The organism is Rhizobium sp. H4 (assembly GCF_003013335.1).
Lineage (GTDB): Bacteria > Pseudomonadota > Alphaproteobacteria > Rhizobiales > Rhizobiaceae > Rhizobium > Rhizobium sophoriradicis.
This window is the reverse complement of record NZ_PSOW01000008.1, coordinates 1-112560: the sequence shown is the minus strand read 5'-3', so window position 1 is coordinate 112560 and position 112560 is coordinate 1. Positions and strand designations below refer to the sequence as shown.

Below are 112560 nucleotides of genomic sequence, written 5' to 3'. Positions count from 1 at the left end.
GTGCGTCTCTTCAGACCCGCGGCGCTTTGACGTTTGGAATTGCTTGCATTCCCTCAGAGCTTGCCTTTCCAGGGTACAAGGTAGGTCTCCACGAAACGGATGGCGGCCGAGAAGGTGAAGGCGCAGACGGCGATGATGGCGATGCCGACAAAGACAACGTCGGTTGCCAGGAACTGCGACGCCGACATGATCATGAAACCGATCCCGCGCGTCGAGGCGATCAATTCGGCCGCAACCAGCGTGCTCCAGCCGACGCCGAGCGCAATGCGGACGCCGGTGAGGATTTCGGGCAGGGCGGACGGCAGGACGATGTCGATGAAGAGCTGTAGCCGGTTGGCACCCAGCGAACGGGCGGCATTGACGCGCTCGATCGGCAGCGAACGAACGCCCGCCTGGGCCGAAAGGCAGATCGGCGCAAACATCGCCAGCACCAGCAGCGTGATCTTCGAGGTTTCGCCGATCCCGAGCCAGATGATCATCAGCGGCAGGTAGGAGAGCGGCGGAAGCGGCCAGTAGAACTCGATCGGCGCATCGAGCACCCCTTTGGCCCAGCGGTTCAGGCCCATGAGCAATCCGAGCGGAATGCCGGCGGAGATGGCGATGAGTGCCGCGACGACGATGCGGAACAGACTTGCAGCGACGTGTTCAGAAAGCGATGCACCGGCGTAACCATCGCGATAGATGACGCCGATCTGCGTCAGCACCTCATCGGGCCGCGGCAGGAAAAGGTGCGGGACGATGCCAAGGGCAGCGACGAGCCACCACAGCAGCAGAATTGCCAGGGCAGTGGCAACACTGATGGCCACCGTTGATCTCTCGCCGGCGCCGAAGCCGGCCATCTTCACCAGTTTGACCTGGCGGTTCTCTCTCTGCGCCGCAGCCGGCGAGGCCTGCATTACATCGCTCATGCGGCGCTCCTCAAATCTTCGCTGCTGTGGAGAATGGCGCGGATCTCCTCACGCAGCTCGGCAAATTGCGGCGACGCCTTGATCGATCGTGCGTCGCCGGTTTCGGCGAAGCGTCTGATAAAATCGAGATCGAAGCGGGCAACGACGCGCCCCGGCCGAGGCGACATGACGAGCACCTGCGTGCCGAGAAACAGCGCCTCTTCGATCGAATGGGTGATGAAGAAAACCTTCTTCGCCGTCTTGTTCCAGACGGAAACCAGCAGTTCCTGCATCTGTTCGCGGGTCAGGCTGTCGAGCGCGCCGAAAGGCTCGTCCATCAGCAGAATATCCGGATTGGTCGCAAGCGCCCGGGCGATACCGACCCGCTGGCGCATGCCGCCCGACAGCTCATAGGGAAACGCATTGGCGAATTCGTCGAGACCGACGAGCCGCAGCAGCTCGAGCGCGTGCGATTGCCGCTCCTTGCGGTTGACGCCGGCAAATTTCAGGCCGAGCGCGACATTGTCAGTCACCGATTTCCAGGGTAGCAGCGAATCTTTCTGAAAGACGACGCCGCGATCAGCACCCGGCCGTTCGACGGCGCGGCCATCGAGCGTGATCCGGCCATCCGACAACGGAAGAAAACCGGCAATCGCATTGAGAAGGGTTGATTTGCCGCATCCCGAGGCGCCGAGCGCGACGACGAAACCCCGCTCGGGGATATCGAAGGAAACGCGATCGAGCGCGTGGACGGTCCGCCCGTCGCGGGCTGCAAAGAAAACGCTCGCATGATCGACTTTAAGCATAGTGCCGCTCGCAAGTTCGATGCCGGCGCGAAAGTGTAGCGCCGGCATCGGGGAGGATCAGTTGCTGACGCTGGTAAGCGCGTCTGCGGTGACGAAGGCGCCGTAATTTGCCAGCACGTCGGACACCTTGCCCTGTTCCTTCAGGAACGATGCCGTGTCCTTGAGGATCTTGCCGGCGCCGGCCTTTTCGCCGCCGCCGAGCCAGGCGTCCGATGCCTGCACTTCGGGGGTAAGCAGCGTCAGGTTTTTCAGCGCCGAGGCCTGCTGCTCGGCGGTGCCGCCGAGCAGCTTGGCAAGCGACTTGGCATTGTCGCTGTCAGGCCCCCAGGCGGCCTTGTCCGAGGCGAAGGACGCATAGTATTTGGTGACGACCGAGGCGAAGCCCTTCAGGAATTCCGGGTTCTCGGTCGCGAACTTCGAGGTGGCGACCCAGGCGGAGAATGTCGGCGCACCCTTGTCCGCCACATCCTTGGAGGTCACCAGAACCTTGCCGTTCTTCTTGAGTTCGGTGAGCGCCGGATCCCAGACGAAACCGCCGTCAATATCGCCGCGGTTATAGCTCGCCACGATCTCAGGCTGGGGGATTGCGAAGACCTGGACGTCCTTCTCGGTCAGGCCAAGCGATTTGATCAGCGCCAGAAGCTGATAATGGTCCGTGGAGACCGGCGCGGCGGCAAGCTTCTTGCCCTTCAGATCGTTCAGGCTTTCGATGCCCGAGCCGTTGCGGACGACAAGAGCCTCGTCGATGCCCGAGATGGAGGCGAGGTAGAACGCCTTGACCTCGAGCCCGCGTGATACCGCAGCCGCAAACGGACTGGAGCCGACATAGCCGACCTGGACGTCGCCTGAGGCAATGGCTGCAAAGATCTCGGCGCCGGAATTGAACCTCCTGAAGTCGATGTCATAGCCTGTTTTCTTGGCGAATTCGCCGTTGGCGATTGCCACCGAAGACGGCAAGGCGTCGGTTTGATAGCCGACGACGACTTTCTTGTCCGCCGCCTCAGCGGCGATCGCCGTTGCGAGAGTACCGACGCCGATGGCGATTGCGGCAAGCAAATTTCTGAAATTCATCTTGAGCCCCTTTGTTCGAGGGCCACCCGGCCCCTTGATCTCACCTGCAAAAGGGTAATGGCTGAGAAGGGGCTGGCGGGAGGAATAACAAACTATATTTATAGACTATGGAGATATTTGTTTCCGTGATTCTGCCACTTGAGCCATCCGCGTGGCGGCGAGCGACAAGAAGCGGCGTTACCGAGCCTCAGGGAGAATGCGTTGACATACGATGTGATCGTCGTCGGTTCCGGTTTTTCAGCGATCGCTGTGACCTGCAATCTCGTCGAGCTGCTTCCCGCTTCAGCGAAGATTGCGGTCGTCGGCGACGATGCCGGATTCGGACGCGGGACGGCATATAGGACAGAGCTCTACCTCCATCGCCTCAACGTTCCCGCCGGCCGCATGAGCCTGCTGCCCCATCATCCCGACGACTTCGTTGACTGGCTGAAAGCCCATGGACGCCCTATGCAGGCCGGCGATTTCGCCTCGCGCAGCGATTACGGCCTTTATGTCAGGGATACGCTTGCGCGGCTGCTTCGAAAGCGGGATGGCCGGTGCCGGGTCGATTTCATCAAGGCCAAAGCAGCCGGGTGCGTGGAGCGCTACACCAATTCGCTTGCCTTTCACCTCGGCAATGGCGACGAGGTCGCCGGGAAGAATGTGGTGCTTTGCCTCGGCGTCGGAAACGCCGACCTTCCGGTCGAACCAATTGGCGTTCCGTCTTCGCTGCGATCGCGGATCGTCGAGAACCCGTGGCGGCTTTCATGGCTGAGGCGTGTCGAACAATCCGATGCGGTCTGCATCCTTGACCGGCCTGACGATGATCGATCAGATTCTGGCACTTCGCGCCCATGGCCACAGAGGCAGGATCGACGTGCTTTCGCGACGCGGCCTGGCACCGCTCGGCCATGCGAGGACGCCGCCCGCGCCGCTGCCGATCAACGTTCACACGCTTCCCGCTACGATCAGCGGCCTATTGAAGATCTTGCGGGAAAAGAGCAGGTCTGTCGTCGACTGGCGGAGCGTCATGGATGGCCTGAGGCCGGCCACGCAGGCTCTCTGGCAGCGGCTTTCGCACGAGGAGCGGGCGCGCTTCCTTCGGCATGCGCTTCCCTGGTGGAATATCCACCGTCACCGGGTCGCGCCCGACGTGTTCGCAGGGTTCGACAAACTGGTCTTAGACGGAACCGTTCGCTTCCATGCTGGCTTCCTGAAATCGCTCGAGGCCGAAGATGACAGGCTGGTCGCCGGATACAGGGTCAGAGCCAAGCGCGAGATCGCCGAGATCAGGGCGGACTGGCTGATCAACTGCACGGGTATGGAGCGCGCTGGGATCAGCCATTCGCCGCTTCTGAAGGAAATGAGCCGCTTTCAGCTGATTGTCCCCGATCCTCTCGGCCTCGGCATCCAGGTGGATGCGGCTTCAGAAGTGACGGCTCCGTCCCGGATCTCGCCCGCGCGGCTGTTTGCCGTCGGCGCCTTGACGGCGGGACAATTCTGGGAGATCACCGCCGTCCCCGACATCCGGGTGCAGGCGAAGGCTGTGGCCGAAGAGATCGTCAAAGCGAGGCCCGCCTCCGGCGCTTAGGCTGACAAACTTGGGACCGGCACGGTGCTGTTGAATTGCTGGCCGCCGACAGCTACAGTATTTGGTAGGCCATAATACGATTCCTGAATTCGGCTGCCGCAGCAAAGCTTGAGCCGGCGAAGTCAATCCAACACTGAGGTACAGCATGAGCGGTGCTCTGAAGGACGCAGCAATCAGGGTCGAGCGTCCTGCGAAGACCCTGCGAGAACTGGCGCTCGACAAGGTCCGCGAGGCCATCGTGAACGGATATTTCCGTCCGGGAGACCGGCTTGTTGAGCGCGACCTCTGCGCCCAGCTCGGCGTCAGCCGGACGGTCGTGCGCGAGGTACTGAGACATCTGGAATCGGAAGGGCTGGTCGCCAATCTGCCGAACAAGGGACCGATCGTCGCCCAGCTGGATATCGAGGAAGCCAAGCAGATCTATGAAATTCGCGGTGCGCTCGAAGGCATGGCGGCGCGGCTGTGCGCTGAACGCGGCAGCCCGGAGATCGTCGCCGCGCTCGAGGAATCCCTGAGCGCAATCCGCAACAGCTATCGCGACAACGATATGGCCGGCGTGCTGGCCAATACTTCTTCCTTCTATCAAACACTGTTCACCATGGTCGACCGGCATGTCGCCTGGGGCGTCGTCAACCTGCTCACCGTACGCATCAACCATCTGCGCTCGATGACGATCAAGACGGAACGGCGCGGCATCGAAGGGCCGCTGCAGATGTCGAAGATCGTCGATGCCATCCGCCGCGGCGACGGCGAGGGAGCCCAGCAAGCGGCGATGGATCATGTCGCGGCGGCGAGTGCCATTGCCGAGGCGGTGCTGTCCGCCCAGAAGCCTGCCGAATAGTCAGGGCGTCGACCGCCGCGGTCTTCGCAGAAGACGGTCGCAAGGCCGTCTACCGCATCGATAATTGTCGATGCCTGTCCGGTACTCGCAATCGCGCTCCGCGGACGAGGCCCCTGAACATTAAAGGGGCACAGATATACAGTAGGCAGATCACATGGGGACCGGGATAGCTCGGCCGGGGCCGAAGGCGAATTGCAAGGTAACGCAAGCGGCGGCTCAAGCGGAAGAAGGTGAAATTCTTCATTAAAATATAGGTCGGGAGCATAAAGTTGAAACGCGAAATCCCCATCAGATCCTTTGCCATTTCTCTGTTCATTTTGAGGCCCCGAGACGATAGTTTCGAACTCCTTCTTTTGCGCCGCACCGGTAGCACCCTTAGTGGGGAATGGTGTCAGATCGCTGGTGGCATCGAGCACGGAGAAACGGCTTGGCAGGCGGCACTTCGGGAAGCAGAGGAGGAAACGGGCCTCGCACTGAAAGCACTCTATTCCGCGGATATTTGCGAGCAGTTTTATGAGGCCGATCGAGATGCAATCACGCTGACGCCGGTGTTCGTCGCCTTTGCGCCGACGGATTGCACGGTACGGCTCAACGACGAACACGATGATTTCCGCTGGCTGTCTTTAGATGAAGCGGTCGCCTTGCTGCCGTTTGCCGGACAGCGGGCCACTCTTGAGCACATCAAGAAAGAGTTCATTGATCGGCAACCGAACCCGTTGCTGCATATCCAAACCTGAGAATAGCCCCATCTCTGGAACAGCAGCAGCCCGCCAGCTGCCGTATACCGGTGCCCGTTTAGTTTACGGCCGATGAGGGGAATCCAACTCTAAGCTTGACACCCAACTTTGCTCAATGTGATGGTATGCCATAATCAATAATATATATGGCGGCATTCACATGGGCGGGGAAATTTTGACTTGCCGATGTATCACGTCGCTGCGGCGAGCGTCGCGCTGCCCGGCCCGGCAACACCTGAATGAAGGCATGGCTTTCGCGTGGTCGCAGACAACTTGACACCAACATATTATGGTATACCATAATACAAAATGAAGAGATGAGGTGTCCCCATGGCCATTCAAATTCGCAAGACCGGACTGCAGATCGAAACGACGCTGATCGAGGGCGGCAAGGCCGCGGCGGTGCCGCTGAAGCTGTTTACCGCCATCGCGGTGGTGAAGAACCCTTGGGCGGGCCGCGGCTTTGTCGAAGATCTCAAGCCCGAGATTCACGCCGGCGCTCCGGTCCTCGGCGAATTGCTCACCAGGATGATCATCGATGCGGTCGGTTCCGGCGATGCGGTTGAAGGTTACGGCAAGGCCGCCGTCGTCGGTTTGGATGGTGAGATCGAACATGCCTCCGCGCTCATCCACACGCTGCGCTTCGGCAATTTTTTTCGCCAGGCTGTCGGCGCCAAGTCCTATCTCGCCTTCTGCAACACCCGCGGCCCCGCCAATGCGCCGATCATGATCCCGATGATGGACAAGAACGATGAAGGCCGCCGCTCGCACTATCTGACCATCCAGACCTCGATCCCCGATGCGCCTGCCGCCGATGAGATCGTCGTGGCGCTTGGTGCATCGGTGGGCGGACGTCCTCATCACCGCATCGGCGACCGCTATCAGGATCTGAAGGATCTTGGGCAGGACGTCGCCAACCCTGCGGGCGTTTGAAAGGGTGGGCTCTGAGATGCTGACAGCCGGATCGATCTCAGGCGCCGCTGCAGCAAAGAGCGCGGCCGGTGACTTGCCGCGAAAGAAGACGGCAGGCGGAACGGCCTATCACGAGGCCGGCAGCGGTGAGCCGCTGGTCCTCATTCATGGTGTCGGCATGCGGCTCGAGGCCTGGGCGCCGCAGATCGCCTTTTTGTCGGCCGGCCATCGCGTCATCGCCGTCGACATGCCGGGACATGGTGAGAGCGCAAAGCTGCCGGCGGGCAGCCGTCTTGAGGAGTTCGTCGCCTGGTTCGGGCGGTTTCTCGACGAAATGGCGATCGGTAGGGTGAATGTTGCCGGCCATTCCATGGGTGCGCTGGTATCGGGAGGGGCGGCGGCGACGTTCGGCGAACGGATCAGCCGTGTCGCTTACCTCAACGGCGTCTACAGGCGCGACCAGCAAGCAAAGGCTGCCGTGCTCGCACGGGCCGCGGCCATTCCGGTGACGGGCGTCGACAAGGAAGGTCCCCTGGCGCGCTGGTTCGGCGATGATGCAGACAGCGTTGTTGCGCGGGAATTGACGCGGAAATGGCTCAACCTCGTCGATCCCCAGGGTTATGCTGTCGCTTACGCCGCCTTCGCCGGCGGCGACGAGACCTATGCCGATCGCTGGAAAGACGTGGCTGGTCCGGCCCTGTTCCTGACGGGGTCCGATGATCCGAATTCGACGCCCCTGATGGCGGAGCAGATGGCGGCGCTCGCGCCGAGGGGCTGGGTCCGCATCGTCGAAGGCCACCGCCATATGGTGAACCTGACCGCGCCTGATATCGTCAATTCGCTGCTCGCCGAGTGGCTGTCGTTCGGGGAGGATGAACGATGACAATCCAGACTGTCGACCCAAGGGCATTGCGAGATGCATTCGGTGCTTTTCCGACTGGCGTGACCGTCGTCACCGCCTGCGACGGGGAGGGAAATCCGATCGGCTTCACCGCGAACTCCTTCACATCCGTCTCGCTCAATCCGCCCTTGCTCCTCGTCTGCCTTGCAAAGACGTCGCGCAATTTTGCCACCATGACCGGTACGCCGCATTTTGCGATCAACGTGCTCTCGGAAACGCAGAAGGACGTGTCGAACACCTTTGCGCGGCCGGTCGAAGACAGGTTCGCGGCGGTCAAATGGGCCAAGGGATCGGCTGGCTGCCCGATCTTCTCGAACGTCGCGGCCTGGTTCGAATGCGCCAGGGAAGAAGTCATCGAGGCCGGCGACCACGTCATCCTGATGGGCCGCATCGAGGCTTTCGACAATAGCGGCCGCAATGGTCTCGGCTATGCGCGCGGCGGTTATTTCACGCCGACGCTCGCAAGCAAGGCGGTTTCCGCGGCAAGCGAGGGCAATATCGAACTTGCGGCCATCGTCGAGCGCCGCGGAGAAGTTCTGATGCTGGGCGAGGATGTACTCTCCCTGCCAAGCGTCGACGCCCATGACGGCAACCCGACCGATGCTTTGCAAGAATATCTGGAGACGCTCACCGGGCTGAAGGTCAGCATCGGCTTTCTCTATTCGGTCTATGAGGGCAAGAGCGATGGCAAGCAGCACATCGTCTATCACGCCTTTGCCGGAGACGGTGAGCCGGCCGGCGGCAGGTTCGTAAAACCTGACGCATTGGCTGCGGCAAAGTTCAAGACCAGCTCGACCGCCGATATCGTCAATCGCTTCGCGATGGAAAGCTCGATCGGCAATTTCGGCGTCTATTTCGGCGACGAGACCGGCGGCAAAATTCATCCCATTCCAGCCAAGGGCGCAAAAGCATGAAGTTCTCCCTCTTCGTCCACATGGAGCGGCTCGACGCCGGCCAGAGCCACAAGAGCCTCTATGAGGAATTCGTCGCGCTCTGCGAGATCGCCGACAAGGGCGGCATGCATGCGATCTGGACGGGCGAGCATCATGGCATGGATTTCACCATTGCCCCCAATCCGTTCGTGACCATTGCCGATCTCGCCCGCCGCACGTCGCGGGCAAGACTCGGGACGGGAACGGTGATCGCCCCATTCTGGCATCCGATCAAGCTTGCCGGCGAAGCGGCGATGACCGACATCATCTGCGATGGAAGGCTCGATATCGGAATTGCCCGCGGCGCCTATTCCTTCGAATATGAGCGTCTGCTGCCCGGGCTCGATGCCAGGGGCGCCGGCCAGCGCATGCGCGAGCTCATTCCCGCGGTCAAGGGTATATGGGCCGGCGACTACGCCCATGAAGGGGAGTTCTTCAAATTCCCCGCGACCACCTCGGCGCCGAAGCCGCTGCAGCAGCCGAACCCGCCGATCTGGGTTGCGGCGCGCGACCCGAACTCGCACGAATTTGCCGTCGCCAACGGCTGCAACGTTCAGGTCACGCCGCTCTGGCAGGGTGATGACGAGGTCCAGTCGCTGATGGACCGCTTCAACGATGCCTGCGCTAAGAACCCCGATGTTGAACGGCCGAAGATCATGCTGCTGCGCCACACCTATGTCGGCTCCTCGGAAGAAGACGTCGCCCAGGCTGCGCATGAACTCAGCGTTTACTACAACTACTTCTTCGCCTGGTTCAAGAATGAGAAGCCGGTCACCCAGGGTCTGATCGAACGGATTCCGGACGAGCAGATCAGAGCGAACGCGATGCTGTCGGATCAGGTCATGCGCACCAACAATGTCGTTGGCGACGCCGAGACCGTCATCGACCGGCTCAAGGCCTATGAGGCCCTCGGCTATGACGAATATTCCTTCTGGATCGACACCGGCATGAGTTTCGAGCGCAAGAAGGCGTCGCTCGAGCGTTTCATCGCCGAAGTCATGCCGGCATTTCAGGAGTAGGACCATGCGGCGTTTCCAGCATTATATCGACGGCGAATTCTCGGATGGCGAGGCTTCCTATCCGAGCATCGATCCGGCTTCCGGCACGGTCTGGGCGGAAATGCCCGAGGCGCGTGAGAATGATGTCGATCGAGCTGTGAACGCTGCCGAAAGGGCGCTCTACGAAGGCCCCTGGGCAAAGATGACGGCCACCCAACGCGGCAAGCTGCTTTACAAGCTCGCCGACCTGGTTGCCGCCAACGCCCAGGTCCTCGCTGAATTGGAGACGCGCGACACCGGCAAGATCATCCGCGAGACATCCGCGCAGATCGCCTATGTCGCCGAATACTATCGCTATTATGCCGGGATATCAGACAAGATCGAAGGCTCTTACCTGCCGATCGACAAGCCCGATATGGACGTCTGGCTTCGCCGCGAGCCGATCGGCGTCGTCGCGATGGTCGTGCCGTGGAACAGCCAGCTCTTTCTGTCAGCGGTCAAGATCGGACCGGCTCTCGCCGCCGGCTGCACGATGGTGATCAAGGCCTCGGAAGACGGGCCGGCGCCGCTGCTCGAATTTGCGCGTCTCGTGCATGAGGCAGGCTTTCCCGCCGGCGTCGTCAATATCATCACCGGTTTCGGAGCCTCCTGCGGTGCGGCCCTCGGCCGTCACCCGACGGTCGCGCATGTCGCCTTTACCGGCGGGCCCGAAACCGCCCGGCACGTCGTGCGCAACTCTGCCGAAAACCTCGCCTCCACCTCGCTCGAACTCGGCGGCAAATCGCCCTTCATCGTCTTTGCCGATGCCGACCTCGAAAGTGCCGCCAACGCCCAGGTCGCGGGCATTTTCGCGGCGACCGGACAGAGCTGCGTTGCCGGCTCGCGCCTGATCGTCGAGCGCAGCGTCAAGGACAGGTTCGTCGCGCTGTTGCGGCAGAAGGCGGAAGCGATCCGGATCGGCGCGCCGCTCGACATGGCGACCGAAGTCGGGCCGCTTGCCACCAAGCGCCAGCAGGACAATATCGGCGCCCTCGTCGAGCGGTCGATCGCAAGCGGCGCCCGGCTGGTCACCGGCGGCCGCAAGATCGATGGCGAAGGCTATTATTTCCCGCCGACAATCCTCGATTGCGACGATGTCGCTTCGCCGTCGCTGATCGAGGAGTTCTTCGGGCCGGTCCTATCCGTCGTCTCCTTCGAGACCGAAGCCGAGGCGCTGCGGCTTGCCAACGACTCCCGCTATGGCCTCGCCTCCGGCATTTTCACCCAGAACCTCACCCGGGCGCACCGGCTGATGAAGGGCATCCGCGCCGGCATCGTCTGGGTCAACACCTACCGCGCCGTCTCGCCGATCGCGCCCTTCGGCGGCTTCGGCCTGTCGGGCCACGGCAGGGAAGGCGGCATGGCCGCGGCGCTCGACTATACCCGCACCAAGACGATCTGGCTCCGGACCTCGGACGATCCGATCCCCGATCCTTTCGTGATGAGGTGACGTGATGTTTTACGAGGTCCGCACCTATCGGCTGAAGAACGGAACGATCCCGCAATATCTCAAGGTCGTCGAGGAAGAAGGGATCGAAATCCAGAAGAGCCATCTCGGCATGCTGGTCGGCTACTTCTTCTCGGAGATCGGCACGATCAACGAGATCGTCCACATCTGGGCCTTTACGAGCCTGGACGACCGGGAGGCGAGACGCCAGCGGCTTATGGCCGATCCGCAATGGCAGGCCTTCCTGCCCAAGATTCGCGAACTGATCGAGGTGGCGGAAAACAAGATTATGAAGCCGGCAAGCTTCTCTCCCCGGAGCGAGGCGCGCTGACGGCATAAGGCATACCCGCAAGGCAAACCAGAACAGGATAAGGGAACATGAAAACGACATTTGCATTCGCGGCGGTTGCCGCATTCGTGGCGGTCTCCGCGCCGGCGCACGCCGACAGCATGGTCTTCTCGAGCTGGGGCGGAACGACCCAGGATGCGCAGAAGGCGGCATGGGCAAGCCCGTTCACCGAAAAGACCGGCATCACCGTCGTGCAGGACGGCCCGACCGACTACGGCAAGCTCAAGGCCATGGTCGAGGCCGGCGAAGTCAACTGGGATGTCGTCGACGTCGAAGGCGACTATGCCGCCCAGGCCGGCAAGAACGGCCAGCTCGAAAAACTCGACTTTTCCGTCATCGACAAATCCAAGCTCGATCCGCGATTCGTCACCGACTATTCGGTCGGCAGCTTCTATTATTCCTTCGTCATCGGCTGCAATGCCGATGCCGTCAAAGCCTGCCCGAAGACATGGGCCGACCTGTTCGACACGGCGAAATTTCCCGGCAAACGCACATTCTACAAGTGGTCGGCTCCCGGCGTGATCGAAGCCGCGCTGCTTGCCGACGGCGTGCCTGCCGACAAGCTTTATCCGCTCGATCTCGACCGCGCCTTCAAGAAGCTCGATACGATCAAGTCGGATATCATCTGGTGGTCGGGCGGCGCCCAGTCGCAGCAGCTGCTGGCCTCTGCCGAGGCGCCCTTCGGCAGTGTGTGGAACGGCCGCATGACGGCGCTTGCGGCGACCGGCATCAAGGTTGAAACCTCCTGGGAGCAGAACATCACCGCTGCCGATGCGCTCGTCGTGCCGAAGGGCGCACCGAATGCCGAGGCGGCGATGAAGTTCATCGCTCTGGCAACCTCGGCCGAACCGCAGGCTGCCCTTGCAAAGGCTACGGGGTACGCGCCGATCAACCTCGACTCGGCCAAGCTGATGGACCCGGAAACCGCCAAGACCCTGCCGGATCAGCAGACCGCAAGCCAGGTCAATGCCGACATGAACTACTGGGCTGATAATCGCGATGCCATCGGCGAGAAGTGGTACGCCTGGCAGGCGAAATAGTCCGAAACTGGAGATGAACGGGCACGGCGAAAATTCGCCGTGTCTCCTGCAGCGGCGGTACCCGTCCATTGGACCTCGCCGCTGCGGAAATTGACGGGTGGGAAGGACTGTCATGTCGACGCATAGCGACGCCTCCGGCGCAATCATGCCTCTGCCAAAGATACGCAGGGCAACAGGACTTGGCGGAGTCGTTCCGGCTCTTGCCTTCGTGGGCATCTTTTTCGTCGCGCCGGTGGCGATCCTGCTGCTGCGCAGCGTATTGGAGCCCGTTCCGGGCCTTGGAAACTATGCCCAGCTGATCGGCTCTGCCACCTATCTCAAGATTTTCGCCAATACCTTCATCGTCTCAGGCCTCGTCACCGTGATTTCGCTTGCGATCGGATTTCCCGTCGCCTGGGCGCTGGCGATCATGCCCGGCCGGCTGAGCACGATGATCTTTGCGATCCTGCTGCTCTCGATGTGGACCAACCTTTTGGCCCGCACCTATGCCTGGATGGTGCTTCTGCAACGCACCGGGCTCATCAACAAGATGCTGATGGGAATGGGCCTGATCGACCAGCCGCTGGCGCTCGTCAACAATCTGACCGGTGTCACGATCGGCATGACCTATATCATGCTGCCTTTCATCGTCCTCCCGCTCTACGGCGTGATCAAGAAGATCGACCCATCGACGCTGCAGGCGGCTGCCCTTTGCGGCGCCAACCGCTGGCAGTGCCTGACGCGGGTTCTGCTGCCGCTGGCGATGCCCGGTATGGCGGCCGGCGCCCTGATGGTTTTCGTGATGTCGCTTGGCTATTTCGTCACGCCCTCGCTTCTCGGCGGCACCGCCAACATGATGCTCGCAGAACTGATCGCGCAGTTCGTGCAGTCGCTGGTCAACTGGGGAATGGGCGGTGCGGCGGCGCTGGTTCTCCTGGTCGTGACGCTCTCGCTTTATGCCGTGCAGCTGCGTTTCTTCGGCAACCAGAACCCGGGAGGACGTTGATATGCTGCTCAATTTCGACCGTCTCGGCTGGTGGAAATACGTCCTGCTCACGATCACGCTTCTGACCGCAGCCTTTCTGCTGCTGCCGATCGTCTTCATCGCGGCACTGTCCTTCGGCTCTTCGCAATGGCTGATCTTCCCGCCGCCGGGCTGGACCTTCCAGTGGTACAATGAACTCTTCGCCGACCCGCGCTGGCTGGAATCGGCTCTGACGAGCTTCAAGATCGCCGTCATCGTCACGGTTCTGTCGGTGCTGCTCGGGCTCGTCACATCTTTCGGCCTGGTGCGCGGTTCGTTCATGTTCCGCGATGCGCTGAAGGCGCTGTTTCTGACGCCGATGATCCTGCCGGTCGTGGTTCTCGCGGTTGCCCTCTACGCTTTCTTCCTCAGGATCGGCCTTGGCGGCACCCTGACGGGCTTCGTCATTTCGCACCTCGTGCTGGCGCTGCCCTTCTCGATCCTGTCCATATCAAGCGCGCTGGAGGGCTTCGATAAGTCGATCGAGGATGCGGCGGTGCTCTGCGGCGCCTCGCCGCTCGAAGCAAAAATCAGGGTCACGCTTCCCGCGATCAGCCATGGGCTGTTTTCGGCCGCCGTCTTTTCGTTCCTGACATCCTGGGATGAGGTGGTGGTGGCGATCTTCATGTCGAGCCCGACCCTGCAGACGCTGCCGGTGAAGGTATGGGCGACGCTCAGGCAAGACCTGACGCCTGTTGTTGCTGCCGCATCGACCCTTCTCATCCTTTTGACGATCATCTTGATGGCGCTGGTTGCCGTCGTGCGTAAGGTACTGAAACAATGAACGAAGCATTCCTTCAGATCCGCGGAATACGCAAGGAATACGGCCCCGTCGTCGCCGTGCACGACGTCAATCTCGATGTCCGGCGCGGTGAATTCCTGACTTTCCTCGGTCCGTCCGGATCCGGCAAGAGCACGACGCTCTACATCCTGGCCGGCTTTGAAAACCCGACCAAAGGCGACATTACGCTCGAGGGCAAGACGCTGCTCGCCACGCCGTCGCACAAGCGCAATATCGGCATGGTGTTCCAGCGCTACACCCTGTTTCCGCATCTGACGGTCGGTGAAAATATCGCTTTTCCGCTGAAGGTCCGGCGCAAGTCGAGGGCGGAAATCGACAGCAAGGTGAAGGAGATGCTGCGCCTTGTCCGGCTCGAAGGCTTCGAGGATCGCAAACCGGCACAAATGTCCGGCGGCCAGCAGCAGCGCGTCGCGCTCGCCAGGGCTCTTGCCTATGATCCGCCGGTGCTGCTGATGGACGAGCCGCTGTCGGCGCTCGACAAGAAGCTGCGCGAGGAAATCCAGCATGAGATCCGCCGCATCCACCAGCAGACAGAAGTGACGATCCTCTACGTCACGCACGACCAGGAAGAGGCGCTGCGGCTCTCCGACCGCATTGCCGTCTTTTCCAAAGGCGTCATCGATCAGATCGGTACGGGCCCGGAGCTCTACGCCAACCCCAAGACGCGTTTCGTTGCCGAATTCATCGGTGACAGCGACTTCATTTCATGCGACCTCATTTCGTCCTCCGATGGACAAGCCACCATAGCGCTCGGAGGCGGAACCATCTTCAACCAGATTCCGGTGCATGGAAAAGGGACCTCCGGCGCAAGGGCGGCGCTGATGCTGAGACCGGAGCGCATTCGGCTGTCGCGCGCGAGAGCCACCGGCGCAGGTCTTGCCGCGACGGTCAGCGACATTACCTTTCTCGGCAACAACATCCACGTCTCGACGGAGACGGCGACAGGCGAGGCGCTTTCGGTTCGCTTGCCGTTCGGCCATGAGGCTATTGCCGGGCTCAATCGTGGAGATATAGTCCATCTCGATTTCGATCCCGGCGCCGCACACGTATTCTGTTGAAAGTTGTCCCATGAAACTCAATGATCCCTCGCTGTTCCGCCAGGCATGCCCCATCGCCGATCGCTGGATCGAAGCGGAAGGTCGCGCGTCGGCCATGGTCCGCAATCCGGCAACAGGTGAGGTGCTGGGCGCGGTCCCTGATTTCGGTGCGACGGAAACCGAAGATGCCATCCGGGCCGCCGTCGTCGCCCAGAAGCTTTGGGCGAAGAAGGCGGCCGGCGAGCGCGCCGCCGTTCTCAAGGCTTGGCATCGCCTGATGATCGAAAACCGTGACGATCTGGCGATGATCCTGACGCTGGAACAGGGAAAGCCCTTGGCTGAAGCCAAGGGGGAAATCACCTATGGTGCGAGCTTCATCGAATGGTTTGCCGAAGAGGCACGACGCATCAACGGCGAGATCGTACCGGGGCATCAGCCGGACAAGCGCATCCTTGTGCTGCGCCAGCCGGCCGGCGTCGTGGCGGCGATCACGCCCTGGAACTTTCCGAACGCGATGATCACGCGCAAGATCGGCCCCGCGCTTGCCGCTGGCTGCGCCGTCGTTCTCAAGCCGGCGCTGCAGACACCATTCTCCGCGATCGCGATCGCCGTCCTCGCAGAGCGCGCCGGCCTGCCGGCGGGACTTCTCAACATTGTCACAGGTGACGCAGCCGCAATCGGCGGAGCGCTGACTGCCAGCCGCGATATCAGGGTCCTGACCTTCACCGGCTCCACCCGGACGGGCGAGCTGCTTTACCGGCAATGCGCGCCGACGATCAAGAAGCTCGGTCTCGAGCTCGGCGGCAATGCACCCTTCATCGTATTCGACGACGCCGATCTCGACGCGGCTGTCGAAGGCGCCATCATCGCTAAATTCCGCAACAACGGCCAGACCTGCGTCTGCGCCAACCGGCTTTATGTCCAGGACGGCGTCTACGAGGCATTTGCAACCAAGCTGGCCGAGGCCGTTTCGCAATTGAAGGTCGGCAACGGTCTGGAGCGTGACGTCGTGCTTGGCCCGCTCATTGACGACAATGCCGTTGCCAAGGTCGAAAGCCATATTCAGGATGCCGTGGCAAAGGGTGCCGGGATCGTAACGGGAGGCAAGCGCCACGCGCTTGGCGGCCATTTCTTCGAGCCGACCATTCTGCGTGACGTTGCTGCCGGCATGCAGGTCGCGCGTGAAGAAACCTTCGGCCCCCTTGCACCGCTTTTCCGGTTCCACGACGAGCAGGACGTCATCGAGCAAGCGAACGACACCGAGTTCGGCCTTGCCTCTTATTTTTACGCGCGCGATCTGTCGCGGGTCTTCCGCGTGGCCGAAGCACTCGAATATGGAATGGTCGGGGTCAACACCGGTCTCGTCTCCACCGCCGAGGCGCCGTTCGGCGGCGTCAAGATGTCGGGTCTCGGCCGCGAAGGCTCCAGGCACGGATTGGACGAATATACCGAGCTCAAATATGTATGCCTGGGCGGCATTGCCTGATTTCGATCGGCGACGGTGCTTCGCCGAGCCGCTGCTATCTTGGCCGGCGATGGCTTGCCGCCAATTGCGGACCCTGAAAGAGGCAGATGGGCGTCAGAGCGCCGGGTTTGCTTCCATCTCGGCGAGGCGGTGGGCAATGCGATCGGCATTCGCCATAATTGTCATTGTGATGTATTTCGAGGAGAGTTCGGGAAGAATCGAGCCGTCGACGACGTGAAGACCCGGATGGAGGTTCAATTCTCCGTCTACAGACGTACCGAACGGCCCCGCTGCGCCCATAGGCAGGGTGCCGGCAAAATGCGCATCGATTCCCGGTTCCGCCAGCGATGCGCCCGGAAGCGGAATGAGCCCCAACCGTTGCCACTCGCGGCGAAGCCTTCTTTTCAGATCCTTGGCACGGATATCGAAACCGTCGGCAAAACCGCCGCGGACGGTCATGCCTTTTCCTGTAACTTCGCGATGGATGTAGCTCCGGCTTTGGTCGCCAGGATAATAGATCGTCGCAACCAGCAGGCTGCCGGCGATCATTTCGAACGCAGCGCGCCCGGCCTTTCTGCCGAGCGGCATCCTGTTGACGAAGCTCTGCGTCGGCAGCGAGCCTACTTCGTAGATCGCTCCCATCACATAATCGGATGCGCGCTCGCCGTAACGCAGCGACAATCCAAGTTGCGCCAGGCTGTGGGTCGCCGTCGCCGAGCGCAGTAATCTTGCTGGAGAAAGCAGAGGAATGGCGAGTGTCGGACTGTTCAAAAGGCGCAGTCCTTCACCGCCGATCGGCAGGAGGTCCGCCAGAAGGGCGGCGGTTCCAAGCACGCCTGCGGCGAGAATAATCCTCGGCGCAGAGAATGACGATCCGTCGGCCGTGCCGATCGTCCAGCCCGCGTTGGATGCCAGAGATATGGCCCGCACGTTGTCGAGCAACCGAAAATGCGGCGACTTTTGCAACGCAAGCAGATCCTGCCTGCTGTTATAGATCGCGCCGCTCGGGCAGCCGTAGAGACAGTCGCCGCGCAAGTCGCAGGCCGCTCGCCCGGGCCTCGCCTCCGAAAGGATGGCGTTGATGGCGGGAAAAAGCCGAAACGAGCCATCCGCCGGCTTTGCGGCCTTGTGCCGATGAAGGACATGGGCGGCTGCAGCGCCAAGCGGCAGGACGGATCCGCGGTCGGCCTCTGCGGTCAAATCGGCATTCGTGCTGATCCCGATGCGTTGCGATATACGTTCGTAGGATCTCTGCAACGGGTCGATATCGATCGGCCAACCCAAGATGTCCTCGGCATCGAGGTAGCTGATTTGCGCTCCCCATATATTGGAAAGACCGCCGCGGGCGAGGCTGGCGACCGGCATGAATCCTTCGCCTGTGATCCCTGACTCGCGCCGGAACCGTTCAAGAATACCGCGGGCCACCGGGGTTTGCAGTTTCGGTGAACTGCCATCGTCGGCGCGCAGCGATTCCAGATTGCTTCCCAAGACACGTGCACTACGGCTTTCGTCCCTCGATCTGGCGTCATTTCCGGCATCCAGCATCAGGACGCGGCGCCCGGCGGCTATCAGTGGGAACGCAGCGGAGACGCCTGCCGGGCCGCTGCCGACGATGATGAAGTCGGCATCGTGCGTCTTCATCGGTATCGTCCCGCCAAAAGCGTGCGGAGCGGGAAGAGCAGGACATCGCCGGCGATGGCCAGCATGGCGCCGAAAAGACCGGTCTTTTGGGCCGAATATCTTTCCGGCTCGCTCGCGAGATCTGCGAGATAAAGGGCGCGCGCAAGGCGGTGCTGCGTGCGATTGGCCGGCGGCTCGAAGAGGGCGAGCAGGCAGGGATGCCGGATCAGCCTTGGGGAGAGGCCGAGCGGCGACAGCCCTTCACGGCGAAGCGCCTCGCCGAGCCGCTGCAGTTGTGCCTCCGTCGGCGTGATCCCGAGATATTGCAGCAGCGCCTTCGCCTCACCGTGCAATTCTTCCTGGTCTGTTTCGGCAAACTCCCGCGTCAAAACCGTCATCGGATCGGCCGGGTTCAAGCGCAGCAGCCTGAGGCTTTCCGCGCTCTCCATAGGTGCTGCGCCCGCGAGCCCCAGGACGCGCTCCGGATCGACGGTCGGGATCAACGGCACAAGCTTGGTCATCCGGCAGGCCAAAAGAGCAAAGCTCAGCGGGATCGGTATGAAATGAAGCTTGCCCTTGCCCTGGCTGCGGCGAAGAATTCCGAGCCAGGCGGCGAAGCTGATCGGTTTTTCCTGGGCGAGCACGAATGTTTGCGGGTGCAGGTCCTCCCGGGTCGCCAGCGCCAAAAGGCCTGCAGCAACCTCGTCGAGATGAATCGGCTGGACCTTTCGGCTGAGCCCTATCATCGGAAGGAGCGGGCTCAAGGCTGCCAACTTCGCCATCAGGCCGTACATCGCAACACGTGGGCCGCCGTAGACAAGCCCAATCCGCGCAATGCGAACGATTGGTGCTGCAGAGCTGGCGGCGAGATGCTGTTCGATCCTGAACTTGGTGCGTCCGTAAACGTTGAGCGCTTCCTGCCGGGACGAGGTGGAGGAGGAAAAGACGAAGTGCTGCACGCCGGCCGCTTTTGCCGCTTCGGCCAGTCTAACGGTTCCTGATATATTGATGTTGTTTTCTTCAGCCGCCTCCGGTTCGGTCGCCCAGGAATGCGCGAGATGGATGACTGCGGCCGCCCCCTCCAGATCGGATGCGACGGGCTCATCCCCGATGCGCCATTTCGCTCCGGAGCGCCGGCCGAATTCAATCACGTCGAAGCCGCACTCACGCGCCAGCGCTACCAGTCTTGCGCCGATATAGCCTGTCGATCCCGTGATGATGAGACGCGATGCCATCAACACCCTCTATTGTGCAAAGGCGATACGCGCGCCGCTCCAGTCGAAACGAAACTCGATTTCCTTGAGCTGCGACAGTGCTTGCCGGACTCTTTCCTGGCGGTCTTTCGGGCAGTAGAGCACAAGGAAGCCTCCTCCGCCTGCACCCGCCAGCTTGCCGCCGATCGCGCCGGCAGCACGCGCGGCATTGTAAAACTCGTCGATCGCGCTGTTGCTGATCTGCGATGTCAGCGACCGCTTCATCATCCATCCGCGATGCAGCGCTTCGCCGAAGGCGCCGAGATCGCCGCTCATCAGGATGTCGCGCATTTCGTAAGCCAGTTGCACCATGCGCTCGACGGTCCGGAACTTGTCCTCGTCCGTTTCCATCGCCTGCACCTGCGTCGACAGCACGGAGCGCGTATCGCGCTGGCTTCCGGTGAAAAACAGGAGGATGTTGCTCTCGAGCTCAGCCATCTTTTCAGAGGTGAGGACGACGGGCTGCACGTTCACGCCGCCATTGGAATTGAACTCGATAAAGTTCAGGCCGCCATGGGCTGCTGCGTACTGGTCCTGTTTGCCGATCGGCTCCTTCAGGATGTCGATTTCGAGCTTGCAGGCTTCTTCCGCCAACTGATCCTTGGAGGCGAAGCGCGACCTGTGGGCATAAAGCGCGTTGATCAGCGCCACAGAAAAGGAGCTGGATGATCCGAGACCGGTGCCGGAGGGAATGTCGGCGACCGAAGCGACTTCGATACCGGGCTCGACTCGATGCATGCGCAAGGCCTCGCGCAGCAACGGATGGGCAATATCCTCAAGCGTGTCGGCAAGCTCGGTGCGCGTATACTTGAGATGATATTTGTTTTCATTGAAATAGTTATGCACGATCACGAAGCTGTATTTGGCGATCGCGCAGGACAATACCGCGCCCGCCTGGCGACGATAATAGGACGCTATGTCCGAGCCGCCGCCAGCAAAACTGACCCGAAAAGGTGCGGATGAAACGATCAAAGGAGTGCCTCCTCGAGATTGATGATAATATCGGCCGATGTCCGCTGCAGATCGATCCTCGGCCACTCTTCCTGAATTCGCGACTGCCAGAGCTCTTCGGCCGCCGCTGGCGTTAGGCCCTTCCAGGCGTAAAACTTGTGAAAGCGAGCCAGCAGCGCTTGCTGTGAGGCTTCGACGAAGACAGTCATATCGACGTCCTCGCGGATCGACGTATGTCCGGCAAAGATGCCGTCCAGAAGGATCACGTCGGCATCACGCGCATCGTAGAGGGTCGGAGATGCATGTTGGCCACGGCTTGCCGCGTCGTAACCCGGTGCCTCGACCCGTCCGGATTGACGCAGCATTCTGACGATCTCGGGATAATGCTCCACCCTGTTGCGTTCTTCCGCATCCATATCGGGTCGGCGATGCTCGAGCGGCAGTATCCAGCGGTCGAGCTCCAGCCGCAGCACGCTGCGCCCGGCTTCCGAGAGAAGCCGTTGTGCGGCATGCGCGGACGTGCTTTTCCCTGAGCGTGAACGACCGCATATGCCTACGAGCAGCGGGCCTGCCGCATTGGAAAGCCGCTGATCAATCGCTTTGAAGAGAGCTTGCCCAATGTCGTGGTAGCTGCATTGGAAGCGAACGGCATCATAGACCGTGTCGAAGACCAGGTCGGCGCGGGGGATTCCTGTTTCTGCGGCAGGATAGCTCCTATCGTCCCGCAGGCCATAGCCGGTCCGGACGCCATAGGCCCAGATGCCTGCTTTGCGGCCCGCACCGATATCGCGCAGACTGTCCCCAATGATGGCGGATCTCGTTTTTTCGATCGGCAGTTCCACCATGGCTTGGCGGATCATCAGATCTCCGGGCTTGCGGCAAGCGCAATCGATCTTGAGTTCGGGCACCTCGTTGGGGAACCCTTTGTCCGGATGATGCGGACAAAAATAGATGCGGTCCAGCACGCCGCCGTCTTTGGCCAGCTCGGCCTCCAGACGACCGAGAACATGATCCAGGCCGGCTTCGTCAAGCAGGCCTTTGGCGACCTGGGGCCTGTTCGTTACGGCGACCGCGAGGAAGCCGGCCTCGCGGGCGAGCCGTACCGCCTGGCCGGCGCGGCCGACCAACGTCACCTGGTCAGGATGAATGACGCCATGGCCGCCGACGTCTTCATTGAGCACGCCGTCGCAATCGAAGAACACCGCGGGTCTTTTGACCGACAAATGGATTGCATGGACACGGTCCTGCCGAAGATCCTCAGCCGCGGCGGCATGCCGGCTCGGAGATCCGGTATCCTTCATATATTCGGGCGTGTCGTAAATTGCGACCCGGATCGAGCGCTCGAGAAGATCGGGAATGACATCGTGGATCATGTCGGCCTGCTGGCCCGGCAGGAGGGTCTCGAAGAACTGACTGGAAGCCACGTACAAGCCGGCCGGCACGAGATTGCGCAAATCCTCAACGCGTGGCGCCTTGCGCGCCAAGATGCGCGTGAGATAGCCGTTCTTCTGAACGACGATATCGGACGTGCGCGGATGATCGTTAGGATGGGCGATGATCGTCAGGGCGGCGGGAAATTGCCGGCGATGCCGCGCCAGTGCTGACAGATCGATATCGAAAAGCATGTCGCCATAGACGATCAGGACATCGTCGGCGATTGTGTCCAAAGTCGTCAGGCAGCCGGCCGTGCCGAGCGGCGACGCCTCCACGAAAACCTCGATCGTAATGCCGAGCTTTTCCGCTTCCGGGCCGAGAGCAGGCTCGAGCTGGCTGCCGAGGTGGCCGCCGAGCACGCGCACATGCCGAACGCCTTCGCGGGCGAGGACGCGGATCTGCCTCAGAATGATCGGCACGCCGTCGATCGGCAGGAGGGCTTTCGGAATGGCATCGCCCGTCATGCTGCGCGCGCGCGTTCCAAGGCCCCCGGCAATAATGATTGCCTCGCGGATAGCGGTGTCAGAACCCATTCGCCAGAATCCGCTCCACGGCGAGTTCCACCGCTTCCGTCGACTTTCGCTTCGGCGACCAACCCAGCGCTATAAGTTTGCTGATGTCGTAGCTGAAGCGCGGAACGTCGCCCAGCCAGCCGCGGTCCTCGCTTCCATATTCGATAGCGGCTCCGGCCGCGACCTTCGAGACCACGATCTCGGCAATATCCCGGACGGAGGTTTCGCCTATGCCGCTGGCATGAAACACTTCATAGGCGCCTGGTGCCTTGTCCCAGGCGAGGAGAATCGCATCCACCAGATCGCCGACATAGAGATAGGGCTTCGTCTGCCTTCCGTTGCCAAGGACCTGAAGTCTCGTCGGATCAGCCTTCAACTTGTTGATGAAGTCGTAGATTGCCCCGTGCGTTGAGCGTTCCCCAACCACATTGGGAAAGCGCAGCACGAGCGTCTTGATGCCGAATGACAAAGCATAGACGGACAGATAGGCCTCCGCAGCAAGCTTGCTGGCGCCATAGAACGAGATCGGTTGCAACGGGCCATGATTCTCGTGAATATTGCCTTCGGCTTCGCCGAACACCGCTGAGGTGCTGGCAAAGAAGAGCCTGTCGACACCATGCTTGCGCATGATGGCAAGCAGCGTCGTCGTCGTCAGCTGGTTCAGCTGCAGATCCAATTCCGTATTGGTATTGCCCGCGGCAATATCGGAATTGGCGGCGAGATGGAAAACAGCATCGGGACGATCCGCCGCAAAGAGTTGATCCATGCCCTCCCGATCGAGCATATCAAGCTTCTGGAAGCGAAAACCCGCCCGGCCTTGGAGATGATCTATATTGCGCATCCGGCCAAGATGAAGATTGTCGATTGCCGTTACCCGGTAACCCGAATCCAAAAGGCGATCGCAGAGATGGCTGCCGATAAATCCGGCCCCTCCCGTTACCAAGGCATGCATGTCGGCAGCTCCATATGATTTGTTAGGCTCATCAGAGCGCTTTGATCTTTCCCGAATGGGGACGCGAAAGGACGAATACACCACCGGCCAAGCCGACCACAAGCTGCAACAGGCCGAAAACCACCGACAGCGTCGCGGCGTCCGTCGTGCCTATGCCGAACACGGCAAGTGAAATGATCATGCCGCCTTCCCGCAGCCCCCATCCTCCGACGGAAATGGGAACCATGGCGATCAAAAGTACCGGCGGGAACGCGGCTGCGGCCTGACCCCAATCGAGAGGGAGACCAAGACCGAGAACGAGGATTTCAAGCGAGACGACACCCAAGCCGTGGATGACGAGGGTCAATAGAAATATTCCGAGCATTCTGCGGTGGGTGAGGAAAGCCCCCAGCGCCTCGTTCAGCGCGTGCAGCTTTTCCGGAAGAAGCCGAACGAAGAGATGGCGACGCCAGCTGAACACCAGGGCCGATGCGATCGTTCCCGCGACGCCGAGCGCCGTGAGTTCGGTGAGATAAGGGATTGGGAAGTCGTGCCCGTAGAAGGCCCGCATGATGATCAGACCGATCAGCGCAACGACCGCAAGCCCGAACAGCGTGAGGATACGGTCGATGACGACGCCAAGCGTGGCTTCCTTGATCGTCAGACCGTATTTGAGGGCGCCGAATATGCGCGCGGCATCGCCTGGAATGGGACTTGGAAGAGCTTGATTGTAAAAGAGGCTTTCCATGAAGAGCTTCATGGCACCTGATATTTTCAGCCTCTGCCCGATCATTTCCGATAGAAGGCACCACCGCCACGCCGAAAGCAGGGCCTGCAACACAAGAAGGAAGACGCTGATGCAGATGGTCGTCGCCGACAGGGTCCGGACCGCCGCCCAGCCTTCCGCGAAATCGACCTTAAGCGCAATCCATATGACAAGGCCAAGCGCGACGGCCACTTTCAGAGCCGGTACGCCGATGCGAAGTAATGCGCGGGAGGAAGAAGTGGTCACGACGCCCGATCCGCGTCGAAACGGTAGAGCTTCCACCCGAACTTATCGGTCAATATCAGTGAGGAGCGGGGCATCATGCGGGCTATGACGCTGTTGGCCATCACTATTTTGTCTTCTCCAATGCGTTCGGCGAGGAACGCGCTGCCGGCGTCGGGGGGAACGATGAAGTAGCCTATTTGATTGTCCCTGATGAAAGCGTCGATATCCGAACCCGGTGCAGGCAGCACGTAGCGCGGCAATTGCCAGCCGCCATCGCGTCCGCCATTGTAAGCCGTGGACAATAATGTATTGGCCGTATCGAAGGGTTGAAAAACGGTTCGCAGATCGTGATCGGCGATATAGCGGTACATGAAATAAGCTTCGCGATGGCTCTCCATGTATTTGTCGACGCTGATCAGCCCAAGCACGACGTCGAGTTCTTTCGCCTTGCCGGGATCGATATCGCTGCCGCCCATCCGATGCCAGTGGGAAATCCAGAGCCCTCCGGCCAGCAAGCCGATGATCACCGGGCTGGCGACCCTGCATGCCGGCGAAGAGGCAATTTTAGCAAGCGGGGCGATCTGTGGCAGCACCCGTCGGTCGAGCCATTGATCCATTCTTTCGCGAACCAGCGAGGCGCCGATAAAGCCGGTCGAAAAGAACAGCAGATAGGCTGGCGTCGCCCACCTGATGTGATTGAACATCACAGTGTACCATATCACAAACATGGCAGCGGTAATTGCTGCGAGGAATGCGATGCGCCGGAAAGCCACTGCCAGGCCGGCCAGTATCAAAGCGAGAGCGACGAAAGCATTCGGCTTGCTCGCGAGAAACCACTGGTAAAGAATATGGAGGAAATCGCGCCAGCCTTGCAGCGTTGCGAGGTTCGTCACGAAATGCCGGTTGGCGGGATCGAAAGCCCGGCCCAATTCGAGCATGTAATCCGCCATCCAGGCATCGGTGAGACCCGGATGACCGAACATGAACGGATAGATCGGATTGCCGAGGACGATCAGATTTCTCGCATACCAGTAGCTGGCGACTGCGAGGAATGCGCAGAGGCATGACAGAAAGAGTGGCAGCGACACCCGTCGCTTGAGTAGCGTCGGCAGCAATGCCAGCCCAATGAGGCCGACCATCTGCAGTTCCGTGTATTTTCCGCCGACCGCTCCTCCCAACACCAGCGCACAATGGAACAGTTCTGCCGGGCGCCGGGTTTCCAGATAACGCCACAGGAAAAGCACGGCTGCGACCGAGAAACACGACCGGGCCAGATCCGTCATCGGTTCGCCAACGCTCCCTCTGAAGAAGGGGATGCTGAGTATGAGAGTGGCCACCAGGAAAAAACCGCATGCCCGCCAACGGCTGGCGCAGCTTGAAAGCAGAAACAGAAACCCGAAGAAAATCGCAATATTCATGACGGACGCGCCGGTCCAGTGACCGCTGACCATCATGACGAGCGCAAACAACAGATTGAAGAAGAGCGGAATATTGCCGTAGAAGGGATGGTCGATCTGCGGCGACACAAAACCCGCGTGCTCGATGATACTGGTCGCCAGTGGGATGTGGAAGACCCATACATCGGCGACGCCGGACGGAAATTGGGCCAGAACGCTCGAAACATAGCAAAGTGTGATGCATGTGAGGGCCGCAAGCGCCGGCAATGGATTTCCGCTTTTCGTTTGAGCGGCAATTTTACGGAGCAGCGAAACCAGGTCGCGGAGAACGGCGACGAGATCGCGCCGCCGCCAGATCATCGAGATCACAACGACAGGAAAAACGATTTCCCACCGCAGCCCATGAAATGCGCCAAGGACGGTAGCCGCTGCGCCTGATATCGCCAGAGCCGGCAAAATACCGCTGAATAGGAAATCGGCGCCATCTCGAAAGGGTTGATCGCAATGTCGGTTGAGCCAGGCAACGATGCCTCGGTCGATCACGAGGCCCCATAAGATTATGGAAAGAACCGTGCACCAGCCTAGGATCATGATCGCCCTTTCGTGGCTCTTATCCCGCGAGAGGCGGCGCAGCTTTCTTGACCGGCAACATAACGCCGAGGGCTCGTACCATGAGGCCTGATATAAAGATCTGGAACGCCGTGATGATAAGCCAAAGCCCGAAGACGGCCCAGTTTGTCTCGATGCCGATCTCAGGCAGCACGTATCCGTTGCCGACATAGGAATCAAAGAGCGGAACCGCCAGCAAAATACCTGCCAGAACGGCGACAACCGATCCCCAGATCGTTGCATTGTAAGGCAGGAGCCGTTCGAGGCGATGCTGTACGTGTCCCGAATAGTCGAAAATCACCCGGCCGATCGCTGCCGAAACCAGCATTGATTGACCAAGAACGGCCATAGCCATGGCAAACAACATGGCGTTGGACGAGAACCGCACACCGCCGATGGACATGGGGCCGGCGAGCAACGGCAGCATCATGATCAGACCGAGGGCCATAAGCAGGAGACCCGGCCAGACGAGAAAGAAATCAAACCCGTAGACGAACATCGCCTGCAGATTGCGCCAGCCTGCGCGCCACGGCTCCATCCAGCCGCGCCGCTTCATATGGCTGAGGCGGCCTTCCGGATCCTTCAGGAAGTGGATCGGCACCTCGGTGGTGGGAAGCTCCATATGCACGGACTTCAGCACCATTTCCGATGCGTATTCCCACCCTTGCGAACGAAGATCCATGCGAAGCAGGGCGTCGACGCTGATGCCCCGCATGCCGCAATGGATATCGGAAAAGCGGCTGGCGAACATGCGATTGAGAATCCATGTCGTCAGGGGCGTTCCGAAATAGCGGTGCAGCGGCGGCATTGCATTGGCTTCGATCGAGCCCTTGAACCGCGAGCCCATCACAAAGTCATAGCCTTTCCGGAAGGCTTCGATAAACGGCGCGATCTGGCGAAAATCATAGGTGCAGTCCGCATCGCCCATGATGATGAACTTGCCGCGGACGAAGGGAATGGCATCGATGTAGGCCCGGCCGAGGCCGCGCTTCGGCGTCCGCAACACGCGTGCGCCCCTCTCACGCGCGATTTCCGGCGTGCGATCGGTCGAACTGTCGACGATGAGGATTTCCACCGCCGCACCGCTTGCCGCGATGCCTTGACGGCACCAATCGACGAAGGTTCCGATCGTCAATTCCTCGTTGAGCGAGGGGACGAGGATGGTTACTTCCGGGTCGGTGACGTCGTCGTCTGGCGTCAGAAGCGTCAAATCCGGATCGTGGGTGTGGGAGAAATTCATGCGCGTGATATGGCTCTTAGGAAAGGCAGGGCGGGACGAGGCCGCAGGAAAAGTCCAATATGGCGTGGCAGATCGCGAGATGGGCAATCTCCACATAACCATATTGATCGGAAGCAACGTAGAAATTCAGATCACCGAGCGCGCGCAACGGGTTGCCCGGCGCGAAGCCGCTCAAGGTGATGACGGCGCCGCCTTTTTCGCGGGCGGTGCGGACGGCCTTGGTAATGCTTTCCGAGCGGCCTGAACTGCTGATCGCAATCAGCAGATCTCCTTCATTCGCATGCATTTCGATCTGCTTTGCGAAGACGTTCTCATAGCCGAGGTCGTTCGAGAGGCAGGTCAGCGTTGCGCCGTCATTCATCGCCATGGCGCGCAACCCGCCATTTTTGGAGTAGTCGGTCGCCATATGGCTGGCAATGGCCGCACTGCCGCCGTTGCCGATGAAGATGATCTTCCGGCCGGCGTCATGGGTGGCACGGGCGAGCTGCATGGCCTCACTCACCGCCGCAGCGTAATCCAAATCTTGTCCACCTGGTCTCGTAGCGGTTGCATTCAAAAGAACGTGGCGAAGAAACGTGAAGTAGCGATTCAGATCGCCGGCTGTGACGCCCAGTCCCGCAGATCTGCTCTCATTCTGTGACATGCTCGCTGGTCCCTGCGCCTTGGAAATTGGGGGGTCCTTAAACACTTAATGATCCAAAGGCAAGCTGCCCGCCTCTCTTTTGAGGGCTGCCAACAAGTGTCGCCGCTTTGCAACTAACGGTGTTTCGAACATCCGCGCCGGCCGCCATCCAGGATGTCGATCTTTGCCTCGTTTCCCATGCCTTCCGCAGTGCGTGATGAATATTGACAATATATGACACGCTGTTCATGATAATTGGGAAAGAAGGGGTATGCCGATGGCCTCGGGCAGCATTCATGTCAAAGTCAGTGGGCAGTTGCAGGATCATATCCAGCAGCAGATCGGCGACGACGGCCTCTATGAAAATGCCAGCGAATATATCCGTGCTCTGATCCGGCGAGATTTGCAGACCCGTGATGAGGCGTGGGATATGCTGCAGAAAGAGCTTGCGCCCGCGATGCGGGCCGACGACAGCGAGTTTGTCGCCGTTTCGGCTGAAGACGTCATCCGCCGCAACAAGCGCCGATAGCCATGCCGGCTTATCGCTTTTATCCGCGCGCCGACGCCGCGCAGGACAAGATTTGGCGCGATACCTTCGAAGCATGGGGAGAAAAGCAGGCGGACGCTTACATTCTCGGGCTGCATTCTTATTTGCAGCGCCTATGCGGGGATCGACTGATCTGGCGACAACTTCCACAACGTCTGGCGGTTCCCGCAGACGTCAAACGTTCGGCCTATTTCGGTCGCTACGAGCATCACTATGTGTTCTTTCGGGAGCTCGAGAATGGCGATCTCGGTGTGATGAGCATTCTCCACGAACGGATGAATCTGCCTGTCCGGCTGAAAGAGGATTTGGCGGCTCTCTCACGCAAGCAGCCGTGACGCGGGCTATCTTCGGTCCCACCCTCAAAATCGATGCTCCGCTCCCTCAACCGGTTTACCCAGACCATCAATACCGGGTGAAAACGGCGTCTCGCCTTCGGCACGCACCACCATCTCGCCGAATTCGGGGATGTCGAGGTAAAGGATCGCGTCTGCGGGTCGAGCTGCTGATCCGCCAAGGCCAGCTCGCGCGTCTTCTCGCCTGACGATCCGCCTCTGAATTTGGCAGTGGCGCCGACTTCGGAATTCTGTCGGGGGTTTCCGATGATGGGAGCTTGCCGTCTGGAGCTGCTGGCGGTTCAGCGCTCATCCGCCTTTCCATGGGTTGATGATCTGAAGGTTCATTCCCGTGAAATCGGAAACATTGCGTGTTGCGAGCGAAGCGCCACGTGAAATGGCGATGGCGGCGATTTGAGCATCGAACTGGCTGATTGGATGGCCCGCTTGGCGGCGGTCGGTAGCGATCGTGGCATAGACGTTTGAAGCGTCGCGATCAAATGGCAGGACGCGCCCGCCGAAATCCTCGCTGAATATCGGCAAAATCGCTGCTTCCAGATCGCGCCGGCGACGACCCTCAGGAAGGAGGCGCAGACCAAAGAGGATTTCCGCCTCTGTTACCGCAGTCGTGAAGACGGAAGATGGATGCTGCCTAGCGAGCCAGTCGATGACGACCGCATTCGGAGCGGGGGTGAGCAGCTCCGAAATAACATTCGTATCGAGAACGATCACGGCGCGAAATCCGGGGGCTCACGAATTGGCTCTCGGGGCGGGATATCGAGTTCGACGCCACCGACTGAGAGCAGGCGCGTGCGGATGGCATCTGCGAGATTGCGGGCGACTGGCTCGCTGGCTGCAAGCGCCGTGCGCAAAATATCGCGCGCTTCATCCTCCATGGAGCGGCCATGTGTTGCCGCACGCATGCGCAAGCGTTGCTTCAAGCCGTCATCCAGGTTGCGGATCGTCATGCTTGCCACGTTTGCCTCCATTCATCAATGATTGCATATTAATCACCGATTGCAAATTTTCAAGGTATGAGGTAGCTTTGGGAAGGAGGCAGCAGTCGCGTGTCGACACACTGGCGGTCTTCCCCTTGTCAGAACTTGTGTTCCGCACTTGCGACCGGACTTGCCCAGACCGTCATCCCGGGCGCAAAAGGCGTCTCGCCTTCGGCGCGCACCACCATCTCACCGAGGTCGGGGACGTCGAGGTAAAGGATCGCGTCCGCGCCGAGCCTTTCGATGTGGCGAACGTTGCCCTGCCATTGCCCGACATCGTTCGAAAGCCTGATATGTTCCGGCCTTATGCCGTAGGTTTTGCAGCCTAATCGCCGCGCCGTCTCGCCGCCATAGAGGTTCATTTTCGGGCTGCCGATGAAGCCGGCGACGAAGGGGGTGGCGGGATTGCGATAGAGCTCCATCGGGCTGCCGATCTGCTCGACCGCTCCGCCGTTCAGCACGACGATTTTGTCGGCCATCGTCATCGCTTCGACCTGGTCGTGGGTGACATAGATCATCGTCGATTTCAGCCGGGCGTGGAGGTCGGAGATCTCCAGGCGCATCTTGGCTCTGAGCGACGCGTCCAGATTGGAAAGCGGCTCGTCGAACAGGAACACCCTGGGATTGCGGATGATCGCCCGGCCGATGGCAACGCGCTGCCGCTGGCCGCCGGAGAGCGCTTTCGGCTTTCTCTGCAGCAGATGCGTGAGCTGCAGCGTTTCCGCTGTCGCCGCGACTTTGGCGGCGATTTCCGCCTTCGACCGGCGGGCAAGCGAAAGGCCGAAGCCGATATTCTCGGCGACTGTCATATGCGGGTAGAGCGCATAGCTCTGGAACACCATGGCAATGCCGCGCTCGGAGGGTTCGGCATGGGTTACGTCCTTGCCGCCGATGGTCAGCATGCCTGACGTCGTCTCCTCCAGGCCGGCGATGATGCGTAGCAGCGTCGACTTTCCGCATCCCGACGGGCCGACGAAAACGACGAACTCGCCGGAGGCAACCTCCAGATCGACCCCCTTGATGACCTCAAGGGCGCCGAAGCTCTTGCGAACCTGTTTGAGAGTGAGCTCAGCCATTCTGCTACCCTTTTACTCCGCCTGACGTCATGCCGGCGACGATCTGGCGGTTGAAGAAGATGAAGACGATCAGCGGCGGGATCGTCACGAGGAGAATGTTCATGAAGAGGAGATTGTACTGGCTCGAATACATGCTCTGGAAATTATAGAGCGTCAGCTGCACCGTCACATTCTCCTTGCCCGGCAAGTAGTAGAGAGGGTTAGTGAAATCGTTGAAGATCGCGATCGATTGCACGACGATATTGGTCACCGTTACCGGCTTCAGAAGCGGCAGCACGACTCGGAAGAAGATCTGCCGGGGCTTGGCGCCGTCGATCAGCGCCGCCTCGTCGAGATCGCGCGGGATGGTCGAGATGAACGAGCGGTAGAGCAATATCGAAAAGGAGAGGTTATAGGCGACCTGGATCAGGACCATCCCTGTCATGGTCTTGAAGAGACCAATATCCTGCAAGAGGCCTATTGTGGGGACAACGGCCGGCGGCATCATTAGGCCCATGAAAAGCGCAGCGAAGGCCACACGGTTCCAGGCGGTATTGCGGCGCTGCATGACGTAACCGACCATCGCCGAAAGCAGGATGAGGATGGTAACGGAAACGACCGTGATCAGCGTCGAATTGAAATAGGCGAGCACGAGCTGATAGTCGCGCGCCTTGAAGACGGCGACGAGATTATCCCAGAACAGCCAATGCTCAGGGAGTTTGAAATCGAGGCGAGACGCTTCGGATTTGGATTTGACTGCCTGGAGAGCGACAAAAACGAAAGGCATGACGAAGATGACTGCCGCAAAGGCAAGGGCTATGGCGCCCGTTACATAGGGGCGGACGCTTCTCATTCCTCGACCTCGCGCCGGTTAAACCACAGGGTGATTGGCAGGATGATCACGGCAATCAGCGCGAACAGAATGACGTTTCCGGCCGTCGACAGACCATAGAAACCAGCTTGGTACTGTTTGTAGATGACCGAGGCGATCACATCGGAGGAGAAACCCGGCCCCCCGCGGGTCATGGCCCATATGAGGTCGAATGAACGGAGCCCGCCAATCAGCGACAATGTCACGACGATGACGGTGGCCGGGCGCACGAGCGGCAGGGTGATCCGGAGAAATTGCTGGAGCCGCGTGGCGCCATCGATCCTGGCGGCCTCATAATAGTCAGGGCTGATCGCAGCAAGACCGGCGATGAAGATCAGCGTGGCAAGACCGACACCCTTCCAGACGTCGACCAAGGCCACGGAGAAGAGCGCGAGCGCTGGATTGGTCAGCCATCCCGGCCCAGGAATGCCGAGCGTCTCGAGCGTGACGTTGATGATGCCCTTCGTTGGATGCATCATCACCGCGAAGGTAATGCCGATTCCGATCGTCGAGACCAGGACAGGAAAGAAGACCAGCGTTCTCAAAAAGCCGCGGGCGAAGATATTTCCGGTCAGCAGCACGGCCAGCAGCAACCCGCAGACCGTCTTCAGCCCGGATGTCGTCACGGCATAGATCAGGGTGTTGATCAGTCCCTTGATCAGGAACGGCTCGGAGAAGAACTGCTGAAAATTTTCGAACCCGATGAATTCGGCCGTCGAAAGATCCCAGCGCGTCAGGCTGAACCAGAGAGACGAGACCGTGGGAACCAGAAACAGCACGCCGTATATGATGGCAGCCGGAATGAAAAACCACAGCGGGTAGGGCGATTTGCGCGAGCGGGGGCGTGTCTCGGTCATGACTACCTCTTCGATCGGGTGGAACCTCGCCCCATCGGAAGCGAGGTTATATGGCCCGAAAGACCGCTACCAGTTAGGCAGACCGAGCTGCTTGGCCTGTTTGCGCACATCGTCGTCATAGAGTTTCGCCGCATCGACGGGCTGGCGAATGCCGGAGCCGACTTCGACGGTGATCTGCTCCAGTGACGGTCCCTTGACCGGTGATACGAATTCCAGCGCCGGCGTCGTTTTGCCCGCGGTCTCGAAGTAGGGGAGCATGTCCTTGACGACAGGGGGCACATCGGCAGGCAGATCGCAACCATCGACCAGCGAGGGCCCCTGAACTGTGTTGGTCTCGACCATGATCTTGCAGCCCTCGACGCCTCCGGCGAAGTCGACGAACTTCTTCGCTTCTTCGATATGCTGGCTGGCGGCGGGAATGTAGAGGGCAGGTGGCATCCACACCGTCAGGCCATTGACAGCGGCGTCGTCGCTCGGCTGCGCAAAGAAACCGACATCCCCGAGGTTTTCCGGATAGTTCTGCTTGAGCACGCCGACTGCGAAGCTCAGCATTGGGTAATGCGCCGCCTCGCCGGTCGCTACCATTTTCAGGCCGTCGTCATAGCTTGCCGCGCCGAAGTCGTCGTTCATCAGGCCGGCGTCGTGAACATCCTTCAACCGCTCGAAGCCTTTCATGGCCTCCGGCGTCTCGGCATATTTCGCCTTGTTGGCGGTATAGTCGGCGGCGAAATTCGGCACGGCGGCATGCAGATTGTAATAATCGGCCAGAACGAAGAGCTGCGAGGTCCAGGTGTCACGATAGGTCTGCGCGACGGCGACCTTGCCCGCAGCCTTGACCTTTTCGTTGTTCGCCATGAAGTCCGCCCATGTCTTCGGAACGGAGAGGCCGAGATCCTGATAGATCTTTCTGTTATAGAGAATCCCGCCCGCCATCGCTGTGCCGAAGGGAACGCCGTAAAGCTTGTCACCGGCGCGGACGACGGATTTGAAACCGTCATCCACCTTTGCCTGCGAGGGAAGGCCGCTGAGATCGACAAGCGTCTGAGCAGGCTTCAGCGCCTGCAGCAGCGAGCCGGAATTATAGAGGAACACGTCTGGCATCTCGCCTGTCGCTAGACGCGTCTTGACGATGTTGTCACCTTCGCCGCCGCCCGGCCTTTGTTCGATTTCGATTGTTACATCAGGCGCCTTGGCCTGGTAGGCGGCAACCAGTGCTTCGGCGGCTGCAACCGTATCGGGACTGTTGTCGATCAGGAATGACAGGGTGACTTCCGCATGCGACGGGTTGGCCGCTGCCAGCGCCAGAAGCGTGGATGCGCCGGCGAGAATGAGCCTTATCCGATGTGTCATGACGTTCCTCCTCTGAACGATGTGACCTGTATGCTCCTCAGGAATCGGGTAGGGAAAAGACCAGCCGGTGCGTGCCCGGGGGAAGAACCGCATCCTCGAAGACAGGCTCCCCATTGAGCGTCGGGTTCTGGTGCCGCCGGCCGGGCCGGAAGCGGCCGACGCAACCCTCCGGGAGCGTCAGCACATAGGTGATCTCGCTGCCGGTGCAGTGCCAACCGGCCTCTATGCGCCCCTGGCTGATATCGTGATAGGCTGAAACCGGGGAAAGCGACGGGATCGGCGCGGGATCGACAATCACTTCTGCAAATCCTGGCGCTTCCGGGCTCGGCGAAATGCCGGCGACGCATTCGAACAGCCATTGGCAGACCGCCCCATAGGCGTAATGATTGTAGCTGTTCATGTCTGGCTCGTAGATGGTACCGTCGGGCGCCATCGAATCCCAGCGCTCCCAGATCGTCGTCGCTCCCTTCGAGACCTGATAGAGCCAGCCCGGCACGTCTTCCTGCAGGAAGACCTTTTCGGCCAGATCGTCCATTCCGAGCTTCGTCAGCGCCGGCAAAAGGGCAGGGGTGCCGATGAAGCCGGTGCCGATCTTGTAGTCGGCATCGATGATGACCTTGCGGAAATGTTGCTGTGCGGCTTGCCTGTGCTCAGCCGGTATCAGATCGTAGAGGAAAGCGAGCGCATAGGAGGTCTGGTCGTTGTGAGCGAGCCGTCCCGCCGGCGTGATGAACTCGTTGGCAAAGGCCAGCCTGATTTCTCCGGCGCGCCGCTTCATCTGCTCTTCAAGCGCCTCTTCGCCGAGAACGGCGGCGATCCTTGCCAGAAGATCTGTCGAGATGAAGTGGTAGATGGTGGCCGCACAATCGTCGGCGATCGTGGGGCGCGGCTTTCTGTTGTCGCCGACCGGTTGCAGCCAGTCGCCGAAAGTGAAGCCGCGCGCACCCCAGTGCGACGGCGGACGCACGATCGGACCATCCGAAATGGACCAGACGAAATCGACCCAGCGCACCATGGGATCCAGGCATTCCGAAAGAACGGCCCGATTGCCGTAGTGGGTGTAGAGCACCCAGGGGATGACGACGATCGCGTCGCCCCAGCCGGTCGAGCCGGCATAGCCCGGGAAGTCGGCGGGATGCAGGCGAGTGGGATCCGGCGAGAAATGTGATACGGCCCCGTCCTCGCGCTGGTCGGCCATCACGTCGCGCAGATACTTCCTGAGGAAGAACTGGCTGTCGCTCAGCCAACATGCCGTTGCGGCGAACACCTGGGCGTCGCCCGTCCAGCCCAGGCGCTCGTCACGCTGCGGGCAATCCGTGGGCACTTCGACGAAATTGGCGCGCTGCGACCAGATGGTATTCTGGACGAGTCGATTGACGAGAGGGTTGCCGGAGGTGAAACCGCCGGCCGGCTCGGGCACTGAGGAAATCGGGATGGAGGCGATCGAGAGAATCTCGGCGTTTCCAGTGATCGTCACCCGGGCGTAGCGAAAGCCATGGAAGGTGAAATGCGGCGCGTAGGTCTCGTCGCCGTCTCCGCGCAGCGTGTAGAGCGTGTGCGCCGCGGCCGTGCGATAATTGCGATTGTCGAAATCGCGATCGGGGCCGAGGACTTCCGAATGCTCCACCCTTACAGTGGCGCCGGCACTGCCGCGGACCTTGTATCTGACGTAGCCGCCGGCATTCTGGCCGAAATCATAGACGGTCCTGCCATGATCATCGATCCAGCTTTCCACCGGGGCGAGCGGCCGTAATTCCCGAACCGCCGCCGTTTCATGGGCGACCAGCAGTCCTTTGTCGAACGGCAATCGCTCTGTAGCGTGCGTTTCCACGGCGTTTTCCATTCGTGCGTCGTAAATCTCGCCGAAATAAATCCCCGACTTCAGAATGGGCAGAGGACCACTTTGCCAGGTCGTATCGGTGGAAAGAACGACGCCGCCCGCTCCAACCAGGTCGGCGATGGCGCCGATCCTGTCGCCCCAGCAGTTGGGAATAGCCTTGGCGCCCCACATGATGGGCGAGCGGTACCATCCGTCGGCGAGCCAGATTTCTATCCGGTTGGGGCCGGGTTTCAACAGTTTCGAGATGTCATAGCGCTGATAGGCAATGCGGTCGTCGTAATTCGTCCAGCCGGGCGTCAGCACGTCGTTCCCGACGCGGGTGCCGTTGATGAAGCAGCGATAAAGGCCGAGCGCCGAGATGAAGAGTTCGATCGGAAGGCCGGCACCTTCGTGATCGAAGGTCTTGGAGACGAAGCTTGCGGCCGTTCCCTGGCCGCGGTCCGACAGTGGTGCGATCATGTCTCCAGACCAAGCGCGCGAAACGCGATCGCCGCTGATGGCTGCCGGCTGAAAGTTCATCAACACCTCCTCGATAATGTAGAACGTTCTCCATATAACGTTCTACATTTTTTTAGGAAGCGCAATAGAAATTTCGTCGCCAGTCTGCCATGGTGTTTTTGCGGGCGATTGTGACGGCCTGCAGAGTAATCCCAGAGATTTCATGTCGATCGAAGAGAAACAAAAACTGCAACGAAACGATCGCGTGACGATCCGGACGGTGGCAAAGCACGCAGGCGTATCGGTGGCTGCGGTCTCCAAAGTGATGCGAAACGCTTACGGTGTCAGTGAGGCGCTGCGGGCGAGGGTGACCGAAGCTATTGAAGCGCTTGGCTATCGCCCCTCACGGGCGGCGCGGGGCCTTCGCGGCCGCAGTTTCACCATCGGCGTGCTTTTGATCGACATCCGCAATCCCTTTCTGCCGGAAGTGATCGCCGGCGTGAACGGTGTGCTGGCGCCTTCGCATTATCAGGCGATGATTGGCGTCAGCGATGCGCGCGTGCAGCTGGAGACGTCGCTGATCGAGTCGATGATCGACTACAAGATGGACGGGCTGATCCTGGTTGCGCCGCGCCTGCCCTCGGAAATCATAGCAAAATTCGCAGCTCAGATACCGATCGTCGCGGTCGGCTATCACGATGCCGGCGCCACGGCCTTCGATACGGTGAATGCGGACGACCAGCGGGGCGCGGAGATCGCGGTGGAGGCGCTGCTTGCCTGCGGCTATCGCGATATCGAAATGCTGAGCCTCGGCGAGCGCGAGGGACATCAGGTCTCCGTCGTTCGCCAACGTGAGATCGGATTCCGCCGAGCAATGCAGCGCGCCGGATTCGGATCGTCTGCGCCGATCACTAAAATTCCGATAGCGCCGCCCAAACGGGAGGAAACGATGCGAAAGTTCCTGTCAAGGAAGAACAGGCCGCGCGCCGTGTTCTGCTGGAGCGATCTCGACGCCATCACCCTTCTGAGCCTGGCGATGGAAATGGGTGTGCGTGTGCCCGAGGATCTTGCCGTCATCGGCTATGACAATTCGTCGACCGCAGCTCTTGGCCTCGTTAATCTCGCAAGCATCGATCAGTCGGGCAGGGAACTCGGTCAGGTCGCCACCCGGACATTGATTTCGAGAATAGAGGGTCGCATCGGCGCCGAGCATATTTTTCAGATACCGTCGCTGGTCAGCCGCAACAGTCTGACCCGGTCCAAGGATACGAAGCACGACGGATGAAGAGGCCGGCAGCAGCTGTCGAGCCTGCCGGCCCATCGGTTCAGGCAGCCTGAGAGATCTTCGAGGGACGTGTGGCCGCGGCCTTCTCGACCATGGCGGTAACCTCGGCCCGCCGCGCGCCCGAAAGCGGCAGGCGCGGCATGCGGACGCGTTCCGAGCCGCGGCCCATGATCTGCTCGGCGAGCTTGATCGACTGCACGAGGTCATGCTCGGCATCGAGATGCAAAAGCGGCATGAACCAGCGGTAGATCTCGCGGGCTGTCTCCCAATCGCCCCGCTCGGCGGCTGCAACAAGCTGCACGGATTCCTCCGGAAAGGCGCTGGTGAGGCCTGAGACCCAGCCCTTGGCGCCGAGCATCAGCCCTTCAAGCGCGACGTCGTCGAGGCCGGCGAAGATGTCGAAACGCTCGCCGAAGGCGTTGATGAGGTCGGTGAAACGGCGCGGATCCGGCGCGCTTTCCTTGACGGCCTTGATATTCGGTACGTCGGCCAGCACCTGCAGCACATCGACGCCGATATTGACGCGATAGGCCGGCGGGTTGTTGTAAAGCATGATCGGCAGCGAGGTCGCCTCGGCGACGGTGCGGAAATGGGCGATCAGCTCTTCCGGCTTCGGCACATAGACCATGGCCGGCAGCAGCATCAGCCCGTCGGCGCCGAGCTTTTCGGCGTCGCGCGCATAGGCGACGGCGCGGCGCGTGTCGAATTCGGAAACGCCTGTTACAACCGGAACGCGGCCGTTGACGACCTCGACGGCGGCTTTGAGGATCGTGCGCTTTTCATCGGGATCGAGCGAATTGTTCTCGCCGCATGTGCCCATGACGATCAGCCCGTTGACGCCGTCATTGACGAGTGCGTCCTGGACGCGCTGGGTCGAGGGCAGATCCACGGAAAGATCTTCGTTGAACTGCGTCGTTACGGCGGGAAATACGCCCTTCCATCCTGTCGTCATCGCTTGAACCCCGTTGAAGTTAGGAGCGTTATATACAAACTGTCGACATGACTCAACCGGCTTTATCAGGACCGTTGCAGAAACCGGCCGAAACGCAATACAAGGCTTCAGGACATGGGCGGGACAGATGCAGACTGACACGGAAAATGTACGGGTGCGCGGCTCCGGCACGCAGAGCGTCTATGTGACGCTGCGCCGCGAGATCCTGTCGATGGCATTGGAACCCGGCAGCCCGCTCGATGAGGTCCGGCTGTCGGAGCGTTTCGGCATGTCGAGGACGCCCATCCGCGAAGCGCTGCTGCGGCTTGCCGCCGATGGCCTCGTCACGACCCTGCCGAACCGGAACACGATCGTCGCGCCGATCGATTTTGCCAGCCTGCCCACCTATTTCGAGGCGCTGACGCTGATGTACCGGGTCACGACGCGCGGGGCGGCCGAGAGGCGGAACGGCGAAATCATGAAGACGATTCGGCTGCATCAGAAGGATTTTGCCGATGCCGTCGCCGCGCGCGACGCCTATGCGATGATCGAGGCGAACCGCGATTTTCACGTGGCGATCGCCGAGCTTGCCGGCAATTCCTATTACACGACCTTCTTCGCCAAGCTGCTCGACGAAGGCCGGCGCATCCTTCGCCTCTATTACTCGACCTTCGACGACCGCCTGCCGCGCCAATATGTCGACGAACACGAGGAAATCATCGCCGCGATCGAGGCTGGCGATGCCGAGCGGGCCGACCAGCTGGGAATCGCCCACGCCGGCCAGATCGTCCGCCAGATCCAGGATTATCTCGCCCGCAACCTCGACCGGCCGATGGCGATCAGCTTGTCCTGAAGCACCGGATCAGGGCACAACGAATACATCAATCCTGAACGCCAGGCGCGTTTCCAGCCTTGAGCTTGACCTCGATGACAGGGACCACGACCTTGGGGCGGCGCACTGGCAACACGAATGTCAGTTCGTCCTCGCCGACGGGGAACTGGGTGTTCGCCCACAGCGTATTGGCCGATGGGCGCAGCCAGGTGACCTCGCTGGCGTCATGCAGGAATTGCGCATATTCGATCTTCCCGGCCAGGGCATCGAAATGCAGATGCTTGTAGGGCCAGTTGAAAAGGTGGATGTAAAGCCGATCGCCGTTCTGGGTCAGGCGGCAGTCGGGCGGGGCGGTGAATTCGGACTGGGTGCAGCCGACGATGCTGCGCTCGTGCAGCGCCATCCACTCCTCATAGGCGGCAAGGGCCGATATTGCACGGTGGTCGAGCGTGCCGCGTGCCGTCGGTCCGACATTCATCAGCAGATTGCCGCCGATCGCAACGGTGCCGACCAGCATCTGCACGAGCTGCTCGGTGCTTTTCCAAGTGTCCTCGTCGCGGTGATAGCCCCAGGAGCCGCTGAGCGTCTGGCAGGCTTCCCAGACGACGCGCCGGCCGTCGCGTTTCGGCCAGGCGCGTGGCATATATTGCTCCGGCGTGACGATGTCGGGCTGCAGGCCGGCAAGATCGAGCCGGTTGTTGATGATGATATCGGGGGCAAGCTCGCGCACCAGGCGCACGAGTTTCTCGCTTTCCCAATCCCGATGACCCTTGCCGACCAAGTCTCCGAGCTTCCACTGCGGGTAGCTGAAGTCGAACCACAAGATGTCGATCCGGCCGAACTCGGTCAGCAGCTCGCGCACCTGCTCGCGCATGAAGGCGGCATAACGCTGCATATCTCGGCCTTCGTTGATTTTGCCCGCATCGGGATGATTGCGCTGCGGGTGGCGCGGATCGACGGTGAAATCGGGATGATGCCAGTCGATCAGCGAATAGTAGAAGCCGATCTGCAGGCCCTCGGCGCGGAAGGCGTCGACGAAAGGGCGCAGCAGATCCTTGCCATAAGGTGTGTTGGTCACCTTGAAGTCGGTGGCCTTGGTATCCCAGAGGCAGAAACCTTCATGGTGCTTGGTCGTCAGCACGACATATTTCATGCCGGCGGCCTTGGCGCGTCTTGCCCATTCGCGCGGGTCGTAGAGATCGGGGTCGAAATGATCGAAATATTTCTGATAGTCGGTGTCATCAAGCTCTTCGCGGCTTTTGACCCATTCATGCCGCGCTGGCAGGGCATAGAGCCCCCAATGCACGAACATGCCGAAACGGTCATGAACGAACCAGGCCTTCTTCTCCTCGGGCAGGGCCAGTGCCTGCAGATTGTCGGCATCCATCGGATACTCCTCCTGTTCTTCAGGTCGTTTCGCGGACGATGAGTTCGGGCACGATAACGATGCCGTGCTGACGGTTCTTGGTGGCGATGCGGCTGAGCAGCAGGCGCACGGCTTCCTCGCCCATTTCCCGCTTATGCACCCGCAGCGTCGTCAGCGCCGGAGACAGCAATTCGGCCGCCGGGATGTCGTCGAAGCCGATCAGCGCGATTTGTTCGGGAATGGAAATGCCGGCAGCCCGGCAGGCTTTCATGGCGCCGATAGCGTTGAGGTCGTTGTAGCAGATCAGGGCATCGATGCCGGGGATTTCTGCCAGCAATTGCGCGGCGGCCGTCTGCCCGCCGGCCGCGGTCGGGTCGCAATGGACGATCGCCTGCGCCTCAATTCCGTGGGCGGCCAGTGTCTTGCGGAAACCGATAAGACGGCTCTTGCCGCCGAACGAGCTGCGCGGCCCGGCGATGATCGCGATCTTGCGCCGTCCGCGCTCTACCAGATGGTCGATGGCCCGAGATGCGCCGATCTCATAGTCCGTAACGATGGTTCCCGCGATCTCGTTTGGAGCCTCGCGGTTGATGAGCACGACGGCGCGGTGCGGCGCCAGCGCCTTGTGCAGTGCGGCGTCTGGCAGCCGCGGGCTGCAGACGATGATCCCGTCGACCCGATGCCTGAGCAATGCCTCGATGAGTTCTTCCTCCCGCTTGCTGTTCTCGACGACATTGGACAGAAGCAAATTGTAGCCGGCCGCGCTCGCCGCATCCTCAGCCCCGCGTATGACTTCGGGAAAAAACGGATTGGTGATGTCAGGAACGAGAAGGCCGATGGTCTTCGAGCGATCGGAGCGCAATCCGCGCGCGAAGGGATTGGGTCGGTAGTTGAGCTGGCTCGCCGCCGAAAGAATTCGCTGGGTGGTTTCGGCGCTGGCTCCCCCCTGGTCGTTGAGCACGCGCGACACGGTCATCGGCGACACGCCTGCGGCGCGGGCGACATCGGCAATGGTTATCTTGGATTCTGGCTCTTTGGGGCGGCTCACAGGGACTGTCTCATAAATGGGGCGATAAGTTGCGATAACGATAACTACCATAACCTCGGAGAAATCCAAGGATCCTCCGGCTGATTATCCGATACTGAGAATCTTTTTGACAAGATTGAACGGTAACGTTAACGTAACCAGAAGAGGAGATTACGTTAACGATAACCTATGGCGAGATCCTTGGGAGGAGAACATGCAATACGCAAGAACTCTACGACGGCAGGTCGTCTCGACCGTTGCCGCTGCCATCCTCATCGGTGCGGGCTGGGCCGGCGCCGCGCTCGGTTTTCAGGAGGCGCCGGAACTCAAGACGCTCGTCGATGCCGGCAAGTTGCCGCCGGTTGACCAGCGGCTGCCCAAGGAGCCGCTGGTGCTCACGCCGCTTGAATCGGTCGGCGCCTATGGCGGCACCTGGCGCACGGCCACCTTCGGCGGTGGGGACAGCGAGATCGAACGTTCGATCGGTTATACCAGGCTTGTCCGCTGGAACCCGGAATGGACCGAGGTGATCCCAGACATTGCCAAGAGCGTCGAAGTCAATGCGGATGCCACAGAATATACGTTCACCCTGCGGCAAGGCACGCGCTGGTCGGACGGCAAACCCTTTACCGCCGACGATCTGGTCTGGTGGAACGAGAACGTGCTGCGCAACACCAAGATCACACCCGCTGCGCCGAACTGGCTGACCGCGGGTGGTCAGACCGTTAGGGTCGAGAAGATCGGCGACGACAAGGTGGTCTTCAAATTCGCCGCGCCGAACGGCCTGTTCCTGATGAATATGGCGACAGTGCGCGGCTCCGATATTCTGGCTGCTGCGCCAGCGCACTACCTCAAGCAGTTCCACAAGGATTTCAATCCCGACGGTGTCGACGCCCTGGCGAAGGCGGCAGGCGCAACAGACTGGGTCCAGCTCTTCAACAACAAGATCGGATTTCCCGGTCGCTGGCGCGATCTCGGCCGGCCGACGCTCGACGCCTGGGTATTGACCGCGCCCTATAACGGCACGACCCAGGTCGTCGCCGAGCGCAATCCCTATTATGCCAAGGTGGATACATCAGGAAACCAGCTGCCCTACTTCGACCGCATCACCATCGACGTGATGCAGGATACCCAGGCGATCATCCTGAAGGCGATCAGCGGCGAAATCGACATGCAGAACCGCTTCATCGAGACGACGGACGCCCGCACGGTGATCGTGCAGAACCAGCAGAAGGGCGGCTACGGTCTGTTCATCGCCCGGCCGGCCTGGTCGAACGCCCTGCTGATCACGCTCAACCAGACCCACAAGAACCCGGCCTTGCGCGCAGCCTTCTCCAACAAGGATTTCCGCATCGGCCTCAGCCACGCCATCAACCGCGAGGAGCTCAACCAGCTGATCTATGCCGGGCAGGCCAAGCCCTATCAGGCCGCACCCCGGGAAGGATCAGCGCTCTACGACGAGAAGATGGCGACGCAATATCTGGAATATAACGTCGATCTCGCCAATCAATATCTCGACAAGGCGGGCCTGACCAAACGCGATGCCGAAGGTTTTCGTCTCGGCCAGGACGGCAAGCGGATCACTTTTGCGATCGACGCCTTGACCGGAAGCCCGATCCAGGTCGACGCCCTCGAGATGATCCAGCGCTACTGGCGGGCCGTCGGCATCGACATGCAGCCGCGCCCGGCCGAACGCTCGCTGATCTTCTCCCGCCTGCAGAACAACGACAATGATGGCCTCGGATGGGTCGGCGGCGGCGGGTACGACTTCCTCGGCCTGCTCGATCCCAAATGGTATTTTCCGCACGAATATGAATCGAGCTTCGCGACGGCCTGGGGCCTTTATTACCAGAACCCCAAGGATCCGAACGCGCAGGAACCAAGCGCTGCCGCCAAGAAGCAGATGGATCTTTACCGGCAGGTGCAGGAAGCGCCGACGCTCGAAAAGCAGCTCGCCGCCATGAAAGAACTGCTGGCGATCACCCGTGACGAGTTCTACGTGATCGGCACGAACCTGGAGCCGGATCGTGTCGGCATCGTCAAGACCAATATGCACAACGTTCCGAAGGTCATTCCCAGCACGTCCTTCTACATGACGCCGGGACCGGCAAAGCCTGAGACTTTCTACTACCAGCAGTAAAGCCACATGATCGGCGGAATGGCGTCCCTGGGCGCCATTCCCAAAGCAAGGCACAGCCCCGCCCAATCACCCATTGCGACCGGCGATCACCGGTTGAAGGAGCTTGAACATGGCCGGCTTCATCATCAGACGTCTGCTTTACATGATCCCGATGATGTTCGCGATCTCGGTCGTGACCTTCATCATCATCCAGCTGCCGCCGGGCGATTTCCTGACCGCGATGACCGCGCGTCTTGCCTCGCAGAACGAGACCATCGATCCCGGCGTCATCGCCGGCCTGCGCGAGCGCTATGGCCTCGATCAGCCTTGGACGGTGCAATATTGGAAATGGATCAGCGGCATCTTGCTGCATGGCGATTTCGGCCAGTCCCTCGATTGGAACAAGCCGGTCAGCGAATTGATCTGGGCACGCATGGGGCTGACCATGGTGGTCTCGATCACCACGCTGCTCTTCGTCTGGGCGGTGGCCTTTCCGATCGGCATCTATTCGGCCGTGCGGCAATATTCGCTCGGCGATTATTTCGCCACCTTCTTCGGCTTTCTTGGCCTTGCCATCCCGAATTTCCTGCTGGCGCTGGTGCTGATGTTCGTCTCGGCCCAGTATTTCGGCCAAAGCGTCGGCGGGCTGTTTTCGCCCCTCTATATCAACGCTGCCTGGAGCTGGGCCAAGCTCGGCGATCTCATCTCGCATATGTGGATCCCGGTCGTCGTACTCGGCACCGGTGCGACGGCGGCGCTGATCCGCATCATGCGCGCCAACCTGCTCGACGAGCTCAACAAGCCCTATGTCGACATGGCGCGCGCCCGGGGCCTGAGCGAAATCCGGCTGCTGCTGAAATACCCGGTGCGGGTGGCGCTCAACCCGTTCGTCTCGACGGTCGGCTGGGTTCTGCCGCACCTCGTCTCGGGTTCGGTGGTGGTCTCCATTGTGCTCAGCCTGCCGATCACGGGACCGCTCCTGCTCAACGCGCTTTTCGCCCAGGACATGTATCTGGCCGGCACCTTCATCCTGCTGATGAGCATGCTGACGCTGATCGGCACGCTGATCTCAGACCTGCTGCTCGCCTGGCTCGATCCACGCATTCGCAATGGCTGAGGAACAACACCGATGACCGAGCAAGCCATCGCACTGATACCTGAACGTGTTCGCAATTCCGATGCGGTCGCCGGCCAGTGGAAACTCATCTGGCGTCGCTTCCGCCGCCACCGGCTGGCGCTTGGGGCAGGGGTCGTCATCCTGCTGATTTACCTGGTCGCCCTGTTTGCTGAGGTTATCGCTCCCGTTTCATCGCAGACCTACGATTCCCGCTACACTTATGCGCCGCCCCAGCGGCTCAAAGTCGCCGGCTACGACGCGGCCGGCCAGTTTCATCCGCTCTATGTCAACGGCTATTCGATGAAGGTCGATCCGATCGCGCTCAGCCGCAATTACGTCGCTGATCCGGCCGTCGTCATTCCCGTCGGCTTCTTCGTCAAAGGTGAGCCCTATCGGTTCTGGGGACTGTTCGATTTCGACCGTCACCTGATCGGCCCGATCGAGGCGGGCAAACCCTTCTACCTGTTCGGCGCCGACCGGCTGGGGCGCGACGTCTTCAGCCGAACGGTGCACGGCACGCGCGTTTCCATGTCCGTCGGGCTGATCGGCGTGGCGATCAGCCTCGTTCTCGGCATCATCCTGGGGGGTATTTCCGGTCTTTACGGCGGCTGGGTGGATGATGTCATCCAGCGTTCGATCGAGCTCATCAACTCGATCCCGACCATCCCGCTGTGGATGGGGCTTGCGGCTGCCGTGCCGATCAGCGCCGATCCGATCCTGGTCTATCTCTGGATCACGGTCATCCTGTCGCTGATCGGCTGGACCGACCTGGCACGTGTGGTGCGCGGCCGTTTCCTGTCGCTGAAGACCGAAGACTTCGTCATTGCCGCCCATCTCGATGGCTGCTCCAGGATGCGCATCATCTGGCGGCACATGGTCCCGTCCTTCATGAGCCACATCATCGCCTCGGTCACGCTCGCCATCCCGACGATGATCCTTGCCGAAACCGCTCTCTCCTTCCTCGGCATCGGGCTCCGCCCGCCGGTGGTCAGCTGGGGCGTGCTTCTGCAGGAGGCGCAGAACATTCTCGCGGTCACGAGCGCACCCTGGCTGTTTCTTCCGGGCCTGGCGGTGATCGTCACGGTGCTTGCCCTCAATTTCCTTGGTGATGGATTACGCGATGCTGCAGATCCCTATGAATACTGACGCCAATTTCGCCGCGGCCGGCGGCCGGCAGGGGGATCGCGATCCGCTGATCGAGGTCGACGACCTCAGGACTCATTTCTTCGGCGGCGCGGGCACGGTGAGGGCGGTCGACGGCGTCTCCTTCTCCATCCCGCGCGGCAGGACGGTCTGCGTCGTCGGCGAATCCGGCTCGGGCAAGAGCATCACCGGTCGCTCGATCCTCAACCAGGTCCCGCGCGGCGGGCGGATCGTCTCGGGCGCGATCCGCTACCGGCCCGATCCGGCAGCCCCCGCGATCGATCTCGCGGCGCTCGACCCGCGCGGCCGCGATATGCGGGCGATCCGCGGTGCCCAGATCGGCCTAATCAGCCAGGAGCCGATGGCAGCTCTTTCACCCGTCCATACGATCGGCAACCAGATGATGGAGGTGATCCGCCTGCATCTGAAAATGGGAAAGAAGGAAGCGCGCGAGCATGCGATCGAAACGCTGGCTCTCGTCGGCATTCCCCGGCCGGCCGAGCGCATGGAAAGCTATGCCTTCCAGTTTTCCGGCGGCATGCGCCAGCGCGTCTGCATCGCGCTGGCGCTCGCCTGTCGTCCGAAACTGCTGATCGCCGACGAGCCGACCACGGCGCTCGATGTGACCACCCAGGCCAATATCCTCGATCTCCTCGCCTCGCTGCAGGCCGAATTCGGGCTCTCGGTGCTGTTCGTCACCCATGATCTCGGCGTGGTGGCCGAAATCGCCGACGAGGTCGTCGTCATGTATGTCGGCCGAGTGGTGGAGGCGGGTGATGTCGACACGATCTTCCATGCGCCCGTTCATCCCTACACCAAGGCCCTGCTGCAATCGGTGCCGCGCATGCACGGGCAACCGACCGAACGGCTCGCGACCATCGAGGGCATGGTGCCCTCGCGTTTCGACCGGCCCGAAGGCTGCAGCTTTCATCCCCGATGCAGGCAGGCGAGGGCGGGGCTGTGCGATCAGAAAGACCCCGAGTCCGTCGTCATCGGTGACGGGCACGTCGCCAGCTGCCTGCTTTACGAGGGAAGACAATGATGGCCGATCCCGTGACGCAGCCAAGCCCGCTGCTCGAACTGAACGATCTCAGGATGCATTTCCCTATCCGCAAGGGCGCGTTCCGACGGGTCGTCGGCCACGTCAAGGCGGTCGACGGCGTCTCGCTTCGCGTCGATGACGGCGAGACGCTTGGCATTGTCGGTGAATCCGGCTGCGGCAAGTCCACGCTCGCCCGCACCGTGCTGCGCATCTACCAGCCGACGAGCGGCGAGATCCGCTATCGCGATCGCAGGGGCGGCACGGTCGATCTCGCGGCCCTCTCCGGTCCCGCCCTCGATGAAGTCCACCGTGACCTGCGTATCGTGTTCCAGGATCCGCAATCCTCGCTCAATCCGCGTCTTCCCGTCGTCGACATTATCGGCGAGGTATTGAGCGTCAACGGCATCGCCAAGGGCCGGGAACTCGAGCACCGAGTCGCCGAGCTGATGCAGAGTGTGGGCCTGCGGCCCGAATATATGCGCCGCTACCCGCATGCCTTTTCGGGCGGCGAACGCCAGCGCATCGGAATTGCCCGGGCGCTGGCGCCCAACCCGCGCCTTGTCATCGCCGATGAGGCGGTCTCGGCGCTCGATGTCAGCGTGCAGGCTCAGACCATCAATCTCCTGCAGGATCTGCAGGAGCAGTTCGGCCTGACCTATCTTTTCGTCGCTCACGATCTCTCGGTCGTCCGGCACATCTCGGACAATATTGCCGTCATGTATGTCGGCCGGGTGGTCGAAAAGGCGCCGACGGAGCAGATCTTTTCGCGCCCGCGCCATCCCTATACCGAAGCGCTGCTTTCGGCGGTGCCCATCGCCGATCCGAGGATGCGCCGCCACGGCAAGCGCATCCGGCTGGCGGGCGAGGTCGCCGACCCCGCGCATCCGCCTCCCGGCTGCGCATTTCATCCGCGCTGCCGCTACGCCACCGAGCTTTGCAGGCAGGAGGTGCCGGCCCTGCGCGCCGTGACGGCCGATGGACACGCGGCCGCTTGTCACTACGCCGAAACCCTGTCGCTCAATCCCTTTGCCGACCGTACCGTTCCGGAGTTCAATTGATGCCTGAATTCATTCCACGCTCCGAGCAGCGTCCCATTGTGGATACCTCCTCCAGGACGCTCGATCTCATCTACTTCGATCTCCTCGCGCTTCCGTTGGATGGCCGGGAGACGCGGCGGCTGCCCTTGCACGAAAGCCTCTACGTCGTGCTGTCGGGGCAGGTGGATATCGAGGTGGATGACGTCAGCTTCGGGGCGGTGGGCCGGCGAGCCGATATCTGGCAAGGCGATGCGGACTCGGTTTACGCGCCCGTCAACGCCAACGTCCGGGTATCGGCTCGTGGCGGCCCGGCGGAAGTCGCGATTGCCGGCGGCATTTGCGACAGGCGCTACACCCCGTTCCGCGTCACGCCTGAGGAGGTCGATGCGGTCAATGTCGGCTCGCCCGATACCCACAGCCAGCGGCGGATCGTACACCTGCTCGGCCAGCGCCAGAACGGGCGCTGCGGCAATCTGCTGGTGAGTGAGCTCTATGCCGGCGAGGGCTGCTGGTCGGGCTATCCTCCCCACAAGCACGATACGGAAGACGGCGACGCCGAGACCCTGCACGAGGAACTTTATCACTACCGTTTCCAGCCGGAGACCGGCTTCGGCAGCCAGATCACTTATGACGAAAGTGGTCCGGTCAAGATCCTGATGACCCGCGATGGCGATACCGTCCTGGTCGATCGCGGCTACCACCCGACCGTCACCTCGCCCGGCCACCGGGGCTACATCTTCACCATCCTGGTCGGCAAGCATCGCCGCGGGCTGATCCAGCGCTTCGATCCCGCCCATCAGCATCTGACCAAAACCATCCCCGGCATCGATGCGATGCGCGAAAAGTTCAAATAGGCAGGCCATTGGCCGCCTGTGCCGGCAGCCGTCACCGCCAGATTTCCGTCCTAGGAGAGACGATCCATGCGTGAGCGTACGCGAATAAACGTTGATGCCGGCCAGGCCGTGCGCCCGTTCAACCGGTTCTGGCGCGGCACCGGTTTTTCGCCGGCCGAGCTGCTGCTCGAACCCGAGATGCGCCAGATGCTCGCCTATATCGGCGGCCTGCCGAATGAGGGCATCCGCTATCTGCGCGTCCATTATCTCTACAATCTGCTGCGCTCGACCGGCGGCGCCGGTTATGACTGGTCCCTGCTCGACCGGGCGCTCGACGTGATGATCGAACACCGCCTGAAGCCGTTCTTCGAGCTGATGGGCAATCCCTCGGGCCTCTTCACCGACTATGAGGACATGGATCAGGTCAAGCTCTGGCGGGATCTGGTGACGGCGACGGCGGATCGCTACGGCGCGCGTTACGGCATGGACGAATTGCGCACCTGGTACTTCGAAACGACGAACGAGGCCGATTCCGGCTGGTGGACCTATGGGATCAAGGGCTACACCAACTATTACGACGCCTGCGTCGCGGGGCTGGATGCGGTCGATCCCAACCTGCCGATGGGTGGCCCAGGTACGGCCCGCACGCTCTCGCCGATCTTTCGCGCCCTGATGGCCCATTGCGACAGCGGCACAAGCTGCCTGAGCAGCGAGGGTCCGCCGCGCCTCGACTACATCTCGATCCACGAGAAGGGCGTCAACGGCAGCAAGGACGATCTGACCCCGAAAACCCATGCCATTGTCGACCGCACGCTACTCGTCGTCGATTACATCAAGGAGCACCATCCGCGCCTTGCCGGCCTGCCGATCATCAACGACGAATGCGACCCGCAGCTCGGCTGGAGCGATCATCACAGCTGGCACGGCAAGGCCTATTATGCCGGCATCATCGCCCGCATCATCGAGCAGCACGACCGGCGCATCATCGCCCCGAAGGCGGCGAATTTCACCTTCCTCAGCAATGATCACGCTTTTATCGGCGGCTGGAGCCAGCGCACGATCTTTGCCTATTTCGGTTCGCGCAATTTCACCAAGGCGCAGTGGGAGCATAAGACTGATCTGGACAGGCTGGTCACCGACATCGACACGGCGCCGCCCTTCGACATCATCAAGAAACCCGGCCTCACATCGATGGAACTGTTGGCGACGCTCGGCGACACCGTCTGCAAGGTAACGGCCGAGCCGCCGCTGACCCCCGACCAGGATGGATTGGCGATCCTGCCGACGCGGCTGCCGGGCGGGGGTGTTTCGATCAGCCTCATCCACAGCGTTGATGCCATCAACCGTTCGGGCCGGACCGCCGTGCGCCTGGAGGTCGGCGGCCTCGCTCTCGGTCGCCATGCACTGTGCCTGCTGCGCATCGACGAGGAATTCACCAATCCGATGGAAGTCTGGGAGGCCCAGCGCGACGAAAGCAATCCGCGCGGACCCTTCGAGCCGGTGGGCGCCCCGCCCGAACCTGATGAAGCGCAGTTTGGCGAACTGCGCCGCGCCCAGGAACCGGCTTTGCTGCATCCGATCAGTGTCGTTGAATGCGGCGAGGGCCGGATCAGCGTCGATCTCGATGTACCCTTGCCGTCGCTGACGCAGGTGCTCGTCGTCCCCGACACCGGCGCGTCTCCGGCCGCACCCACCGGCCTTACCGTCGAACGCTACCGTGGTCTCGGCGGCCGGGAGGAGCGCATGCTGTTCTGGGCGGCCGGCGATAGCAGCCCCGCCATCTTCTACGATGTCCTCGTCAGCAGGGATGGCGAGACCTTTGAAAAGGTCAGCCCCGCGCCGCTGATCTCGACGGCATTCCTGCACATGTCGCCGCCGGCGGGTGCGCAATACGCGGTGCGCGCCCGGGATGCATTCGGCCGCCACAGCGAGCTCTGTGTTTCTCGTCGATGAGCAATGCAACGATGGATATCGGCCTGCCGTTACAGACGGCGGCAGAGATCACGGCGGGGCTGGGCTTCGACTGTGCCGATCTTCTTATTCGCGAGGGTCACGCCGTCTCGCCCGACCGGCCGGAGGAAATCGTCAAGGCGGTCAAGCTTTTTGCTGCGGCCGGCCTGCGCACGCCCATGGCGACCATCGACGCCACGCAGCCGGACGATGCCGCGTCCCGGCTGCTTGCTTGCTGCGGCGAGGCCGGCATTGGACAGGTTCGGCTCGGCTTCTGGCGGTATGATCCGTCGCGGCGCTGGCAGGCGCAGCTCGACGAAGCGCGCGGCGACCTCGATGGCTTCGAACACCTCGCCGACAAATTCGGCATCAAGCTGACCGTCCAGCTTCACGGCGGGACCCTGCACGCCTCGGGTGCGCTCGCCGCGCAACTGCTGGCGGGGAGCGATCCGATCAGGATCGGCGCCTATCCCGATCCGGCCAACCAGCTCATTCGCGAGGGCAGCGAGGACTGGCGTCTGACCCTCGACCTTCTCGAACCGTGGTTCTGCTGCATCGGCGTCAAGAATTGCGGCTGGTTTCCCGGCGCCTACGGCGCCCATGGTCAGCGCGCATGGCATTCGGACTGGTATGGGCTCGACGAGGGCATGGTGCCCTGGAACGATATCGTCCCGTATCTCATCGCCACCGGATTTGCCGGCGTGCTCTCGATGCATTCGCAATACCGGGTTCCCCGGGACCAGGCGCTCGCCAAGGCTCGCGCCGATCTTGCCCATCTCAGGCGCCTCGTCGCCGCAGCGAAAGAGTAGAACCATGAGCAAACAGGCTCCCATCATCGCCGTCCTTTTGACCGAAAAGACCCGCCGCATGATGCTGGACGATGCGGCGACCGCCCGGTTGAGCGGCCTCGGCGAGGTGCGCTGGCCGGCCGGCGCCACGATCGATGCCGCCGATGCCGACCGGTTGCTGCAGGGCGCTACGGCATGCCTGACCGGATGGGGCACGCCGCCCTTCGATCCGGCCGCGCGCCAGCGCCATCCGCAACTTGCCCTCGTTGCCCATTCGGCCGGCAGCATCCGCACGCTCGTTCCCGCCCGTCTGTTCGATGACGGCCTGCGCGTGAGCCATGCCGCCTCGAAAATTGCCGCCTCGGTTGCCGAATTCGTCGTCGCCGAAGCGCTTCTCGCCATGCGCGGCATTCACCGGCTGCATCATCGATTGCGTAGAGGCGGTGAATGGCTCGATGTCCGCGCCGCCGTGCCGCAAAGATTGCTCGGCGCCAGAACGGTCGGTATTGTCGGGGCCGGATATGTCGGGCGGGCAGCCATGCGTCTGCTCGTCCCATTCGGCTGCCGCGTGCTTGTCGTCGATCCCTATCTCGACGACGGCGAGGCCGCAGCGCTCGGCGTCGTCAGAACAGGATTGGACGACGCGCTTGCCCAGAGCGATGTGATTTCCCTGCATGCGCCCGTCCTGCCCGAGACGCGCCGGATGATCGGCGCCCGCGAACTGGCGCTGCTGCGTCCAGGCGCGCTGTTCATCAACACGGCGCGGGCCGAGCTGGTCGACGAAGCCGCATTGCTCGCCGAAATCAGGTCCGGCCGCATCGAGGCGGCTCTCGATGTCTTCGATCAAGAGCCGCTGCCTCAGGACAGTCCGTTCCGCGACCCTCAGCTTACGAATATCACCATTTCGCCGCATGCCGCCGGCCACACCGAAGAGGCACATTTCGCCCAAGGGCAGGCCATGGTCGACGAGATCGGCCGGCTGTTGCGCCGTGAACCGCTTCAGCACGAAGTGTCGCGCGCCATGCTCGAGCGGATGGCGTGACCATGGACCGAAGCATCGGAGGTTCCGTGACCGCGCCGCGTGTCAGAATCGTCGAGATCGACGCCTTCGAGCGCGATATCAGGCTGCGCCTGCCGTTTCGCTTCGGTGCGGCAACCCTCGAAAAGGCGCCGCAGGCCTTCCTCAGAGTGCGCGTCGAGGACGAGGAGGGGAAAACCGCCATCGGCGCTGCCGCCGAAATGATGGTGCCGAAATGGTTCGATAAAAACCCAGCGCTGACGCCGGCGCAGAATGTCGATCAATTGCGCGGCTCGATCCGCACCGCGGCCGCAGCATCGCTCGAAGCGTCCGCGCCGGCGACATTGTTTGCCGCTGCCCGCCTGAACGAGATGGAAACCGCCCGCCGCCTGCCTGGAAATCCTTTGGCCGCCGGTTTCGGCCCTTCGCTGATCGCCCGCGCGGCACTCGATGCCTATTGCCGCCTTGCCGGCATTTCCTTCTTCGATGCGGTGCGTTGCAATCTCGTCGGCATCGGCGGCCCGATGCTATCAGGCGATATCGACGTGGATGCCGCCTCGACGATGCTCGCCGGCCTTCGCCCTGCCAGCTCGATTTCGGCCCGGCATACGATCGGACTGCTCGACCCCATTACCGAGGACGAGATCGTCGATCCTGTCGGCGATGGCCTGCCGGAAAGTCTCCAGGCAGTGATTGCCCGTTATGGCAACCGCTGGTTCAAGATCAAGCTTTCCGGCGCGGCCGATGCCGATATCGACCGCCTCGCGCGGATCGCCGCCGTGCTGGACCGCCTGCCGGACTATCGGGTAACGGTCGATGGCAATGAACAGTTCACAGCAGTCGACGAGCTTGCTGCCCTGCTGGTGCGGATCGCGGCCACGCCGAGGCTGGCGCGGCTAAGTGCGGCCATTGCCTTTGTCGAGCAGCCGTTCTCGCGCGCGATCACCATGGAAACACCGCTCGGGAATCTGGCCGCGGAACTGCCCTTCCTGATCGACGAGAGCGACGAGGGTGATGGCGCTTTCGCGCGTGCGCGGACACTTGGTTATACCGGCGTCTCCTCGAAGACCTGCAAGGGCATTTACCGCTCGCTGCTGAAAGCGATCCGCATCAAAACGGCAGGCGTGCCGGGGTTGTTTCTCTCCGGCGAGGATCTGACCTGCCAGGCCGGGCTTGCCGTGCAGCAGGATCTGGCGCTGGTTTCGCTGCTCGGCCTCTCCCATGTCGAGCGCAACGGCCATCATTATGTGGCCGGCATGCAGAGCGCGCCGCAGGCGGAGAAGGTGCATTTTGCCGCTGCCCATTCCGATCTCTACGAGCAGGGGCGGGAGGGGCCGCTGCTGTCGATCCGCGACGGCCGGATCGCCATCGCTTCGCTCGGTGCCGTCGGCTACGCGAGCGGCGCTTTACCCGATTTCGGATCGATGAAGCCATTGTCGTGAGACTTGGCAACATTCAGCATAGGCAGCAGCGCTGCTCTGTTGAATTGGGAGATCGGATCACCCCGTTCCACCAATTGATATGTCTCCTGACAGGGCATCACGCTCTTTCCGAACCATTTCTGTAGCTCCTGACTGGGATGCAGGACGCGCAGGCGGCTTGAGGCCGCCTGCGGGGGAGTACGTCCCGCGGTCTTGTTCCCGTGGGGGAGAGAACGCGACCGAAGAGCTTGCCGTCACTGGCTGTTGCCTTGTCGGGCAGCGGACATCATCTCTGACCTTGCCCTCTTCTTGCCTGCTCGGGCTGGAAGGCGATCGCTGCGTGATCGTTGGACGCATGCGGCTTATCCCCGGCGATGTCCTGGGCCAGTCCGAGCCGGCGCAGGACCCGTTTGAGGATCTGTTCGAAATCGTCGACGAAGGTGAAGATGACGGGGATGACGATCAGGCTGAGCAGCGTCGACATCACCACACCGCCGATCACTACGATCGCCATCGGCTGGCGGAAGCTGGAATCGCCGCCCATCAGACTGAGTGCGGCCGGCAGCATGCCCGAAGCCATGGCGATGGTGGTCATGACGATCGGCCGTGCGCGCTTGTGGCAGGCATCCACCAAGGCGTCGAATCTGGTCATGCCCCGTTGGCGCGACATGATCGCATATTCGATGAGCAGGATGGAGTTCTTCGTCACCACGCCCATCAGCATGAGCAGGCCGATGACCGCAGGCATGGAGAAGCTCGTTCCGGTCAGCACCAGCGGCAGCAGCGCGCCGCCGAGCGAGAGCGGAAGAGCCATCAGCAGGGTGACGGGCTGCAGGAAATCGTGGAAGAGCAGGACGAGGACCGCATAGATGCAGAACACGCCGATTGCCATGGCAAGAGCAAAGCTCTGGAACAATTCCGAACTGCGCTGAAGTTCGCCCTGTTCGACCAGGGTGACGCCCGCCGGCAGATGCTGGAGGGCAGGCAGTGCCTGCGCCTCACGGTTGACGTCGCCGAGAACGCGGCCGTTGAGTTCGACGGAAAGGGTGACATTGCGCATCCGATCTATGCGGTAGATCTCAGAGGGGCTGCCGCCGATCTTCACATCGGCAATCGATCCGAGATCGACGTTGCCGTTCGTCCCCACCACCCGCATGTTCTTGATGTCATCCAGATTGGTGCGCGTCTCGGGCGAGAAGCGGACGACGATGGGGATTTGCCGCTGAGACAGGTTGAGCTTCGGCAGATCGGAGGAATATTCCCCGTTCGTCGCCACGCGCGCAGCCTCGGCGATAGCGCTCGACGTGACCCCGAGCGCGGCGCTGCGTGCAAAGTCTGGCGTGATCTGGATCTCGGGCGCCTGCCGGGCCGCGGTCGACGTCACGGCGCCGATGCCCTGCAGCGAGCGGAGCTGTTCCTCGAGTGCCGTGCTGGCGCTGTCGAGGACGTTCGCATCGTCGCTTGCGAGCGTGATCTCGAGCTTCGTGCCATTGCCGCCGCCGCCGACCTCCACACGCACGCCGGGGAGGACGGAAAGTGCCTGTCGGATGTCGTTTTCGATTTCCGATTGCTTGCGGTCGCGCTCGTCGATGGGCGGCAGCACGGCAACGATCGTCGCCGATCCGACATCGCTCGTGGTGCTGGCGTCGGGGCCACCGCCCGATGAGGTCGAACCGACGGCGGAAAAGACATGCGTCACGTCGGGAAGCTTGCCGATAATATCGGCGGCCTTCCTGGCCGTGGCATCCGTCTGCTCGATGGTGGCGCCCGGCTGCATGGTGAGGGTGATCTGGGTTCGCGCGTCGTCGGACGCCGGCAGGAAGCCCGATTTCAGCAAGGGGATGGTCGCAAGCGACAGCGCCACGACGACAGCGGTGACGGCCACGGTCGTCTTCCTGCGGTTTATGGCGGCCTTCACGATTGATATATATGCACGCATGATGCGGCCATCCTTCTCCTCGGTCGGATGGGCCTTCATGAAATAGGCGGCCATCATCGGCGTCAGCAGGCGCGCGACCACGAGCGAGGCGAGGACGGCGACGGCGGCGGTGATGCCGAACTGACGGAAAATGAGGCCCGGTATGCCGCTCATGAAGGCCGTCGGCAGGAAGACCGAGACCAGCGTGAAGGTGGTTGCGATAACGGCAAGCCCGATCTCGTTGGCGGCTTCGAGGGCGGCATCGATCGGCCGTTTGCCCATCTGCAAGTGGCGGGCGATGTTCTCGATCTCGACGATGGCATCGTCGACGAGGATGCCGACCACCAGCGACAGCGCAAGCAGCGTGACGATATTCAGGCTGAAGTCGGCGAAATACATCACAAGGAAGGTCGGTATGACAGACAAGGGCAGCGCCACGGCCGACAGGATCGTCGCCCGCCAGTCCCGCAGGAAAAGCCAGACGACGATGATCGCCAGGATCGCACCTTCGTAGAGCATGTGCATCGAACCGTCGTAATTGCCGATGATCGGTCCGATCGTGCTGTAAGCCTCGTCGATCTCAACGTTGGAGTGCTTGGCTGCGAACGCCTTGACCGCCTGGTCGACGTCGGCGGCAACACCGCTGTCGGAAAATCCGTTTGAGCGTTTGATCTCGATCGCGATCACCGGCTTGCCGTCGAGATAGGCCATCGAGGAGCGGTCGGCGAAGCTGTCGGTGACGGATGCCACGTCATCGAGGCGAACCTGCTGGCCGTTCGCCAGGGGAATTTTGAGCCCCTTCAGCGCCTCGACCGATGGCAGGGCGCCGAGCGTGCGCAAGGTCTGGCGGGTGCCGCCGATTTCGCCGAGGCCGCCCGACGTATCCGTCTGCACCGCCTTCAGCTGCGACGAGACGGTGGCCGCAGTGACGCCGAGCGACGCCATCGTCGCGGGATCGAGATCCACATGAACCTCGCGATCGATCCCGCCGATGCGGTTGACCTGCCCGACGCCGGATACCGACAGCAGCGCCTTGGTCAGATCATTGTCGACGAACCAGGAAAGTTCGGTCTCGTTGAGAGCGGTGGAGCGGACGGCATAGGTGACCAAAGGGGAGCTCTGCACCGTGACCTTGCTGACGCTGGGTGTTTCCATCTGCGCCGGCAGATCGCCCTTGACGCTGTCGACGGCATTGCGGACTTCGTTCAGGGCCGTTTCGCTGTCTTTTTCCAGCTTGAAGGACACCTTGATCGAGACGGTGCCGTCCGTGATTGTCGTGGTGGTATGGTCGAGATAGCTGAGGGCGGCAAGACCATCCTCGATCTTGCGGGCGACCTCGGTTTCGAGCTGCGTCGGTGCGGCGCCTTCGAGCGTGGCGGTGACGTTGATCGTGGGAAGGTCCATATCGGGGAAGTTCTGGATCGGCAGCTGCTTGAAGGCCAACAGTCCGCCGACGGTCAGCATCGCAAACAGCAATATCGCCGGTACGGGATTGCGGATCGACCAGGATGAGAAGTTCATCAGTTTTTCTCCGCAATCTTCACGAGGTCATTGTCCGACAGGAAGGCGCCGCCCGAGGTCACCACCTTCGACGAGCGGTCGATGCCGGAGACGATTTCCACCTCGCCATTGTTGCGGCGGCCCGTTTCCACCCTGACCCTTTGCACCCGCTGATCCTCGCCTGAAGTGAAGAGGTAGCTGATCCCGTCCCGGAACACGATCGCCGTCTCGGGTACGGTCAGCGCTGGAGAGGTCTGCAATTCGATGTTGCCGGTGACATAGAGGCCGGTGCGCGGACGGGCATCGGCGGGAAGTGCGACATAGACGATTGCCCGGCTGGTGTCGGTGCTGACCGAAGGCCCGACGAGCCTTACCTTGCCATCGATGACCTGGCCGTCCGGCCCGTTGATCTTGACGCGCAAGCCTTCGGAAATACGCAAGAGATAGCGCGCGGAAATCTCGGCCTGCCATTCGACACGCTGCTGGCGGACCATGCGGAACAGCTCCGTGCCGGCGGAGACGACGGCGCCGAGATCGGCGGAACGGGAGGTTATGAGGCCGTCGTCGACGGCCGTGATCGTGGTCTGCGCAAGCTTGATCTTTTCGCTGTCGAGTGCGGCCTCTTCGGATGAAAGGCTTGCCGTCGCCGTCTGCTCGTCGGCCAGGTATTCGACGATCTTCTCGTCGGAAAGCGCGCCGGAAGGACGCAGCTGCCGCGCCCGGTCGGCATTGGCCTTGGCCTTCGAAAGACTTGCCTTGGCGTTCTCGACGGCCGCCTCCTGCTTGCGAAGATCAGCGAGCACGCTTTCCTGGGAAAGCCGGACGAGCGTCTGTCCCTTCGTGACCACGGACCCGACGTCGACCAGGACATCGGTGATGCGCAGGCCGCTGGTTTCGGAGGCGATGACCGCTTCCTGCCACGGTTTCAGCCATCCGCTCGCCGGAACGGTCTCCGGCCAGTCCCGTTGCATCGGCGCCGTCAGAGAGACGGTGAGAGCGGTTGCGGGGGCCTGTTCCGCCATGACAAAACGAACGGAGGAGACCATAGCTGCCGCGACAAGCGCAGTGGCAAGTATTCTGGATGGTTTTCTCAACAAAGCATTCCTTGTGGTCAAAGGCATCGATGCCTTTGCGTTCCGCGCGAATGCGACGAAGGACTGCCGCTGATGTCGAGGCGACCCGTCCTGGTGCGCATCCATGTCATGGGAGGATAAGTAACGGGGCGAACGTTAAGCGCGGTCAAGTTAGTGTTAAGTTAGGTAAAACTTGGCCGCGTGAGCGTGTTTGTGCGGTATGGCTTGCTCGGATTCGAGGATGATGCCGAAAAGCGTGAGCGGTTTTCGGACGACATCATGCTCTCACTCTTTAATGTAGAACAGGGTTCAGATTTTGGGCCGAGCCGGCCTAAAATCATCCTGTTCTAATGACGGACAACGCAAATGAACAAGGTTCTCCTGATCGACGACGATGCCGAGCTGACGACGCTTCTGCAGGAATATCTGGTCGAAGAAGGATATGACGTCGTGACGGATACGGACGGCCGTGCCGCCATTGCCGCGGCCGCCGGCAATACGGTCGATATCATCGTTCTCGACATCATGATGCCGCGGATGAACGGGATCGAGGTGCTGCAGCGGATCAGGAAGCTGAGCCAGGTTCCCGTCCTGATGCTGACGGCAAGAGGCGATGACGTCGACAGGATATCGGGCCTCAATCTCGGCGCTGACGACTATGTGCCGAAACCCTGCTCGCCGGGCGAACTGGCGGCAAGGCTGCGCGCCATCCTGCGCCGCGCGGGTCCGCCGGCGGCGGGTGTGCCGACCGAGACGGTGAGGGCCGGGCAGCTCGTGATCCATTCCGGTAATAGAAGCGCCGAATGGCGCGGCGAGACCTTGGAGCTGACCGGCACCGAATTCAGCCTGCTCGAAGTCCTCGCCCGCAGCGCCGGCCAGCTGGTGTCGAAGCAGGAGATTTCGAAGCGGGCCTTTGGAAAACCGCTCACGCCGTTCGATCGCCGTATCGACGTCCACATCAGCAGCGTTCGCCAGAAGCTCGGGCTGCGGGAGGACGGGCAATCCTGGATCCAGTCCGTCCGCGGCCAGGGCTATCAACTTCTCGTGGACTGACCATGCCCCGGCTTTTCTGGAAATTCTTCAGGATCATCTGGCTGACTCTGGCGGCAAGCCTTGCTGCCATTATCCTTATCGTCAAACTCCTTCAGGCGGTTCCCTTCGCAAGCGAGCTGGAACATGAGCGGCGGACGCTGGTGCTGAACCTGACTGCAAATATTCTGGCTGAGGACGGCGAAGCCGCCGCTGCGCGTTTCGTGACCACAAGCGAGAAGACGCAGCCGCTTGGCCTAACGCTGTCGAAGCCTGCCGAGGCCGATGCCTGCGCCGAGAAGAACACGGTCACCACCCGATCCGTGCCGAAGGATGGAGTCTGCTATCGGCTTTCCGTGTCGGCTCCGGCCGGCTCTACCTTCGACAGCCTTGGCCCATTCCTACCGTGGCTCACCATCCTGGTCGCCAGCACGATCGCGGCTGGCGCACTGGCGCGATACCTCATTCGTCCTGTCGTGCATCTGCGCGACGGCTTGAGCGCACTTGCCCATGGCCGTTTTGACTTTCGCATCGGCGACAAGATGGCCGGGCGAAAGGATGAAGTCACCGCACTTGCCTATGATTTCGATGCGAGCGCCGCCCGGCTTCAGGAGCTTCAGGATGCGCAGCAGAGGTTGTTCCATGACGTCTCCCACGAACTGCGCTCGCCTTTGTCCCGCCTGCAGGCAGCCGTCGGCGTGCTCCGACAGAGCCCGGCCAAACTCGGCGTTATGCTGGACCGGATGGACCGGGAGGTCGAACGGCTCGATACGCTGGTGGGTGAGGTTCTGACCCTTGCGAGGTTGACGGCGGGAACCGGCCGGCCGCTGAAGACGCAGACCCTCGACATCATCGAGCTCCTCAACGAAATTCTCGGCGACGCGGCATTCGAAGCCCAGGCGCGCGAGGTCGCGATCACGACGAGCGTCGACGGTATCTTCCGTGCCGAGGTGGAAGGAGAACTGATCTACAGGGCGCTCGAAAACGTCGTGCGCAATGCCGTCAAGTACAGCTCCGAGGATTCACACGTAACGGTCGCCTGTGAGACGATAGCCGATCGCCTCAGGATCTGCGTCACCGATCAGGGGCCAGGCGTCGGGCGGGATGAGCTCGAACGGATCTTCCAGCCGTTTTCCCGCGGCAAGGATGCCATGCCGCGCGGTGGATATGGTCTCGGCCTTGCTATCGCCAGGCAGGCGATCGAGCGCCATGGCGGGCGCGTGCACGCGTCATTGCCCGAGGCCGGCGGCCTGGCGATCACACTCGAGCTTCCGAGGCGGCCGATGCCTTATGGTGCGACCGGCGGTGAAAGCTGATCAGCATCGCTCGACAGGGCGGTGCCGGATTTTACCTAACTTTACAGTTTCTTAACCGCCATTAACGCTGGTCTGGCTAAGCCTGAGGGACGATCCCGGTTCAGAAGGTTTGCCCGTGAGTACGTCGCTTCGCACAAGAATTTCATCCCTCCGCTACGCCGCCTCCGCACTGACACTTCTGCTGGCAGGTTGCGTCAGCGGTCCGGATCACGTCCCCCCGCAAATGCCGCTTCCCGCGAAATTCGAAGAGGGGGGCAACAAGAGCAACGGCAGTGTCGTGAAGGCTGAGTGGTGGACGGCCTATCGCGACAAGCGGCTCGACGGTCTGGTGACCCATGGCCTTCGCGAGAACCTCGATGTGCTGCAGGCGCTCGAAAGCATCAATTCGGCCTCCGCCAACGTCACCGTTGCCGGCGCCGGCGGCCTGCCGAGCCTGACCGTCGGCGCATCGCATACGCTGTCCGGCGAGAAAGGGCAGCTGCGCACGAGCGTGGGCACCACGAACACATCAGGCGGCGAAGCCAGCCTTTCCTGGCTGCTCGACTTTTTCGGCCAGTATCGTCGCTCCAGGGAAAGTGCAATCGCCTCGCTCGGCGCCGCTTATGCGACCGCCGACAATGCTAAGCTCACCTTCCTGAAGGACCTCGTCGAGAGCTATATCGACGCCCGCTACTACCAGGAGCGCATCGCGCTGTCGCAGGCGAGTTTGAAATCCCGCCAGCAGACGTATGAACTCACGCAGCTGCAGCTGAAAGCTGGTGCGGCTTCCCGCCTTGATGTCGTTCAGGCCGAGGGCCTGGTACAGTCGACGAAGTCGGAAATTCCCGGCCTCCAGCAGAGCTTCACGAAATCGGCCCATCATATCGCAACGCTCATCGGGATGCCGGCGTCTTCGCTGATGGGAGAGCTGCAGAAGAGTGCGGGTCAGCCGGTCTTCCGCGGCGACATTCGCGCCGGTATTCCTGCCGACCTCATCCGTAACCGTCCCGATATCCGCAAGGCCGAACGCGAGCTGGCGGCCGCCGTCGCCGATATCGGCGCGGCCGAAGCCCAGCTCCACCCGTCGATCTCGCTCTCCGGCTCGATTTCGCCGAGCTGGGTCAAATCATCGGGCGCCAGCGGTGGAAGTCTGACCAGCTGGTCCTTCGGGCCATCGCTCAACCTGCCGATCTTCGATGGCGGCACGTTGCGGGCCAATGTCGAGATCGAGAAGTCTGATGCCAGGACCCAGTATCTCGCCTGGAAAGCGGCGGTGCTGAACGGCGTCGAAGAAGTCGAAAACGCACTGACGGCCGTTCGTCGCGACACGCAGACGCTGGAGCCGCTGCGCCGGCAGGTCGATACGGCGCAGGAGTCGCTCGCTCTTTCGACTACGAGTTACAAGGATGGCGCCTCGTCGCTGCTTGATGTCCTCGACGCCCAGCGTTCGGTCTCCGATGCTGAGGCGAGCCTTGCCGCCACGGTGCAGCAGGTCGCCAAGGACTATGTCGACCTTTACGTTGCCATCGGCGCCGGTTACCTCGAACCGGAGCATGTCGCCGCCAAGCAAACCGCAAAGTCGGGCTAATCTGCACTCTATCGTCCGGCGCTCTTCAGAACGCGGGTCGCGAGCTTCAGATGCGGCAAATCGAGCATGCGCCCGTCAAGCTGGATGACGCCGGCCTCGGGACTGGCGGCAAAGGCGGCGGCGACCTTCTCCGCCCAGGCGATTTCGAAGGCATCTGGCGTGAAGGCGTGATTGATCGTTTCGACCTGACCCGGATGGATGGCCATCATGCCGGAGAAGCCGTCGCGCCGGGCGCGGCCGACATAGGACCGCAGGCCATTGAGATCGCGAAAATCGGGATAGACGGTATCGATCGCCGGAACGGTCGCGGCATGGGCTGCAAATAGCGTGAGCGAGCGGGCAAGCTCGTAAGGCGGCGTATAGCGGCCGTCCGTCCTGCGCGCGGTCGTAGCCCCGATCGCGGCCGGCAGATCCTCGGCGCCCCAGGTCAGGCCGCAGAGCTTGTCCGAGACCTCCCGATAGCTGCCGATCTCGAAGATCGCCGATGGCGTTTCCGTCGCGATCGGCAGGATGGGAATAGTAGCGGCGAGGGCGCTTGCAAGCTTCAGCACGGAAGCAGCGCCCTCGGCCTTCGGCAGCATGAGCGCGAAAGGCTGAAGGCCGCTTAAGGCGGCGAGGTCGTCTTCGAATTCCGGCGAGGCGAGGGGATTGATGCGGATAAGGAGCTTGGTCTCGCCGGCATGGCGCTGCACGAATTCGTGCACGCTGTAGCGCGACTTTGGTTTATTGGCTGGTGCGACGGAATCTTCCAGATCGAGAATGACGGCATCGGCGCCCGATGTGAGCGCTTTTTCGAAACGTTCCGGCCGGTCGCCGGGCACGAAGAGCAGCGAACGCAGCCTCATGATGGCTTCCCCTTCAGCATGGCGGTACGCAGGCACTGGCAGACGATCTCGTTACGCTGGTTCAAGGTGATGTGTCGGAAGGTGACGATGCCGGCGTCGGGGCGGGAGTTCGAGCGGCGCAGCTCCGTCACTTCGGTTTCTACCCGCAGCGTATCGCCGATGAAGACCGGTTTCGGCATTGTCACCTTGTCATAGCCGAGATTGGCGACGAGCGTGCCGAGCGTGGTGTCACTGACCGAAAGACCGACGGTCAGCGCGAAGGTGAAGGTGCCGTTGACGACGATCCGGCCGAACTCGGTGCCGGCCGCATATTCCGCATCGAGATGCAGCGGCTGCGGATTGTGGGAGAGTGTCGTAAACAGCAGATTGTCGGTCTCGGTGACCGTGCGGCGAATGTCGTGGGCGATCCGGTCGCCGACCGTCCATTCGTCGAAATAGCGGCCGGCCATCACTCCTCTCCCTTCATGACGGTGACGACCGGCTGGTTTTCCGAGACCCTGGTTCCGGGGGAAACCTGCAGTTTTCCCACAATACCGTCGAAAGGCGCCCGCAGCGTATGCTCCATCTTCATGGCTTCGACCGTCAGCAGGCGATCGCCTTTGGCGACCGCGTCGCCCTCAGTGACGTCAACCGAAATGACGAGGCCCGGCATGGGCGAAAGGATGGTGCCGTCGCCCACGCCGTGGTTCGCCTCGACCTCACCCGCATGGGGCAGGCCGATCGACCAGGCATTGCCCGCATCGAATAGCACTGTCGCCTCGTCTATCTCGATGGCACTTGTTTCGAGGTTGCCGCGTGCGCGTCCCCAATGGAGATGACCGTCGATGCGCACCCGCACGCGGCTGTCGCTTGGCCCAGCGATGCGGAAGCCGGTCAGCGCAGACCAGGGATCGCCAACCATGCCCTTCGAAAGTGCCGTGGCTGCTTTGTCGATGACGGTTTCATCCGGCTCGCTGGCCACGAGGCTTTCGCCATGGCGGTCGAGGAAGCCGGTATCAATCCTTGCGGCGCGAAAATCGGGGTCAACAGCGATGCGGGCGAGGAGCCCGGCATTGGATCTGACCGGCCATACCTCGATGCCGGCACAAGCAACTGCGAGCTTCGAAAGGGCCGCTTCACGGTTCGGTCCATGCGCAATAATCTTGGCGATCATCGGGTCGTAGAAGTCGGTGATCTCATCGCCCTCAACGACGCCACTGTCGACGCGAACCGCTTGAGGCAGCCTGAGATGATCAAGCCGGCCGGTCGAGGGCAGGTAGCCGGCGGCCGGATTTTCGGCATAGAGCCGGGCTTCGAAGGCCCAGCCCTTCATGGTGATCTCGTCCTGGCTTTTCGGCAGCGGCTCGCCGCTCGCGACCTTCAGCTGCCAGAGGACCAGATCTTCGCCGGTGATTGCCTCTGTGACAGGATGTTCCACCTGCAGGCGCGTATTCATCTCCATGAACCAGATGCGGTCGGGATCGAGGCCCGAGGAAGCGTCGGCGATGAATTCGATGGTGCCGGCGCCGACATAGTTTACCGCTCTTGCGGCCTTTACCGCCGCCTCGCAGATTGCCGCGCGCGTGGCGGCATCAAGGCCAGGGGCAGGGGCCTCTTCGATGACCTTCTGGTGACGGCGCTGCAGCGAACAATCGCGTTCGAAAAGATGAACGAAATTGCCTGATTTGTCGGCGAAGACCTGCACCTCGATATGGCGCGGATTGGCGATATAGCGCTCGATCAGAACACGGTCGTCGCCGAAAGAGGCGGCTGCCTCGCGGCGGCAGGAGGCGAGACCTTCGGCAAAATCCTGCGGCCGGTCGACGCGGCGCATGCCCTTGCCGCCGCCGCCAGCGACGGCCTTGATCAGCACGGGATAACTGATGGTATCGGCCTCGGCGGCAAGCCGCTTTTCGCTCTGATCCGGTCCCAGATAACCGGGGGTCACGGGCACGCCTGCCGCCTGCATCAATTGTTTGGCGGCGTCCTTCAGCCCCATGGCGCGGATGGCGGCCGGCGGCGCGCCGACCCAGATTATGCCCGCCTTTTCGACCGCTTCGGCAAAATCCGCATTTTCCGACAGGAAACCGTAACCGGGATGGATGGCGGCAGCGCCGCTTTTTCGGGCGGCTTCCAGGATGCGCACCTCGGAGAGATAGCTTTCGCGGGCCGGCGGCGGGCCGATGGCGATTGCCTCGTCCGCTTCTCTCACGAAAGGCAGGCCGGCATCGGCCTCGGAATAGATGGCAATGGTGCGCATGCCGAGTATCTTCGCGGTGCGGATGATGCGGCGGGCGATCTCGCCCCGGTTGGCAATGAGAAGACTTTCCATCATCGCCGCCTCACATCCTGAATAGGCCGAAGCGCGGCCCTTTCGGGATCGGCGCATTTAGGCAGGCGGAAAAGGCCAGGCCGAGCACATCGCGTGTCTGGCGCGGGTCGATGATGCCGTCGTCCCAGAGGCGGGCTGTGGCAAAATAGGGATTGCCCTCGGCCTCGTAGCCCGCACGGATCGGCGCCTTGAACGCCTCTTCCTCGGCGGCCGGCCAATCCTCGCCGCGCGCTTCCATCGCGTCGCGGCGGATGGTGGCAAGCACCGAGGCCGCCTGTTCGCCGCCCATGACGCTGATGCGGCTGTTCGGCCAGGTGAAGAGGAAGCGCGGGCGATAGGCGCGGCCGCACATGCCGTAATTGCCGGCGCCGAAGCTGCCGCCGATGATGACGGTGACTTTCGGCACGGTGGCGGTCGCAACCGCCGTCACCAGCTTCGCTCCGTCCTTGGCGATGCCGCCGGCCTCATAACGGCCGCCGACCATGAAGCCGGAAATGTTCTGCAGAAAGAGCAGGGGCACGCGGCGCTGGCAGGCGAGCTCGATGAAATGCGCGCCCTTCAGCGCGCTTTCGGAAAAGAGCACGCCGTTATTGGCGATGACGGCGACGGGCATGCCCCAGATGCGGGCGAAGCCGCAGACGAGGGTGCCGCCGTATAGCGGCTTAAACTCATGCAGTTCCGAGCCATCGACAATCCGGCCGATCACCTCGCGCACGTCATAGGGTGAGCGCACGTCATCCGGAATGAGACCGCAGAGATCCTCGGGATCAAGCTTCGGCGGCCGCGGAGGCTGAATGTCGATATCAACCGATTTAACGCTGTTGAGGCTGGCGACGATATCGCGCACCAGAAGCAGCGCATGTTCGTCGTTTTCGGCGACATGGTCGACGACGCCGGAGCGGCGGCCATGGGTTTCGGCGCCGCCGAGCTCTTCGGCCGAGATGATTTCGCCGGTCGCGGCTTTGACCAGCGGCGGGCCGGCAAGGAAGATCGTGCCCTGATTGCGCACGATCACCGTTTCGTCGGACATGGCGGGAACATAGGCACCGCCGGCGGTGCAGCTTCCCATGACGCAGGCAATCTGGGCAATGCCTTCGGCCGACATCTGCGCCTGGTTGTAGAAGATCGCGCCGAAATGATCGCGGTCGGGAAAGACCTCGGCCTGATGCGGCAGATTGGCGCCGCCGCTATCGACCAGATAAAGGCAGGGCAGCCGGTTCTGCATGGCGATTTCCTGCGCCCTAAGATGTTTCTTCACCGTCATCGGAAAATAGGCGCCGCCCTTTACCGTCGCGTCATTGGCGACGATCATGACCTCACGGCCGGATACGCGGCCGATGCCCGATATGATGCCGGCGCCCGGCGCCTCGTCGCCATACATTCCGTTGGCCGCCAGCGCGCCGACCTCCAGGAAGGGGCTGCCGGCATCGATCAGCAGCTGAATGCGGTCGCGGGGCAGGAGCTTGCCCTTGCTTGTGTGACGTTCACGGGCCGATTGCGCGCCGCCCTCGCGCGCCTTTGCCGAGCGCTCGTAGAGCTCGTCGATAAGCGCCTTGTTCTTGATGGCATTGGCTTTGAAGGTCTCGCTGTCGCGATCGATCGCGGTCGAAATCACCGTCATGATGCGATGAGCTCCCGGCCGATCAGGTAGCGGCGGATTTCGTTGGTACCGGCCCCGATATCGTAGAGCTTGGCGTCGCGCAGGAAACGCTCGACCGGCCATTCCTTGGTATAGCCGGCGCCGCCGAGCGCCTGGATCGCCTCCAGCGACACCTTCACGGCATTCTCGCTGGCAAAGAGGATCGCGGCCGCCGCGTCGGTGCGCGTGGCACGGCCAGCGTCGCAGGCGCGGGCGACGGAATAGACATAGGCGCGCGACGAGTTCAGCGCCACATACATATCTGCGATCTTGGCCTGCATCAGCTGGAAATCGCCGATCGGTTTGCCGAACTGCTTGCGATCGCGCACATAAGGCAGCACGACATCGAGGCAGGCCTGCATGATGCCGAGCGGACCGCCGGCAAGCACGGCGCGCTCGTAATCGAGACCGGACATCAGGATCTTCACGCCTTCGCCTTCCCGGCCCATCAGCGCCTCGGCCGGCACCTCGCAATCCTCAAAGACCAGCTCGGCCGTATCGCTGCCGCGCATGCCAAGCTTGGAGAGCTTCTTGGAGACGCTGAAGCCGGGCATGCCCTTCTCGATGATGAAAGCGGAAATGCCTTTCGGACCGGCGGCGGGATCGGTCTTGGCATAGACGACGAGGACGTCGGCATGCGGCGCATTGGTGATCCAGAATTTGGTGCCGTTCAGAATGTAGCGGGCGCCCTTGCGCTCGGCCCGCAACCGCATCGAGACGACATCGGAGCCGGCGCCGGCTTCGGACATCGCAAGTGAGCCGACGTGCTCGCCGGAGATCAGCTTCGGCAGATGGCGGCGCTTCTGTTCCGGCGAGGCCCAGCGGCGGATCTGGTTGACGCAGAGATTGGAATGGGCGCCGTAACTTAAGCCCACCGAGGCTGAGGCGCGCGACACTTCCTCCATCGCGACGACATGCTCGAGATAGCCGAGACCGGCGCCACCGAATTCCTCCTCGACGGTGATCCCATGCAGGCCGAGCGCCCCCATCTGGGGCCAGAGCTGGCGCGGAAACGTGTTGCTTTCGTCGATTTCGGCTGCCAGCGGAGCAATATGATCGGCGGCAAACCGCGCCGTCGTGTCGCGGATTGCATCCGCGGTTTCGCCAAGCGAAAAATCAAACATGGCACTCCTCCCGCTAAAATATGTAGCGCGGGTTGCGAAAGGTTCAAAGTGCTCTTGATTTTGATGCGGGTAAGGCCTTTCCCTTCGAAAGCCGGGAGGTTTACCATGCGACAGTTCACGACAGGAGACCTCAACAAGCAGGTCGGCGATGTCATCGATGCTGCGAGCCGCGAGCCGGTCGTTCTCACCTGGCATAACAAGCCGCGTTTCGTGCTGATGAGCTATGAGCGCTTCGAGCGGATGCGCAGCGGCATGGACCCGCGTCGTGCCCATCACATCTCGGAGATGCCGGACGAACATTCCGAGTTGTTCGCACAGGCGATCGATCGGCTGTCGAAGAGCGAAGGCTACGACGACGAGCCATGAGCTTCGCGCTGCCCGATCCTTGCAATGCGTGCCGGCCGAGAACTACGGGGCGGCTGCCCTATTCGTCCGGGAATAGCAATCGTTCATAGTCTACCGCGCCGTGGAGGACATGCAGCACTTCGACCGCGTCGGCAATCCGGTAAAAAATCAGATAGTCGCCGTAGGGGCGCCGGCGGATGCCGGATTCTTCCCGGCCGGGCAGCAGGGGAAAGGAGCGGGGCATATGCCCCAGTGATTCGCACCGCTCGTAAAGCTCCCTCACGAAGGTCTCGGCGCGAGCCGGATTGCCGTCCTTGATCCAGCGGGGTCAAGTTGAGCGGCTTGACTTAGCCTCGATTTTCCGCTTCCTCCCGCCGGAAAGCCTCCGGGCTCTTGCCCATCCATTTCCGGAAGGCCCGGAAGAAGGCGCTGGGTTCGGAATAGCCGAGTTGTACAGCGATCTCGCCAATGGTCTTCGAGGTGTTCAGCAGCAGTTCGATGGCAAGGTCACGGCGGATATCGTCCTTGATGGCGGCATAGCTTTGTCCCTCGTCGTGCAGGCGGTGGCGGAGTGTAGAGGAGGGCATGCGCATGTCGGCGGCAAGTGCTGCAAAACTCGTCCAGGCGGCCGGCGTAGCCAGGCTCAAGCGCCGGCGGACGGCGGCGGCGATGCCGGCGTCGTAACGGTAGCGCACCAGAATATTGGCCGGCGCACCGCGCAGGAACTGTTTCAGAGCCTGTTCGCTGCGGGAGATCGGCAGGTTGAGCATGGCGCTGTCGAAGCCGAGCCGGCTGATGGCCTGGGAGAAGCGTACGGGCGCGCCGAAGAACAGCCGGTAGTCGGCGCCTTGCTTGGGTTCGGCGCAGCGGAAATCGACGAGGCGGATCGGAATGCGCCGCCCGACCAGCCAGCAAATGATGCCGTGCAGGATGATCCAGTAGGTTCGATAGGCAAAGGCCGAACGCGGGCCGCCGGCATCCCTGAGCTCGACTTCGGCGAGGCCATCGCGGATGATGAGCTGCCCCCTGGGATCGTCGAGCACGACATCGAGGAAGCGCAAGGCCCGGCGCAGCGCGTGGCCGAGCGTCGGCGCATGCAGCACGCAATGGCAAAGCAGCGTGAAGCTGCCGCTGCGCATCGGGCGCGCGCCCATGCCAAAGAATTCGTCGTCGAGTTCGCCAGCAATTGCAAGCCACAGCGCGCCATAGGTCTCCGCCGAAACCGGCTGGTCCATGACAGCAGGCAGGCCGACGCGGGCGAGGATCGGTGCCGTCGGCTTGCCGAGCCGCCGCAAGCTGTCCAGCGCCTCCTCGACGAAACCCGGCGCGATCATGCGTCGCTCGATCTCGGCCATGCCAATCCTCACTATGGCAAAACTGTCCGAAACTATGGAGCAGTTTTGTCATCGCTTGCAATAGGTAGAGCGAATAGAATCGCTGCTGTCGGTTGCGCCTGGAGGAGGGCGCGTGCTGGCAGGGAGGACTGGATCCATGCTGATCGCAGGAGCAAATTTCATCGTCACCGGCGGCGGCTCCGGTCTCGGCGCCGCAACAGCGCGCATGCTCGTCGAAGCCGGCGGGCGCGTGACGATCGCCGATCTCAATGCGGAAGCAGGTGAAGCGATTGCCCGGGAGTTCGGCAGCGAGGCTCGCTTCGTCAAGGCCGATGTCAGCGATGGCGAGGGCGGAGCGGCGGTGGTGGCCGCGGCGGAAGCTTTCGGCGGTTTGCGCGGACTGGTCAATTGCGCCGGTATCGCGCCGGCCGAGAAGGTGATCGGCCGCGACGGACCGCACCGGCTGGAGAGTTTCGCCCGCACCATCGGCATCAATCTCATCGGCACGTTCAACATGATCCGGCTTGCCGCAGCCGCGATCCGGAACATGGAGCCGGATGCGGAAGGCGAACGCGGCGTCATCGTCAACACGGCTTCGGTTGCCGCTTTCGACGGACAGATCGGTCAGGCGGCCTATGCTGCCTCCAAGGGCGGGGTGGCGGCGATGACCTTGCCGATCGCCCGCGAATTTGCCCGGCACGGCATCCGTGTCGTGTCGATCGCGCCCGGCATATTCGAAACGCCGATGATGGCTGATATGCCGGCGGAAGTGCAGGAAGCGCTCGGCAAGAGTGTGCCCTTTCCGCCGCGGCTCGGCCGGCCGGCGGAATTTGCCGGACTGGTGCGCCATATCTTTGAAAACAACATGCTGAACGGCGAGGTCATCCGCCTCGACGGCGCATTGCGGATGGGCGCGCGATGAGCGTCGCCCGAGGAGGAAAAATGGCATTGCAGGACCCTATCGTCATCGTCGGTGCGGCACGTACCCCGATCGGCAGCTTTCAGGGGCAGCTGACGGGGGCGGCCGCGCCCGAACTCGGAGCTGCGGCGATCAGCGCAGCACTTGAGCGCAGCAGCGTCGAGCCCGAGGCGATCGAGGAGGTCGTCTTCGGCTGCGTGCTGCCGGCAGGGCAGGGGCAGGCGCCGGCACGCCAGGCGGCCATCCATGCCGGCCTGCCGTTTTCGACAGGCGCCAGCACCGTCAACAAAATGTGCGGCTCGGGCATGAAGGCTGTCATGATGGCGCATGACCTGATCGCCGCCGGCAGTGCCTCGGTGGCGGTTGCCGGCGGCATGGAAAGCATGACCAACGCGCCCTATCTCCTCGGCAGGGCTCGTGGCGGCTACAGGCTTGGCCATGGGCGTGTCGTGGATCACATGTTCCTCGACGGGCTGGAGGATGCTTATGACAAGGGGCGCTTGATGGGCAGCTTCGCGGAGGATTGCGCCGAGGCCTATCAGTTCACGCGCGAGGCGCAGGACAACTATGCGATCGCCTCCCTGACGCGGGCGCAGAAGGCGATTGCGGACGGCTGTTTTGAAAGCGAGATCGTGCCGGTCACGGTCAAATCGGGCAAAGCCGAGCAGGTGGCAAGCCGCGACGAACAGCCGGGCAAGGCCAAGCTCGACAAGATTCCGACATTGAAGCCCGCCTTCCGCGAGGGCGGCACGGTGACCGCCGCCAATTCCAGCTCGATCTCCGATGGCGCGGCAGCCCTGGTGCTGATGCACCGCTCGCAGGCGGAACTGCGCGGGCTCAAGCCGCTTGCCACGATCCTCGGTCATGCCACGCATTCGCAGGCGCCCAATCTTTTCGCCACCGCGCCGATCGGCGCGCTGCAGAAGCTCTCCGATCGCACCGGCCTGGCGCTTTCGGAGGTCGACCTGTTCGAAATCAACGAGGCATTCGCCGTCGTCGCAATGGCGGCGATGCGCGACCTCGACCTGCCGCATGAGAGGGTGAACGTGCATGGTGGCGCCTGCGCGCTCGGCCATCCGATCGGCGCGTCCGGCGCCCGGATTCTGGTGACGCTGCTTGCAGCGCTGCAGCGCTACGACCTGAAACGAGGCATGGCGGCGCTCTGCATCGGCGGCGGCGAGGCGACGGCTGTCGCTATCGAGCGGCACTAGCGGGAAGAGGAGGAGCCATATGATCCTTTCCGAACTCCAGCAGCAGATATCAGATCTCGCCCGCGACTTTGCCCGCGACCGGCTGGCCCCGGGAGCGGCCAAACGCGACCGCGAGCATCTCTTCCCCAGGGAAGAATTGAAGGAAATGGGCGAACTCGGGCTGCTCGGCATGCTGGTGCCGGAGGCCTATGGCGGCTCGGATACCGGCGTGGTTGCCTATGCCGCCGCACTCGAGGAGATTGCCGCCGGCGACGGACCCTGTTCGACAATCATGAGCGTGCATAGTTCAGTCGGCTGCGTGCCGATCCTGAAATTCGGCACCGAGGATCAGCGCCAGCGCTTTCTGCCGAAACTGGCAAGCGGCGAATGGATCGGCGGTTTTGCGCTGACCGAGCCGCAGGCGGGTTCCGACGCCTCGAATCTGAAGACCCGGGCGCGGCTTGACGGCGACCACTATGTGATCGACGGCGCCAAGCAGTTCATCACGTCGGGAAAGAACGGCAACGTCATCATCGTCTTTGCCGTCACCGATCCGGATGCCGGCAAGAAGGGCATCACCGCCTTTATCGTGCCGACGGAGACGCCGGGCTACGAGGTGATCCGCGTGGAGCAAAAGCTCGGGCTGCATTCCACCGATACCTGCCAGATCGCCTTCAACGCCATGCGCATTCCTGTCGATTTGAGGCTCGGTGCGGAAGGCGAAGGCTATCGCATCGCGCTTGCCAATCTCGAGGGCGGGCGGATCGGCATTGCCGCGCAGGCCGTCGGTATGGCGCGCGCGGCCTTCGAGGCGGCGCGTGATTACGCCAAAGAGCGCATGGCCTTCGGCAAGCCGATTTTCGAGCATCAGGCCGTCGCCTTCCGCCTTGCCGATATGGCGGTGCGGATCGAGGCGGCGCGCCAGCTGGTCTTTCACGCGGCCGCCTTGAGAGAGGCGGAGCTGCCCTGCCTTTCGGAAGCCTCGATGGCAAAACTCTTTGCCTCGGAGATGGCCGAACGCGTCTGTTCCGACGCAATCCAGATCCATGGCGGTTATGGCTACATGGCTGATTACCCGGTTGAACGCATCTACCGCGATGTGCGCATCTGCCAGATCTATGAGGGAACTAGCGACGTGCAGCGCATGGTGATCGCCCGCAATCTATAGAACCATCTCCCGGCCTGTTTCCGGGGAGGGACGCATGGCCGGCAAAGGGAGGAAAGAAGAAATATGGTGGATTCCGCTCGTTTGAGCCTGCACGTCCCCGAACCTGCCGTCCGCCCCGGCGGCCAGCCCGACTTTTCCAACGTCAAGATCGCCAAAGCCGGTTCCGTGCCGCGTCCCGAGGTCGATGTCGCCTCGGAAGAAATCCGCGAGCTTGCCTATTCGATCATCCGCGTCTTGAACCGTGATGGCGAGGCGGTCGGTCCCTGGGCGGGGTCGCTCTCCGATGAGGAATTGCTGACCGGGCTTCGCAACATGATGAAGCTGCGCGCCTTCGACGCCCGCATGTTGATGGCGCAGCGTCAGGGCAAGACTTCCTTCTACATGCAGCATCTCGGCGAAGAGGCCGTCAGCTGCGCCTTCCGCAAGGCGCTCAACAAGGGAGACATGAATTTCCCGACCTATCGCCAGGCGGGGCTGCTGATCGCCGACGACTACCCGATGGTCGAGATGATGAACCAGATCTATTCGAACGAGAGCGATCCTCTGCACGGCCGGCAGCTGCCGATCATGTATTCCTCCAAGGAACACGGCTTCTTCACCATCTCCGGCAATCTCGCCACCCAATATGTGCAGGCGGTGGGCTGGGCGATGGCCTCGGCGATCAAGAATGACAGCCGGATTGCCGCTGCCTGGATTGGCGATGGATCGACGGCGGAATCGGATTTCCATTCGGCGCTCGTCTTTGCCTCGACCTACAAGGCGCCTGTGATCCTCAACATCGTCAACAATCAGTGGGCGATCTCCACCTTCCAGGGAATTGCCCGCGGCGGCTCCGGCACCTTTGCCGCCCGCGGCCTCGGCTTCGGCATTCCGGCGCTGAGGGTCGACGGAAACGATTACCTCGCCGTCCATGCCGTCTCCCGCTGGGCGGCGGAGAGGGCCAGGCGCAATCTCGGCCCGACGCTGATCGAACATGTGACCTATCGCGTTGGCGCCCATTCAACCTCCGACGATCCGAGCGCCTATCGGCCGAAGACCGAATCCGAGGCCTGGCCGCTCGGCGACCCCGTGCTGCGCCTGAAGAAACATCTGATCGTCAAGGGCGTTTGGTCGGAGGAGCGCCACGTCCAGGCGGAAGCCGAAATCATGGACGAGGTGATCGAGGCGCAGCGCCAGGCGGAGGCGCACGGCACGCTGCATGCCGGCGGCCGTCCTTCGGTGCGCGACATTTTCGAGGGCGTCTATGCCGAAATGCCGCCGCATATCCGCCGCCAGCGGCAGAAGGCAGGGTACTGACATGGCCAGAATGACGATGATCGAGGCCGTGCGCAGCGCCATGGATGTCTCGATGGCCAAGGACGACAATGTCGTGGTCTTCGGCGAGGATGTCGGCTATTTCGGCGGCGTCTTCCGCTGCACCCAGGGGCTGCAGGCAAAATACGGTAGGACGCGCTGCTTCGATACGCCGATTAGCGAATCCGGCATCGTCGGCACGGCAATCGGCATGGCCGCCTATGGGCTGAAGCCCTGCGTCGAAATCCAGTTCGCCGATTACATGTATCCGGCATATGACCAGCTGACGCAGGAGGCCGCACGCATCCGCTACCGCTCCAACGGCGATTTCACCTGCCCGATCGTCGTGCGTATGCCGACCGGCGGCGGCATTTTCGGTGGTCAGACCCACAGCCAGAGCCCGGAAGCGCTCTTCACTCACGTCTGCGGCCTGAAGGTGATCGTTCCCTCCAATCCCTATGACGCCAAAGGCCTGCTGATCGCAGCGATCGAGGACCCTGATCCGGTCATGTTCCTGGAACCGAAGCGGCTTTATAACGGCCCCTTTGACGGTCATCACGAGCGGCCGGTCACACCCTGGTCGAAACACGACCTCGGCGAAGTTCCCGACGGCCATTACACCATCCCGATCGGCAAGGCCGAGATCCGTCGCGCCGGGTCTGCGGTGACGGTGGTTGCCTATGGCACGATGGTGCATGTTGCGCTTGCCGCGGCCGAAGATGCCGGCATCGATGCCGAAGTGATCGATCTCAGAAGCCTCCTGCCGCTCGACCTAGATACGATCGTCAAATCGGTCACCAAGACCGGGCGCTGCGTCGTCGTGCATGAGGCGACCTTGACCTCGGGTTTCGGCGCCGAGGTCGTGTCTCTGGTGCAGGAACATTGCTTCTATCATCTCGAAGCGCCGGTTGTGCGCGTCGCCGGCTGGGACACGCCCTATCCGCATGCGCAGGAGTGGGACTATTTTCCCGGTCCCGGCCGTGTCGGGCGGGCGCTTGTCGAAGTCATGGAGGCCTGAGCCATGGGCGAATTCATCATCAAGATGCCGGATGTCGGGGAAGGGGTCGCCGAGGCCGAGCTCGTGGAATGGCACGTGAAGACCGGAGATCCGGTCCGCGAGGACATGGTGATCGCCGCCGTCATGACCGACAAGGCAACGGTGGAAATTCCCTCACCCGTCAATGGCACCGTCATCTGGCTTGCCGGCGAGATCGGAGACCGTATCGCAGTGAAGGCGCCGCTGGTGCGGATCGAAACGTCAGGGGAATCCGACGAGGCTCAGCCCATACGGATCTCGCAGGCGCCGGTCGCCGAAACGCCCAAGGCCGAGATTGCCAAGCCCGTCCCGACAGCGCCGGCTTCTGCACCTGCACCTGCACCTGAACCTGCACCTGCACCTGCACCTGCGCCGGTCGAAAAGCCGATCGCCGCGCCCTCCGTGCGGCTGTTCGCCAGGGAAAGCGGCGTCGATCTGAGACAGGTGCAGGGAAGCGGACCGGCCGGTCGGATCCTGCGCGAAGATGTGGAGCAGTTCCTGTCGCAGGGAACGACGGCCGCGCTCATGAAGGGCGGTCTTGCCAGGAAGACGACGACTGAAGAAATCAAGCTGACCGGCCTGCGCCGCCGCATCGCCGAAAAAATGGTGCTGTCCACCTCGCGCATTCCCCACATCACCTATGTGGAGGAAGTCGATATGACGTCGCTTGAGGAGTTGCGCTCCACCATGAATGGCGACCGCCGGCCGGATCATTCGAAGCTGACGGTTCTTCCCTTCCTGATGCGGGCGCTGGTCAAGGCGATTTCCGAGCAGCCCAACGTCAACGCCACCTTCGACGACGATGCCGGCATCATCACACGCCACAGTGCCGTGCATATCGGCATCGCCACGCAGACGCCCGCCGGTCTGACGGTGCCGGTGGTGCGGCATGCGGAAGCCCGCGGCATCTGGGATTGCGCCGCCGAGATGGTCCGGCTGGCGGAAGCGGCGCGGTCTGGGACCGCGACGCGTGAAGAGCTTTCAGGCTCCACCATCACCATCAGTTCGCTCGGCGCGCTCGGCGGCATCGTCTCGACACCTGTTATCAACCATCCCGAGGTGGCGATCATCGGCGTCAACAAGATTGCCACGCGGCCGGTCTGGGACGGCACGCAATTCGTGCCCCGCAAGATGATGAACCTTTCCTCCAGCTTTGATCATCGCATCATCGACGGCTGGGATGCGGCGACCTTCGTGCAGCGCGTCCGTACGCTTCTCGAAACGCCAGCGCTCATTTTCATCGAAGGCTGATCCATGAAAGAGATTGTCTGCAAGCTCCTCGTCATCGGCGCCGGCCCGGGCGGTTATGTCTGCGCCATACGCGCCGGCCAGCTCGGCATCGATACGGTCATCGTCGAGGCCGGCAAGCCGGGCGGCACTTGCTTGACGGTCGGCTGCATTCCCTCAAAGGCGCTGATCCATGCGGCTGAGGAATTCGACGCCACGCAGAAGATGCTTGCCGGCAAGAACCCGATGGGCATCCGTCTCGAAGGCGCCACGATCGATCTTGGTAGGACGATCGCTTGGAAGGACGGCATCGTCGGCCGGCTGACGGGCGGCGTTTCCGGGCTGTTACAGAAGGCGCGGGTGAAGATCGTCCATGGCCGCGCCCACTTTCGCGATGGCAAGACGGTGGAGGTCGAGACGGAAACCGGCCAGCAGATCATCCGCGCCGAGACAGTGGTGATCGCCACAGGTTCCGATCCGGTCGAGCTTGCCAACCTGCCTTTCGGCGGCAGCGTCATTTCCTCGACGGAGGCGCTGTCGCTGACGGAGCTGCCGAAGAAGCTGGTCGTGGTCGGCGGCGGCTATATTGGGCTGGAGCTCGGCACCGCTTTTGCCAAGATGGGATCGGAGGTGACGGTCGTAGAGGCGACGCCGCAGGTCCTGCCGCAATATGATACCGAGCTCGTGCGTCCCGTCATGCGTAAGCTCACCGAAAGCGGCATCCGTGTGCTGACCGGCGCAAAGGCGACGGGCCTTGCCGACAATGGTGAGGCATTGATGATCAAAACCTCCGATGGCCGGCGAGAGAGCCTGGCGGCCGACCGCATTCTCGTTACCGTCGGTCGCCGGCCGCGAACGGCGGGGTCCGGTCTCGAGGAGCTCGATCTCGATCGCGCCGGTCCCTATCTCAGGATCGATGATCGCTGCCGCACCTCGATGCGCGGCATCTATGCGATCGGCGACGTGACCGGCGAACCGATGCTGGCGCATCGTGCCATGGCGCAAGGCGAGATGGTGGCGGAGATCATCGCCGGGAAGAAGCGCGCATGGGACAAGCGCTGTATTCCCGCCATCTGCTTCACCGATCCCGAGATCGTCAGCGCCGGCCTCTCGCCGGCGGAGGCGCAGGCGCAAGGTTATAAAATCCGCACCGGCCAGTTTCCTTTCAGCGCCAATGGGCGGGCAATGACGATGGTCTCGGAGGAGGGTTTCGTGCGCGTCGTCGCCCGTGCCGACACCAACCTCGTTCTCGGCCTGCAGGCCGTAGGGGCAGGGGTTTCCGAACTCTCGGCGGCTTTTGCCCTGGCGATCGAGATGGGCGCGCGCCTGGAAGATATCGCCGGAACCATCCACGCCCATCCGACCCGCAGCGAAGCGGTCATGGAAGCGGCGCTGAAAGCTTTGGGAAGCGCTTTGCACATCTGAGCCAAGCTGGCCAAGACAAGGGGGTGGCGGCGTTCGCGTCGGTCGATCACTTGGGCTTAATGGCCATCAGATTGCCCAACTCCATCGGGAAGGGAAATAGAATTGTCGAAGTCTTCTCACTGGCGATGACGTTCAAAGTGCTCAAGTAACGAAGTTGCATCGCCTCCGGCTGCTTAGCCAGAATTTCGGCCGCTTCCAGTAGCTTCGCTGCAGCTTGCTGTTCGCCTTCGGCATTGATAACCTTTGCGCGGCGTTCCCGTTCGGCTTCCGCTTGGCGGGCAATCGCACGAATCATCGACTCGTTGATGTCAACATGTTTGATCTCGACAGTGGCTACTTTAATTCCCCAAGCATCCGTCTGAGTGTCAAGGATTTCCTGAATATCCGAGTTCAGCCTGTCACGTTCTGCCAGCATTTCATCGAGGTCGTGCTTGCCGAGCACGGAGCGCAACGTCGTCTGGGCAAGCTGGCTTGTTGCCATCATGAAATCCTCGACCTGTATTGTCGACCTCTCGGGGTCAATAACCCTGAAATAGATCACCGCACTGACACGAACCGAGACATTGTCATGCGAGATGACGTCTTGGCTAGGGACGTCGAGTACGCGCGTGCGCAGGTCGACTCTGATCATCTGCTGGACATAGGGGATGAGCAGAATCAAGCCGGGTCCCTTGACTCCGGTAAAGCGGCCAAGTGTGAACACGACGCCGCGCTCATATTCCCTCAGGATCTTAACCGCGGATGCGAGGATGGCGACCAAAATGACAATGACCACCAAATAGAAGGCAAGATCTGCAAACATATCCATGACTCCTCCTCCTGCTTCCTGAGCGCCGTTAAGCGTCCTTTGGACGGCTGACGACCTCGAGCGCCAGCCCATTGCGGCCGGTCACGCGAACAGGGTCACCAGCGACAAGGGGTTCGGCGGAAACCGCCTTCCAGCGTTCACCATGCGCAATGACGTACCCCGTGAGCCCCGTCCAACTCTCGACTTTTCCGGAAATGCCAATCATCTCCTCTGCACCGGTGGCAACCTGGCGCAAGCGCGAGGTGAATGCCAGGCGAGCAACGACAAGGCTGAAGGCAAGCGTTGCAAATGCAATTGCGACCAGCAGGGGGCGTGACACTTCCAGGCCGGGTATATCGGGATCAAACAAAATGGTTGCTCCCAGGATCACGGCTACCCCGCCGCCAATGCCCAAAGCGCCAAAGCTCGGCGAATGCGCCTCAGCCACAGTCAATCCCACGCCGAGGAAAATAAGTCCAAGGGCGGCAAAACTCACCGGCAGCAATGCCAGGGCATAGAGACCAAGGAGGAGGCAAATGCCGCCGATCGTGCCAGGAAGCATTGTCCCAGGTGCGAGAAATTCGAAGATCAGGCCGTAGATACCGACCATCATCAGGATGATTGCGATGTTCGGGTCGGTGATAACGGCAAGCAGGCGCGTGCGCCAGTCAGGCTCGAATTCCTGCACGGCCAAACCGGCGGTATCGAGTCGGACCTCCGTTTGGCCGACCCGCACCACGCGTCCTTGTGCCTTTGCGAGGAGATCGGTGACATCAACTGCCATGAAATCGATGGCATGTTCGCGCACTGCCGCAGTGGATGAAAGGCTCGCAGCTTCACGGACAGCACGCTCTGCCCAGTCGGCGTTGCGATTGCGCAATTCCGCAAGCCCGCGAATGTAAGCGACTGCGTCGTTAACAGCTTTTGCTTCGCGGGCATCGCCTGGAGCTTCTGCCTGCTTGCCAGCAGGTTCGTTCGGCTTCTTTTCGGGCTCTTCATCACCGCCGAAGGGCTTTACGCTGATCGCGATTGGTGTCGCCGCACCTAAGTTGGTCCCAGGCGCCATGACCGCAATGTGGCTTGCGTAGAGAATATAGGTGCCGGCGCTGGCAGCCCGTGCTCCGCTTGGCGCGACGAAGCTCGCGACAGGCACCGGCGAGGCAAGTATTGCGCGAATGATGTCCCGCATGGAGCTGTCAAGGCCACCAGGTGTGTCCATTTGCAGAATGATCAGGACCGCTCCACGTTCGCCACCATGCTGGATGCCTCGTTTTACGTAGTCAGCTATCGCGGGCCCAATGGCGCCGTTCACCTTGAGAACGACAGAAGCGCGGTCAGACGCCGACGGTGCGACCAAGCCCCAAGCTGAGAGCAGCAAAAACAACAAAGTGAAGATTGGCGGTTGCCATCGCCAACACCTTAATCCCCGCGTGACAATTTGCGGAACGTACATGATATTTAATGTATGTCGGAAATCACAAAGAGAAAGAAAGAGGCGTCTCATGTTTACGAACAAGCGAGAACGCCGAGACACTACGGATTGTTATTGAGCAGGGACGGTTCGCCCCTTTCTATCACGCGGACAGTGTGCGCTTGATAATTCTCACATGGCAGCAGATGCAGGCCGAAAACACGGATATAAAAAGGAAGGTCCCGAGCGGTGAGTAGGATAGCGGCAGGAACGACCAGTCGCCTCGCTGAAGCTGAGGCATCGCAAAGTCGGAAAGACCGGCTTGCGCAACTGCTGCCCGCCCCATCGTCAGACCGGTCGCGATCAGCGCTATATGGGCATGGATGAATCCTGACCGGTAGTGTCGTTGCGGCTGCAAAGCCACCCGAATCCCGAAAATCGATGCAAGCATCAACAGGACCATGGCGCTCCAAATTCCAATGCCGGGTACCGCCAAAAGCAGATAGATCGGTTCGCGCATGATAGGAAGAATTGTCATATGCAGCCACCAGGCGGAGGCACTCGAGGGGTAGCTGTCCAAGAGCAGCATGCTGAGGATGAAGATCGATGCTATCGCGTAGGCCAGTGATGGCCCAAGTCGCATCAGCGTGAAAATAGTGATTCGCATAGGCGTCCCATCCTTTGACCCGACGAACAGGGTAGGCGAAGTCGATTAATTTTCTACTCTGAGAATCACCGAACGCATGATACCAACCTTGAATGGTTGGCGTTTATCATCTTGGCGCGTTCCGGCGAAGACGGCATCTGTCGTTTTTTTGCGACTAGTTGCTCAAATTCTTGAGTTGTTAGCTTTTTTTTACGATGATTTTCGGTGAACGCATCCGAATCTCAGGTAAGAATGTCTGATGGGGGATCAAATTGCCAATGTTGCAGATCAGAGCTGGGACTAAATGCATCGCGTTTTTGATAGCGGCCGGCGCGATTCTAGCCGGTTGCCAGTCATCCGGCGTTGATGGTCTCGCTGCTTACGGCGATAGTGCAAAGACTCTTGAGGATGACTCAGCCGTTGCCTTCTATAAGAACGACGAGTTGATCACCAACGGCAAACTGCAGTTTCAGGAAAAGAACTACGGAAAATCCTACGCCATTTATAAGCGAGCGGTTGACGTTTTTCCGCAGGATCCGGCAGCCTGGCTAGGCCTGGCAGCCTCGGCCGACATGGTTGCCCGCTTTGATACCTCCGACCGCGCCTACCAGCAGCTCTCGCGAATGATCGGCAATACCCCGGTCTACTACAACAATGTCGGATATTCTCACCTGTTACGCGGTGACTTGCGCAATGCCAGACGCTATTTCCTGAAAGCCTATGAGCTCGATCCCGGAAACGAAGTCACCGCCCGCAATCTCGAATTGATGAAGAACAGCGTGAATCACCCTCAGCGGGGATAGGCCCTTCAACGATTAACAACTGCGTGGAGATAGAGCGCTTTGCGCCGATCGCCCGCATAAAGGCGTCGCTTGGCCGAGCCCCGCCATCGCGTTGGTGATTTCGCTGAAGTCGTTGGTTACCGAGCCTTCCGAAGGATGAGCTGGCCTTCTGGCGACAGTGTGCGTTCGTAACGCGGCAGGCTATTGATCGGAATGCCCCCAGCTTCGATGGACGCAAGAGTGCTATCCGGAGTTTGAGTATCTGCCGGCGCGGCACGGGGTGCAAAAAACTGTCCGGGTTCCTTGCCGGGCGCGCTCAGGACCAAAGCTGAACCCATGCGTGCAGCGCTTATGTCGTTACGCATCCGTTCATTCGTCGAAAGTATCGCCCTTTGTAGGTTTTCCATGTCCTGACGGATAAGTGCAAGCTCGTCGGCCTTGGCGTTGCTCGCGATCTTGTCCGACTGCTTTTCCATTTGTCCTCTCAGACCATCAATGGACCTTTTAAGCGCTGCGATGCTCTCGCGGCTCTCGCGAACATCCGCTGAGTTTTTGGCAGTATAGATGAGAACGCCGGCATTCACGGGCAAGAGCATAAGGAGCAGACCGACGAGGAGTGGGTTTCTTGAGGCTCTCGGCTCAATTGCTGGCATATTGCCTGGTCTCGCGCCGCCTGCTTCGCCGTCGATGCTCGGGATGCTGGTCATTCGTTTACTCCCCCGTAGGACGTTAACTGGATAGATTCACGACGCCTCGCTCGGCGCAAGGTCCGCAATCATTCCGACGTAAATACACCTTCCCACGCCCGCTCGAGCATATCGAGCGATGCGATTCTGTCTATGCTGTTGAACTCGCAATAAGAATCGACGAAATCCAGAAGATATTTCGGATGATAGCAAGACGCTAGCACATCGCCTTTGTACTTGCGATCATAAAACAGGTTCAGGTCTGGATCACGGACAACCAAACCGGTGCTGCTCGCATACGATCTGAAAATTCTGATGTATTCGTCGCGCGACGGAGTGTTGACAAAGATCTTGTATTTGAGGCGCCGCAAGCCCGCCTCGTCGGAAAGGTCCTTCGGTGCGATATTCGTCGAAAATACGACCAACTCGTCAAAGGGAACCTTGAATTTCTTGCCGGTGTGCAGCGTCAGGAAGTCGTATCCGCGCTCGAGCGGCACGATCCAGCGATTGATGAGCGCCTGCGGCGCCACTTGTTGGCGCCCGAAGTCGTCGATGATGAAAACGCCGCCGGACGCCTTTAAGTGTATGGGCGCCTCATAGACATTTGGCCCTGCGTTGAAGGTGAGATCGAGCTGATCGAGGGTCAATTCGCCACCCGTCTTGATCACCGGACGGCGGCATTCGATCCATCGTTGATCTCTTTTCGGATGGCATTCGGCGTCAGCCTCCGATACGGGGTGATGCACTGCTTCATCATAGAAACTGATAACATGGCCGCCGACCTCGACGGCATAGGGTACCCAGATGGTTTGGCGAAACAGTTGCGACGTCCGCTCGGCGATGCTTGTCTTTCCGTTTCCGGGCGGCCCGTAAAGCAGGATAGAGCGACCGGAGTTTAGGGCCGGGCCGAGCTTTTCGACCAAGGCGTCTGCGAGCACCAGCCCGTCGAGGCTCTCGGTCAGCCGCTCTGGGGTTACGCGCTCGTCATGGATGGACTGCAAACCCAGTTGTCGGCAGAACGCGTCCAACGACACTGGCGCCGGTCCGACATATTGGCATTGACGCGACGCCGCGTGGGCATATTCGAACCCCTTCATTGACAGGGCATATCGCACATCGGATCGCACATCCTCACCAGCCAAGCCGCGAGCCTCGAGATAGGCGAGTTTCACCAGTTCCTTGATCAGGATATTGACGATCACTTTCGGCAGTTTCATCCGTTCGGCCAGATGAGATGCCGTGGTGGTGTCCTGTTCGGCCGCACATTTTGACGCCAGCCGAAGCAGGAATGACGGATCCAATCCCGCTTGTTCTAAGCTTGCCGGTGCCATCGGCATACGCGGATCGAGGGAAATGATGTCATCGTTACGATGCTGTTCGAGCGAATACTGCATACGACCTCGCTTGGCTTAACCGCCTGGTTTCATTCCGATGAGAAGACTGACGACACGGATGACAATGGGAACGAGAACGATGATGAGGCTTACCGGAAAAAGGAACGCGCCGAGCGGCAGCAGCATCTTGACCGGCAGAGCGTTCGCCTTTTCCTCTGCGCGAACAATACGCAGGTCGCGCATTTCCTTGCTGTAGACCCGCAGCGTCTGGGTTACGCTTGTCCCGAGCTCCTCCGATTGGCGGAACAGAACGGAAAGGGCCCGGGCCTCGTCAATCCTCAGGCGGGTGGCAAGGTTGGCGAGCGCCTCGCGCAATCGCCGGCCGCCCCGCACTTCCAGCATCATGATCGACAGATGCAGGCCGAAGTCCTGCTGCTTGTCGACGAATTCACGGGCAACACGGTTCGCCGCCGCCTCGATGCTCATCCCCGCATCGAGGCAGACGATCAGCATGTCCATGAAATCGGGAAAGAGGCGGCGGTATTCCCTCTCCTTGGCGGCGCCACGCCGGTCGATATAGATGTTGACCAGAATGAAGGTCATGCCCGCAGCAAACATGGCAACGATCAGGGTCGCCATCTGCGACATATCAGGCGCGATCCGGTTTAAGGCCCAGACCGCCGCGACGAGCACGCTGATACAGACCACCGCCCTAATCACCTGGAAGGTGGTCACGGCGCCGGCAGCGAAATACCCCGCCCGAATCAGTCGGTTCTGGGTCGAGTTCGCATTCGTGTCACGTCGCGTAATTTCGAAATAACGACGGATCAGGCGGTTTTCCGCCTCGCCGAGATCGGCAATCGTCGTATCGCCAAGGTGGAATTCCTCGCCGGCCGCCGCCGAGCTCTTCGACACCCGAACCGAAACCTCGCGCCGTCGAAAAAACAATTCCGAGGCTGCAGCAGAAAATATCAGCACTGCAAAGAAGACGATGAGGTAGATTCCATACTCACTCGACATGACCGCCTCAGTACTCGAAATTGACCATCTTGTAGAGAATGACGTTCCCGATCGCCATGATGGCCAGCAAAACGCACACCACGGCGGTTCCGTGGCCGCTGTCCCAGACGGGATCGAAGTAGGTCGGCGACAAAGCCTTGATCATCGCGTAGAGCAGAAACGGATAGACCGACATGAAGATCGCCGTGATGCGTCCTTCCGAGGAAATCGCCCTGACCTTTGCCCTGAGCATTGTCCGGTCCCGCAGCGTCTTCGAAAGGTTCTGCAAGATCTCCACCAGATTTCCGCCGGTTCCCGCCTGTACGCTCAGCGATATCGCAAGCAGGTTCAGATCCTCGACGCCGACCCGGTCAGCCAAGTTGACAAGGGCATCGTCCAGCGTCACGCCGTAGGTGAGTTCATCCGAGAGGAGGCCGAACTCGGTGCCGATCGGATCAGGCATCTCGCGTCCCACCAAAGCAATCGCCGCCGGCAGCGGGTGGCCGGCGGCCAAGCTGCGGTTGGCGACATCGAGGGCTTCAGGAAGCTTCAGTTCGAATTTCTTCATGCGGCGCGCCCGGGCGCGCCAGACGAAGACTGCAGGGACGAGGAGGCCGATCAGGAGAAAGACGGGTATTCTAAGCAGAGTGCTCGGCACGAGGAACTGAACGACCAGCCACGTCAAGAGTGCGCCCGCGATCGTGAAGAGCGCAAATCGCCTGGCATCGAACTTGATTCCCGACTGGGCGTAGAACTGCAGCAGCCGCTGCATCATGGCGACTTGCCGCCAACTACCGGCGACACCGCGCTCCTTGAGCATATCGCTATAGGTCTTGCGATGATCCTCGCTGACCTCGAGCAAGCTCAGCCGATGGTTCACAGCGCGGTGGCGTTCGGATGTCTTGAAGTAGCCGCGCATGATCGCTTCGACAGCAACGAGGGCAGCAGTGAAAACGGCAGCGTAAAGCAGAGTGAGGGTCATTGAGCAGGTCCCGTTTGCAGCGGTTTACCCGGATCAAAAATCGCTACCGGGATCTCGATCCCGAGTTCGGCAAATTCCTCGACGAACCGCGGCCGGATGCCGGTGGCGCGGAATTCTCCATGGATCCGACCGCCTTCATCGGTGCCGATTTTCTTGAATTTCATGATCTCCTGCATCTGCACGACTTCGCCCTCCATGCCGGTGATCTCGGAGATCGAGACAACTTTGCGGCTGCCGTCGCTCAGGCGCTGGACCTGCACGATAACGGTGATGGCGGACGAGATCTGCGAGCGAATGCTCAACTGCGACATCGGCATCCCGGCCATGCCGACCATCTGCTCAAGCCGACCGACAGCGTCGCGGGGCGTGTTGGCGTGAATCGTCGTCATCGACCCCTCGTGACCGGTATTCATCGCCTGCAGCATATCGAACGCCTCGTCGCCGCGGACTTCGCCGACGATGATGCGGTCAGGACGCATGCGAAGGGCGTTTTTCAATAGTTCGCGCTGCCGGATTTCGTTGCGTCCGTCGAGCGTCGGCGGTCGGGTTTCCAAACGCCCGACATGTGGCTGCTGCAGTTGAAGCTCGGCCGCATCCTCGATGGTGATCAGGCGCTCCTTTGGAGAAATCTGCGACGAGAGAGCATTGAGCAAGGTGGTCTTGCCAGAACCGGTGCCGCCTGAGATCACCATGGACACCTTGCCCTTGACTGCGGCGCTAAGAAGGATGCGCATCGCATCGGCCATCGCGCCATATTGCACGAGGCGCTCCATTGTCAGCGGCTTGCGCGTGAATTTACGAATGGAAACAAGCGGCCCATCGACCGAGATCGGCCTGATGGCGACGTTGACACGTGAGCCGTCCTTGAGTCGAGCGTCAACCATCGGCGTTGACTCGTCGACGCGGCGGCCGACCGCCGAGACGATCTTGTTGATCACCCGGAGCAGATGGTCCTCGTCTTTGAACCGCACGGCGGTGCTCTCGAGCTTGCCGCTCCGCTCGACATAGACGCTGTTGTAGCCGTTGATGAGAATATCTGCGATGGTATCGTCGGCCAGCAGCGGCTCGATCGGTCCCAGCCCGAGCATCTCGTCGGTGATATCGCGGATCAGTTCATTGATTTCCTTGGCATTCAGCGGAAAGTTGTTATTCCGGATATAGTCCTTGACCAATGGCCGGATTTCGGTGGCGATCTCCTCGTTGTCGAGCGTGTCGAGGATCCCGAGGTTGATGCGATCGAGCAGGTAACGGTGCAGATTGACCCGCTCGGAAACCATGTCCGCCCCAAGCGAAGCCTCTTCGCCACTCGCCGTGGGGCTGTCAGGGGCCGGTTGGGCAGGCATGTTCTGAACAGTGCCGACCACAGACAGTTCGGCCGCCTCCTGATGTTTCGGGCTTTCAGGCTCCTGCTGCTTGTAGAAACGCCCCATGATGCCGCTCGCCATGCTTCCGACTCCTGTACTATTTTACAATGACCGTGGAACCGACTTTCACCCTCTCATAGAGATCGATGACGTCGGCATTGCTCATGCGAAAACAGCCGGATGACGCGAAACCGCCGACCGTCGACTGCTCGTTCGTTCCATGAATGCGGTAGAGCGTGTCGGTCCTGTCCTTGTAGAGATAGATCCCGCGAGCGCCCAATGGATTGAGCGGCCCGGCAGGCACCAGGTCCGGAAGTCCGGCTGAGCGCGCCCTCATCTCGGCAGGCGGGCGCCAGTCAGGCCACTCGGCCTTGCGTCCAACCTTGACGGTACCGCTCCAGCGAAATCCGTCTCGCCCGACGCCGATTTTGTAGCGGATCGCGCGTCCTTCAGAGATGACGAGATCCAGCGTGCGGTTTGCGGTGACGATGACGATTGTCCCAGCCGCATAGTTCTTTTCGATCGTCACCACGGCGCTTGACTTCGGCCCAAGGCTTCGTGGCACAAGCCCAGTTGCCGCGGCATCCCCGGCGGCGGCCAGAATTGCCAAAACCACAAGGCTGACATGGGCGGCGCGGGACCTTATGCGCCCACTGGCGACCGCCTTCATCGCACCAGTGCTCCGAGTTTGCCGACCGCGGCGCAGAAGCGCGCCCGCGAATTCACTTGAAATGGCAGCACGCCGCGGTTAGCCGCCTCGCTCAAGGTGTCCCAGTCATCGCCAATGACATGCGTTGGGATATCCTTGAAAATCTTCTCCGTTTGTTGTCGGCGCACGCCGAGGCCGAAGAGCTTGGCGCGGTATTTGTTGATGACGATGAATATCTGATCCGAACTGCCTCGCAGCCGTACCAGATTGGCAAACAAGTCCTTGGCTTGAGAGAGCGCGGGAACCGTCATCTCGGTGACGATGCAGATGCTGTTGACCGAGGTGAGCACATCGTATTTCCACGGCGTGTCATAATAGGGAATGTCGATGATCGTGTGGTCGCTCTCGAAGGCGGCCACGTCGAGCATACGCAGCACGAGTTCACCGCCCTTCGGGGCCAGAAGGACGGATGGCTGCTTGAAGGACAGCAGTGAAAAGCCCCCCGAATGGCGCTTTCTGACCAGATCGATGAATTCCAGATCGACCCGGGAAGGATTGGCAATGACTGGTTTCAAGTCGTAGTCGTTGACAAGGTTGAGATAATAGCCAAGCGTCCCGGCGCAAAAATCCGTGTCGAACAAGTCTACCCGCGGCGTGGAATTCTTGGTCGGCTGGGCCAGCACATGCGCGAGCGATGATGCGATCATGCTGGCGCCGGCCCCGCCGACGGCTGAGACCACGGCATGCACCCGGCTGTCGCTGGCCCCAGTGCCTGGCGCATGGGTCGAAATCATGTCGATCAGTGCGCGGCGCTCGAGCGGCTTCTTCAGCCAGTCGTTGCCGTTCAGGCGGAAGAGCAGCCGCAGCATGTCGTCCGGCAGATCTTCGGATACGACGACGAGGGGGATATCCCGGTAGCTGGTGCGAAACGCGAAGAGCTCGGGACGCTGCAGCAATTCGCCCTTGTCGACGTCGAGAACGATCAGATCGAACTTCGTCGGATCGAACTTGCCCTTTTCTCCGAGCGCCTTCAGTGCCAGATGGCGGACATCGTAACGCGAAAGCGACCCGAACGTATCGAGCATGAAGCTCGCTGCAGCTGCGTCGTCGGAGAGAACCAGGATCTTGGTGGATGCGGCAATGTTCATGTGAGCTGTCATTTCGCTTTCCTACGCGTAATAAAAGGAGTCAGCAGGTTGAGCAGGTCTTTAGATCTTCCGTCGTGATCGTCACCGGATGGGCCGGGATGGTGACGTCGTTCAGTCCCAACAGCCCGCCGAGGATCGGCAGATCGAAGGTGATGTCCCGCACCTCCAGCCGCATCGTCAGCACAGGCCCGTCCGGCCGTCCCCAGTAGCCGAGCCCAGATCGCTGATAGGTGACCATCAGGTTCTGCGGCTGGATGCGCCAGTTGAGATCGCAAATGCCGGGGTAAGGATCAGTTCCTGCTTGGCAGAGGCCATCGCTTCCCAGGACGATCCGGTTTAGTTCCTCAACGTTGCATCCGGCTTTGGACGGTCCACAGGTCGCGGAAATAGTCGCATCGTTTGGCGTTGCTTTGCCGTTGTTGAGCGGATCGGCAGCTTCGGTCGGGAAGGCCTCCTCGAAGTCATCTTCGTTCACCAGCGGATTGGATACCGCCGCCAATCGGGCACCATATTGCAGTGCCTTGACCGTCTGGTTCCACTGCGACATGGCATAGCCGAACTCGATGAAGGCGGCGAATACCAGCATGACGATCGGAAAGGTCAGCAGGGCTTCGACGAGGCTGGCACCACTGCTATCCTGCCAGAATGACTTGATTGCCCTGGAGATCACCATCCGATGTATCTCTCTTCATGGAAGGAACTGATGGTGATGGCATCGATCCCCAGAAAGCCGAACACCGGCGAGCTCTTGTAGAGGTGAGCCGTGGAAAGGGTAATGTTGCCGTCCGCATCCGGTGCAGTGATGGTGATGTCGGCAGCGTCCTTCCACTCGGGGACACGGGGTTTAGCGTCTGCCGCGGGTGTTTGCGTTCCGTAAAAAGCGATCGTCTTCGCAGTCCCCTGATTGCATGTCGGCACATAGGTTCCCGACGCCGGTCGGCATCGCGAGAGGTAACGCCCGGCATCGCGCAAGCCTGCGTCGATCTGCATGCGCTGCCAGAAGATGCTGCCGAACTCCAGTATCCCCGCCGCAAAGAGCGTCACAAAGGGTATGGCGAGCAGCGCTTCGGCAAGCACTGCGCCTTCCTCCCGCCGCCAGAAGCCGAGGCAAAGTCGACGCCGGATAAAATTGCGGAGCACCATCATCTGACCAGCTCCGCTTCTTCCCGCAGGAATTCGTCCAGCGTACCGCGGCCACCCTTGCCGGTGATGTCGATCATCTCCAGGGAAAGGTATCGTTCGCCGGCCGCCTTTATCGCCGGCTTGGTCAGGAACATGCGCGCGAAGGCCACGGCGCGCGTGGCCTTGTGACCGTTCAGATGGCCGACCGAGGCTTCATAGCCGCAATTGACAATGGCCGAGAAGATCTCGCGGCGGTCACCAAATTCGGCCGCCGTATAGTTCGAAAGATCCGGGCCGCTATAGCACTGGCCGCCCGTTGCCGGTGTTCCGGTCTCACCATTGGCCGAGGCATGGCTGATGAAAGACGGGGTTGCAAGCTCGTAACGATAAACATCGTAGGCGGAGGGTTGGCTCGGTGTTCCGGTCGCCTGCGGGGGATAACTGGAGTAGTTGCTGAGAACCGTGCTCACGGAGGGCACAGCCGTTCCCTGCGCGACGTTCCAATAGGTGTTGTACTGCCAATTGTTGCCGCTGCTGATCTTGCCGCCGGCAAGCGAGGTCATGGACGCTCCGTAGCCCAGCGGCAAAGCCTTGGTCGCATCGCCGACAACATCTCCGACCATGACTGGATCGTAGGTATCGCAGCCCTTCTTTCCCTTGCCGGCGATTGTCTGAGCCGCGCGTGTGTTTTGGGCAGGCCGGTAACGATAATCGCCGTTCGCCTTGTTGAACGATGAGGAGTAAAAGCCGAAGCGGGTATTCACGCCGTCCTCGACAGGTCCCGCCTTTGCGCCGGTCTCCGTATCGAGGCTGTCCTGTGTGTAGCAGGTACCGGGATTGCCGGTGGCAAGAGCCTCCGCCAGCACGGATGCACCATTGCCCAAGGGGGTCCGGAGGAACCCGAAATTGCCGGGACCGGGATTGGACGCCGCAGTGCTGTGAAGCTCGATCTGTCGCCCGTAGAGATTGCCGGCCGCGAAATTGGTGTGCAAGGCCGTCGCTGCATCTTCGCTGGCGCTTTCACTCGTGTTGCCGACCGGCTCGAACGGATTGCAGATAAAGATCGGCGTCACGTCGCAGGCGCTGGCGTGGTAGACCGCCACGGCGTCGGCAGCGACGTTGATCGTATTGCGGGTGAAGCCAACCGGGATCGGAAAGATCGTCTGCATCGCCTGCGGCTTGGCGATGACCCAGGCATAGGAAGCTTCGCTGGCCACGGTCGTTTCCATCGAAGACGGGATGGGAGTGTCGTCGTTGGCCGGGATTTCCTTCAGAAAAAGGACCGTGACCGTGCTCCCGGCATCGTTTCCGGCGTCGTAGGTCACTGAAATATGCGAGCCGAGCGACATGCCAGTTCCGCCCGCGGAGAAAGCCGCGCTATTGGAGATTTTCTCGATCGCCGTCTGCGCCCGGGTAATGGCATCATCACGCCCATCAAGTTCACGGGCTCCGGCCAGAGCCATCGCATCGACGGCGTTCTGGAGATCGGTATGCAGGTTGCTGCTGCGGCCGACATCGATGATCAGCAGCGAAAAGCCGAGAAGCATTGGCATGGCGATCAGCGTCAAGGCGATGACATAGCCGCGATGATCGTTCCAGAACCGTCTGACAACCCTGCTCAGCATTGGCACACCCCCCATCACGGCGCTATCCGCCGTGACGACCCCATTTTGTGCATTTTCCGTTCCGGCGCGCTGCCGCCGTTCATGCCTTTCGCCAGCTACTGGCTGGCGGTCGCCCCGTTGGACGCCCCATTAGCCCCCGTGGCCGGCGACGGCTGAACAACGCCAAGCCCGCCGTTCTGATACTGAGTGACCACCCTGCGGATCAGCTTGCCGTCGCTTGCAATGCGGGTTCGCTGGGCTTCCGGCGGGAACGGGTCCTCGATATGGATGGCCTTGTTTGCTTCCACGGCATTGCCGGCCCCGAAAGTGATCGTGTCGCGATTGTTCATGTAGTCGGCGCAGCCGGAAGCGAGGCCGGCGGCTGCAAGGACGAGAAGGACCCGCTTAGCGTTTTGTAACAACGACTTTGCCTCCCTGATTCAGGTCGAGACGATGACCGTAAGGCCCAGTCACACCTACGCCGTTGCGAAAGCGTCGGAGCATGTCCTTATCGACTTCCATGACACCGAGCGCGAAAAGCTCGACGTCGTTGGACGAACGCGTCTGATCGAGCGGACTGTAGAGGTCCTCACCCGGGCGGGCCGGTCGCACAATGTGCGGGGTGACGACGATAACGAGGTCGGATTCCTTCTTCTGGAAACTGGTCGAACGGAACAGTGCGCCGAGGACCGGTATCTGCCCGAGGCCCGGCAACTGCTGGATGTCCTTGGCATTGATCGACTGCAGCAGGCCCGCCATGGCAAAGCTCTGGCCGTCGCGAAGCGCGACCGTGGTGCTGGCAGCGCGCGAGATGAAACCGGGATTGCCGTTGACGTTGATCGACGGATCAAGCTCGGAAACTTCAGGCTCGATCTCCAGATTGATGACGCCGTCGTCAAGCACGACCGGCTTGAAGGTCAGCCGCACACCGAAGGGGCGATAGTCCGTCTCGGTGGCGACTGTGGTGCCGTTATTCGTCGTCTTCAGGATCGGCACTTCACCACCGGCATGGAAGCTCGCGGTCGAGCCGCTCATGGCGATGAGGTTCGGCTGAGCCAGGCGGCGCGCCAATCCCTTCTGCTCGAGCGCGTTGATGACCACGTCGATGTTGCCGCCGGAGATTTGCAGCACCTTGGCGATCAACTGGCCGAAGGGCAGCATACCCGTTGCCGCACCCTTGGGGTCAAGGAGGCTACGGACCAGGTTGCCCTCATCGGTCACGGTGATACCTTGGCTGTGCGTTGCCTTGCCGATGCCGTTGTTGCCTTGCCCGGACCAACCGATCCCGAGGTCACGACCCGTCTGGCGCGAGGCTTCGATGATACGAACCTCCAGCATCACCTGCTGGCTGTCACTGACGCGCAACTGGTTCAGCACCGGCTGGTCGGAATAGGACTGGGCGATTTCCAGCACCCGCTGCAATTCAATGCCGTCCCGGACCACGCCTACCAGGCGAATGCGATCGTTGGAGTTGACCACCCTGACCCGGGCTGAGGGCGCGGCAGAGCGAATGGCGGAGGCGACTTCGCTGAAATCGCTGGCGACGCGGATGTCGATGACGCCGAGGAGCGACTTGTCGTCGCCATAAACCGAGATATTGGTGGCGCCGATCTTCTTGCCGCGCACGAACAGCGACCGGTCGGAAAGCGGCACGACGTCGATCATATCGGCGCTGCCGATGACCAGATCGCCGAAAGGCTGGCCGGTATTGAGCGTCAGCGTCTCGTTCGGAGGCAATGTCACATGCTGGACCGATTTGCCGAGCGTGACGGACTTTTCCTGTGCGCTGGCGGAGCCCGCAAATCCCGGCCCTAAACACACACAGGCCGAAAACACTGCTGCTAGTGCCGCAAGGCTTTTCGTCCTTGCGATTCGTCTCTTGCCGTTCGCCATGCCTGCTTTAGCCCCCTCATTCGGCTAGCCGCACTTGCGGCTGCCGCCTAAATATCACTGGATCAGGCCGACTCGGTGCTCCTCGCGCTTGGTCGTGTTCCAGACACCCACTGTCGCCCACTTCGGCTCGACCGGCAACACCGGCTCGACCTTTTGTTCCACAATCTGCACTTGTTTTGCCGGTTCTGGCAACTTATTCTTTTCCAAGTCCTTGCCTAATTCCGTCGCCATCGCCCCGCCACCGAGGTCGGCGACGGTGATCGGCCGGGTTTGCTCGACAGAGGAGGAGGCAATATTGCGAAGCGCCAGTGAGAGCGTGCCGATACTGGAGCCGAGGGTGAGGCGCTGGGCCTCATCAGTCGTGACCTCGAAGGTCACGGTTTTCACGACGGATGGCTCGTCCTTGCGCTCGTCTGCCGTCTGGTCCACCGCCAGCACCTTGACGCCTTGCAGAAGAACGTCGACGAAGGTCTGATCGTTGCCTGCCGGTCCGCGCACGACCCGCGTCAGAAGCACGTCGACGCGATCTGAGGGCCTTACGAAGCCGGCAACGCCGAGTACGTCGTTGACGCGGATGGAGACCGCCTTCATGCCTTGGTCGAGCGCAGCCGACAGCGTGGCGCGTTCGCCGGTACCGGTGATTTTCGAGGACAGTACCGGTTCCCCGGGGTCGATCGCCGCCATGGCATAACGCGGCTGGGCATCGTTGCCGACGACCGTCTCGATGCTGACGAAGGAGCCTGCGGGTGTTTCATTGGAGGGCCACGGAATGGCCCTGAGATTTTCGGATCGGATCCGGTCGCCGAAGCGCATTGGCTTGGCGGCGACGACCAGCGTCCGTTCCTCCGCCTTCATGCCGTTCATCGCTAGCAGCCGGGCCTTCTGATCGGACAGATACTCGCGCATCCCGAAAACTGCTGCTGCGGCGAGTACAAATGCAATTACGAGGCTTAAAATTGTTGAAGAACGCATCGCGGTCACTCGCTACACTGGACGGAGCGCATCCATTCATTGCTGCTAATTTAGAAGAGAGGGGTTAACAAAACCCCTCCCATCTTCACACGCCAATATCAGGCGGCCGGGACAGCCAGCTCGGTGGTGAACCACCCTGCCCATGCCGTCCAAACGTTAGCCAGATTGGTGCCGGCCAACGTCACCGCCGTGATCACGCCGCCAACCAGCAAGGCGAGCAGAATGAGGTATTCCGTGAGTGCCACCCCATCTTCTTCCCGCGCGAAAGCGCGTACGCTGTTTACAAATGCTTTCATCGAGAATTACCTCCCAGGTAAGTTGTGCGCCGTAAATCCCCCCGGCCGCAGTGTCGTTGAGACCTCCTCTTCGACTGGGAATATTAATAGTCTGTTAATTCTAATTTAGTCAAATGTTTTATACCAGCCCGAATTGAGATTTATACTTATGGTTAAGACGAAAGTCCGAAGACGTGCGGTAAAAACCGGCTGATTCGCTGGAATTGCGTGAAAAATCGAAGTTACGTGCTAGATAACCATAGCCCAAAAGGTAGATTCCTATGTCGCAACTGGCCGTTTTTATTAACTCGCTATCAGTATTACTTTTTGTCTACGCGGCCTGGACCGATTTCCGCACCTGGAAAATCCCCAACACGATCGTGCTTGCGCTCGTGACACTTTATGCACTGCGCGCGGTGGCCGTGATGCTTAGCTCCGAGGATGTCGGCGCGGCACTCTTTGCTTCGAGCGGAATTGGCGGCGACGTCGGGGCCGGTCTGCTGATGTTTATGCTTGGAGTGGTGCTGTGGGTGTTCCGCCTGTTTGGCGCGGGAGACGCCAAGCTTTTCCTGCCGATCGGCCTTTTTGTCGGATGGCACGGAATGCTGCCGTTTTCGTTTTTGCTCCTCGTCCTCGGCATCATGACGCTCCTGATCCTGCGTCTGCCGGTACCGTTGCGCGTTGCTCATCTCGCCTTTTTCATGCGCGTCGAGGAAATCCGGGCAAGCCGGAAGATACCTTACGGCGTCCTCATGGTTTTCGCCGCGCTCCTCACGTTGGCTCTGCAGCTACGGTGACCGGCATGGACATGGCTTCCTCGCAAGAGAAGCCTGGGTGCTCCGGTAGTCAGCCGGCGGTCGTGGAAAAACCCGGATCGGCGTGATGGCAGGCGGTCAGCAGTCCGGGGGCTGCCGTCCTGTTCGTCAAGGCCGGCTCCTGTTCCGCGCAGATCGATGTCGCCTTCCAGCAGCGGGTTCGAAACCGACATCCGCTCGGCGGATCGACGGGGCTTGGCAGGTCGCCTTTCAGCACGATGCGGCTGCGTTGTCCGCGAAGCCGCGGATCCGGTGTCGGGACTGCCGACATCAGGGCTTGGGTGTAGGGATGAGCCGGCGCGCTGAAGATCGACTGTTTCGGTCCTGTTTCAATAATTTTGCCGAGATACATCACCATTACCCGGTCCGAGACGTGCCGCACGACGGCAAGATCATGGGCAACGAACAGCATCGCCAGATTGCGCTCGCGCCTCAGCCTGGCGAGCAGATTGACGACTTGCGCCTGGACCGAGACGTCGAGTGCCGAGACCGGCTCGTCGCAGACGAGGAGGGTCGGATCAAGCGTCAGTGCGCGTGCAATGCCGAGCCGCTGCCGCTGGCCCCCCGAAAACTCGGAGGGATAGCGCTCCGCATGTTCGGCTCGCAATCCAACGGATTCGAGCAGCCTGACCGTCTCCTCCCGCCAACGGGACTTCGGCAGGACGCCGGGATGCAGCGCCCACGGTTCGGCGATCAATCGATCGACCCGCAGGCGCGGATTGAGCGACTGGTAGGGGTCCTGGAAGACGACCTGCATCTTTCGGCGCATATCGTGCAGCTGGCGGCCGCTTGCCCTGGTTATCTCGACGCCGTCGAGCAGGACGCTGCCGCTCGTTGCCGGCCCGAGCTTCAGGAGCGTGCGTACCAGCGAGGTCTTGCCGCATCCGCTTTCGCCGACGAGGCCGAGTGTTTCGCCCCGGGCGATCTCGAAGCTGACGTCATCGACGGCGCGCACTGCTGTTGCGCCATTGCCGAAGTGCCGGGCGAGATTTTGCACCTTGAGAAGAGGCTCGGTCATACTGGCGTTACCGGGAAATGGCAGGCGGCCTGGCGGCCTGGACCCACGGTTTTAAGATGAGGGACGCGCTCGGCGCAGATACCCGTAGCACGCGGACAGCGCGTCCTGAAGGCACAGCCGGACGGCAGGGCGACCGGATTGGGGGCCGAGCCGGGGATCGGGGTCAGCTCGTCCTCGTCGGTGTCGATGCGCGGCTGCGAGGCAAGCAGTCCAACGCTGTAAGGATGCCGGGCATCCGCGAAGAGTTCGAAAACATTTGCGGTTTCCACGATGCGGCCGGCATACATGACCGCGACACGGTCTGCGAGCTCGGCCACCACGCCAAGATCATGGGTGATGAAGATCATGCCGGCATCGCTGCGTTCCCGGATCGTGCGAAGCAGATCGACCACCTGCGCCTGGATCGTGACGTCGAGCGCCGTCGTCGGCTCATCGGCGATGATGATATCGGGTTCGAGCGCCACGGCCATCGCGATCATGATACGCTGGCGCATGCCGCCCGAAAACTCGTGCGGATACTGTCTGGCGCGGCGTTTGGGGTCGGGAATGCCGATCGCCGTCAGCAGGTCGATCACCGCATTTTCGACACCGCCTTCCGGGTTGCGCCCATGGATGCGGAACATTTCGGCGATCTGCCAGCCAACGGGATATACCGGATTGAGCGACGCCAGCGCGTCCTGGAAGATCAAGGCGATCCGGTCGCCGCACAAATCACGCCGCTCGCTTCGCGGAAGCTGCAGCAGCTCGGTGCCCTCGAAGCGGATGGAGCCGCGGTCGATGGCGCCGGGCGGATCGGGAACGAGGTCCATGATGGCCGCGGCGGTCACCGACTTTCCCGAGCCGCTTTCCCCCAGAAGCGCCAGGACCTCGCCGCGCTCAAGCGAGAAGGAAACGCCGTTGAGCGCGAGAATGCGGCCGGCAGCCGTATCGAAGCTAACCTGAAGGTCCCTGACGTCGAGAAGAGCCATCAGCGCCTCCGGCTCACGAGCCGCCAGTGCTGTGACGGATCATTGACGATCCGGAACCAGTTGGCGAGAAGGTTGAAGGACATGGTGGTGAACATGACGGCAAGACCGGGGAAGAAGCTGAGCCACCAGGCAGAGGACAGGTAGCCCTGGCCCTGCGCGACCATCAGGCCCCAGCTGACCGAAGGCGGTTGGATGCCAAGTCCGAGATAGCTGAGCCCGGATTCGAACAGCATGACCATGGCAAGATTGACGGAGGCGAGCGTCAGCATCGTCGGCGCGACGCTCGGGAGAATGTGGGTGCGCAGGATCCAGGTCGGTCCGCCGCCGAAAACACGCGCCGCGTCGACGAACAGTCTCTCCCGGACCTCCAGCGTTTCGGCTCTTGCAACGCGGATATAGGCTGGCATGCGGGTCACGGCGAGCACGATCACGAGGTTGCTGACGCTCGGGCCGAATAGATAGAGGCCGAACAAGGCCACCAGCAGCGTCGGGAAGCCGAGGATAATGTCGCAGATCCGCATGATGAGGCTGCCGACGAAGCCGCCGAAATAGCCGGCGACGACGCCGAGCAGCGTCCCACCGGCCAGGCTCGTCAACACCGTGACGAGAGCGATCCCGATGGTCGTCGATGCCGCCTCGATGAGACGGACGAGGAGAGGGCGCCCGAGCGCATCGGCGCCCAGCCACAAGGTCCAGGATTGGCCGAAGCTGAAGGGCGGCAGGTTGCGTGCCTTGAGCGAGATGCGGTTCTCGCCGAGGAGCGAAAGGCTGTCAGCAGCAATGGCAAGAACGACAATCAGCAGCCAGATGGTGGCCGCCACCGCCATCGGGTCACCCGAAAGCGCCCGCATGAGCCAGAGGATGCGCCGGCCGCGGCGCTCTCGGGCGGGGAGAAACTCGGCGGATGTGTCGGTCATTCGACCCTCACGCGCGGATCGATCGAGGCATAGAGCATATCGACCAGGATATTGATGAAGAAGATGACGACGGCGACGGCAAAGATCGATGCCTGAACGATCGCGAAATCGCGTTTCAGGATGCCGTCGATCAGAAGTTTGCCGATGCCTGGAAAACCGAAGACGACTTCGACCACACCGCCGCCGCCGGCGAATTGCGCGGCGAGGTCACCCGTCACCGTGACCGCCGGAAGGAGCGCATTGCGGAGCGCGTGCACGAAGGTGACGCGCCCGTCGCGAGCACCTTTGGCGCGGGCCGTGCGGACGAATGTCGCGTTCAGAGCTTCGATCATCGAGCCGCGGACGATCTGCACCAGAGTTCCGAACGGCCGAGCAAACAGGCAGGCGACTGGCAATACCCAGTAGACGGGACCACCAAAGCCTGAGGTCGGCAGAATTCGGAACGTGACTGCAAACAGAAGCACGCCCATCAGGCCGAGCCAGAAGTCAGGTACGCTGGCGGCGGACTGCGACAGGAGATTGATGCCCCGGTCGATCCAGCTACCGGCATTGACCGCCGCAATCGAGCCGACGACGATCGCGGCAGTAAAGGCGAGCGCCAAGGCAATGGCGCCGAGCGCCAATGTGTTCGGCAAGGCTTCCAGCACGACGTCCATCGCGGGGCGATGGTGCCAGAGAGACATGCCGAAATTGAGGCTGAGCATATCCCAGGCCCAATCGAAGAACTGCGCGAGAAGGGAACGATCGAGCCCAAGGCGGACGCGCATGGCTTCGCGCGCCGCATCCGAAGCGTCGACAGGCAGGTAGAGATTGACGGGATCACCCGTCAGCCGCACGAGGAAGAAAGCTGCCGTCATCAGGGCCGCAAGCGCGAGCGCTGCGAAGGCGGCGCGTCTCAGGAAATAGGTGAGGGACATCCGCTCTCCTCAGGCGACAGTGGTTGAGGCTCATCGATCAGCGATAGCTGATCGACTTCAGCTTGATCTCGTTGCCAGCCTGCACATCGGGGGTGTAGTTCACGTCCTTTGCGACGCGGGCAATCGAGACCATGTGGAAGAGCGGCGCGATATTGACCGCATCGACGGCGACGTATCGGAATGCTTCCTGGAACAGCTTCCTGCGCTCGTCGCCGGTTGCCTTCGAGCCCTCGGCGATCAGCTTGTCGAGCTTGGCGTCTGCAATCGTCGACTGATTGCCGTCGGTGGTGAAGCGGTTGGGCAGGGTGAATACGGCGTCCCCTTCGGCATTGTCGATCTGGGTCTGCAGGATTGACGGCTGGCGATCCTTGTCCCACGGCTTCAAGAGCCGTTTCAGCCAAGGGCTGGTCTCGAGCATTTCTAGCCGCGCGTTGAAACCGGCATCCGCCAGCATCGCCTGAATGGCCTCCAGGCTTTCGGAGGAGTTGGGATAGATGCCGATGCGGCCGTAGATGACGATCTCCTTGTCGACCGGCACGCCATCGGCCTTGGCCGCGGCAAGCAGCGACTTCGCCTTTCCCGGATCATAGGTCCAGACGGGAATGTCGGGATTGAAGCCGAACACTGAAGGCGGCACGACCTGCATCGCCTTCTGGGCGTCCCCATGGAAAATGGTTCCGACAAGACCGTCCCGGTCGATGGCGAGATTGAGCGCTTCGCGCACGCGTTTGTCGTCAAGCGGGGCCAGCTGGGCATCGATCCGCAACAGCGAAGTTTCAGCGTTCGGAAAGGCCTGGTCCTGTTCGGTCGTGCCGTCCTGCGGGGCGATCTCGTAGGCGATCTGCGCTTCGCCGGTCTCCACCATTGCCGCACGAACGGCGGATTCGGCACGCCAAATGATCGTCGCATGTTTGATTGCCGGCTTGTCGCCCCAATAGCCGTCATAGGCCGTCAGCGCGACGGACTGGCCTGGGGTCCACGCTTCCAGCTTGTAAGGCCCCGTCCCGGCCGGGCTGCGGGTCTTTCCGTCATTCGGGGTCGCCGGCGAACCGATGTCAACGGCAGACATCTTGTTCGGCAGGATCGGCTCGACGACATCGGTTTTGATGAGGACGGTGGTCGGATCGACGACCTGTGCATTGAGCTTGACGCCTTTCAAGGTGGCCAGCCCGACTTCGCAGGCCAGGGCCGGGTCTTGAGCCCGCTTAACGGCGGCGACGACTGCGTCGGAATCGAACGGCTTGCCGTCATGAAACGTCACGCCCTCGCGCAGCTTGAACTCCCAGGTCAGTTCATCGACCTGTCGCCAGCTGGTGGCCAGACTTGGAACGACCGATCCGTCCTGCGGGCTGAGGTTGACCAGCGCCTCAGTGATATTGTTGTGCAGGATGCGGGAGTTTCCCGAAAGGTCGGTGTCGCAGGGGTCTAGCGATTTCGGTTCGTCCGTCACCACAACCGTCAGCTTGTCCGCGGCGTAGGTAGGCATTCCGATGCCCGCCGCCAGGGAGATCGCAAGCCCGATGCGTAATGCGTGAATATTCCTTGTCGTCATGAAATCCTCCTCCCGCTCCAGCCGCGCGCGCCGGCATGCGCTTCGTGGCAGCCGTTCAACTGCTCGGGAGCTCTTTGGCGCTCTATCGACTTTACTTCCTCCCGCAAGCGCGTAGTGTCAAATACGACACTTGCGGTGGACAAGATGGTTGGCGACGGCGGGCAAGTCAAGAAGATTAATTCTCTAATGGAATACGAATTTCATGAACGAACCAAAGCATGGTTCTCCGGTGGTCGAAAAGACGGCGCATCTGCTCGAAGCGGTGGCGGACGCGAAAACGGGCATCTCGCTTGGCGCTTTGGTCGATCAGTTGCGCGTGCCACGTTCGACGGTCTACCGCATTCTGAATTCGCTCACCGCGCACGGTCTGGTCGCACGGGTCAATGGCGGAGCCTCCTACGAGCTCGGGCCTAAATTCGTCGAGCTTGCCCGGCGGATCTCGCCCGGTGCCGATCGGGTGACGCTGATTGAGGCGGCAAGGCCAATTTTGGCAGCGGCGGCGGAGCGGGTCATGGAATCCTTCAAGCTGGCCGTGCCCGAGGGGCATGAGATGATGACGATATTTGCCGCTTCCAGTCCTGGTGATTATGCTTTGTTTATTAAGGTTGGAGGGCGCTCGCGCAAACATGTTGGGGCAGCCGGCAAGCTTGCTCTGGCCTATGCGGACTACGGTGAAGCCGAAGCCTACTGCGCCGGCGGACTGGAGGCCAAGACCCCCTATACGATCACTGATCCGGAGGCGCTGAAAGAGGCGCTCGTGGAGATTCGCCGCAATGGATATGCTGAGGACAATCAGGAATCCAATCTCGGCTTGCGTGCTTTCGCCGCGCCGGTATTCGATGATCGAGGCGCTCTGATAGCCACCGTCAGCGTGCCCTTTATTGGGGAGGCGACGCCGGATCGGGCTCGATCGATCAAGCGCGAGGTCTTGGAGGCTGCTGGAACACTGACGAAATCGATTAACGGGGTGCATCCTCTGTTCAAATAAGAATAGAGAAATTCTCTATTGAACTATGGTCTCATTGTGGTAGATCTTCCGCCTGACAAGAGGAAGATCTCATGACTGCTTTAGACCCATTGATTTATGCAAAGCTTTTGCGGACGAATTCGGCGAGTCTCAGCAGTTTGCTGCTGAAGCGGGGGCTCAGGAATACCGCTGTTCGCGGCGTGCGGCCGCTCGCTGCGGCCGAAAAACCGATGGTCGGTCCGGCCGTCACCGTCCGTTATATTCCAGCGCGTGAGGATATCGACGGCTCGACCTACAGTTCCGACCCGTCCAACCAGCAACGCAAGGCGATCGATACGATTCCGGACGGCCACGTCCTGGTGTTCGACTGCCGCTCGATAGCCGAGATCGCAGGCATTGGCGCGGTGCTTGCTCGTCGGCTCGTTTATCGCGGCTGCGCCGGTCTCGTGCTCGACGGAGGCGTTCGCGACACCGCCGATATCGCCCAGCTCGGGCTTCCCACCTATTGCCTCGGTCCTGCGGCGCCCGCCAATCTGGTCGCCCACCACGCGTCGGATATGAACCAGCCGATTGCCTGCGGCGGCGTTGCCGTCTATCCGGATGACATCGTTTTCGGAGACAGCGAAGCCGTCATCATCATTCCTCGGGAATATGTGAGCGAAATCGCCGACGAGGCCGTCGCGATGGAGGAGCAGGAGGAGTTCCTGAAGCTTGAGATTGAATCCGGCAAGCCGACACTCGGCGTCTACCCACCCAATCAGGACACCCTGGAGCGCTACGAGGCATGGCGCAAGGCTCGCGTTGACCTCGGCTGAGGCGCTTGCAAAGGCAGCGCTCTCGGCGCCTTGGCTCGATGCTATCGCTCGAACGGCTCGCCGAGCGAGGCGATGCCATTGAGCTTGAGCAGGCGGCGATCCGCCGAAATGATGCCGAGCACGATGATCGTCACCAGATAGGGCAGGCATGCTAGTAGCTGCGAGGGGACGTCGAGCCCGGTCGCCTGGGCGGCGAGCCCCATCAGCGATACGGCCCCGAACAAACACGCCCCGAGAAAGATGCGTCCGGTCAGCCAGGTTCCGAAGACAACGAGCGCAATCGCAATCCAGCCGCGGCCGGCAATCATCCCATCTGCCCAGAGCGGCGTGTAGATCGTCGCAGCATAGGCGCCCGCGAAGCCTGCCATCATGCCGCCGAATGCGACCGCGGCGAAGCGGATGGCGATGACCGGATAGCCGATGGCATGCGCCGCTTTCGGGTTTTCCCCTACGGCGCGGATGATCAGACCGGCCTTGCTATAGGCAAACATCGCCCAGATCGCGATGGTTGAGGCCAGCGAAAGCCAGACGACGATATCCTGGAGAAACAGGCCGCCGATGACGGGAAGATCGGAAAGGCCGGGAATGGCGATCTTCGGCAGAGCCCTGACAGTCAGGCTCTCGTAGGTCTTGCCGAACAGCGCCGACAGGCCTTGCCCGAGAATCCCGATGGCAAGCCCTGTCGCGACCTGGTTTGCGTTGAAGCCGAGCACGATGACCGCAAAGATCAGCGACAGGAGGGCGGCGCCGAGGCCGCCGGCGAGGAAAGCCAGAAAATGGCCGCCGCCGTGGTAGACGATGATGAAGGCGATGACGGCGCCGAGTGCCATCAGCCCCTCGACGCCAAGATTGAGAACCCCGGCGCGTTCGGCGACCAGCTCCCCAAGCGCTGCCAGGAGAAAGGGTGTCGCAGCCGCCAGCATTCCGGCGAGGATGAACTCGATGGCGTTCACGTGGCGCTCCTGGTTGCCGCCGGTCGCCAGGCAAGGCGGTAGCGCGTGAAGGCGATGGCGACCAGATAGGCGAGAAGCAGGCTGCCCTGGAAAACCCGGACGGCGGCAACCGGGAGATTGGCCGAAACCATGGCGTTGTCACCGCCGATATAGAGCGCCGCCATGACGATGGCTGAGATGATGATGCCGATCGGATGAAGGCCGCCGAGATAGGCGACGATGATTGCCGCATAGCCGTAGCCGGTGGAGATCGAGCGCTGCAATTGACCGAGGGGGCCGGCGACCTCGGCGGCACCGGCAAGACCGGCTGCCGCTCCGCCGATCAGCAGGGAAAGCCAGATCGCCCGGCTTTCCGTGAATCCGGCGTAGCTCGCCGCCCGCGGCGCCAATCCGCCGACCTGCAATTTGTAGCCGATGAAGCTCTTCTGCATGAAGACCCAGGCGGCAATCGACAGGAGGAGGGCGAGGATGAGCGAGACATTGACGCGCGTTCCCTCGATCAGGATCGGCACCATCGCGGCATACTGGAACATGACGGATTGCGGGAAGTTGAAGCCGTTCGGATCTTTCCAGGGGCCGAGCAGCAGATAATTGAGGAGCTGCACGGCAACGAAGCTCAGCATCAGTGAAACGAGGATCTCATTGGCATTGAGCCTGACGCGCCAGAAGGCGGTGAATGACGCCCAGAATGCCCCGCCTATCGTGCCGAGCAGCAGCATTGCCGGCCAGATCCATTGTCCTGTTGCGTCAGGCCACCAGATCGGAATGGCGGAGGCGAATATCGCACCGAGGACGAATTGTCCTTCGGCCCCGATATTGAACACCTTGGCGCGAAAGCCGATGGCAAGCCCCTGCGCGATCAGGAGCAATGGCCCGGTCTTCAGGAGCACCTCGGAGAACGACGCCCAGGAGAAGAAGGGCTCGATCAGCATCGCATAGACGACCGCAGCCGGATCGCGGCCCATGACGACGTAAAGTCCGAGATTGAGAATGACGGTGACGATGAGGGCTACCGGCGGCGCGAGAAGGGTGGCGGTAAGCGATGCCCGCTCCCGGCGGACCAGCTTGGGCAGGGCGAGGAAGGTTCTGCTCATGCGGGGGCTTTCTCGCGATGCGGCTTGGCTCCGATCATGTAACGGCCAATCTCTTCGGGCTCGGTGTCGCGCGTGACCAGCGGCGGGCTCAGCGTGCCATGGTGCAGGACCTGGATGAAGTCGCAGAGTTCGAACAATTCCTCGAGCTCCTCGGAAATGATGAGGATCGCCATGCCTTCATTGCGAAGGCTGATGAGCCGCTTGCGGATTGCCGCGGCTGCACCGATATCGACCCCCCAGGTCGGCTGGGCGAGGAAAAGAAGCTTCGGCGCCAGCATGATTTCGCGTCCGACGATGAATTTCTGCAGGTTGCCGCCGGAAAGCGACCCTGCCTCCGCATCGGGGCCGGGGGTGCGCACGTCATAGTCGCGGATGCATTCATTGGTGAAGCTCTTCGCCCGCGTCCTGTCGAGCAGGCCATGCCTGACAAGGTCGAGAGGATGGGCGGTCAGCAGGCTGTTGAAGGCGAGCGACATTTCGGGAACCGCACCGCGGCCGAGCCGGTCCTCCGGGACGAAGGCGAAGCCGAGCCGCCGGCGGGAGGCGGCGTCGAGGGTGCCGACATCTCGGCCCATCATGAAGATCTGGTCGCGCTGATCCCGCGGCAGGACGGTCTCGCCTGAAATCAGCGCTGCGAGCTCGCTTTGGCCGTTTCCCGAAATTCCGGCAATGCCGAGGATTTCGCCGGCGCGCACCGCCAGGCTGACGTTGGAGAGCGGCACGGCAAAAGGATCCACCCGGTAGTCGAGGCCGATCAGTTCCAGGCGCTTTTCGCCCTCGGCTAAAGGCAGAGCAGGCATGGGTTCCGGCATGTCGCGGCCGATCATCATGCGCGCAAGCTCGTGGGCGTCATGCGCGCGCGGATCGACATGACCGGTCACGCGACCGCCGCGCAGGATCGTCGCCCGATCGCAGAGCGATTGGATCTCTTCCAGCTTGTGGGAGATGAAAAGGATGGATACGCCGCCGTCGCGCAGCCGGCGCAATGTTTCGAAGAGTTTTTCCACCGCCTGCGGCGGCAGCACCGACGTCGGCTCGTCGAGGATCAGCAGTTTCGGATCGGTCATCAGGCAGCGAATGATTTCCACCCGCTGCCTTTCGCCGACGGAAAGCGAATGCACATGGGCGAAAGGATCGACCTGGAGACTGAACTCACGCCCGAGCTTGCGAACCCGCTCGGCAAGTTCGCTCTTCTTGCCGGACACGATCAGGCGGATATTCTCGACGACCGTCAGGCTCTCGAACAGCGAGAAATGCTGGAAAACCATGCCGATGCCGGCGCGCCTTGCCTCCGCGGGAGAGGCAAGGCTGAGGGACTGTCCATTCCATGAGACCGTGCCGCTGTCCGGTTGCTCGACGCCATAGATCAGCTTCATCAGAGTCGATTTGCCAGCCCCGTTTTCTCCGAGGATGGCATGGATCGAGCCGGCCGCGACGTCGAGGTCGATCTGCCGATTGGCATGGACCTGACCGTAGCTTTTGGAAATGCCGCGCAGCGACAGAAGCGGGTTTACCATGGCTTACTTCGGCAACGGCGTCGTCACACCCTTGACGTGCCAATTCATGGCTACGATCTCAGCGTCCGTCAGCGTGGCACCGGAAGCGACGCCTTCACTGCCGTCAGCCTTGGTAATCGGGCCGGTGAATGGCGAGAAGCTGCCATCGGCGATCTTAGCTTCGATTTCCTTGATCTTGGTCATCGTATCGGCCGGAATCGCCGGGTTCCAGTCGACGACCTCGACCACCTTGTCGGCAACGCCGAGGAAGGTATTGGCGCCCTTGAACGTGCCGGCAAGATGCGCATCGACCGACGCCTTGAAAAACGGCGACCAGTCAGTGGCGACGCAGCCGAGATAGGTCTTCTCGGCATATTTCTTCATTGAGGAATTGAGATTGAAGGCATAGATGCCGGCGTCCTCGCAGGCCGAGATCACCGAAGGCGTATCCTGCGCGTTCGAGAAGATCGCGTCGCAGCCTTGCGAGATCAGCGCCTTGGCGGCTTCCTGCTCCTTGGCGGGATCGAACCAGGAATTGACCCAGACGACAGACACTTCGATATCCGGCTTGACGGCCTGTGCGCCGAGCGTGAAGGCATTGACGGAGGTGATCAGCTCGGGAATCGCGAAGGCCGAAACCGAGCCTAGCTTGCCGGTCTTGGAAACGGCCGCCGCCGCCATGCCCAGCAGATAAGTTCCCTGGAAATATTTGGCGGCGAAGGGCGAGAAATTCGGCGCGACCTGGAAGCCTGAAGCATGCAGGACGGTCACCTTGGGATTACGACGGGCAATCTGCAGCGCGCCGTTCTGATAGCCGAAGGAGCCGGCGATCAGGAAATGATTTCCGTCGGCGACGGTCTTGTTCATGATGCGGTCGGCATCCGGGCCTTCGGCGATGTTCTCGATAATCGTGACCTTCACCTTGTCGCCGTAAGCGGCCTTGATCGGGTCGATGCCGGCGGCAAGCGCATGGCCCCAGCCGACATCGCCGACCGGCGAGGGAACGACAAGGGCAATGCCGAGCGGTTCGTCGGCGGCAGCCACGGAGCGGCCGGCAAAAGCCGTCGCGAGACCGGCAGCCGCCGCGCTCTTCATGAGTGTTCTGCGGGTGAGATCGTTGGACATGTCAGTTCCCTCTTTTGGTTTTTAAAATTTCACTGTCTCGAGCGCCGCTTCCGCAGCGGCGAAAAGCTTGGACTCATCGAGCCCGATAAATTCGCCGGCCTGCCAGACGATGCGCCCGTTGATCATGGTCAGATCGGTCGGCATGCCGATCCCGACCTTGGCAATGAGGCTCAACGGATCATGACGCGTTCCGACATAATCCATCCGCCTCGTGTCGATCGCGAAGAGGTCGGCGGCCATGCCGGGAGCAAGCCGGCCGATATCGCTGCGGCCTAGCAGACTTGCGCCGCCCGCGGTCGCATAGTTCAGGAAATCCACGGGCGCGGGAACCGGATGGGCCCGCGTCGATGCCGCCAGGCATTGCAGCATATAGGCAGAGTGGATGCAGTGCATGAGGTTGGAGTTGTCGTTCGAAGCCGCGCCATCACAACCGAGACCGATGCGCAGGCCGAAATCCGCCATCGCAGGAATGTCCGTCACTTCGGCGCCGACCAGATAGACCGGCTCGGGGCAATGCGAGACACCCGTGCCGCTTGCCGTCAGCTTACGCAATTCGTCGTGTGTCAGCTCCCAGCAGTGAGCATAGTAGGTGTCTGGCCCGGCAAAGCCGAGTTCGGCGCAATAGTCGACCGTACGCATGCCGTACCGGGCTTCGATGACGGGGCTTTCGCCTTCACCGACATGCGTGTGCAATTGGACGCCGCGATCACGGGCGAGCGCCACCGACTCGACGAAGGTCTCGCGATAGCAATTGACCGGCTGGCAGGGGGCGACGACCACCTGCCGCATGCTGAAGGCATCGGCATCGTGATAGCTGTCGATCAGCCGGGCGCAATCGCCGATGAATTCATCCGTCGTTTCCAGCATGGCGTCCGGGATCGTCGACCCCTCGGACTTCGGCAGTGTGTTGCCGCCGCGTCCTGCGTGGAAACGCATGCCGAGAAGTTCGGCCGCCTCGAACTGGCGATCGATCAGGCGCTTTCCGGCGTGCCGGGGGAAACAATATTGATGGTCGAAGGCCGTGGTACAGCCATGTTTGATCATCTCGGCCATCGCCGTGACCGACGAATGGTAGAAGCAATCCTCGTTCAGCCGCGAGAAGATCGGATAGATCCGGTCGAGCCACTCGATGACGGAGAGCTTCGTCCAATCGAGATCGGCCCGGTTACGCACGAAGCATTGAAAGAAGTGGTGATGGGTGTTGACGAGGCCCGGATAGACAAACCAGCCGGATGCATCCTGGACGATCGTATTGGCCGGCATCGCCTCTTGCGGCAGATTCGCACCGATCGCCTGGATTGCCGGACCATTGGTCAGCAGATCCGCATTGCGGCGCACAGTTGGCCCATTGCCTTCGTCGACAATAATCGCTGCGCAGTTTTTCAGGAGATAGCCGGCCATCTCACTTCTCCAGACCGGCCGCATGAGGATCGGGCTTCAACTCGTGCAGGCGGTGGATGCCGGGCATTTCGATGAAACCCTCAAGGCTGCGGATGGCCCGCAGCCAGAGCCGGATGTTCGGATAGGGATCGAGCGATATGCCGCCATCAGGCGCCAGCGCCACATAGGGGAAGCAGGCGATGTCGGCGATGGTCGCGCGCTCCGATATCAGGAACCGCATGCCGCGGAGCCGCTGCTCGAAAAGGCCCGCCTCCAGCTCGCGCAGCGCAGCGACCCCTTGTGCCTGCAGGGCCTCGATATTGCCGGGGCGCAGAAGCATCTGATGCAGCCGTGCGCCGCCAAGATTGGCCGTCAGCCGGTGCGAAAAAGAAAGCCATTGCTGCAGGCGCGCCGTCTCCTGCGGCGCGCTCGAACCCAGCCATTCCGGCCCGCTCAGAGCGGCGAGATAGGCAAGGATGGCTGAAGATTCCGTCAGGACAAGGTCGCCATCCTCAAAGATCGGGATGGAGCCTGCCGGATTGAGGGCCAGAAGTTCAGGGCCGCGATGCTCGGCGCCGGGATGGAAGTCGACCGGCCGGATGTTCAGCTTGACGCCGAGGATCGCAGCCATCAGGCGGATCTTGTAGCAACTCGGCGAGAGGATGTAGTCGTAGAGCTTCATTGTGCGACCAGCTGCGCGCCATAGAGATAGTTATGGCGCTTTAGCCAGCGCCGGTAAGCGATCGATGTCATGTCGGCCCGGGTCGGAATTTCCATGCCGGGATCGAGCGGCAGAAGCGCCGGGATCTGGTTTTCGAGGATCGACCGATCCTGCAGGAAAATCATCTGCTGAAAATGGATGAGGTCTGTCATTGGCGTGACGTCGTCGAAGAGGGCCATCCACGGCCACACGTCGCAAATATCTTCCGCAAGCGGCTGGACGAACAAGGTAATGACATCCCATTCCTTCGGGCGGGGAGGGCAGGTCTTGTAGAGCACCGAGCAGGTCGGAGCCGGCACGCGGTACATATATTCGGTGGTTATCCCGCCGGTCGCCGATTTTGCCGCCTGCGGCTGGTAGAATTTCACCTGCGTCGCCCAGACTTCATCCTCGCGGATCTCGACCTTGTAACTTTCGACTTCGGTGTGCGGCTCGGCGCCGAGTATATCCGTATGGACAAAGGGAAAATGCGCGATGTCGAGGAAGTTCTCGACCGCTCTCAGAGGCGAACAGCGTACCCGCACGACGCCGACATCGACGAAGCGGCGGCCGGGCTGATCCGCCTCGGGAATGGCAAACAGTTCCTTGGCGGGGTTGCCGAGAGAAGACCAGACATGGCCGTAGCGGACGCGGACGGGCAGGGCGCGTCCAGCGCTCGATCTAACCCGAGCCGCGCCATCAGGCGTGCGCGTCACCTCTATGGGCTCGCCCATCAAAGCGGTTTTGCTTCCCGCCTCGGTGAGCTGACTGAAGAGGCCGACCGGGTACCATTCATCGATCATCGCACCCGCCCCTGTCATGCGACATCCTTTCGGTCTGTTTCCGCCCGGCGGCGCAAGGCCTCGGCGAAGCGCGACGCCATGAGCCGATCGGGGACATTTCGACCCTGTTCGACAAGGACGTGAACGAGCGTGCGCCCGATCTGTGTCGTCGGCAGCAGCCGGACCCACGGACAATCAGCAATGCCGATCAGCCCGTTCGCATCGGATTTTCCGCCGGCTGCCGCCTCGATCGCTGCAATATCGGCCTCCAGCGTCAGCGAACGAAGGGGAACGAGATGGTCAAGGCGCGGCGGCGGGGCCACCGGTTCGCCGACCGCCACCCAGATGATGCCATCCGATTCTTCGACCTGCTGAACGGCGACGCGGATCGTCTCCGGCGGTACGAGATCAGGATGAGCCGGGATACGAATGCATCCTCCCGCCGGAGAGTAGCTCCAGCCGTGATAGATACAGGAGAGCGCCTCGCCACGCACGAAGCCATGAGACAACCGCATCCCACGGTGCGGACAGCGGTCGGACGATGCCGATATGCGCCCGGACTGACTGCGCCAGAGAGCAATCGCCCCCGCGGGAGTCCAGGCCGGTATGACAGTTGCCGGCGGCAGATCGGCGGAAAGCGCGACAGGCGTCCATGAGCCGGCCGTATCAGAGAACATGACCTTTACTTCCTCAATTTTACCAATGCTTTAGCGCCGCTGACCATACATTGTTGCCGAGGTTGCAGTCTTCGTTTTCAGAAGCTTGCATAAAAGATTCGCATTGGCAACAATGATCAAATTAAGTGCATGCGATCAATGCTGAGCAGGTTGCAGCGTGTCGGCGGGATCTACAATTTTGCGCTGAATCTCGTCGACCCAGACATCGATCGGTCCGAGTGAGCAGCCCATTTCCAGCATGTCGATCAGCTCCACGGGCCCCACCACCTCGAGCTCGATCCGGTCGGCGCCGGCGTAAAGGAAGTGCTGGGAAAGGCCGAGCTTGTCGGCATGGCGGCGAATCCACGGGACGAATGAGGCGGCATTGACGTCACCAACGATCGTGATCCGTTCCCGCAACTCGCTCTGGCGTGATGGCCTCATCGATTTCACTCGTTTTCTATGATGATGACAGCATAGCGCGTCGATGCCATTGTGAAAGGGGCATGAGCGGGCGAATGGTCTTGGCGCTTTCGCCGGACATCAGGACAGGACGACAGTCAGCTTGCCGGCGGCGTTGCGACGTCGTCGCATCTGCAGATGGATCCCGGACGTCGAAGTATAGGCGGCCCGGATCTGCTCGGGACATGAGGCACGACAACACGGAGATCGTTCTCGCGCGCCGGCAATCTCGTTTTACCCGTCGAAACTGGACTGCATCGTTTTACTGGCATGTCGCACTTGGAAATAGAATTCAGCCAGTTACAGGCGATGTGGCGGTGAAGTTGGAATGTCCGGATCTCTGCAAAGTCGAAATGTCACTTTGGTCTGCATCCGGCAGGCCGATCAGCCCCGATCTGAGCGGCTGGTCCGGGTTGCAAGATCAGATCGGGGCGGG

105 protein-coding genes and 2 pseudogenes are annotated in these 112560 nt (G+C 61.4%); 44 read left to right on the top strand and 63 right to left on the bottom strand.

Going from position 1 to position 112560, the window contains the following annotated elements; genetic code table 11:
• Positions 1–53: 53 nt before the first annotated feature.
• The 3 genes from C4N04_RS14195 to tauA are packed head-to-tail and all read right to left on the bottom strand — an operon-like array spanning position 54 to position 2764.
• Positions 54–908: an ABC transporter permease subunit gene (locus C4N04_RS14195; protein ID WP_106796313.1), complete on the bottom strand. Its 855-nt coding sequence runs from the start codon at positions 906–908 to the stop codon at positions 54–56.
• Positions 905–1693: an ABC transporter ATP-binding protein gene (locus tag C4N04_RS14190; protein ID WP_096764516.1), complete on the bottom strand. Its 789-nt coding sequence runs from the start codon at positions 1691–1693 to the stop codon at positions 905–907. Before C4N04_RS14190 ends, C4N04_RS14195 begins: the two co-directional genes overlap by 4 nt.
• Before the next feature lie 57 nt (positions 1694–1750).
• Complete coding sequence (gene tauA, locus C4N04_RS14185) at positions 1751–2764, bottom strand: taurine ABC transporter substrate-binding protein (protein WP_106796312.1); 1014 nt, start codon at positions 2762–2764, stop codon at positions 1751–1753.
• A 201-nt stretch (positions 2765–2965) separates the two neighbouring features.
• Between tauA and C4N04_RS14180 the strand changes: the two are divergent.
• The 14 genes and pseudogenes from C4N04_RS14180 to C4N04_RS14115 all read left to right on the top strand — a co-directional run bounded on the left by C4N04_RS14180 (position 2966) and on the right by C4N04_RS14115 (position 16858).
• Positions 2966–4334: pseudogene (locus C4N04_RS14180) on the top strand (FAD/NAD(P)-binding protein).
• Between the two features lie 145 nt (positions 4335–4479).
• Positions 4480–5175 carry a GntR family transcriptional regulator gene (locus C4N04_RS14175; protein WP_106796311.1) on the top strand — a complete coding sequence of 232 codons (696 nt, stop codon included), beginning with the start codon at positions 4480–4482 and terminating at the stop codon, positions 5173–5175.
• A 269-nt stretch (positions 5176–5444) separates the two neighbouring features.
• Entirely contained in the window at positions 5445–5912 is a 468-nt protein-coding gene (locus tag C4N04_RS14170; protein WP_106796310.1) for an NUDIX domain-containing protein, read from the top strand.
• A 330-nt stretch (positions 5913–6242) separates the two neighbouring features.
• Positions 6243–6845 (top strand): amino acid synthesis family protein, encoded by a 603-nt coding sequence (locus C4N04_RS14165; protein ID WP_106796309.1) that lies wholly within the window; start codon positions 6243–6245, stop codon positions 6843–6845.
• 16 nt (positions 6846–6861) lie between these two features.
• Positions 6862–7707, top strand: a complete 846-nt coding sequence (locus C4N04_RS14160) for an alpha/beta fold hydrolase (protein WP_106796308.1) — start codon at positions 6862–6864, stop codon at positions 7705–7707.
• Complete coding sequence (locus C4N04_RS14155; RefSeq protein ID WP_106796307.1) at positions 7704–8639, top strand: flavin reductase family protein; 936 nt, start codon at positions 7704–7706, stop codon at positions 8637–8639. The genes C4N04_RS14160 and C4N04_RS14155 overlap by 4 nt, the downstream gene beginning before the upstream one ends.
• Positions 8636–9676: an LLM class flavin-dependent oxidoreductase gene (locus C4N04_RS14150; protein ID WP_106796306.1), complete on the top strand. Its 1041-nt coding sequence runs from the start codon at positions 8636–8638 to the stop codon at positions 9674–9676. Before C4N04_RS14155 ends, C4N04_RS14150 begins: the two co-directional genes overlap by 4 nt.
• Positions 9677–9680: 4 nt before the next feature.
• The gene (locus C4N04_RS14145) at positions 9681–11144 is read left to right on the top strand and encodes an aldehyde dehydrogenase (protein ID WP_106796305.1); all 1464 of its coding nucleotides are present in this window, start codon (positions 9681–9683) and stop codon (positions 11142–11144) included.
• A 4-nt stretch (positions 11145–11148) separates the two neighbouring features.
• Positions 11149–11472 carry an NIPSNAP family protein gene (locus tag C4N04_RS14140; protein WP_106796304.1) on the top strand — a complete coding sequence of 108 codons (324 nt, stop codon included), beginning with the start codon at positions 11149–11151 and terminating at the stop codon, positions 11470–11472.
• 47 nt (positions 11473–11519) lie between these two features.
• A complete protein-coding gene (locus C4N04_RS14135; RefSeq protein WP_064806706.1) occupies positions 11520–12530 on the top strand; it encodes an ABC transporter substrate-binding protein in 1011 nt (336 codons plus the stop codon).
• Between the two features lie 112 nt (positions 12531–12642).
• Positions 12643–13515, top strand: coding sequence for an ABC transporter permease (locus C4N04_RS14130; RefSeq protein ID WP_106796303.1), 873 nt, complete (start codon positions 12643–12645; stop codon positions 13513–13515).
• Position 13516: 1 nt separating this feature from the next.
• Positions 13517–14317: an ABC transporter permease gene (locus C4N04_RS14125; protein WP_106796302.1), complete on the top strand. Its 801-nt coding sequence runs from the start codon at positions 13517–13519 to the stop codon at positions 14315–14317.
• Entirely contained in the window at positions 14314–15393 is a 1080-nt protein-coding gene (locus C4N04_RS14120; RefSeq protein ID WP_106796301.1) for an ABC transporter ATP-binding protein, read from the top strand. Before C4N04_RS14125 ends, C4N04_RS14120 begins: the two co-directional genes overlap by 4 nt.
• A gap of 10 nt (positions 15394–15403) precedes the next feature.
• The gene (locus tag C4N04_RS14115; protein WP_106796300.1) at positions 15404–16858 is read left to right on the top strand and encodes an NAD-dependent succinate-semialdehyde dehydrogenase; all 1455 of its coding nucleotides are present in this window, start codon (positions 15404–15406) and stop codon (positions 16856–16858) included.
• Between the two features lie 93 nt (positions 16859–16951).
• On the opposite strand, the gene C4N04_RS14110 is transcribed toward C4N04_RS14115, so the two are convergent.
• From C4N04_RS14110 to C4N04_RS14070, 9 genes are read right to left on the bottom strand one after another with little or no spacing between them, the layout of a single operon-like run.
• Positions 16952–18478, bottom strand: coding sequence for an FAD-dependent oxidoreductase (locus tag C4N04_RS14110; protein WP_106796299.1), 1527 nt, complete (start codon positions 18476–18478; stop codon positions 16952–16954).
• Positions 18475–19692 (bottom strand): NAD(P)-dependent oxidoreductase, encoded by a 1218-nt coding sequence (locus C4N04_RS14105; RefSeq protein WP_106796298.1) that lies wholly within the window; start codon positions 19690–19692, stop codon positions 18475–18477. The genes C4N04_RS14110 and C4N04_RS14105 overlap by 4 nt, the downstream gene beginning before the upstream one ends.
• 9 nt (positions 19693–19701) lie before the next feature.
• Complete coding sequence (locus C4N04_RS14100) at positions 19702–20682, bottom strand: GHMP kinase (protein ID WP_106796297.1); 981 nt, start codon at positions 20680–20682, stop codon at positions 19702–19704.
• Positions 20679–22628, bottom strand: a complete 1950-nt coding sequence (locus C4N04_RS14095; protein WP_096764473.1) for an HAD-IIIA family hydrolase — start codon at positions 22626–22628, stop codon at positions 20679–20681. Before C4N04_RS14095 ends, C4N04_RS14100 begins: the two co-directional genes overlap by 4 nt.
• A complete protein-coding gene (locus C4N04_RS14090; RefSeq protein WP_106796296.1) occupies positions 22618–23559 on the bottom strand; it encodes an NAD-dependent epimerase/dehydratase family protein in 942 nt (313 codons plus the stop codon). Before C4N04_RS14090 ends, C4N04_RS14095 begins: the two co-directional genes overlap by 11 nt.
• Positions 23560–23590: 31 nt before the next feature.
• On the bottom strand, positions 23591–24550 hold the full coding sequence (locus tag C4N04_RS14085; protein ID WP_096769104.1) for a lysylphosphatidylglycerol synthase transmembrane domain-containing protein: 960 nt from the start codon (positions 24548–24550) through the stop codon (positions 23591–23593).
• Complete coding sequence (locus C4N04_RS14080; RefSeq protein ID WP_106796295.1) at positions 24547–26517, bottom strand: hypothetical protein; 1971 nt, start codon at positions 26515–26517, stop codon at positions 24547–24549. Before C4N04_RS14080 ends, C4N04_RS14085 begins: the two co-directional genes overlap by 4 nt.
• 19 nt (positions 26518–26536) lie before the next feature.
• Positions 26537–27775 (bottom strand): glycosyltransferase family 2 protein, encoded by a 1239-nt coding sequence (locus C4N04_RS14075; RefSeq protein WP_106796294.1) that lies wholly within the window; start codon positions 27773–27775, stop codon positions 26537–26539.
• A 16-nt stretch (positions 27776–27791) separates the two neighbouring features.
• The gene (locus tag C4N04_RS14070; RefSeq protein ID WP_106796293.1) at positions 27792–28418 is read right to left on the bottom strand and encodes an SIS domain-containing protein; all 627 of its coding nucleotides are present in this window, start codon (positions 28416–28418) and stop codon (positions 27792–27794) included.
• A 256-nt stretch (positions 28419–28674) separates the two neighbouring features.
• Between C4N04_RS14070 and C4N04_RS14065 the strand changes: the two genes are divergently transcribed.
• The gene (locus C4N04_RS14065) at positions 28675–28926 is read left to right on the top strand and encodes a transcriptional regulator (protein ID WP_096769271.1); all 252 of its coding nucleotides are present in this window, start codon (positions 28675–28677) and stop codon (positions 28924–28926) included.
• 2 nt (positions 28927–28928) lie between these two features.
• Complete coding sequence (locus tag C4N04_RS14060) at positions 28929–29279, top strand: type II toxin-antitoxin system RelE/ParE family toxin (RefSeq protein WP_096764467.1); 351 nt, start codon at positions 28929–28931, stop codon at positions 29277–29279.
• Positions 29280–29303: 24 nt separating this feature from the next.
• Here the strand turns inward: C4N04_RS14060 and C4N04_RS32130 are convergent.
• The 8 genes and pseudogenes from C4N04_RS32130 to C4N04_RS14020 all read right to left on the bottom strand — a co-directional run.
• Positions 29304–29435 (bottom strand): annotated as a pseudogene (locus C4N04_RS32130) (sugar ABC transporter ATP-binding protein); the annotation flags it as partial.
• A gap of 150 nt (positions 29436–29585) precedes the next feature.
• Positions 29586–30008, bottom strand: a complete 423-nt coding sequence (locus C4N04_RS14050; protein WP_106796292.1) for a type II toxin-antitoxin system VapC family toxin — start codon at positions 30006–30008, stop codon at positions 29586–29588.
• The gene (locus tag C4N04_RS14045; protein ID WP_096764514.1) at positions 30005–30253 is read right to left on the bottom strand and encodes a plasmid stabilization protein; all 249 of its coding nucleotides are present in this window, start codon (positions 30251–30253) and stop codon (positions 30005–30007) included. The genes C4N04_RS14050 and C4N04_RS14045 overlap by 4 nt, the downstream gene beginning before the upstream one ends.
• 119 nt (positions 30254–30372) lie before the next feature.
• Positions 30373–31350: an ATP-binding cassette domain-containing protein gene (locus tag C4N04_RS14040; protein ID WP_096764465.1), complete on the bottom strand. Its 978-nt coding sequence runs from the start codon at positions 31348–31350 to the stop codon at positions 30373–30375.
• Positions 31351–31354: 4 nt separating this feature from the next.
• Complete coding sequence (locus tag C4N04_RS14035) at positions 31355–32182, bottom strand: carbohydrate ABC transporter permease (protein ID WP_096764464.1); 828 nt, start codon at positions 32180–32182, stop codon at positions 31355–31357.
• Positions 32179–33057: a sugar ABC transporter permease gene (locus C4N04_RS14030; RefSeq protein ID WP_040142546.1), complete on the bottom strand. Its 879-nt coding sequence runs from the start codon at positions 33055–33057 to the stop codon at positions 32179–32181. The genes C4N04_RS14035 and C4N04_RS14030 overlap by 4 nt, the downstream gene beginning before the upstream one ends.
• A gap of 66 nt (positions 33058–33123) precedes the next feature.
• Positions 33124–34407 (bottom strand): extracellular solute-binding protein, encoded by a 1284-nt coding sequence (locus tag C4N04_RS14025; protein WP_096764463.1) that lies wholly within the window; start codon positions 34405–34407, stop codon positions 33124–33126.
• Between the two features lie 37 nt (positions 34408–34444).
• Positions 34445–36766, bottom strand: a complete 2322-nt coding sequence (locus C4N04_RS14020) for an alpha-L-rhamnosidase (RefSeq protein ID WP_106796291.1) — start codon at positions 36764–36766, stop codon at positions 34445–34447.
• Positions 36767–36908: 142 nt separating this feature from the next.
• On the opposite strand from C4N04_RS14020, the gene C4N04_RS14015 reads away from it, so the two are divergent.
• A complete protein-coding gene (locus C4N04_RS14015) occupies positions 36909–37970 on the top strand; it encodes a LacI family DNA-binding transcriptional regulator (RefSeq protein ID WP_106796290.1) in 1062 nt (353 codons plus the stop codon).
• 40 nt (positions 37971–38010) lie between these two features.
• Here the strand turns inward: C4N04_RS14015 and C4N04_RS14010 are convergent, their stop codons facing one another.
• Complete coding sequence (locus tag C4N04_RS14010; protein WP_096769114.1) at positions 38011–38922, bottom strand: dihydrodipicolinate synthase family protein; 912 nt, start codon at positions 38920–38922, stop codon at positions 38011–38013.
• A 127-nt stretch (positions 38923–39049) separates the two neighbouring features.
• Between C4N04_RS14010 and C4N04_RS14005 the strand changes: the two genes are divergently transcribed.
• On the top strand, positions 39050–39754 hold the full coding sequence (locus tag C4N04_RS14005) for a GntR family transcriptional regulator (RefSeq protein WP_106796289.1): 705 nt from the start codon (positions 39050–39052) through the stop codon (positions 39752–39754).
• A gap of 28 nt (positions 39755–39782) precedes the next feature.
• Here C4N04_RS14005 and C4N04_RS14000 read toward each other — a convergent pair whose 3' ends face one another.
• Together C4N04_RS14000 and C4N04_RS13995 are read right to left on the bottom strand one after the other, a co-directional pair.
• The gene (locus tag C4N04_RS14000; RefSeq protein WP_106796288.1) at positions 39783–41120 is read right to left on the bottom strand and encodes an alpha-L-fucosidase; all 1338 of its coding nucleotides are present in this window, start codon (positions 41118–41120) and stop codon (positions 39783–39785) included.
• Between the two features lie 19 nt (positions 41121–41139).
• A complete protein-coding gene (locus tag C4N04_RS13995; RefSeq protein WP_106796287.1) occupies positions 41140–42147 on the bottom strand; it encodes a LacI family DNA-binding transcriptional regulator in 1008 nt (335 codons plus the stop codon).
• Between the two features lie 193 nt (positions 42148–42340).
• Here C4N04_RS13995 and C4N04_RS13990 point away from each other — a divergent pair, with 193 nt between their 5' ends.
• The 10 genes from C4N04_RS13990 to C4N04_RS13945 all read left to right on the top strand — a co-directional run bounded on the left by C4N04_RS13990 (position 42341) and on the right by C4N04_RS13945 (position 54615).
• Positions 42341–44266 (top strand): ABC transporter substrate-binding protein, encoded by a 1926-nt coding sequence (locus tag C4N04_RS13990; RefSeq protein ID WP_106796286.1) that lies wholly within the window; start codon positions 42341–42343, stop codon positions 44264–44266.
• A gap of 109 nt (positions 44267–44375) precedes the next feature.
• Positions 44376–45362: an ABC transporter permease gene (locus C4N04_RS13985; RefSeq protein WP_096764455.1), complete on the top strand. Its 987-nt coding sequence runs from the start codon at positions 44376–44378 to the stop codon at positions 45360–45362.
• 12 nt (positions 45363–45374) lie between these two features.
• A complete protein-coding gene (locus C4N04_RS13980; RefSeq protein WP_106796285.1) occupies positions 45375–46508 on the top strand; it encodes an ABC transporter permease in 1134 nt (377 codons plus the stop codon).
• The gene (locus tag C4N04_RS13975; RefSeq protein ID WP_199852467.1) at positions 46483–47547 is read left to right on the top strand and encodes an ABC transporter ATP-binding protein; all 1065 of its coding nucleotides are present in this window, start codon (positions 46483–46485) and stop codon (positions 47545–47547) included. Before C4N04_RS13980 ends, C4N04_RS13975 begins: the two co-directional genes overlap by 26 nt.
• Positions 47547–48605 (top strand): oligopeptide/dipeptide ABC transporter ATP-binding protein, encoded by a 1059-nt coding sequence (locus tag C4N04_RS13970; RefSeq protein ID WP_199852466.1) that lies wholly within the window; start codon positions 47547–47549, stop codon positions 48603–48605. The genes C4N04_RS13975 and C4N04_RS13970 overlap by 1 nt, the downstream gene beginning before the upstream one ends.
• Positions 48605–49438, top strand: a complete 834-nt coding sequence (locus C4N04_RS13965; RefSeq protein WP_106796282.1) for a 5-deoxy-glucuronate isomerase — start codon at positions 48605–48607, stop codon at positions 49436–49438. The genes C4N04_RS13970 and C4N04_RS13965 overlap by 1 nt, the downstream gene beginning before the upstream one ends.
• 66 nt (positions 49439–49504) lie before the next feature.
• Complete coding sequence (locus C4N04_RS13960) at positions 49505–51370, top strand: glycosyl hydrolase (RefSeq protein ID WP_106796281.1); 1866 nt, start codon at positions 49505–49507, stop codon at positions 51368–51370.
• The gene (locus C4N04_RS13955; protein WP_106796280.1) at positions 51367–52176 is read left to right on the top strand and encodes a TIM barrel protein; all 810 of its coding nucleotides are present in this window, start codon (positions 51367–51369) and stop codon (positions 52174–52176) included. The genes C4N04_RS13960 and C4N04_RS13955 overlap by 4 nt, the downstream gene beginning before the upstream one ends.
• Before the next feature lie 4 nt (positions 52177–52180).
• A complete protein-coding gene (locus C4N04_RS13950) occupies positions 52181–53197 on the top strand; it encodes a hydroxyacid dehydrogenase (RefSeq protein ID WP_106796279.1) in 1017 nt (338 codons plus the stop codon).
• Positions 53194–54615 (top strand): mandelate racemase, encoded by a 1422-nt coding sequence (locus C4N04_RS13945; RefSeq protein ID WP_106796278.1) that lies wholly within the window; start codon positions 53194–53196, stop codon positions 54613–54615. The genes C4N04_RS13950 and C4N04_RS13945 overlap by 4 nt, the downstream gene beginning before the upstream one ends.
• Positions 54616–54880: 265 nt before the next feature.
• On the opposite strand, the gene C4N04_RS13940 is transcribed toward C4N04_RS13945, so the two are convergent.
• Positions 54881–58033, bottom strand: a complete 3153-nt coding sequence (locus C4N04_RS13940) for an efflux RND transporter permease subunit (protein WP_106796277.1) — start codon at positions 58031–58033, stop codon at positions 54881–54883.
• On the bottom strand, positions 58033–59133 hold the full coding sequence (locus tag C4N04_RS13935) for an efflux RND transporter periplasmic adaptor subunit (protein ID WP_183744515.1): 1101 nt from the start codon (positions 59131–59133) through the stop codon (positions 58033–58035). The genes C4N04_RS13940 and C4N04_RS13935 overlap by 1 nt, the downstream gene beginning before the upstream one ends.
• 318 nt (positions 59134–59451) lie before the next feature.
• Between C4N04_RS13935 and C4N04_RS13930 the strand changes: the two genes are divergently transcribed.
• The 3 genes from C4N04_RS13930 to C4N04_RS13920 all read left to right on the top strand — a co-directional run bounded on the left by C4N04_RS13930 (position 59452) and on the right by C4N04_RS13920 (position 62997).
• On the top strand, positions 59452–60138 hold the full coding sequence (locus tag C4N04_RS13930; protein ID WP_106796275.1) for a response regulator: 687 nt from the start codon (positions 59452–59454) through the stop codon (positions 60136–60138).
• A gap of 2 nt (positions 60139–60140) precedes the next feature.
• Positions 60141–61430 (top strand): ATP-binding protein, encoded by a 1290-nt coding sequence (locus tag C4N04_RS13925; RefSeq protein WP_106796274.1) that lies wholly within the window; start codon positions 60141–60143, stop codon positions 61428–61430.
• 115 nt (positions 61431–61545) lie between these two features.
• Positions 61546–62997 (top strand): efflux transporter outer membrane subunit, encoded by a 1452-nt coding sequence (locus tag C4N04_RS13920; RefSeq protein WP_106796273.1) that lies wholly within the window; start codon positions 61546–61548, stop codon positions 62995–62997.
• Between the two features lie 8 nt (positions 62998–63005).
• On the opposite strand, the gene C4N04_RS13915 is transcribed toward C4N04_RS13920, so the two are convergent.
• The 5 genes from C4N04_RS13915 to C4N04_RS13895 are packed head-to-tail and all read right to left on the bottom strand — an operon-like array spanning position 63006 to position 68916.
• On the bottom strand, positions 63006–63842 hold the full coding sequence (locus C4N04_RS13915; protein ID WP_106796272.1) for a CoA ester lyase: 837 nt from the start codon (positions 63840–63842) through the stop codon (positions 63006–63008).
• Positions 63839–64291 carry a MaoC family dehydratase gene (locus tag C4N04_RS13910; RefSeq protein WP_040142575.1) on the bottom strand — a complete coding sequence of 151 codons (453 nt, stop codon included), beginning with the start codon at positions 64289–64291 and terminating at the stop codon, positions 63839–63841. Before C4N04_RS13910 ends, C4N04_RS13915 begins: the two co-directional genes overlap by 4 nt.
• Positions 64291–66156 (bottom strand): acetyl/propionyl/methylcrotonyl-CoA carboxylase subunit alpha, encoded by a 1866-nt coding sequence (locus tag C4N04_RS13905; RefSeq protein WP_106796271.1) that lies wholly within the window; start codon positions 66154–66156, stop codon positions 64291–64293. Before C4N04_RS13905 ends, C4N04_RS13910 begins: the two co-directional genes overlap by 1 nt.
• Positions 66157–66163: 7 nt before the next feature.
• On the bottom strand, positions 66164–67774 hold the full coding sequence (locus tag C4N04_RS13900; protein ID WP_106796270.1) for a carboxyl transferase domain-containing protein: 1611 nt from the start codon (positions 67772–67774) through the stop codon (positions 66164–66166).
• Positions 67771–68916, bottom strand: a complete 1146-nt coding sequence (locus C4N04_RS13895; RefSeq protein WP_096769132.1) for an isovaleryl-CoA dehydrogenase — start codon at positions 68914–68916, stop codon at positions 67771–67773. Before C4N04_RS13895 ends, C4N04_RS13900 begins: the two co-directional genes overlap by 4 nt.
• Positions 68917–69021: 105 nt before the next feature.
• Here C4N04_RS13895 and C4N04_RS13890 point away from each other — a divergent pair, with 105 nt between their 5' ends.
• Positions 69022–69282, top strand: coding sequence for a type II toxin-antitoxin system prevent-host-death family antitoxin (locus tag C4N04_RS13890; RefSeq protein WP_010056494.1), 261 nt, complete (start codon positions 69022–69024; stop codon positions 69280–69282).
• 58 nt (positions 69283–69340) lie between these two features.
• Here C4N04_RS13890 and C4N04_RS13885 read toward each other — a convergent pair whose 3' ends face one another.
• On the bottom strand, positions 69341–69580 hold the full coding sequence (locus C4N04_RS13885; protein ID WP_106796269.1) for a type II toxin-antitoxin system RelE/ParE family toxin: 240 nt from the start codon (positions 69578–69580) through the stop codon (positions 69341–69343).
• A 28-nt stretch (positions 69581–69608) separates the two neighbouring features.
• The gene (locus C4N04_RS13880) at positions 69609–70616 is read right to left on the bottom strand and encodes an AraC family transcriptional regulator (RefSeq protein WP_106796268.1); all 1008 of its coding nucleotides are present in this window, start codon (positions 70614–70616) and stop codon (positions 69609–69611) included.
• A gap of 136 nt (positions 70617–70752) precedes the next feature.
• Here C4N04_RS13880 and C4N04_RS13875 point away from each other — a divergent pair, with 136 nt between their 5' ends.
• The 7 genes from C4N04_RS13875 to lpdA all read left to right on the top strand — a co-directional run bounded on the left by C4N04_RS13875 (position 70753) and on the right by lpdA (position 78853).
• On the top strand, positions 70753–71517 hold the full coding sequence (locus C4N04_RS13875) for an SDR family NAD(P)-dependent oxidoreductase (RefSeq protein WP_106796267.1): 765 nt from the start codon (positions 70753–70755) through the stop codon (positions 71515–71517).
• 20 nt (positions 71518–71537) lie between these two features.
• On the top strand, positions 71538–72725 hold the full coding sequence (locus C4N04_RS13870; protein ID WP_106796266.1) for an acetyl-CoA C-acyltransferase: 1188 nt from the start codon (positions 71538–71540) through the stop codon (positions 72723–72725).
• A 19-nt stretch (positions 72726–72744) separates the two neighbouring features.
• Positions 72745–73872, top strand: a complete 1128-nt coding sequence (locus C4N04_RS13865; protein ID WP_106796265.1) for an acyl-CoA dehydrogenase family protein — start codon at positions 72745–72747, stop codon at positions 73870–73872.
• 63 nt (positions 73873–73935) lie between these two features.
• The gene (locus C4N04_RS13860; protein WP_106796264.1) at positions 73936–75168 is read left to right on the top strand and encodes a 3-methyl-2-oxobutanoate dehydrogenase (2-methylpropanoyl-transferring) subunit alpha; all 1233 of its coding nucleotides are present in this window, start codon (positions 73936–73938) and stop codon (positions 75166–75168) included.
• A 1-nt stretch (position 75169) separates the two neighbouring features.
• A complete protein-coding gene (locus C4N04_RS13855; protein WP_106796263.1) occupies positions 75170–76183 on the top strand; it encodes an alpha-ketoacid dehydrogenase subunit beta in 1014 nt (337 codons plus the stop codon).
• A 3-nt stretch (positions 76184–76186) separates the two neighbouring features.
• Positions 76187–77452 (top strand): dihydrolipoamide acetyltransferase family protein, encoded by a 1266-nt coding sequence (locus tag C4N04_RS13850; protein WP_106796262.1) that lies wholly within the window; start codon positions 76187–76189, stop codon positions 77450–77452.
• A 3-nt stretch (positions 77453–77455) separates the two neighbouring features.
• Entirely contained in the window at positions 77456–78853 is a 1398-nt protein-coding gene (lpdA, locus tag C4N04_RS13845) for a dihydrolipoyl dehydrogenase (RefSeq protein ID WP_106796261.1), read from the top strand.
• 46 nt (positions 78854–78899) lie between these two features.
• Here the strand turns inward: lpdA and C4N04_RS13840 are convergent, their stop codons facing one another.
• The 3 genes from C4N04_RS13840 to C4N04_RS13830 form a co-directional block, all read right to left on the bottom strand.
• On the bottom strand, positions 78900–79661 hold the full coding sequence (locus tag C4N04_RS13840) for a slipin family protein (RefSeq protein WP_040112792.1): 762 nt from the start codon (positions 79659–79661) through the stop codon (positions 78900–78902).
• A 28-nt stretch (positions 79662–79689) separates the two neighbouring features.
• On the bottom strand, positions 79690–81093 hold the full coding sequence (locus C4N04_RS13835; protein ID WP_106796260.1) for a nodulation protein NfeD: 1404 nt from the start codon (positions 81091–81093) through the stop codon (positions 79690–79692).
• 121 nt (positions 81094–81214) lie between these two features.
• Positions 81215–81718, bottom strand: a complete 504-nt coding sequence (locus C4N04_RS13830; RefSeq protein WP_106796259.1) for a hypothetical protein — start codon at positions 81716–81718, stop codon at positions 81215–81217.
• Between the two features lie 257 nt (positions 81719–81975).
• Between C4N04_RS13830 and C4N04_RS13825 the strand changes: the two genes are divergently transcribed.
• Entirely contained in the window at positions 81976–82500 is a 525-nt protein-coding gene (locus C4N04_RS13825) for a tetratricopeptide repeat protein (protein WP_096764737.1), read from the top strand.
• Between the two features lie 116 nt (positions 82501–82616).
• On the opposite strand, the gene C4N04_RS13820 is transcribed toward C4N04_RS13825, so the two are convergent.
• From C4N04_RS13820 to C4N04_RS13755, 14 genes are all read right to left on the bottom strand, one after another.
• Positions 82617–83186: a hypothetical protein gene (locus C4N04_RS13820; RefSeq protein WP_106796258.1), complete on the bottom strand. Its 570-nt coding sequence runs from the start codon at positions 83184–83186 to the stop codon at positions 82617–82619.
• A 68-nt stretch (positions 83187–83254) separates the two neighbouring features.
• Entirely contained in the window at positions 83255–84559 is a 1305-nt protein-coding gene (locus C4N04_RS13815) for an AAA family ATPase (protein ID WP_096769146.1), read from the bottom strand.
• 15 nt (positions 84560–84574) lie between these two features.
• A complete protein-coding gene (locus tag C4N04_RS13810) occupies positions 84575–85519 on the bottom strand; it encodes a type II secretion system F family protein (protein WP_096764740.1) in 945 nt (314 codons plus the stop codon).
• Positions 85520–85526: 7 nt separating this feature from the next.
• Positions 85527–86480: a type II secretion system F family protein gene (locus C4N04_RS13805; protein WP_106796257.1), complete on the bottom strand. Its 954-nt coding sequence runs from the start codon at positions 86478–86480 to the stop codon at positions 85527–85529.
• Complete coding sequence (locus C4N04_RS13800) at positions 86477–87925, bottom strand: CpaF family protein (protein ID WP_106796256.1); 1449 nt, start codon at positions 87923–87925, stop codon at positions 86477–86479. Before C4N04_RS13800 ends, C4N04_RS13805 begins: the two co-directional genes overlap by 4 nt.
• 16 nt (positions 87926–87941) lie before the next feature.
• Positions 87942–88514, bottom strand: coding sequence for a L,D-transpeptidase (locus tag C4N04_RS13795; RefSeq protein ID WP_106796255.1), 573 nt, complete (start codon positions 88512–88514; stop codon positions 87942–87944).
• Positions 88511–89653, bottom strand: coding sequence for a response regulator/pilus assembly protein (locus C4N04_RS13790; RefSeq protein WP_040112802.1), 1143 nt, complete (start codon positions 89651–89653; stop codon positions 88511–88513). The genes C4N04_RS13795 and C4N04_RS13790 overlap by 4 nt, the downstream gene beginning before the upstream one ends.
• A gap of 28 nt (positions 89654–89681) precedes the next feature.
• Positions 89682–90314: a TadE/TadG family type IV pilus assembly protein gene (locus C4N04_RS13785; RefSeq protein ID WP_106796254.1), complete on the bottom strand. Its 633-nt coding sequence runs from the start codon at positions 90312–90314 to the stop codon at positions 89682–89684.
• The gene (locus C4N04_RS13780) at positions 90308–90787 is read right to left on the bottom strand and encodes a TadE/TadG family type IV pilus assembly protein (RefSeq protein WP_106796253.1); all 480 of its coding nucleotides are present in this window, start codon (positions 90785–90787) and stop codon (positions 90308–90310) included. Before C4N04_RS13780 ends, C4N04_RS13785 begins: the two co-directional genes overlap by 7 nt.
• Complete coding sequence (locus C4N04_RS13775; RefSeq protein WP_096769150.1) at positions 90784–92388, bottom strand: pilus assembly protein TadG-related protein; 1605 nt, start codon at positions 92386–92388, stop codon at positions 90784–90786. The genes C4N04_RS13780 and C4N04_RS13775 overlap by 4 nt, the downstream gene beginning before the upstream one ends.
• Before the next feature lie 95 nt (positions 92389–92483).
• A complete protein-coding gene (locus C4N04_RS13770; protein WP_106796252.1) occupies positions 92484–92789 on the bottom strand; it encodes a hypothetical protein in 306 nt (101 codons plus the stop codon).
• Positions 92773–94260: a type II and III secretion system protein family protein gene (locus C4N04_RS13765; protein WP_106796251.1), complete on the bottom strand. Its 1488-nt coding sequence runs from the start codon at positions 94258–94260 to the stop codon at positions 92773–92775. The genes C4N04_RS13770 and C4N04_RS13765 overlap by 17 nt, the downstream gene beginning before the upstream one ends.
• 54 nt (positions 94261–94314) lie before the next feature.
• Complete coding sequence (gene cpaB, locus C4N04_RS13760; protein WP_106796250.1) at positions 94315–95232, bottom strand: Flp pilus assembly protein CpaB; 918 nt, start codon at positions 95230–95232, stop codon at positions 94315–94317.
• Between the two features lie 98 nt (positions 95233–95330).
• Entirely contained in the window at positions 95331–95528 is a 198-nt protein-coding gene (locus C4N04_RS13755) for a hypothetical protein (RefSeq protein ID WP_106796249.1), read from the bottom strand.
• Positions 95529–95788: 260 nt separating this feature from the next.
• On the opposite strand from C4N04_RS13755, the gene C4N04_RS13750 reads away from it, so the two are divergent.
• Positions 95789–96304, top strand: a complete 516-nt coding sequence (locus C4N04_RS13750; RefSeq protein WP_106796248.1) for a prepilin peptidase — start codon at positions 95789–95791, stop codon at positions 96302–96304.
• A gap of 49 nt (positions 96305–96353) precedes the next feature.
• Here C4N04_RS13750 and C4N04_RS13745 read toward each other — a convergent pair whose 3' ends face one another.
• From C4N04_RS13745 to C4N04_RS13725, 5 genes are read right to left on the bottom strand one after another with little or no spacing between them, the layout of a single operon-like run.
• A complete protein-coding gene (locus tag C4N04_RS13745; RefSeq protein ID WP_106796247.1) occupies positions 96354–97340 on the bottom strand; it encodes an oligopeptide/dipeptide ABC transporter ATP-binding protein in 987 nt (328 codons plus the stop codon).
• Positions 97337–98308: an ABC transporter ATP-binding protein gene (locus C4N04_RS13740; protein ID WP_106796246.1), complete on the bottom strand. Its 972-nt coding sequence runs from the start codon at positions 98306–98308 to the stop codon at positions 97337–97339. The genes C4N04_RS13745 and C4N04_RS13740 overlap by 4 nt, the downstream gene beginning before the upstream one ends.
• On the bottom strand, positions 98308–99225 hold the full coding sequence (locus C4N04_RS13735) for an ABC transporter permease (protein ID WP_106796245.1): 918 nt from the start codon (positions 99223–99225) through the stop codon (positions 98308–98310). Before C4N04_RS13735 ends, C4N04_RS13740 begins: the two co-directional genes overlap by 1 nt.
• Positions 99222–100142, bottom strand: coding sequence for an ABC transporter permease (locus C4N04_RS13730; RefSeq protein ID WP_096764752.1), 921 nt, complete (start codon positions 100140–100142; stop codon positions 99222–99224). Before C4N04_RS13730 ends, C4N04_RS13735 begins: the two co-directional genes overlap by 4 nt.
• Positions 100143–100179: 37 nt before the next feature.
• Positions 100180–101694 (bottom strand): ABC transporter substrate-binding protein, encoded by a 1515-nt coding sequence (locus C4N04_RS13725; RefSeq protein WP_106796244.1) that lies wholly within the window; start codon positions 101692–101694, stop codon positions 100180–100182.
• A 202-nt stretch (positions 101695–101896) separates the two neighbouring features.
• Between C4N04_RS13725 and C4N04_RS13720 the strand changes: the two genes are divergently transcribed.
• Both C4N04_RS13720 and C4N04_RS13715 read left to right on the top strand, forming a co-directional pair.
• Entirely contained in the window at positions 101897–102682 is a 786-nt protein-coding gene (locus tag C4N04_RS13720; RefSeq protein ID WP_106796243.1) for an IclR family transcriptional regulator, read from the top strand.
• A 71-nt stretch (positions 102683–102753) separates the two neighbouring features.
• Positions 102754–103476, top strand: coding sequence for a ribonuclease activity regulator RraA (locus C4N04_RS13715; protein WP_106796242.1), 723 nt, complete (start codon positions 102754–102756; stop codon positions 103474–103476).
• A 41-nt stretch (positions 103477–103517) separates the two neighbouring features.
• On the opposite strand, the gene C4N04_RS13710 is transcribed toward C4N04_RS13715, so the two are convergent.
• The 9 genes from C4N04_RS13710 to C4N04_RS13670 all read right to left on the bottom strand — a co-directional run bounded on the left by C4N04_RS13710 (position 103518) and on the right by C4N04_RS13670 (position 112106).
• Positions 103518–104429, bottom strand: coding sequence for an ABC transporter permease (locus C4N04_RS13710; protein WP_106796241.1), 912 nt, complete (start codon positions 104427–104429; stop codon positions 103518–103520).
• Positions 104426–105523, bottom strand: a complete 1098-nt coding sequence (locus C4N04_RS13705) for an ABC transporter permease (RefSeq protein WP_106796240.1) — start codon at positions 105521–105523, stop codon at positions 104426–104428. The genes C4N04_RS13710 and C4N04_RS13705 overlap by 4 nt, the downstream gene beginning before the upstream one ends.
• Positions 105520–107040, bottom strand: a complete 1521-nt coding sequence (locus C4N04_RS13700) for an ABC transporter ATP-binding protein (protein ID WP_096769160.1) — start codon at positions 107038–107040, stop codon at positions 105520–105522. Before C4N04_RS13700 ends, C4N04_RS13705 begins: the two co-directional genes overlap by 4 nt.
• 3 nt (positions 107041–107043) lie before the next feature.
• Positions 107044–108144 (bottom strand): BMP family ABC transporter substrate-binding protein, encoded by a 1101-nt coding sequence (locus C4N04_RS13695; protein ID WP_064823290.1) that lies wholly within the window; start codon positions 108142–108144, stop codon positions 107044–107046.
• A gap of 21 nt (positions 108145–108165) precedes the next feature.
• A complete protein-coding gene (locus C4N04_RS13690; protein WP_106796239.1) occupies positions 108166–109545 on the bottom strand; it encodes an amidohydrolase in 1380 nt (459 codons plus the stop codon).
• Between the two features lies 1 nt (position 109546).
• Positions 109547–110206 carry a glutathione S-transferase family protein gene (locus C4N04_RS13685; RefSeq protein ID WP_106796238.1) on the bottom strand — a complete coding sequence of 220 codons (660 nt, stop codon included), beginning with the start codon at positions 110204–110206 and terminating at the stop codon, positions 109547–109549.
• Positions 110203–111045 carry an aromatic ring-hydroxylating dioxygenase subunit alpha gene (locus tag C4N04_RS13680; protein ID WP_106796237.1) on the bottom strand — a complete coding sequence of 281 codons (843 nt, stop codon included), beginning with the start codon at positions 111043–111045 and terminating at the stop codon, positions 110203–110205. Before C4N04_RS13680 ends, C4N04_RS13685 begins: the two co-directional genes overlap by 4 nt.
• On the bottom strand, positions 111042–111683 hold the full coding sequence (locus C4N04_RS13675) for a Rieske 2Fe-2S domain-containing protein (RefSeq protein WP_106796236.1): 642 nt from the start codon (positions 111681–111683) through the stop codon (positions 111042–111044). The genes C4N04_RS13680 and C4N04_RS13675 overlap by 4 nt, the downstream gene beginning before the upstream one ends.
• A 135-nt stretch (positions 111684–111818) precedes the next feature.
• Positions 111819–112106 carry an acylphosphatase gene (locus C4N04_RS13670; protein WP_106796235.1) on the bottom strand — a complete coding sequence of 96 codons (288 nt, stop codon included), beginning with the start codon at positions 112104–112106 and terminating at the stop codon, positions 111819–111821.
• A gap of 203 nt (positions 112107–112309) precedes the next feature.
• Between C4N04_RS13670 and C4N04_RS32015 the strand changes: the two genes are divergently transcribed.
• Positions 112310–112560 (top strand): hypothetical protein (locus C4N04_RS32015; protein ID WP_210205050.1); only part of this gene is annotated, 251 nt, incomplete at its 3' end.

What these genes read in the sequence shown, in the direction of transcription:
- C4N04_RS14195 (WP_106796313.1), bottom strand. Translation starts at nt 908, where the DNA reads ATGAGCGATGTAATGCAGGCCTCGCCGGCTGCGGCGCAGAGAGAGAAC.
- C4N04_RS14190 (WP_096764516.1), bottom strand. Translation starts at nt 1,693, where the DNA reads ATGCTTAAAGTCGATCATGCGAGCGTTTTCTTTGCAGCCCGCGACGGG.
- tauA (WP_106796312.1), bottom strand. Translation starts at nt 2,764, where the DNA reads ATGAATTTCAGAAATTTGCTTGCCGCAATCGCCATCGGCGTCGGTACT.
- C4N04_RS14175 (WP_106796311.1), top strand. Translation starts at nt 4,480, where the DNA reads ATGAGCGGTGCTCTGAAGGACGCAGCAATCAGGGTCGAGCGTCCTGCG.
- C4N04_RS14165 (WP_106796309.1), top strand. Translation starts at nt 6,243, where the DNA reads ATGGCCATTCAAATTCGCAAGACCGGACTGCAGATCGAAACGACGCTG.
- C4N04_RS14160 (WP_106796308.1), top strand. Translation starts at nt 6,862, where the DNA reads ATGCTGACAGCCGGATCGATCTCAGGCGCCGCTGCAGCAAAGAGCGCG.
- C4N04_RS14155 (WP_106796307.1), top strand. Translation starts at nt 7,704, where the DNA reads ATGACAATCCAGACTGTCGACCCAAGGGCATTGCGAGATGCATTCGGT.
- C4N04_RS14150 (WP_106796306.1), top strand. Translation starts at nt 8,636, where the DNA reads ATGAAGTTCTCCCTCTTCGTCCACATGGAGCGGCTCGACGCCGGCCAG.
- C4N04_RS14145 (WP_106796305.1), top strand. Translation starts at nt 9,681, where the DNA reads ATGCGGCGTTTCCAGCATTATATCGACGGCGAATTCTCGGATGGCGAG.
- C4N04_RS14140 (WP_106796304.1), top strand. Translation starts at nt 11,149, where the DNA reads ATGTTTTACGAGGTCCGCACCTATCGGCTGAAGAACGGAACGATCCCG.
- C4N04_RS14135 (WP_064806706.1), top strand. Translation starts at nt 11,520, where the DNA reads ATGAAAACGACATTTGCATTCGCGGCGGTTGCCGCATTCGTGGCGGTC.
- C4N04_RS14130 (WP_106796303.1), top strand. Translation starts at nt 12,643, where the DNA reads ATGTCGACGCATAGCGACGCCTCCGGCGCAATCATGCCTCTGCCAAAG.
- C4N04_RS14125 (WP_106796302.1), top strand. Translation starts at nt 13,517, where the DNA reads ATGCTGCTCAATTTCGACCGTCTCGGCTGGTGGAAATACGTCCTGCTC.
- C4N04_RS14120 (WP_106796301.1), top strand. Translation starts at nt 14,314, where the DNA reads ATGAACGAAGCATTCCTTCAGATCCGCGGAATACGCAAGGAATACGGC.
- C4N04_RS14115 (WP_106796300.1), top strand. Translation starts at nt 15,404, where the DNA reads ATGAAACTCAATGATCCCTCGCTGTTCCGCCAGGCATGCCCCATCGCC.
- C4N04_RS14110 (WP_106796299.1), bottom strand. Translation starts at nt 18,478, where the DNA reads ATGAAGACGCACGATGCCGACTTCATCATCGTCGGCAGCGGCCCGGCA.
- C4N04_RS14105 (WP_106796298.1), bottom strand. Translation starts at nt 19,692, where the DNA reads ATGGCATCGCGTCTCATCATCACGGGATCGACAGGCTATATCGGCGCA.
- C4N04_RS14095 (WP_096764473.1), bottom strand. Translation starts at nt 22,628, where the DNA reads ATGGGTTCTGACACCGCTATCCGCGAGGCAATCATTATTGCCGGGGGC.
- C4N04_RS14090 (WP_106796296.1), bottom strand. Translation starts at nt 23,559, where the DNA reads ATGCATGCCTTGGTAACGGGAGGGGCCGGATTTATCGGCAGCCATCTC.
- C4N04_RS14080 (WP_106796295.1), bottom strand. Translation starts at nt 26,517, where the DNA reads ATGATCCTAGGCTGGTGCACGGTTCTTTCCATAATCTTATGGGGCCTC.
- C4N04_RS14075 (WP_106796294.1), bottom strand. Translation starts at nt 27,775, where the DNA reads ATGAATTTCTCCCACACCCACGATCCGGATTTGACGCTTCTGACGCCA.
- C4N04_RS14070 (WP_106796293.1), bottom strand. Translation starts at nt 28,418, where the DNA reads ATGTCACAGAATGAGAGCAGATCTGCGGGACTGGGCGTCACAGCCGGC.
- C4N04_RS14065 (WP_096769271.1), top strand. Translation starts at nt 28,675, where the DNA reads ATGGCCTCGGGCAGCATTCATGTCAAAGTCAGTGGGCAGTTGCAGGAT.
- C4N04_RS14060 (WP_096764467.1), top strand. Translation starts at nt 28,929, where the DNA reads ATGCCGGCTTATCGCTTTTATCCGCGCGCCGACGCCGCGCAGGACAAG.
- C4N04_RS14040 (WP_096764465.1), bottom strand. Translation starts at nt 31,350, where the DNA reads ATGGCTGAGCTCACTCTCAAACAGGTTCGCAAGAGCTTCGGCGCCCTT.
- C4N04_RS14035 (WP_096764464.1), bottom strand. Translation starts at nt 32,182, where the DNA reads ATGAGAAGCGTCCGCCCCTATGTAACGGGCGCCATAGCCCTTGCCTTT.
- C4N04_RS14030 (WP_040142546.1), bottom strand. Translation starts at nt 33,057, where the DNA reads ATGACCGAGACACGCCCCCGCTCGCGCAAATCGCCCTACCCGCTGTGG.
- C4N04_RS14025 (WP_096764463.1), bottom strand. Translation starts at nt 34,407, where the DNA reads ATGACACATCGGATAAGGCTCATTCTCGCCGGCGCATCCACGCTTCTG.
- C4N04_RS14020 (WP_106796291.1), bottom strand. Translation starts at nt 36,766, where the DNA reads ATGAACTTTCAGCCGGCAGCCATCAGCGGCGATCGCGTTTCGCGCGCT.
- C4N04_RS14015 (WP_106796290.1), top strand. Translation starts at nt 36,909, where the DNA reads ATGTCGATCGAAGAGAAACAAAAACTGCAACGAAACGATCGCGTGACG.
- C4N04_RS14010 (WP_096769114.1), bottom strand. Translation starts at nt 38,922, where the DNA reads ATGACGACAGGATGGAAGGGCGTATTTCCCGCCGTAACGACGCAGTTC.
- C4N04_RS14005 (WP_106796289.1), top strand. Translation starts at nt 39,050, where the DNA reads ATGCAGACTGACACGGAAAATGTACGGGTGCGCGGCTCCGGCACGCAG.
- C4N04_RS14000 (WP_106796288.1), bottom strand. Translation starts at nt 41,120, where the DNA reads ATGGATGCCGACAATCTGCAGGCACTGGCCCTGCCCGAGGAGAAGAAG.
- C4N04_RS13990 (WP_106796286.1), top strand. Translation starts at nt 42,341, where the DNA reads ATGCAATACGCAAGAACTCTACGACGGCAGGTCGTCTCGACCGTTGCC.
- C4N04_RS13985 (WP_096764455.1), top strand. Translation starts at nt 44,376, where the DNA reads ATGGCCGGCTTCATCATCAGACGTCTGCTTTACATGATCCCGATGATG.
- C4N04_RS13980 (WP_106796285.1), top strand. Translation starts at nt 45,375, where the DNA reads ATGACCGAGCAAGCCATCGCACTGATACCTGAACGTGTTCGCAATTCC.
- C4N04_RS13975 (WP_199852467.1), top strand. Translation starts at nt 46,483, where the DNA reads ATGCTGCAGATCCCTATGAATACTGACGCCAATTTCGCCGCGGCCGGC.
- C4N04_RS13970 (WP_199852466.1), top strand. Translation starts at nt 47,547, where the DNA reads ATGGCCGATCCCGTGACGCAGCCAAGCCCGCTGCTCGAACTGAACGAT.
- C4N04_RS13965 (WP_106796282.1), top strand. Translation starts at nt 48,605, where the DNA reads ATGCCTGAATTCATTCCACGCTCCGAGCAGCGTCCCATTGTGGATACC.
- C4N04_RS13960 (WP_106796281.1), top strand. Translation starts at nt 49,505, where the DNA reads ATGCGTGAGCGTACGCGAATAAACGTTGATGCCGGCCAGGCCGTGCGC.
- C4N04_RS13955 (WP_106796280.1), top strand. Translation starts at nt 51,367, where the DNA reads ATGAGCAATGCAACGATGGATATCGGCCTGCCGTTACAGACGGCGGCA.
- C4N04_RS13950 (WP_106796279.1), top strand. Translation starts at nt 52,181, where the DNA reads ATGAGCAAACAGGCTCCCATCATCGCCGTCCTTTTGACCGAAAAGACC.
- C4N04_RS13940 (WP_106796277.1), bottom strand. Translation starts at nt 58,033, where the DNA reads ATGAACTTCTCATCCTGGTCGATCCGCAATCCCGTACCGGCGATATTG.
- C4N04_RS13935 (WP_183744515.1), bottom strand. Translation starts at nt 59,133, where the DNA reads ATGCCTTTGACCACAAGGAATGCTTTGTTGAGAAAACCATCCAGAATA.
- C4N04_RS13930 (WP_106796275.1), top strand. Translation starts at nt 59,452, where the DNA reads ATGAACAAGGTTCTCCTGATCGACGACGATGCCGAGCTGACGACGCTT.
- C4N04_RS13925 (WP_106796274.1), top strand. Translation starts at nt 60,141, where the DNA reads ATGCCCCGGCTTTTCTGGAAATTCTTCAGGATCATCTGGCTGACTCTG.
- C4N04_RS13915 (WP_106796272.1), bottom strand. Translation starts at nt 63,842, where the DNA reads ATGAGGCTGCGTTCGCTGCTCTTCGTGCCCGGCGACCGGCCGGAACGT.
- C4N04_RS13910 (WP_040142575.1), bottom strand. Translation starts at nt 64,291, where the DNA reads ATGGCCGGCCGCTATTTCGACGAATGGACGGTCGGCGACCGGATCGCC.
- C4N04_RS13905 (WP_106796271.1), bottom strand. Translation starts at nt 66,156, where the DNA reads ATGATGGAAAGTCTTCTCATTGCCAACCGGGGCGAGATCGCCCGCCGC.
- C4N04_RS13900 (WP_106796270.1), bottom strand. Translation starts at nt 67,774, where the DNA reads ATGACGGTGATTTCGACCGCGATCGATCGCGACAGCGAGACCTTCAAA.
- C4N04_RS13895 (WP_096769132.1), bottom strand. Translation starts at nt 68,916, where the DNA reads ATGTTTGATTTTTCGCTTGGCGAAACCGCGGATGCAATCCGCGACACG.
- C4N04_RS13890 (WP_010056494.1), top strand. Translation starts at nt 69,022, where the DNA reads ATGCGACAGTTCACGACAGGAGACCTCAACAAGCAGGTCGGCGATGTC.
- C4N04_RS13880 (WP_106796268.1), bottom strand. Translation starts at nt 70,616, where the DNA reads ATGGCCGAGATCGAGCGACGCATGATCGCGCCGGGTTTCGTCGAGGAG.
- C4N04_RS13875 (WP_106796267.1), top strand. Translation starts at nt 70,753, where the DNA reads ATGCTGATCGCAGGAGCAAATTTCATCGTCACCGGCGGCGGCTCCGGT.
- C4N04_RS13870 (WP_106796266.1), top strand. Translation starts at nt 71,538, where the DNA reads ATGGCATTGCAGGACCCTATCGTCATCGTCGGTGCGGCACGTACCCCG.
- C4N04_RS13865 (WP_106796265.1), top strand. Translation starts at nt 72,745, where the DNA reads ATGATCCTTTCCGAACTCCAGCAGCAGATATCAGATCTCGCCCGCGAC.
- C4N04_RS13860 (WP_106796264.1), top strand. Translation starts at nt 73,936, where the DNA reads ATGGTGGATTCCGCTCGTTTGAGCCTGCACGTCCCCGAACCTGCCGTC.
- C4N04_RS13855 (WP_106796263.1), top strand. Translation starts at nt 75,170, where the DNA reads ATGGCCAGAATGACGATGATCGAGGCCGTGCGCAGCGCCATGGATGTC.
- C4N04_RS13850 (WP_106796262.1), top strand. Translation starts at nt 76,187, where the DNA reads ATGGGCGAATTCATCATCAAGATGCCGGATGTCGGGGAAGGGGTCGCC.
- lpdA (WP_106796261.1), top strand. Translation starts at nt 77,456, where the DNA reads ATGAAAGAGATTGTCTGCAAGCTCCTCGTCATCGGCGCCGGCCCGGGC.
- C4N04_RS13840 (WP_040112792.1), bottom strand. Translation starts at nt 79,661, where the DNA reads ATGGATATGTTTGCAGATCTTGCCTTCTATTTGGTGGTCATTGTCATT.
- C4N04_RS13835 (WP_106796260.1), bottom strand. Translation starts at nt 81,093, where the DNA reads ATGTACGTTCCGCAAATTGTCACGCGGGGATTAAGGTGTTGGCGATGG.
- C4N04_RS13830 (WP_106796259.1), bottom strand. Translation starts at nt 81,718, where the DNA reads ATGCGAATCACTATTTTCACGCTGATGCGACTTGGGCCATCACTGGCC.
- C4N04_RS13825 (WP_096764737.1), top strand. Translation starts at nt 81,976, where the DNA reads ATGTTGCAGATCAGAGCTGGGACTAAATGCATCGCGTTTTTGATAGCG.
- C4N04_RS13820 (WP_106796258.1), bottom strand. Translation starts at nt 83,186, where the DNA reads ATGACCAGCATCCCGAGCATCGACGGCGAAGCAGGCGGCGCGAGACCA.
- C4N04_RS13815 (WP_096769146.1), bottom strand. Translation starts at nt 84,559, where the DNA reads ATGCAGTATTCGCTCGAACAGCATCGTAACGATGACATCATTTCCCTC.
- C4N04_RS13810 (WP_096764740.1), bottom strand. Translation starts at nt 85,519, where the DNA reads ATGTCGAGTGAGTATGGAATCTACCTCATCGTCTTCTTTGCAGTGCTG.
- C4N04_RS13805 (WP_106796257.1), bottom strand. Translation starts at nt 86,480, where the DNA reads ATGACCCTCACTCTGCTTTACGCTGCCGTTTTCACTGCTGCCCTCGTT.
- C4N04_RS13800 (WP_106796256.1), bottom strand. Translation starts at nt 87,925, where the DNA reads ATGGCGAGCGGCATCATGGGGCGTTTCTACAAGCAGCAGGAGCCTGAA.
- C4N04_RS13795 (WP_106796255.1), bottom strand. Translation starts at nt 88,514, where the DNA reads ATGAAGGCGGTCGCCAGTGGGCGCATAAGGTCCCGCGCCGCCCATGTC.
- C4N04_RS13790 (WP_040112802.1), bottom strand. Translation starts at nt 89,653, where the DNA reads ATGACAGCTCACATGAACATTGCCGCATCCACCAAGATCCTGGTTCTC.
- C4N04_RS13785 (WP_106796254.1), bottom strand. Translation starts at nt 90,314, where the DNA reads ATGGTGATCTCCAGGGCAATCAAGTCATTCTGGCAGGATAGCAGTGGT.
- C4N04_RS13780 (WP_106796253.1), bottom strand. Translation starts at nt 90,787, where the DNA reads ATGATGGTGCTCCGCAATTTTATCCGGCGTCGACTTTGCCTCGGCTTC.
- C4N04_RS13775 (WP_096769150.1), bottom strand. Translation starts at nt 92,388, where the DNA reads ATGCTGAGCAGGGTTGTCAGACGGTTCTGGAACGATCATCGCGGCTAT.
- C4N04_RS13765 (WP_106796251.1), bottom strand. Translation starts at nt 94,260, where the DNA reads ATGGCGAACGGCAAGAGACGAATCGCAAGGACGAAAAGCCTTGCGGCA.
- cpaB (WP_106796250.1), bottom strand. Translation starts at nt 95,232, where the DNA reads ATGCGTTCTTCAACAATTTTAAGCCTCGTAATTGCATTTGTACTCGCC.
- C4N04_RS13755 (WP_106796249.1), bottom strand. Translation starts at nt 95,528, where the DNA reads ATGAAAGCATTTGTAAACAGCGTACGCGCTTTCGCGCGGGAAGAAGAT.
- C4N04_RS13750 (WP_106796248.1), top strand. Translation starts at nt 95,789, where the DNA reads ATGTCGCAACTGGCCGTTTTTATTAACTCGCTATCAGTATTACTTTTT.
- C4N04_RS13745 (WP_106796247.1), bottom strand. Translation starts at nt 97,340, where the DNA reads ATGACCGAGCCTCTTCTCAAGGTGCAAAATCTCGCCCGGCACTTCGGC.
- C4N04_RS13740 (WP_106796246.1), bottom strand. Translation starts at nt 98,308, where the DNA reads ATGGCTCTTCTCGACGTCAGGGACCTTCAGGTTAGCTTCGATACGGCT.
- C4N04_RS13735 (WP_106796245.1), bottom strand. Translation starts at nt 99,225, where the DNA reads ATGACCGACACATCCGCCGAGTTTCTCCCCGCCCGAGAGCGCCGCGGC.
- C4N04_RS13730 (WP_096764752.1), bottom strand. Translation starts at nt 100,142, where the DNA reads ATGTCCCTCACCTATTTCCTGAGACGCGCCGCCTTCGCAGCGCTCGCG.
- C4N04_RS13725 (WP_106796244.1), bottom strand. Translation starts at nt 101,694, where the DNA reads ATGACGACAAGGAATATTCACGCATTACGCATCGGGCTTGCGATCTCC.
- C4N04_RS13720 (WP_106796243.1), top strand. Translation starts at nt 101,897, where the DNA reads ATGAACGAACCAAAGCATGGTTCTCCGGTGGTCGAAAAGACGGCGCAT.
- C4N04_RS13715 (WP_106796242.1), top strand. Translation starts at nt 102,754, where the DNA reads ATGACTGCTTTAGACCCATTGATTTATGCAAAGCTTTTGCGGACGAAT.
- C4N04_RS13705 (WP_106796240.1), bottom strand. Translation starts at nt 105,523, where the DNA reads ATGAGCAGAACCTTCCTCGCCCTGCCCAAGCTGGTCCGCCGGGAGCGG.
- C4N04_RS13700 (WP_096769160.1), bottom strand. Translation starts at nt 107,040, where the DNA reads ATGGTAAACCCGCTTCTGTCGCTGCGCGGCATTTCCAAAAGCTACGGT.
- C4N04_RS13695 (WP_064823290.1), bottom strand. Translation starts at nt 108,144, where the DNA reads ATGTCCAACGATCTCACCCGCAGAACACTCATGAAGAGCGCGGCGGCT.
- C4N04_RS13690 (WP_106796239.1), bottom strand. Translation starts at nt 109,545, where the DNA reads ATGGCCGGCTATCTCCTGAAAAACTGCGCAGCGATTATTGTCGACGAA.
- C4N04_RS13685 (WP_106796238.1), bottom strand. Translation starts at nt 110,206, where the DNA reads ATGAAGCTCTACGACTACATCCTCTCGCCGAGTTGCTACAAGATCCGC.
- C4N04_RS13680 (WP_106796237.1), bottom strand. Translation starts at nt 111,045, where the DNA reads ATGACAGGGGCGGGTGCGATGATCGATGAATGGTACCCGGTCGGCCTC.
- C4N04_RS13675 (WP_106796236.1), bottom strand. Translation starts at nt 111,683, where the DNA reads ATGTTCTCTGATACGGCCGGCTCATGGACGCCTGTCGCGCTTTCCGCC.
- C4N04_RS13670 (WP_106796235.1), bottom strand. Translation starts at nt 112,106, where the DNA reads ATGAGGCCATCACGCCAGAGCGAGTTGCGGGAACGGATCACGATCGTT.